This is a genomic window from Mycobacterium sp. SMC-21, assembly GCF_045310825.1.
In the GTDB taxonomy this organism is placed as follows: domain Bacteria; phylum Actinomycetota; class Actinomycetes; order Mycobacteriales; family Mycobacteriaceae; genus Mycobacterium.
Genome location: NZ_JBJIAO010000023.1, coordinates 1 through 84,172 on the forward strand (window position 1 = coordinate 1; position 84,172 = coordinate 84,172).

At 66.8% G+C, this 84,172-nt stretch carries 68 protein-coding genes and 2 pseudogenes; 30 read left to right on the forward strand and 40 right to left on the reverse strand.

Translation table 11 applies throughout. The features are described 5' to 3' along the window. The 7 genes from ACJH6H_RS20070 to ACJH6H_RS20100 all read left to right on the forward strand — a co-directional run. The coding region (locus ACJH6H_RS20070; protein WP_406775654.1) for an MCE family protein at nucleotides 1–804 on the forward strand (804 nt) is incomplete at its 5' end. After that, a complete protein-coding gene (locus tag ACJH6H_RS20075) occupies nucleotides 801–1,997 on the forward strand; it encodes an MCE family protein (RefSeq protein WP_293021487.1) in 1,197 nt (398 codons plus the stop codon). The genes ACJH6H_RS20070 and ACJH6H_RS20075, both read left to right, overlap by 4 nt. Then, nucleotides 1,994–3,109, forward strand: a complete 1,116-nt coding sequence (locus tag ACJH6H_RS20080) for an MlaD family protein (RefSeq protein WP_293021485.1) — start codon at nucleotides 1,994–1,996, stop codon at nucleotides 3,107–3,109. Before ACJH6H_RS20075 ends, ACJH6H_RS20080 begins: the two co-directional genes overlap by 4 nt. After that, a complete protein-coding gene (locus ACJH6H_RS20085; protein WP_406775655.1) occupies nucleotides 3,106–4,368 on the forward strand; it encodes an MlaD family protein in 1,263 nt (420 codons plus the stop codon). Before ACJH6H_RS20080 ends, ACJH6H_RS20085 begins: the two co-directional genes overlap by 4 nt. A gap of 17 nt (nucleotides 4,369–4,385) precedes the next feature. Then, nucleotides 4,386–5,015, forward strand: coding sequence for an Mce protein (locus ACJH6H_RS20090; RefSeq protein WP_293021481.1), 630 nt, complete (start codon nucleotides 4,386–4,388; stop codon nucleotides 5,013–5,015). Then, nucleotides 5,012–5,614: an Mce protein gene (locus tag ACJH6H_RS20095; RefSeq protein ID WP_406775656.1), complete on the forward strand. Its 603-nt coding sequence runs from the start codon at nucleotides 5,012–5,014 to the stop codon at nucleotides 5,612–5,614. Before ACJH6H_RS20090 ends, ACJH6H_RS20095 begins: the two co-directional genes overlap by 4 nt. Before the next feature lie 10 nt (nucleotides 5,615–5,624). Beyond that, nucleotides 5,625–6,398 carry a hypothetical protein gene (locus ACJH6H_RS20100; RefSeq protein ID WP_406775657.1) on the forward strand — a complete coding sequence of 258 codons (774 nt, stop codon included), beginning with the start codon at nucleotides 5,625–5,627 and terminating at the stop codon, nucleotides 6,396–6,398. Nucleotides 6,399–7,011: 613 nt separating this feature from the next. Here the strand turns inward: ACJH6H_RS20100 and ACJH6H_RS20105 are convergent. Further along, nucleotides 7,012–7,281, reverse strand: a complete 270-nt coding sequence (locus tag ACJH6H_RS20105) for an integrase core domain-containing protein (protein WP_293021475.1) — start codon at nucleotides 7,279–7,281, stop codon at nucleotides 7,012–7,014. 94 nt (nucleotides 7,282–7,375) lie between these two features. Beyond that, a complete protein-coding gene (locus ACJH6H_RS20110; RefSeq protein WP_293021473.1) occupies nucleotides 7,376–7,840 on the reverse strand; it encodes an IS3 family transposase in 465 nt (154 codons plus the stop codon). A gap of 4 nt (nucleotides 7,841–7,844) precedes the next feature. Between ACJH6H_RS20110 and ACJH6H_RS20115 the strand changes: the two genes are divergently transcribed. Then, on the forward strand, nucleotides 7,845–8,630 hold the full coding sequence (locus ACJH6H_RS20115) for an IS3 family transposase (RefSeq protein ID WP_346416280.1): 786 nt from the start codon (nucleotides 7,845–7,847) through the stop codon (nucleotides 8,628–8,630). A gap of 228 nt (nucleotides 8,631–8,858) precedes the next feature. Here ACJH6H_RS20115 and ACJH6H_RS20120 read toward each other — a convergent pair whose 3' ends face one another. Then, a complete protein-coding gene (locus ACJH6H_RS20120; RefSeq protein ID WP_293021469.1) occupies nucleotides 8,859–9,449 on the reverse strand; it encodes a TetR/AcrR family transcriptional regulator in 591 nt (196 codons plus the stop codon). Between the two features lie 482 nt (nucleotides 9,450–9,931). Between ACJH6H_RS20120 and ACJH6H_RS20125 the strand changes: the two genes are divergently transcribed. The 5 genes and pseudogenes from ACJH6H_RS20125 to ACJH6H_RS20145 all read left to right on the forward strand — a co-directional run bounded on the left by ACJH6H_RS20125 (nucleotide 9,932) and on the right by ACJH6H_RS20145 (nucleotide 18,032). Then, nucleotides 9,932–11,755, forward strand: coding sequence for a fatty acyl-AMP ligase (locus tag ACJH6H_RS20125; RefSeq protein ID WP_346416281.1), 1,824 nt, complete (start codon nucleotides 9,932–9,934; stop codon nucleotides 11,753–11,755). Between the two features lie 641 nt (nucleotides 11,756–12,396). After that, nucleotides 12,397–13,584, forward strand: a pseudogene (locus ACJH6H_RS20130) (IS3 family transposase). A gap of 606 nt (nucleotides 13,585–14,190) precedes the next feature. Next, nucleotides 14,191–14,760, forward strand: a complete 570-nt coding sequence (locus ACJH6H_RS20135) for a type IV toxin-antitoxin system AbiEi family antitoxin domain-containing protein (protein ID WP_346414636.1) — start codon at nucleotides 14,191–14,193, stop codon at nucleotides 14,758–14,760. Continuing rightward, on the forward strand, nucleotides 14,757–15,608 hold the full coding sequence (locus tag ACJH6H_RS20140) for a nucleotidyl transferase AbiEii/AbiGii toxin family protein (RefSeq protein WP_212812038.1): 852 nt from the start codon (nucleotides 14,757–14,759) through the stop codon (nucleotides 15,606–15,608). Before ACJH6H_RS20135 ends, ACJH6H_RS20140 begins: the two co-directional genes overlap by 4 nt. 54 nt (nucleotides 15,609–15,662) lie before the next feature. After that, nucleotides 15,663–18,032: a DEAD/DEAH box helicase gene (locus ACJH6H_RS20145; RefSeq protein WP_212812039.1), complete on the forward strand. Its 2,370-nt coding sequence runs from the start codon at nucleotides 15,663–15,665 to the stop codon at nucleotides 18,030–18,032. A 546-nt stretch (nucleotides 18,033–18,578) separates the two neighbouring features. On the opposite strand, the gene ACJH6H_RS20150 is transcribed toward ACJH6H_RS20145, so the two are convergent. After that, nucleotides 18,579–19,775 carry a hypothetical protein gene (locus tag ACJH6H_RS20150; protein WP_212812040.1) on the reverse strand — a complete coding sequence of 399 codons (1,197 nt, stop codon included), beginning with the start codon at nucleotides 19,773–19,775 and terminating at the stop codon, nucleotides 18,579–18,581. Nucleotides 19,776–19,882: 107 nt separating this feature from the next. On the opposite strand from ACJH6H_RS20150, the gene ACJH6H_RS20155 reads away from it, so the two are divergent. Next, nucleotides 19,883–23,899: a hypothetical protein gene (locus ACJH6H_RS20155; RefSeq protein ID WP_346414637.1), complete on the forward strand. Its 4,017-nt coding sequence runs from the start codon at nucleotides 19,883–19,885 to the stop codon at nucleotides 23,897–23,899. Between the two features lie 299 nt (nucleotides 23,900–24,198). Here the strand turns inward: ACJH6H_RS20155 and ACJH6H_RS20160 are convergent, their stop codons facing one another. The 3 genes from ACJH6H_RS20160 to ACJH6H_RS20170 form a co-directional block, all read right to left on the reverse strand. After that, on the reverse strand, nucleotides 24,199–25,650 hold the full coding sequence (locus ACJH6H_RS20160; protein WP_212812046.1) for an LLM class flavin-dependent oxidoreductase: 1,452 nt from the start codon (nucleotides 25,648–25,650) through the stop codon (nucleotides 24,199–24,201). 90 nt (nucleotides 25,651–25,740) lie between these two features. Further along, nucleotides 25,741–26,478, reverse strand: a complete 738-nt coding sequence (locus ACJH6H_RS20165) for an SDR family oxidoreductase (protein WP_212812047.1) — start codon at nucleotides 26,476–26,478, stop codon at nucleotides 25,741–25,743. Between the two features lie 110 nt (nucleotides 26,479–26,588). Beyond that, nucleotides 26,589–27,026, reverse strand: coding sequence for a hypothetical protein (locus ACJH6H_RS20170; RefSeq protein WP_213020309.1), 438 nt, complete (start codon nucleotides 27,024–27,026; stop codon nucleotides 26,589–26,591). Nucleotides 27,027–27,274: 248 nt separating this feature from the next. On the opposite strand from ACJH6H_RS20170, the gene ACJH6H_RS20175 reads away from it, so the two are divergent. The 4 genes from ACJH6H_RS20175 (at nucleotide 27,275) to ACJH6H_RS20190 (ending at nucleotide 31,098) form a co-directional block, all read left to right on the forward strand. Then, nucleotides 27,275–28,615, forward strand: a complete 1,341-nt coding sequence (locus ACJH6H_RS20175) for an FAD-dependent oxidoreductase (RefSeq protein ID WP_346414638.1) — start codon at nucleotides 27,275–27,277, stop codon at nucleotides 28,613–28,615. 49 nt (nucleotides 28,616–28,664) lie between these two features. Further along, nucleotides 28,665–29,246, forward strand: coding sequence for a TetR/AcrR family transcriptional regulator (locus ACJH6H_RS20180; RefSeq protein ID WP_212812050.1), 582 nt, complete (start codon nucleotides 28,665–28,667; stop codon nucleotides 29,244–29,246). A gap of 29 nt (nucleotides 29,247–29,275) precedes the next feature. Then, nucleotides 29,276–30,670, forward strand: a complete 1,395-nt coding sequence (locus tag ACJH6H_RS20185; RefSeq protein ID WP_346414639.1) for a family 1 glycosylhydrolase — start codon at nucleotides 29,276–29,278, stop codon at nucleotides 30,668–30,670. A gap of 74 nt (nucleotides 30,671–30,744) precedes the next feature. Then, nucleotides 30,745–31,098 carry a heme-binding protein gene (locus ACJH6H_RS20190; protein ID WP_020103641.1) on the forward strand — a complete coding sequence of 118 codons (354 nt, stop codon included), beginning with the start codon at nucleotides 30,745–30,747 and terminating at the stop codon, nucleotides 31,096–31,098. Nucleotides 31,099–31,117: 19 nt separating this feature from the next. On the opposite strand, the gene ACJH6H_RS20195 is transcribed toward ACJH6H_RS20190, so the two are convergent. From ACJH6H_RS20195 to ACJH6H_RS20330, 28 genes and pseudogenes are all read right to left on the reverse strand, one after another. Continuing rightward, nucleotides 31,118–31,699, reverse strand: a complete 582-nt coding sequence (locus tag ACJH6H_RS20195) for a nucleoside deaminase (protein ID WP_346414640.1) — start codon at nucleotides 31,697–31,699, stop codon at nucleotides 31,118–31,120. 2 nt (nucleotides 31,700–31,701) lie between these two features. Continuing rightward, entirely contained in the window at nucleotides 31,702–32,331 is a 630-nt protein-coding gene (gene upp, locus ACJH6H_RS20200) for a uracil phosphoribosyltransferase (RefSeq protein ID WP_212812053.1), read from the reverse strand. A gap of 9 nt (nucleotides 32,332–32,340) precedes the next feature. Beyond that, complete coding sequence (locus ACJH6H_RS20205) at nucleotides 32,341–33,576, reverse strand: URC4/urg3 family protein (RefSeq protein ID WP_346414641.1); 1,236 nt, start codon at nucleotides 33,574–33,576, stop codon at nucleotides 32,341–32,343. Beyond that, on the reverse strand, nucleotides 33,573–34,865 hold the full coding sequence (locus ACJH6H_RS20210) for a GTP cyclohydrolase II (protein WP_346414642.1): 1,293 nt from the start codon (nucleotides 34,863–34,865) through the stop codon (nucleotides 33,573–33,575). Before ACJH6H_RS20210 ends, ACJH6H_RS20205 begins: the two co-directional genes overlap by 4 nt. Nucleotides 34,866–34,955: 90 nt before the next feature. Continuing rightward, nucleotides 34,956–38,990, reverse strand: coding sequence for a bifunctional nitrate reductase/sulfite reductase flavoprotein subunit alpha (locus tag ACJH6H_RS20215; protein ID WP_346414643.1), 4,035 nt, complete (start codon nucleotides 38,988–38,990; stop codon nucleotides 34,956–34,958). Between the two features lie 149 nt (nucleotides 38,991–39,139). Then, on the reverse strand, nucleotides 39,140–39,970 hold the full coding sequence (locus ACJH6H_RS20220; RefSeq protein WP_212812057.1) for a sterol desaturase family protein: 831 nt from the start codon (nucleotides 39,968–39,970) through the stop codon (nucleotides 39,140–39,142). 12 nt (nucleotides 39,971–39,982) lie between these two features. Next, the gene (locus ACJH6H_RS20225; protein ID WP_212812058.1) at nucleotides 39,983–40,687 is read right to left on the reverse strand and encodes a FadR/GntR family transcriptional regulator; all 705 of its coding nucleotides are present in this window, start codon (nucleotides 40,685–40,687) and stop codon (nucleotides 39,983–39,985) included. 141 nt (nucleotides 40,688–40,828) lie between these two features. Next, nucleotides 40,829–42,322, reverse strand: a complete 1,494-nt coding sequence (locus ACJH6H_RS20230; RefSeq protein WP_212812059.1) for a NarK/NasA family nitrate transporter — start codon at nucleotides 42,320–42,322, stop codon at nucleotides 40,829–40,831. A 608-nt stretch (nucleotides 42,323–42,930) separates the two neighbouring features. Next, nucleotides 42,931–43,320 (reverse strand): annotated as a pseudogene (locus ACJH6H_RS20235) (hypothetical protein); the annotation flags it as partial. A 10-nt stretch (nucleotides 43,321–43,330) separates the two neighbouring features. After that, nucleotides 43,331–44,128, reverse strand: coding sequence for a DivIVA domain-containing protein (locus ACJH6H_RS20240; protein ID WP_212812061.1), 798 nt, complete (start codon nucleotides 44,126–44,128; stop codon nucleotides 43,331–43,333). Nucleotides 44,129–44,396: 268 nt separating this feature from the next. Next, nucleotides 44,397–44,690: a YggT family protein gene (locus ACJH6H_RS20245; RefSeq protein WP_020103629.1), complete on the reverse strand. Its 294-nt coding sequence runs from the start codon at nucleotides 44,688–44,690 to the stop codon at nucleotides 44,397–44,399. A gap of 122 nt (nucleotides 44,691–44,812) precedes the next feature. Then, a complete protein-coding gene (locus tag ACJH6H_RS20250) occupies nucleotides 44,813–45,451 on the reverse strand; it encodes a cell division protein SepF (protein WP_212812062.1) in 639 nt (212 codons plus the stop codon). A gap of 65 nt (nucleotides 45,452–45,516) precedes the next feature. After that, nucleotides 45,517–46,320 (reverse strand): YggS family pyridoxal phosphate enzyme, encoded by an 804-nt coding sequence (locus ACJH6H_RS20255; RefSeq protein WP_212812063.1) that lies wholly within the window; start codon nucleotides 46,318–46,320, stop codon nucleotides 45,517–45,519. Beyond that, nucleotides 46,317–47,027 carry a peptidoglycan editing factor PgeF gene (gene pgeF / locus ACJH6H_RS20260; protein WP_082371024.1) on the reverse strand — a complete coding sequence of 237 codons (711 nt, stop codon included), beginning with the start codon at nucleotides 47,025–47,027 and terminating at the stop codon, nucleotides 46,317–46,319. The genes ACJH6H_RS20255 and pgeF overlap by 4 nt, the downstream gene beginning before the upstream one ends. A gap of 42 nt (nucleotides 47,028–47,069) precedes the next feature. Beyond that, nucleotides 47,070–48,248, reverse strand: coding sequence for a cell division protein FtsZ (gene ftsZ, locus ACJH6H_RS20265; protein ID WP_212812064.1), 1,179 nt, complete (start codon nucleotides 48,246–48,248; stop codon nucleotides 47,070–47,072). Between the two features lie 207 nt (nucleotides 48,249–48,455). Continuing rightward, nucleotides 48,456–49,436 carry a cell division protein FtsQ/DivIB gene (locus ACJH6H_RS20270; RefSeq protein WP_305798713.1) on the reverse strand — a complete coding sequence of 327 codons (981 nt, stop codon included), beginning with the start codon at nucleotides 49,434–49,436 and terminating at the stop codon, nucleotides 48,456–48,458. Continuing rightward, nucleotides 49,433–50,842, reverse strand: coding sequence for a UDP-N-acetylmuramate--L-alanine ligase (gene murC / locus ACJH6H_RS20275; protein WP_371824567.1), 1,410 nt, complete (start codon nucleotides 50,840–50,842; stop codon nucleotides 49,433–49,435). The genes ACJH6H_RS20270 and murC overlap by 4 nt, the downstream gene beginning before the upstream one ends. A gap of 38 nt (nucleotides 50,843–50,880) precedes the next feature. Next, a complete protein-coding gene (murG, locus tag ACJH6H_RS20280; protein ID WP_256445356.1) occupies nucleotides 50,881–52,044 on the reverse strand; it encodes an undecaprenyldiphospho-muramoylpentapeptide beta-N-acetylglucosaminyltransferase in 1,164 nt (387 codons plus the stop codon). Beyond that, a complete protein-coding gene (ftsW, locus tag ACJH6H_RS20285; protein ID WP_212812066.1) occupies nucleotides 52,041–53,777 on the reverse strand; it encodes a putative lipid II flippase FtsW in 1,737 nt (578 codons plus the stop codon). The genes murG and ftsW overlap by 4 nt, the downstream gene beginning before the upstream one ends. Before the next feature lie 295 nt (nucleotides 53,778–54,072). After that, nucleotides 54,073–54,738, reverse strand: a complete 666-nt coding sequence (locus tag ACJH6H_RS20290) for a DUF5642 family protein (protein ID WP_212812067.1) — start codon at nucleotides 54,736–54,738, stop codon at nucleotides 54,073–54,075. Between the two features lie 69 nt (nucleotides 54,739–54,807). Continuing rightward, entirely contained in the window at nucleotides 54,808–55,887 is a 1,080-nt protein-coding gene (mraY, locus tag ACJH6H_RS20295; protein ID WP_212812068.1) for a phospho-N-acetylmuramoyl-pentapeptide-transferase, read from the reverse strand. Further along, nucleotides 55,884–57,383: a UDP-N-acetylmuramoyl-tripeptide--D-alanyl-D-alanine ligase gene (gene murF, locus ACJH6H_RS20300; RefSeq protein ID WP_212812069.1), complete on the reverse strand. Its 1,500-nt coding sequence runs from the start codon at nucleotides 57,381–57,383 to the stop codon at nucleotides 55,884–55,886. The genes mraY and murF overlap by 4 nt, the downstream gene beginning before the upstream one ends. Continuing rightward, nucleotides 57,380–58,915: a UDP-N-acetylmuramoyl-L-alanyl-D-glutamate--2,6-diaminopimelate ligase gene (locus ACJH6H_RS20305; RefSeq protein ID WP_371824535.1), complete on the reverse strand. Its 1,536-nt coding sequence runs from the start codon at nucleotides 58,913–58,915 to the stop codon at nucleotides 57,380–57,382. The genes murF and ACJH6H_RS20305 overlap by 4 nt, the downstream gene beginning before the upstream one ends. Before the next feature lie 42 nt (nucleotides 58,916–58,957). Next, a complete protein-coding gene (locus ACJH6H_RS20310) occupies nucleotides 58,958–60,901 on the reverse strand; it encodes a penicillin-binding protein 2 (protein ID WP_212812071.1) in 1,944 nt (647 codons plus the stop codon). Continuing rightward, nucleotides 60,898–62,112 (reverse strand): hypothetical protein, encoded by a 1,215-nt coding sequence (locus ACJH6H_RS20315; RefSeq protein ID WP_406775658.1) that lies wholly within the window; start codon nucleotides 62,110–62,112, stop codon nucleotides 60,898–60,900. The genes ACJH6H_RS20310 and ACJH6H_RS20315 overlap by 4 nt, the downstream gene beginning before the upstream one ends. After that, a complete protein-coding gene (gene rsmH / locus ACJH6H_RS20320; RefSeq protein ID WP_244872956.1) occupies nucleotides 62,112–63,233 on the reverse strand; it encodes a 16S rRNA (cytosine(1402)-N(4))-methyltransferase RsmH in 1,122 nt (373 codons plus the stop codon). Before rsmH ends, ACJH6H_RS20315 begins: the two co-directional genes overlap by 1 nt. A 1-nt stretch (nucleotide 63,234) precedes the next feature. Beyond that, a complete protein-coding gene (mraZ, locus tag ACJH6H_RS20325; protein WP_020103613.1) occupies nucleotides 63,235–63,669 on the reverse strand; it encodes a division/cell wall cluster transcriptional repressor MraZ in 435 nt (144 codons plus the stop codon). Between the two features lie 407 nt (nucleotides 63,670–64,076). Next, entirely contained in the window at nucleotides 64,077–64,469 is a 393-nt protein-coding gene (locus ACJH6H_RS20330) for a DUF3040 domain-containing protein (RefSeq protein ID WP_406775659.1), read from the reverse strand. Between the two features lie 210 nt (nucleotides 64,470–64,679). On the opposite strand from ACJH6H_RS20330, the gene ACJH6H_RS20335 reads away from it, so the two are divergent. From ACJH6H_RS20335 to ACJH6H_RS20350, 4 genes are all read left to right on the forward strand, one after another. Then, nucleotides 64,680–65,273: an N-acetyltransferase gene (locus ACJH6H_RS20335; protein WP_212812074.1), complete on the forward strand. Its 594-nt coding sequence runs from the start codon at nucleotides 64,680–64,682 to the stop codon at nucleotides 65,271–65,273. A gap of 90 nt (nucleotides 65,274–65,363) precedes the next feature. Further along, complete coding sequence (locus tag ACJH6H_RS20340; protein WP_406775668.1) at nucleotides 65,364–65,990, forward strand: LppM family (lipo)protein; 627 nt, start codon at nucleotides 65,364–65,366, stop codon at nucleotides 65,988–65,990. Between the two features lie 141 nt (nucleotides 65,991–66,131). Next, nucleotides 66,132–67,190 (forward strand): bifunctional (2E,6E)-farnesyl/geranyl diphosphate synthase, encoded by a 1,059-nt coding sequence (idsA2, locus tag ACJH6H_RS20345; RefSeq protein ID WP_064858727.1) that lies wholly within the window; start codon nucleotides 66,132–66,134, stop codon nucleotides 67,188–67,190. Nucleotides 67,191–67,196: 6 nt separating this feature from the next. Further along, nucleotides 67,197–68,705 (forward strand): alpha-(1->6)-mannopyranosyltransferase A, encoded by a 1,509-nt coding sequence (locus tag ACJH6H_RS20350; protein ID WP_406775660.1) that lies wholly within the window; start codon nucleotides 67,197–67,199, stop codon nucleotides 68,703–68,705. Here the strand turns inward: ACJH6H_RS20350 and ACJH6H_RS20355 are convergent. After that, the gene (locus ACJH6H_RS20355; RefSeq protein WP_406775661.1) at nucleotides 68,692–69,096 is read right to left on the reverse strand and encodes an Rv2175c family DNA-binding protein; all 405 of its coding nucleotides are present in this window, start codon (nucleotides 69,094–69,096) and stop codon (nucleotides 68,692–68,694) included. The two genes, ACJH6H_RS20350 and ACJH6H_RS20355, sit on opposite strands and share 14 nt — an antisense overlap. Between ACJH6H_RS20355 and ACJH6H_RS20360 the strand changes: the two genes are divergently transcribed. Then, nucleotides 69,086–70,327 carry a protein kinase domain-containing protein gene (locus ACJH6H_RS20360; protein ID WP_318985157.1) on the forward strand — a complete coding sequence of 414 codons (1,242 nt, stop codon included), beginning with the start codon at nucleotides 69,086–69,088 and terminating at the stop codon, nucleotides 70,325–70,327. The genes ACJH6H_RS20355 and ACJH6H_RS20360 overlap by 11 nt on opposite strands. A gap of 75 nt (nucleotides 70,328–70,402) precedes the next feature. Here the strand turns inward: ACJH6H_RS20360 and ACJH6H_RS20365 are convergent, their stop codons facing one another. Next, nucleotides 70,403–71,788 (reverse strand): class II 3-deoxy-7-phosphoheptulonate synthase, encoded by a 1,386-nt coding sequence (locus tag ACJH6H_RS20365; protein WP_020103604.1) that lies wholly within the window; start codon nucleotides 71,786–71,788, stop codon nucleotides 70,403–70,405. 112 nt (nucleotides 71,789–71,900) lie between these two features. On the opposite strand from ACJH6H_RS20365, the gene ACJH6H_RS20370 reads away from it, so the two are divergent. After that, the gene (locus ACJH6H_RS20370) at nucleotides 71,901–72,614 is read left to right on the forward strand and encodes a zf-HC2 domain-containing protein (protein ID WP_212812078.1); all 714 of its coding nucleotides are present in this window, start codon (nucleotides 71,901–71,903) and stop codon (nucleotides 72,612–72,614) included. Here the strand turns inward: ACJH6H_RS20370 and ACJH6H_RS20375 are convergent. After that, the gene (locus ACJH6H_RS20375; RefSeq protein WP_406775662.1) at nucleotides 72,611–73,267 is read right to left on the reverse strand and encodes a DUF5134 domain-containing protein; all 657 of its coding nucleotides are present in this window, start codon (nucleotides 73,265–73,267) and stop codon (nucleotides 72,611–72,613) included. The two genes, ACJH6H_RS20370 and ACJH6H_RS20375, sit on opposite strands and share 4 nt — an antisense overlap. Further along, a complete protein-coding gene (locus ACJH6H_RS20380; RefSeq protein WP_406775663.1) occupies nucleotides 73,264–74,637 on the reverse strand; it encodes a PepSY-associated TM helix domain-containing protein in 1,374 nt (457 codons plus the stop codon). Before ACJH6H_RS20380 ends, ACJH6H_RS20375 begins: the two co-directional genes overlap by 4 nt. 113 nt (nucleotides 74,638–74,750) lie before the next feature. Between ACJH6H_RS20380 and ACJH6H_RS20385 the strand changes: the two genes are divergently transcribed. Then, nucleotides 74,751–76,685 carry a cytochrome c oxidase assembly protein gene (locus tag ACJH6H_RS20385; RefSeq protein ID WP_406775664.1) on the forward strand — a complete coding sequence of 645 codons (1,935 nt, stop codon included), beginning with the start codon at nucleotides 74,751–74,753 and terminating at the stop codon, nucleotides 76,683–76,685. A gap of 64 nt (nucleotides 76,686–76,749) precedes the next feature. On the opposite strand, the gene ACJH6H_RS20390 is transcribed toward ACJH6H_RS20385, so the two are convergent. Continuing rightward, nucleotides 76,750–78,999 (reverse strand): heavy metal translocating P-type ATPase, encoded by a 2,250-nt coding sequence (locus tag ACJH6H_RS20390; protein ID WP_406775665.1) that lies wholly within the window; start codon nucleotides 78,997–78,999, stop codon nucleotides 76,750–76,752. A gap of 108 nt (nucleotides 79,000–79,107) precedes the next feature. Between ACJH6H_RS20390 and sigC the strand changes: the two genes are divergently transcribed. The 5 genes from sigC (at nucleotide 79,108) to ACJH6H_RS20415 (ending at nucleotide 84,089) form a co-directional block, all read left to right on the forward strand. Beyond that, nucleotides 79,108–79,662, forward strand: a complete 555-nt coding sequence (sigC, locus tag ACJH6H_RS20395; protein ID WP_029105716.1) for an RNA polymerase sigma factor SigC — start codon at nucleotides 79,108–79,110, stop codon at nucleotides 79,660–79,662. 81 nt (nucleotides 79,663–79,743) lie between these two features. Then, on the forward strand, nucleotides 79,744–81,972 hold the full coding sequence (locus tag ACJH6H_RS20400) for an EspA/EspE family type VII secretion system effector (protein ID WP_406775666.1): 2,229 nt from the start codon (nucleotides 79,744–79,746) through the stop codon (nucleotides 81,970–81,972). Nucleotides 81,973–82,039: 67 nt separating this feature from the next. Beyond that, nucleotides 82,040–82,945, forward strand: coding sequence for a hypothetical protein (locus ACJH6H_RS20405; RefSeq protein WP_212812083.1), 906 nt, complete (start codon nucleotides 82,040–82,042; stop codon nucleotides 82,943–82,945). A gap of 99 nt (nucleotides 82,946–83,044) precedes the next feature. Beyond that, nucleotides 83,045–83,503 carry a hypothetical protein gene (locus ACJH6H_RS20410; RefSeq protein WP_064858735.1) on the forward strand — a complete coding sequence of 153 codons (459 nt, stop codon included), beginning with the start codon at nucleotides 83,045–83,047 and terminating at the stop codon, nucleotides 83,501–83,503. Nucleotides 83,504–83,531: 28 nt separating this feature from the next. After that, nucleotides 83,532–84,089 carry a DUF5134 domain-containing protein gene (locus ACJH6H_RS20415; protein ID WP_406775667.1) on the forward strand — a complete coding sequence of 186 codons (558 nt, stop codon included), beginning with the start codon at nucleotides 83,532–83,534 and terminating at the stop codon, nucleotides 84,087–84,089. Nucleotides 84,090–84,172: the final 83 nt, after the last annotated feature.

Genomic DNA, 84,172 nt, shown 5'->3' on the forward strand with positions numbered 1-84,172 from the left:
ATGATCATCCTCGGGAAGGTGCGCCCACTTTCAGGCCGCCTCCTCGGGCCTCATCCACAGGTATTGATCATTGCTCCCATCAAGCTGACCACCATCCTTGGTTCTCGCTATCTGGAGATCACTCCCGCCGGGTCCGGCCAATTATCCGGCAACACAATCAAATTGAGTCATACCGACGTGCCTTACGACCTGCAGAAGACCTTGGCGGGTGCGACCGAGACACTAGGTCCGCTGGACGCCGATCGGATCGCTGAATCGGTACGGGTGATGAGCGGCAGCCTGCAGGGAGTGCCCGACGAGTTGCCGCAGGCCTTGACCAATCTGAATTCCCTTGCCGGGGTTATTCAGTCCCGGCGCGACCAGCTCGGCACGTTGATCACCAACGCCGATACCATCGCGGCGCTGTTGCACCGGCAGAAGGCCGACCTTGGTGCGTTGGTGTTGCAGGGCAACCAGATTCTCGGCGAGATCGCTACGCGGCGGGCGGCGATGCAGCGTTTGTTCGACGGGGTGACGCTGCTCGCCGACCGGGCGCACACGATCTTGGCCGACGAGCCGCAACTCGACGCGCTGATCAACAGCTTGCATGAATTCGCCAAGATGCTCGCCGAGCACGACGCGCTCGTGCGCAGCATCCTGCAGATTGCGCCGGTGGCAGCGCGCAACATCGCCAACGCGACCGGTAGCGGTAATGCTACGGACCTGACTCTGCCGGCGGGTTTGATGGTCGATTCGTGGGTCTGTGCGATCAGTGGTCGGGCCCGGCAGTTCAACATCGTCGAGTACTTCAAGGACTGCAAATGAGTAAGCGCGCCTTGATGATCGGCCTGGTTGCAGTTGCCACCGCGGTCGTCGCAGTGGTTGCCGCGGTAGTTGCGGTGCCGCACTTCTGGCACCGCAACATCACCGTCCGGGCACACTTCCAGGACGCCGTCGGGCTGTACCCCGGTAACGCGGTGTCGGTGCTCGGCATGCCCGTGGGCAAAGTCGATACCGTGGAGAACAAGGGCGGCTACGTCGAGGTCACCATGGACATCGACCGAAAAGTCCCGGTCCCCAGTGACGTCGTCGCGGCCACCGTCTCCGCCTCGATCCTCACCGACCGGCACATCGAACTGACGCCGCCGTACACCAGCGGACCCAAGCTGCGCGACGGTGACCTGATCGCATTGGGGAACACCAAGACCCCGGTTGAATTCGACAAGACACTGACCATGATGGACAAGCTGGGCACCGCGCTGCGCGGTGACGCCAATGGCGGTGGGCCGCTGGGCGATCTGGTCAATCTGGGCTCGCAGATCTCCTCCGGCAACAGTGAGCAGATCAAGTCGACTCTGACCAAGTTGTCCGAGGCGCTCAAGGTCGGCCCCGATGGCGGTGCCAAGACTGAGAAGAACTTGCAGGAGATCGTCCGGAGCGTCTCCGACCTGACCCAGTCCGCCGCCGAAAATGACAGTGCGATCCGCAAATTCGGCGGCGACCTGCACCAGTTGAGCGACATTCTGGCCGACCAGAACCTCGGTTCTGGCCGGACCGGCGCCAAGGCCAACGAAATCCTCCATGAGGTCAGCGGCCTGCTCGATCGGCACCGGGACCAACTGAAGGGTTCGTTCGGCGATCTCAACACTGTGGTCAGGTCGCTGTCGGACAACAAGCGCGAACTCGAAGAGACCATCGATGTCCTTCCGCTGGCGGTGGACAATGTTTACAACGTACTTGATCCGGTCGGAGGCAGCGCACGCGTACACCTTCCCACTGACAAGCTGCTGGCCAACAACTCGTTGAACAAGGAAATCTGCAACCTGATGGGGCTCAAGCAACTGGGTTGTGCAACAGGAACATTGCAGGACTACAACAGCGACTTCGGGCTGTCCACCATGCTGGATCTGATGGCCAATGGCATCGGCCCGTCCGGTCAAGGCGAGCCGCCCAAACCCGGGGCGGTGCCGGCTCAGCCGGCACCCGCAGTACCTGCCCAGGGAGGGCCGACCCGATGAGCCTGACTTTCGTACGGCGCAGCACACGGTGCGCCGGAGTACTCAGCGGTGTGTTGCTGATGACCAGTTGCGCCGCGGGACTGGACAGTGTCCCGTTGCCGTCGCCGGGGTCAGGCGGGCCCGTATACACGCTCAACGCGGTGTTCACCGACGCGCTGAACCTGCCGGCGAAGGCGAAAGTGCGTTTGTACGGCGCGGATATCGGCGAAGTCACCTCGATCGAAGCCGAGGACTTCACCGCAAAGGTGTCCATGCGGATCCGCAAAGACGTGCCGCTCCCGGTTGGCAGCACAGCTGAATTGCGTTCTGCCACACCGCTGGGCGACGTGTTCCTGCAGATTCGTCCGCCGTCGCGCAATGATGACGGTGGCCCATTGCTGCGCAATGGTGACACCATCGGACTGGGCTCCACGTCGGCTGCGCCGACGGTCGAGGAACTGCTCAACTCGTTGGCCATGCTGGTCAACGGTGGCGCCATCCGCGCATTGACCACCGATGTCAACGGGGCCGGCCGGGCAGTAGGTGGGCGTGGCGAGAAGTTGGCCGGGCTGATTTCGGAGACCAACCAATTTCTGTCCAAGATGACCGCGCGTACCGACCAATTGGACGCCACGCTGCGCGCAACGTCGAACATGGCCGCCGAGGTGGCGGGCCACCAGAACAGTATCGACACCGCGTTGACGGCCGGTGCGCCGGCGCTGTCGGTGATCTCCGACAACACCACGCGGATCATGGATGTGGTTGACAACGTCGCCCGGATCACCCGGCAGCTGGCCAAGTTCCCGTCGATGAAGGGCACCGACACCCGCAGCGTGGCCGCTGACGTCAACAACCTATCGCGGGTGTTCAACGAGATCGTGATGGACCCCAACTTGTCGTTGAACTCGTTCAACCGGCTGCAGTCCATTCTCATCAAGGCCACCGATTCCACCGCACTGCACGCAGATATGCTCCTTTCCAAGATCGCCATCGGCGCCCTACCGGACAAGAACTACGCAGGCGACCCCGGTATCCACGGCCCGGACGGCACCGACTGGCATCTGCTGATCGGCAGCCTGCGCTACGAGTGGAACATGCTGCTCGGCCGAGTCAACGGACCGGACCGCCCATGATCACCGCGCTGAATTCCGTACTGGCCGTGGCCATCCGGATCATCAAGGCGGTGGCCAGCCGCAAGGTGGTGCTGGCTCTGTTCGGTCTGCTGCTCACCGCAGTGATCGCCTTCGGCTACATCGCCATCGACGGCCTGCGGTTCAACCCGTTTCACCGGACCATTGCGATGCGGATCATATTGCCCGAATCCGGTGGGCTGCTGGCCAATCAGGACGTGACCCTGCGGGGCATCCCGATCGGCCGGGTCGAGGCGGTCAACCTCACCGATCACGGGGTGGAGGCGGTCGCCACTGTCGACAAGTCAGTCCGCATCCCGGCCGATAGCCCGGTGCGGGTGTCGGGCCTGTCGGCGGCAGGGGAGCAGTATCTGGACTTCCGGCCCGACAACGCCAATGGTCCGTATTTGAAGGTTGGCGCCGTCATTTCGGGCAAGCAGGCGAGCATTCCGTTGACCCTGCCGCACATCATCGATCACAGCCGCGGCGCTCTGGCACAGCTTGACGCCGACAAGCTCGGCAAGATGTTCAACGAATTGCACGTCACCAAGGACGGACCCCGCAAACTGTCGGCCATCCTCGACGGCGCCAGCCTACTGGCCAACACGGTGGATTCGGTGCTGCCGGAGACCACGAGCATGATCCGCACCACGCGGGTGGTGTTCGGCACCATCGCTGACGTGCGTCCGGGTTTGGCGGCCACCACGAACAACCTGACCAAAGTGCTGGGTGGCGTGAACAAGATGGACGGTGGCTTCCGCACCCTGGTGGATCGGGGCGAGCCGCAACTGGCGACGCTGGACAATCTGATCAGCGACAACCGGCAGAACGTCGTGCAGATCCTGGGCAACCTGACCACGGTGTCGCAGATCATCTATCAGCGCATCCCGGCGCTGCAGTATCTGTGGCGCCCGGACCGCGATTCGTTCATCGACCGGTTCGGCACCGTCGTGCATGACGGCGCTATCTGGGCCCTTGGTGACATCTATCCGAAGTACCGGTGCGACTACAACCTGCCCCGGCATTCACCGTCGGACGCCAGCTTCCCTGAGCCGTACAAATACACCTACTGCGAGAACCAGGACCCCTCGCTGCTGGTCCGCGGCGCTCGCAACGCCCCGCGTCCGCCGGGCGACGACACTGCCGGCCCGCCACCGGGATACGACCCGCACGCGGTGACCGACAAGACGCCGCACTATCCGGGCTACACCATCGACACCCCGTACGGTGGACCGTCGTTGCCGATACCGATGCCGAACTGACAAGCCACGAGATACGCATGAGTAAACGAACCAGCAGTACCGATGTCTTCGACCAATTGCGTGATGCAGAGACCGAGGCAGCTGAGTTGACCGAGTCGTCGGTCGATTCAGAGGACGTTGATGCCACCGACGCCGTTGCCACGGATGAACTTGTTGCACCCGCGCCCAAGCGGCGGGTTGGCCTGGCTGCCATGGTCTGCGGGTTGCTCTTCGCGCTGTTGGTGTCAGCGTTGGGTTATCTGGGCTGGCGCCAGTACGAGCAACACCAGGTCTCGATCGCAACCGCTGCCGCGTTGCAGGCGGCCAAGGACTACGCGGTGGTGCTGACCACGTTGGACGCCAAGAACATTGACGACAATTATCGCAAGTCACTCGATGGTGCCACCGGTGAGTTCAAGGATGCCTACAGCCAGGGTGCCACTCAGTTGCGCCAGGTGCTGATCGACAACAAGGTCTCGGGGACGGGCATTGTCGTTGCGGCAGCGGTGAAATCGGCGACGGCGAACCAGGTCGAGGTGCTGATGTTCGTCGACCAGTCGATCACCAACGCGTCCAACCCCAGCCCGCGGATCGACCGCAACCGGATAGACATGACCATGGAGAAGGTCGGCCGCCGGTGGCTGGCCAGCAAGGTCGAAATCCTATGACGGCCAAGCAATCTGACGTCGCCGAAGCTGAGGTCGAGGCCGAAACCGCTGACGTGGTCAGCGCAGAGTCCGTGATCCCCAAGACCACCAAAGTCTATACAGTTCGCCGCACGGTCTGCTGGGCAGTGGGCGTGTTGGTTCTCGCGCTGGGTGTAGCCGCCGGCACGACGGGATGGCTGCTGTTTGCTCAGCACCAGCGCGATGCCGAGGCTGCGCAGGCACTCGATGCGGCGCGTGCTTATGCGGTCACCCTGACCACCACCGACCAGAAGGTCATCGACAAGAACTTTGCCGACATCATCGACGGCGCGACCGGCGAGTTCAAGGACGCCTACAGCAAGGCTGCGGCGTCGATGCGAAAGATGTTGATCGACAGCAAGGTCAACACCACCGGCACTGTCAACGATGCGGCGGTCAAGGCGGTGCACGGCGACGACGTCGACGTGCTGTTGTCGGTGAAGCAGGTGGTCACAAGTTCCGGGGAGCCGGACCCGCGGACCGACTACGTCAGCGTCTCGATGACGATGCGCAAGGTTGGCGATCGATGGCTGGCCACCGAGGTGTTGCTGGCCGGAGCGGACGGTAAGCGTGGCAAATAGAGCCTGGGCGGTGGTCGGCGCAGCGGTCACCGCGATCGCTTTGACCGGTACGCCGACCGCCCACGCATCGATCGACGGATTCTGCAGTCAACTTGGCGCGGTCTGGGACGGTGGCGCGTGCACCGCAGTGGTCAAATCCCAGCGCGAAGCGGAAATGCTGCTGTCGCTGCGGGTTCCGGCAGAGTTCATCGACAACCCGACGGCCGGCCCGGTGCTGCGTGACTACTACACCCGCCTGTTCAACGGGTGGCGGAACACCGGCAACACCACGCCGCGCGACAGCAGCGCCAAGGCCGATTACGAGATCATTCCCGGTCCCGGTGGGGTGCAGTCGGTTGTGGTGCACGAGATGTTCGAGCCGTTCGGCATCCAGCCCAACAATGCCTTCCGATCCTTCGTGTTCGACATGAGCTCGGGGCGGCGGTTGTATCTGCCGGATTTGTTCCGGCCGGGAATCGATGGATACCAAGCAGTTTCGGCCGCCGCCGCACCGGTCCTGCCGCCGATACTCGACGCGGTACCTCCGCCGCACGCACCGGGCACCTACCCGTTCACCGTGCCGGAATTCCAGCCGGACAGCGCCGGCCCCGGGTACTCCGGCAGTTACCGGGCCTTCGCGCTCACCGGTGACTCCCTGCGGATCTACATGCCGGACCAGCCGATGGTGCGCGAAGACCCGACCCCACCGGGGCAACGCGTCTGGTCCATGGACGGCGGCACCGTCGTCGCAAACATCCCACTGGCAGCACTCGCTGGCAAGCTCAAGCCACAGTACGGCGGTTGACGAGTTGGGATCGACGACGACGCTGCTGCTGCTGCTGCTTCGCTCAGAAAGCAACGATCGAACCGCTATACGGCCAATTGGATACCGCTGGGCAACCACGTCCCTGTTACGCACCGGCCCGGCTTTGGTGCGCCCCGCGGTGAGCGCACCACCTGGGGGTGGGCGCGGCCGGCGTTGACTTACGTAGTTGCGACCGGTTCTCGGGGTGCTTGTGCTGCTGCGCTCCCTCTAGCGCCACTTCAACCATTCCACCCAGCTACTTGCGGCGACCTTCGAACGCCTACTACCGCAAGTCATTCCACCCGAACCGACCAGCGGAACACCGCGTGAGCGCCTCATCGAACTGCTCTCCCGGCGAGCTGACCTTCTCGCCGAAGCGCCGGTGCACGTCACCACCCTTGCCTGAGCGGCCCTGGGCCCCACCGAAACTCCCAGGTTCGTAGCAGAGGGCACGCATCCCCCACTGCCCACACCCTGCGCGCCCGCGTCGTCGAGCAATACCGGCAACCCTTCGACAACATCCTGCAAAGCCCCGACGCCCGCCCGTAACTCGGCGACCTCGACGTCGAACTCGCCGTATGCGTGGGCTTGACCCCAGTTGGTGGACACAGGATCAGGCGGCTTGTGCCGTCTGATTGATCCGGTTTTCGCATTCCACCGGGGTGATCATGCCGATCGCGGAATGGCGTCGGCGGCGGTTGTAGACCCGTTCGATCCAGTTACCGACGGCGAGCTTAGCGGCCGCTTTGGTCGGCCACAAGTACCGGTCATAGAACTCGACTTTCAATGTAGCCCAAAAAGATTCAGCCGCGGCGTTGTCCCAACACACCCCGGTCCTCCCTACTGAACGAGCGAGATCGTAGGTTCGGGCCAGGTGGGCCATCTGTGCGCTGGTGTATTGGCAGCCACGGTCAGCGTGAAATACCACCTGCCGGGTAACTGCCCACGGGCCACGGCCATCGCGACCGCGGCCTGCACTAGATCGGTGTGCAGATGGTCCTCGATGGCCCAGCCGATGATCCTCCGCGAATGCCCATCGCGCACAGATACAGCCAGCCCTCGCCGGTTCGCAGGTAAGTGATGTCACTGGTCCACACCCGGTTGATCGCACCGGCATCGAAGCGACGTTTGACCAGGTCCGGGATCGGTGGTGCATCCAGATCCGCGACCGTGGTCGCCGGCGCGAACGACCGTGGGCTGATCACGGCCAGGCCCTGGCGCGCCAGCGAGGCGGCCACGGTCTTGCGGGACACCGTGCGGCCTTTTTCACGTAGGTCAGCCAGGATCCGCGGTGCCCCGTACACCCCGTCAGAGGCTTCGTGAGCGGCCGCTACCGCGGCATCCAGACCGGCACGGCGCACCGCAGCCGCACCAGGTGCGGCGGCCGCGTTGGTGCGCCATTTGTAGAACCCCGAGCGGGACACCTCCAAGAGTCGGCACATCCGATTGGGGTCTGGGCCCAGCACGGCCGCGGTCCGACGTGCCGATCTCGATGCCGCTGTCGCGGCCGCGCACACCGCCTCTGATGGGGTCTACGGGGCACCGCGCATCCTGGCCGATCTGCGTGGGAAGGGCCGCACGGTGTCCCGTAAAACGGTGGCCGCTTCGCTGGCGCGCCAGGGCCTTCACGGGATCAGTCCACGGACGTTCGCTCCGGTGACCACGGTGGTGGATCTGGACGCCCCACCGATCCCTGATCTGGTGAAACGCCGTTTCGATGCCGGGACGCTCAATGCGGTGTGGACCAGCGACATCACCTATCTGCGCACCGGGCAAGGCTGGCTGTATCTGTGCGCGGTCCGTGATGGGCATTCCCGGCGGGTCATCGGCTGGGCCATCGAGGACTACCTGCATACCGATCTGGTCGAGTCGGCGGTCGCGATGGCGGTGGCTCTGCGCGCCGACCTGCCCGAGCAGGTGATCTTCCATGCGGATCGGGGCTGTCAGTACACCAGTGCGCAGATGGCTCGGGTTGCCCGCACCCACAATCTGGCCCGTTCGGTAGGGCGTACAGGTGTGTGCTGGGACAACGCTGCCACTGAATCATTCTGGGCCACACTGAAAGTCGAGTTCTACGACCGGTACTTGTGGCCCACCAAGGCGGCCGCTAAGCTCGCCGTCGGTGACTGGATCGAACGGATCTACAACCGCCGCCGACGACACAGCGCGATCGGCATGATCACACCGGTGGAATACGAAAACCGGATCACTAAGACGGCACAAGCCGCCTGACCCTGTGTCCACCAAACGGGGTCAAGCCCAGTTACAGATAAGCGGATCAGTCCGCGCTAGCGCCGAAGGCGCGGGCTCCACTGCCGCAGCTAGTCTGCCGCAATGCGACTACGGGTTTCGTAAACCCCACACCATCTTCGATACCCGTAGGAGCTCCCGAATCTGCCCGGCGCCGCAAGTGCACCACCGCGTCACGAATTCTCGTTTCGGCACCTCGCTCCTGGGCGGCTACACACTTCCCGACGGCTTCACGGCCGCCGACAGCAACTTGGGGGTATGTAGCAGATGCTGGGCGTAGTCGAGAAGCACACGATGGAGCAGTTCGTCGGGCACGTCGCGCAACCGCGCATCGGTTACAACGCCGGAAACTCCGCCGATGATCATCGATGTCCCGATATGGTGGGCGACGTCCGCGTCGGGGCCATCAAGCAGCGTGATCAGCTTCACGACGGCGTTCTCCAACTCGACATGCGTCTTCGCGAGCGTGCTCATGGCCGGGTCGTTCTGCACAATTGCGCTGAGGCCCCTATGGCGCACCGCCAGTTCGACAAAGCCGCTGGCGGCGACTTCGCGCCGCGAATGGGGGTCGGGAAGCGCGTCGGCGATACGTATTACGCGAGCGATGTCCTCGAGTAACGGCTGTGCGACGGCCCTCACGATCTCGTCTTTGGTGTGAAAGTGGTAGTACACAGCGGCTTTGGTCACCTCAAGCCGGTCGGCAATCATCTGCAAGGTCGTGCCCTTGACACCGTACTCAGCGAATAATTCCAAAGCCGCCTGGACGATACGGTGGCGTACGAAGCCACGTGATGACGTCAAGTTTCCTCTGCCAACCTTTCGGGGAGTTTATGCGGGCTGCGTGCGCACTGGATGAATGATGCCTCAGCGGCGGATGTGATGTCACTCACCTTCGGCTGGGGTTGCCCATCGTTAGCCATGGAAGCTAAATTAACCAGCCAGTTGGCAAGTTAGATTTGTCATCGCGGCTATAGTGCAGCGATCAGTCACGTTGGAGCCGATGTGCGCATCATTCAGACCATTTCGTTACGCCGGCATCGTCTGCTCGACATGTTGGTCGCCCCAAAGCGGCAGATCGCGGCCATCATCGGGGCGTACTTCCGGTGGCCATACATTGTTTGCATACCGCCCAAACGCCAGCAGTCGACCGGACGCGCACCTGCAGCTGATCAGTCTGCATCACGCCACGTCTAGACAGTAGGAGCGCAGAACACTGTGGCACTGTTTGCTTGGGGCCGACGATGAGAAAGTTCATGGGTCAAAGTGACGTCAAAATGACTTCGATGACACGCAAAGCGTTGAGCAACAATACTGCTGGAGATGCAGCGTCAGCCGAAAGTTTCCTTCACTCCGATGGCAGCATTGTCATACCGGACGGCATCACGCTGACGTCGTTCCTGGAGCGCAACCGCGCGGCGATGGGCGAGAGTCCGTCGTACCGGTTCATCGACTACGCGCAGAACCCTGACGGCGAGATCATCGAACTCAGCTGGAACGGCCTGTGGGCTCAGGTCAACGCCGTTGCGGCCCGGCTCCAGCAGGTCACCGCTCCCCGCGACCGGGTGGCGATCCTCGCGCCGCAGGGCGTCGACTATGTCGCGGCGTTCTTCGCGGCCGTGCACGCCGGGAACATCGCCGTGCCGTTGTTCGCGCCGGCCCTCGCCGGGCACACCGAGCGCCTGGCCGCGGTGCTGGCCGACGCCAAGCCGGCCGCGGTGCTCACCACCACCGCGGCCGCCGAAGCGGTCCGCACGTTCATCAAGACGCTGCCCGCCGCCGAGCGCCCGCGGGTGATCGCCGTCGACGCCGTGCCGGACACCCTCGCCGAGATGTACGTGGCCCCAGAGTCCCGCACCGACGACGTCGCCTACCTGCAGTACACCTCGGGCTCGACGCGCACGCCTGCCGGCGTGGAGATCACGCATCGGAACGTGTGCACCAACGTCATTCAGATGATCCTGGCCGGCGGCCTGGACACCGACATCCGCAGCGTGAGCTGGTTGCCGCTGTATCACGACATGGGCTTGATCATGATCATGTTCCCCGCGCTGTGCGGCGGCCAGATCAGTCTGATGGACCCCATGGCGTTCGTCCGCCGGCCCTACCGGTGGATCCGGCGCCTCGCCGACGAGGCCGCCCACGGCCGCACGTTCGCGGCCGCACCCAATTTCGCCTTCGAGTTGTGTGCGCAGCGTGGCCTGCCGCCGGCCGATGAACCGCTCGACCTCAGCAATGTGGTGACGCTGCTCAACGGTTCCGAGCCCGTGACGCTGCCGTCCATCGAGCAGTTCATGGAGGCCTTCAAGCCCTACGGGCTGCCCGAGACCGTGGTGAAGCCGTCGTACGGCATGGCCGAGGCGACGCTGTCGGTCGCCAGCATCGGCGCGGACGAAAAGCCGTGCGCCACATATCTGGACCGCGAGGAGCTCGCGGCGGGCCGGGCCGTCGTCGTGGGCCGGCACGCGGACGGCGCGGTGCCCCACGTGTCGTGCGGGCAGGCCATCCCGGACCAGTGGGTGACGATCGTGACGCCCGACGGCGATGAGGCCGCCGACGGCACCGTCGGCGAAATCTGGTTGCACGGCAACAACATCGGCCGGGGCTACTTCGGCCGGCCCGAGGAGTCCGAGCGGGTCTTCGGCAACAAGCTGCAGACCCGTCAGACCGTCAGCCACGCCGATGGCGCTGAGGACAACGCATTGTGGTTGGCCACAGGCGATCTGGGCGTTTACGTCGGCGGCGAGCTGTTCGTCACCGGCCGCATCAAGGATCTCGTCATCGTCGACGGACGCAACCATTACCCGCAGGACATCGAGGCGACGGTCAGCCGCGCCTCGTCGGCGGTGCGGTCCGGCTACGTGACAGCCTTTGCTGTGCCTGGTGATTCGGGTGAACAACTGGTCGTGGTGGCCGAGCGTGCGGTGGGTGCCGGGCGTGCCGAACTGGGGCCTGTGGCCGAGGCGGTGCGGGCTGCGGTGTCGCGTCATCACCAGGTGCGCGTCGCCGAGGTGCGACTGGTTGCGGCCGGCCGCATCCCCCGTACGACGTCGGGAAAGCTGGCCCGCACCGCCGCGCGGGCAGAGTTTCTGAACGGTCAATTCCACTGACGTCCTGCTGAAGAATGACAGCTCCTAGTCAGAGTTCAGCACCGCCCGAACCGATGAAACAGATAGATGGTGACGGATGACTACGGATGACTTCGCTCAGACCGAAGATTTCCATGGCTGGAATCGCTGTTGCAGAATTCAGCCTCGATCACGGACCGACCGCTACCCCTCCCACCGCAAATATGGTGGTCCGCATCTGAGACACGAAACCCCGCCCCGGGAGTGCCCCCAGCCAGCGACGCACCTAGAGCGCGTAGAACTAGCCCATCAACCCGTGACCTGGCGCTCACCCTGGATGGGCAATCGCACGACGTTCGTCGTGAAGTACCTGAACGATCACTACCGAATACACCTACCTCGAGCGATCGCACGTGGAATCGTCGTCGAGTACCTTTACCTGGTCGCCGACCATTTCAGAATCGACCGCTACCGCGCACAACGATTCTTGACCGACGAAGCCTTGCGCGCGAGCGCTTTGGACATCCTGGGATCACCACCCCTAATGTTCGAGCTTGGACTGATACAAATGAGGACGATGTCGTCGAAACGCACGCTCCCGGTAATTCTAGAGACTGATGGGCCTGGGGTTGACCCCTGATGGTGGACACCTAACTGGTGGGACTGCTGGTCCCGCGCGAAGGATGTCCGGTATGTCGGGCAAGCGCAAGAAGTACACCCCGGAGTTTCGGGAGCAGGCTGCCCGCCTGGTGATCGAGACGGGCAGCCCGATTGCGCACGTGGCCGTGGAGATCGGCGTCGGTGAACAACTGCTGGAGCGCTGGGTGCGCCTGGCCCAGCAACGCGCGAGCGGCACCGATACTGACGCGGTGCTCGATGCTGATGTGCGTGCCGAGTTGGAGCGGCTGCGCAGAGAGAATGCTGAATTGCGTTTGGACCGTGAGTTTTTGAAAAAAGCCGCGGCCTTCTTCGCCTCCGAACAGAACCGGTAGAGGCCTACCAGGGTATTGCCGCCGAGAAGGCCAACTACAGCATCGTACGGATGTGCCGACCCTTGGAGGTGTCCCGCTCGGGGTTCTACAAATGGCGCACCAACGCGGCCGCCGCACCTGGTGCGGCTGCGGTGCGCCGTGCCGGTCTGGATGCCGCGGTAGCGGCCGCTCACGAAGCCTCTGACGGGGTGTACGGGGCACCGCGGATACTGGCTGACCTACGTGAAAAAGGCCGCGCGGTGTCCCGCAAGACCGTGGCCGCCTCGCTGGCGCGCCAGGGCCTGGCCGTGATCAGCCCACGGTCGTTCGCGCCGGCGACCACGGTCGCGGATCTGGATGCACCACCGATCCCGGACCTGGTCAAACGTCGCTTCGATGCCGGTGCGATCAACCGGGTGTGGACCAGTGACATCACTTACCTGCGAACCGGCGAGGGCTGGCTGTATCTGTGCGCGATGGGCATTCGCGGAGGATCATCGGCTGGGCCATCGAGGACCATCTGCACACCGATCTAGTGCAGGCCGCGGTCGCGATGGCCGTGGCCCGTGGGCAGTTACCCGGCAGGTGGTATTTCACGCTGACCGTGGCTGCCAATACACCAGCGCACAGATGGCCCACCTGGCCCGAACCCACGATCTCGCTCGTTCAGTAGGGAGGACCGGGGTGTGTTGGGACAACGCCGCGGCTGAATCTTTTTGGGCCACATTGAAAGTCGAGTTCTATGACCGGTACTTGTGGCCGACCAAAGCGGCCGCTAAGCTCGCCGTCGGTAACTGGATCGAACGGGTCTACAACCGCCGCCGACGCCATTCCGCGATCGGCATGATCACCCCGGTGGAATGCGAAAACCGGATCAATCAGACGGCACAAGCCGCCTGATCCCGTGTCCATCGAAAGGGGTCAAGCCCAGGCCCGGGGGTTCGTGCAGTCAGTTTGCTTGACTTTTGCTGACGACATCCACCGAGGAACCGGCCAGACCATCTGCTGCTACGGCGAATAGGAACCGATCGAGAGCTGCTAGCTAAACATAGGACATCACTGGTGCCGACTGCGCGCCCAAGCCTCCGAGCTACCTGGTAAACGACTCAACTCAAAGACCGCAACTCGTGTCGCAAGTGGCCAAGTCCCCCCTCGGACACAGTTTTCTTAGCTACATACAGCAAATACGCTCTACAGTTCGTTTTATGCATTTGCCGCATGGTTAACGCTGGCGACGAATGTCCTCGAATCCGTGTCGCAGATGGCCGAGTCGCCTTCTGGACACCCCCTCGGACACGTCCGGCGACACGGCTGAATCCAGCGGTCGCTGCGACCCGATTACCCCCGCAAGGTCATCATGGGCGCCTCGTTGACACTCGTGTCGACCTGGCCTTATAGCGAAACGTACCCTCACCGGTGATGACGCCCGCCGCGACGCACGGTCACAAAGCGAAACAATCCGCATACACGTACTATTAACTGTAAACAGTTTGTATGCGATTGGAGGTGTCGCCGGCCATGGAAGCACTAACCCCACGCACCGCACAGAAGGTCGGATTGTCGCGCGGCGCCTTCTACCGGGACGCACGCGAAGGCCGCCTCGACCGCATCGCACGAGGCATATATCTTCCCGCCGAGGCCCCAGCGATGGACTGGGATCTGATCGAAGCCTCAACGCGCCGACCTGACGCGACCATCTGCTTGACCTCCGCGCTGGCCCACTACGACCTCACCGACGAGATACCCGCCACCGTGGACGTCGCGATCCCGCGCGGCTCCCGCACACCGGCTGGCCGCGCTGCCATCACCTGGCATCACTTCGATGCGGCCACATTCGACATCGGACGCGACCAGATGACGATCCCCGGCTCGAATCAAACGATCGGGATCTACTCCCCCGAACGTTGCATCGCCGATGCCTTCCGCCTGCGTGGCTCGGTCGGCTACGAGCTCGCTCGTGATGCGCTGCGGCAGTGGCTGCGCGCAGGCGGCAAACCGGCACTACTCATGGACATCGCCGCGCGCCTGCCGCGCGCGAAAACCCCGGTCCTGCAAGCACTAGAGATGTTGACGTGAGCCGCGGCGACGAGGTGTTCCGCCACATCCAGGGCACCGCACGGTCCGCCGCAGCACAGAGCGGAGCCGGTGCACCGACACAGGAATACCTGATACGGCACGTACTCGAATCGTTTCTGGACCGCCTCACCCGAACACCTCACGCCAAGGACTTTGTACTCAAAGGCGGAATCTTGTTGGCCGCCTATGGAGTTCGGCGTCCCACCAAAGACGCCGACGCCAATGCGATCAGTGCCGATGTCGATGCCGAGCACCTCATACAGGTGGTTCGTGACATCGCCGCAGTCACCATAGATGACGGACTGCAGTTCGATCTCGCCACGATCGCCGTCCAGGAGATCCGTGAACAGTCAGAGTATCCCGGTCTGCGCGTACGAATCGCCGCAACCGTTGGGCCGTGGAAAGGGGTAGCGGCGTGGGACGTGTCCACTGGTGATCCGATCGTCCCGCCACCACGGCACGTGACCATCGATCGGATCCTCGGCGAACCGATCACCCTCCTGGGATATGCACCGGAAACGACGATCGCCGAAAAGGGCGTGACCATCCTCGAACGCGGAATCACCAGTACCCGCTGGCGTGATTACGTCGACATCGTGCAACTCGCTCGCGCCGGCATCGATTCGCACGAACTGCTCCGCTCAGCGCGGGCGGTCGCCGTCCATCGCGGAGTAAATCTGGGACCCGTCGCACCGCGACTAGCCGGTTACGGCGCTGCCGCACAAGCGAAATGGGCGGCATGGCGCCGCAAGGAACACCTCGAATCAGCTTGCGAACAAAACCTCGACGACCAAATCGCTCTCGTTGCCGCCCACCTCGATCCAGTCTTTCGCCACGGACCCGAGTGAACTACCGGCATCTACCGGCGCGGGACCGGGTCCGTACCTAGCGGAGGGATATCAATGACGATCACTGGCGGCCGTGAGCGATTTCCCGGCGAGTTGGATGAACTGCGAGCTGACAACGCGCGCCTACGGCACTTACTTGAATTGACCGAGGAACAGGCCCGCGCCGCACGCAGCGACCAGGCCACCCTAACTGGTGCCCCGACGCCACCTGTCTGCATGGAGTCCAGCCCCGCTGACAAGGTCAGGTTCTATTTCGACCTATTCCGTTGCCGCACCGATGTTTACGCCCAGCGATGGGAAAACCGCAAAGACGGCCGATCAGGCTGGATGCCGGCGATCGAAGGCTATTGGCGCAAAGGCATGAACCGTGCCGATGCCCCGTACCTGACATTGACCCCTGAGGTCGTGAGCTCACATCTCCGCGGTGATGTCCACATCGGTTTATATCCGCTGGGCGATGACGACACATGCTGGTGGGTAGCAGCAGACTTCGACAAAGAAGCGGCGATGCTCGACGCCCTCGCGTACACGAAAGCCGCTCGCTCCCATAATATTCCGGCAGCGCTGGAAGTATCCCAGTCCGGCCGCGGCGCCCACGTGTGGATCTTTTTCGCGCACGCGACATCAGCCTCCGTCGCGCGCGGGATCGCCACCAGCCTGCTCGCCGAAGCCTTCCGGCTGCGCGGCAGCATGCGCCTGAGCAGCTACGACCGCTTGTTTCCTTCCCAGGACGTGCACACCGGCCGCGGAGTCGGCAACCTGATCGCGGCACCACTCAACGGCAAACGCCGCCAGCACGGCACCACCGTCTTCCTTGATCCGGCAACCCTTGAACCGTACGAGGACCAGTGGGCATATCTGTCGAGCATCGCGCGACTGTCCGCCAAAGAGACTGCTTCCCTTGCCCGCCAGCTGCCCAGCCCCCAGATCGGGCACAACGTTCGGCGGCTGCAACTGCCCACCTCATCGAAAATCGTCCCCCGCCCCGCGGCGATCGTGCGAGCCGCGTTCGATTCACGAATCACCCTGACGTCCACCGACCTCGGCCCAGCCATGATTTCGGCTGTCAAACACGCCGCCTCCATCCGCAACCCCGAATTCGACGTACGGCAGCGAGCACGGCGAAGCACGTGGGATACCCCGCGCTATCTATATAGCTACGACGAAACCGCCGACGGCAACCTAACCCTGCCACGCGGCCTGCACCAACTGCTCAGCGACCTCGTCAGCTCAGCCGAGAGCACCCTCAAGATCGAGGACCACCGCGTCATCGGTGAGCACCACGAATTCACCTGCGCCACAACACTGCGCGAGACCCAGTCAGATGCTCTGAAGAAGCTCCTCAACCACGACACAGGCGTACTGATCGCACCCCCAGGAACCGGAAAGACGGTCATCGCCTGCGCGACAATCGAAGCACGTGCCACCTCAACGCTCGTTCTTGTCGACCGCAAAGCACTCGCTGACCAATGGCGAGACCGAATCCACCAACACCTCGACTTCAAATGCGGCCAGATCGGCGGCGGACGATCCAAGACCACCGGAGTTCTCGACATCGCACTACTGCCAACCCTGGCGCGTCGCAACAACATCTCCGAATTAGCGGCCGGATACGGCTTCATCATCGTCGACGAATGCCACCACGTCGCAGCAAGCGCCTTCTTCAAAGTCCTCGGCCAGATTCCCGCCCGATTCTGGCTGGGCCTGACCGCGACTCCGGAACGGCGAGATGGACTCGAAGACCTGATCTACCACCAACTCGGTTCACACCACGTACAGATTGAAAGACCCACCGCAGGCCAACTGCCCACCGACAGCGCCGAACTGTCAACACCGCACCCGGTACTGCACCTCCATCCGACACAATTCCGCTACCTCGGCGACGCTGACCCACGAGAACCAGGCGGGATGGCCGACATCTACCGGACGCTGGTCGCCGATGAGCAACGGCTCGACCAAGTCGTCGGCGACGTCCTGACCGCTGCCGATAAAGGCGCCAACATCCTCGTCCTCACCACATGGGTCGACCACCTCAACGCCATCGCTGAACGGCTCACCGCTGCAGGACGATCAGTCACCGTATTGAGCGGAGGCATGAAAGCCGCCGAACGGCGCGGCATCACCGAAATGCTTGCCACAAGGACACCGAATACGGAACCGCTCCTGATCGTCGGCACCAGTTCGTTCATAGGCGAAGGCTTCGACTGCCCAGCCCTCGACACGCTATTTCTGGCAGCACCGATCACGTTCAAGAATCGTCTCGTCCAGTACGTCGGCCGCGTGACACGGCCGTACCCCGGCAAGACCACCGCGACCGTGCACGATTACCACCACGAGCTCACCCCGGTCATCGCCTCATCACTGAAGAAACGAGCGCCCGGCTATATCACGATGGGATTCCCAAACCCGCGGACCCGCAGCTGACGGACGTTTGCAGAAGGGGAAAAGCGCCGCAGCGTTCCCCGACGGAGCCCGTTCTTCTGCGCTTGCCCGCGCCCGTTGCATCGCGTCGACGATTCTCGCAACTACCCTTAGCCACGTCATGACTACCACCAGGACTGTCTAGCGCGTGCCGTCGCCAACCGCAGGAAAACTGCTGGTCAACAACTCAAATCAAAGACCTCAACCCTTGTCGCAGGTGGCCAAGTCCCCCCTCGGACACAGTTTTTTTACATGTGCGGATGGAGAATCGGCTCCCAACTGCATCGGAGCGGATTTCCGTACTTGCTGATGCCCAGGGGCAGTCGCATTCACCGACACACGACTGCGGATTTTTGGTTATCCCGCCACGAACACCGTCCTCGCCGACATACTGACTGGCTGTTCCTCAATGTGTCTTCGCGGTGATCGCCACCGGTCGTGATACCCATCCCCGGCCTCGGCGCTGGTCGATCGAGTGCACCACACCGCCGATTGTCGAGGACAACTACCTGCCACCACGGCGAGCAGACTCGATGGGCAGTGTGGAGGTCAGTCGCCTTTCGGCCATGCCTCGCCTGGGGGCCAAGAGGCCGGGAGGCCGAAGAACTCTCCAGCAGACGGATCTGGAGGGGTGACTGCAAGCTCGCCGTTACGAAGGGTGATGGTATGGGCGGGGATTCCCAGCTCGTCGGGTAGCGCATGAATGGGACTCGGGTGCCGCCACAGCGTGACCTCGGCGCGCTGAAAGTAATACGGCATGAGTTGGTTAACGACTAGAACCCCCGACACATTGCGGTTCTGCCAATCGGGCGGCGTCCCGAAGTAGCCACCGGCTTGCCGAATCGCGCGGGCGGGCGGCTCCCCATCTGAATTCGGGTCAAATTCGAAAGCAAGCGGCCCGTACATCGCATTACTGGCGTGCCACCGGTCGCCATCCACGATGTACGTACCGATCGCGATAACGAATGGCGCTTCCAGATTGCCGTACTCATGATGTTTCGCAGCGAGGGCGGCTTGGATAGCGGGCGCATCATCGACGAAGCTCGCCTCCGACTGGCCGTAGATCCCGATCGCCCGGCTATCGGGTCTCAGGCCTCGGGCTTCGAGCTTCTTCGGGAATGCCTTGAGCCCAGCCTCCCAGCCATCCTCGCGCCAGACATACTTCGGCGCAGCGTCGGCCGTCCATGGTGCGTCAGGATCGAGCAGGCGCAACCACTGGCTCAGTTTGCCTCGAAGGCGCGCCGCCTTGGGTGGCCGCGGCCCGTCCACAAGATGGTCAAGCCAAAGAATGAAATTCGGGTCTTGGAGCCGATTCACCGTATCGAATAGAACCGCCCGACGACCTGCCGCAGCCTTAGCCGCCGCGGTCGAACCAGGAGCAACCGCCTCAACGTAGAGCCGCTCGTCGCCGCGGACAGCCAAGAAGTCGGGGTGACGGGTCGTACCCGGCACCTCCGGGTGAACCACTATTTCGTAGCCAGCGCGCAAAAGCGACTCGTGAAGATAGAGCTCCAAGTAGGCACTGCGGAACTGCTCGTCGTCTCCTGATCGCAAACGTTGGAGCAAGTCATTGCAGGTGATGTCATCGTTGATGCGGTCCATCCACTGCTGCATCATCAACCGCGGCTGGTCCCAATAGTCGCCCGCGATCCTGTTCATGAACGCAAAGGTGGACTCTTGGAAGCCAGCCACCGACGTGTCGTCGCGGTGAGCATCATCGAACAGCGGCTCGCGACTCTTGACCATGCACGTAGCGTGCCAGCAGCCGCCGACAAGTCTGCGCCCCCGGGGTCCGTCAGTATCAACTCACCAACGGCCTCGACCCACCAAGCGGCGATCTACGAGCTCTGTCGGTGGCGTCAGGCAAACTGATCGCGGACATCAGTGAGGTGAGTTTTCGCATGCCAGTTTCAGAAGACACCGGCGCAAGAGACTTGTCTTTGCCGCCGACCAACGAGCTGACGTGGGAGCAATTCGAGGACTTCACCGAGGCCGTGCTGAGCGCACACCGGTTCGCGAACAAGTCAGGGCGACGCATAGCACGCGTCTCGCGATGGGGGCGCCGCGGCGACAAGCAAGACGGAATCGACTTTGAGGGCGAATGGAGTGACGGGACCACCTCCTCCTGGCAGTGCAAGGCATACGAAAAGCTCCAACCGGCGGACGTTCGAAACGCAGTTCAGACATGTAGCTTTCACGCCGATACCCATCACCTCGTGTACTCCGGATTCGCCTCGCCAGCTGTGAGGCAGGAGATCCAGAAGCACGCCGACTGGACATTGATCGACCGACGCGACCTCAATCAGCTACTTGCAGACGTGCCTCTTCACCGTCGACGCGAGATCCTCGACTCAACATGGGACCGCGCCACACGTAAACGGCTCCTCCGCGTGCCGGGAGCCGATGCCTTTGAATCGGTGGACGCGCTCGGTGACACACGTATCTGTCTTCCTGTACTGAATGACGCCGGCGCCATGGTCAATCGGACGGCCGAATTGCAGGCTCTTCATACAGCGGTACGGGGAGACACACGGATCATCCTGATATCGGCACCCGGCGGGATGGGCAAGACTCGGCTCGCCGTCGAGGTGCTTCGTGACCTGCAGAACGAGAATCCAACCGTTCCCGTCCTGAGCCTCATCCCGGCGCACCCGCTAAGTGCCGATAGTCTCGACGAGCTGCCCCACTCCTCTGTGGTCCTTTTTGTGGATGATGGACATGAGCGACCCGAAGCCGTGCATCGGTTGCTTGAATACATGCTGAGGAATGAGCACACCAAACTCGTTGTCGCAGCGCGAAAGAACGGCGTCACCCCCCTTCTCGATACGTTCATGAAGGCCGGCTTCCCGATCAGCGGTGTCGCCACGATCGAGCTGTCACCACTCAGTCATCGCCACGCGTACGAATTGATCGATTCCCTCGCGGACGGGCTCGACATCCAGCTCGCGTACGGAACGAAAGTAAATATCGCACGTCTGGCAGAAGAAGCGCCCTACCTAGGGGTGCTGGCAATCGACGCAATCCGAAACGGCACTCTAACCGGCAGCCTCACACTTAGTACCGACCTTCGTTCGGCTGTGCGGTCGAGTTATCGCCAGTCCATCACCGCCACGGTCAACGAATTCGACCCGGCGCTTGTCGAACGCTTCCTCGCAACGTGTGCCGCTACCGGTGGCGTGATAGACCTGAATAACGCCGAAGCGCGCGCTGCCGTCAACGGGTTCTGCGGGTTATCTGACGACGAGTCGAATCGACTCTTGAGTGCGCTGATCCGAGCTGACGTCATGACGAAGACCGAATCGATTTTGAGGCTGGTCCCCGACCTACTCGCAGACATGATGCTGGAGACCGAGAGCGTCACTGAATCACTAGGTCAGAGAACCAATTTCGTCCCCGAGGTATGGCGATCCCTATACCCATTCTTCGGCGCACAACTACTCAGACGCCTTACTGATCTGGACTGGCGACTCCGCCGGCAAGACCTTCCAGGGGTTGTCGACGGCATCTGGCAGACACTTCGAGACGAAATTGATTCCACCGACGTGATCGGCCTACACGAAGCAGTGCAACGCCTTGCCGCCCTGAGCTACACCCAGCCACACGGGCTCATGCCCCTACTAGCGGAGGTTCGCAACCGCCTCGCCGACCTCGCCAATTTGGATGAAGTGCCGCCTCCTAAAAGGGGCCCGCTGACCGCGACCCATTTCGAGCGGGAGGAGAGAAGGACATGGCGCTTGCACGAACTGAGCGCCGCGGATGTGAAGATCGAGATGGCACCCCTGCTCGCTCAGTGCGCACGTACAGCACCCGAACTACTCGAGCAGGCGCTCGATGGGCTATGGGCACTTCACCGCGAACTCGCACCTATGCCGGCCATGCACCCCGACGCCGCAACAAAAGCCCTAGAAACCCTAGCCGAACTCGGCAGGCTCCCCGACGAGACTGTGCCACAACGAATCATAGACCGCGTCAGAATTTGGCTCTCGACCTACGCACCGACTCCGAAGGCATATCCACTGTTCGCATTGAAGCCGCTCCTCACCAAACAAGGCGAGATCGCCGGCCAAACGGCGCCACGCGTTGTCAGCTTCAATACCTATCTGATCAATGCCGATTGGGCGCGCCCGACGCGAGACGCAATCCGCGAGGTCCTCCTGGAAAGCGCGACAACTGAACACGTCGGACTAGCCGCTGAGGCCGTGCGGATACTCAAGTCCGCATTGAGACCGCCTCAAGCCCTATACGGTTTCAACCCGACCGCGGAAGACCTCGAAGCATGGGACTCAGATGACCTAGCGACAGTCACCACCTTGGCAACAATTGCGGCCAAAGCCACCTCGCCTGTGATCCGCCGTCTGGTTCGCGAATCCGTATCTTGGCAAGCGCAGCATGCACGTTGCCTTCAAATCCGTTGTTTAGCAATCGAAATAGCAACGATTCTCGACAACCATGGCGACGAACTCGCAGACGCATTGATGGGCTCACATCACTTCGGCCTACCGAATCGGTATGGGTACACTGCACCGAGCATCGCAGATCTTGAAAGCGGTCTCGACGTGGGCACGTCACGGCCTGATGACGAGGACATCGTCGATTACATGGACCGTGAGCGCGATGCTTTGCTGGCTCGCTGCTGGGACAGCCTGTGGCGGGTCGGAGACATCAGCGACGTCCTAGATCGCCTTGAGTGCACGGCATTTGAAGTATTGCTGGCGGACAGCAGTCAGTCTCTGCCGTTCCTCTTTCTGGGAAAGTACCTCGCAAACAACTACACATACCAGTGTTCCGCAGTCGTTAAGGACATCGCCGCGCGGCCTCCCGGGCCTCTCGACGATCTTCTCGTCTACGCTCTAGCTGGCTGGAACGCATTCGACACGAACGAGTTTGGTAGCTGGCTGGACGACAGTCCACACCAACGCAACGCGGTCCGATCAGCAATCGGTGACGCGATCAACACAAACTCCTGGACCGACCTTGGCGGCCCTCATCTCGCCGCGTATTCCAGAGGTGTGCTAGACGCTGTTCCGGCAGTGCGCGCGAAGTTTCACGCCGGCGCGCATCGCTTGCTCGCACGAGACCCGGTAAGCACTGCGGAGTCTCTCATCGCGACAGGTATTGATCAGTCAACGTCAACACGCCTGATCGAGTGCGCCTGCACATTTGGTAGAGCGGACTGGATACAGGAGCTGGACGAATCCGACGTGGCGGCGATCCTCGCTCTCGCAAGGCGTTCAGACATCAGCGCCTACGGCGTGCAGGGTGCCCTCGCACGCATCGCGCGAGGCTTCCCACGTGAAGTACTGACTTTCCTACTGTCCTGTTACCGCGAAGATCGCGCAGCCATAGTGGACCTGTGCGGCGACTATCCACAAGCGTTCAGCGGGCAGGCCGAAGCAGTGGTGAGCTGGGTATTCGATCAAATAGCCTGCGAGACAGATGGGATCGGCGATGTTCTAAAGACTGCGGTGGGCGAAACGCTATACAACGAAGTTGGGGAAGCGCTCGCTGTGGAGATCGAACATTGCGACATCGACGAGATCCGGGGCGTCCTTGAGGTATTCGAACCGCTTGACTACTGGCCTCTTTACGCTCCATTGCTGGCGGACAAGTTGATCACTCGGACAAGGGAAGTCGATTCCTCTCATGTCGCGGACGTTCTGGCGGCGACCCGCACTTCGTGTGAAATGCGGCTGATTAGTTGGGTGAACGGCCGTTCCGAAGAGCTCGAGCTTCTGTTCGACCTCGCGACGAAGCTTTCGAATGCAGAATTCTTGGACACCGAATTACGCGCCATCTACAGGTTCTCCGCTGACGAGTTTCGCCGAGAGATCGCAGAAATCGCGGCCCGCTATAACAACGACTACGACTAACAGGACAGATGCCTGAGACTATCGGGGCGTCGTCGTTGTGCGATACCAGTGCAGCATCCCGAACGCTAGGCGCCACGGCAGTCGGCCGCAGGCCGAGCATCTTTGCCGATCCTCCCCAGCTGCATTCTCAGCGCCAACAACGCCCGATTGAAGCGACGATGACGGGTTATTCCCTGACGACTCTCCAGGAAACGCTCACCTCCTTGTCGGCTCCGGTTGAAAAGTGAGCAGGTCGTTCCGGAGCAGGCTGCTCAGGATTCAACCGGAGCCGGCGCAGCTCCCGCGACGCTGGTGACCACTCAGCGGCCGCGCGCCGGTTGCGCCGCGGTCGATCCCGACGACGACGGCAGCGTGGACGGACGATCGATGATCGTCGACGACGAGCCACCGACCCGGTATCGCGCGCCGCGGTGCTCCTGCGGCAGCCGGTCGCCGTTGCCGAGCAGCTTGTGCCGCAACGACCCCGGCTGATAGTCCGCCTGGTAGGCACCCCGTTCGGTCAGCACCGGAACCACGTGCTCGATCACGTCGGCGAAGGAACCGGGGGTGATGGCGTAGGCGAGGTTGAAACCGTCGACGTCGGTCTCGGCGACCCACTCCTGCAAGGTGTCGGCCACCGTGGCGCCCGAGCCGACGATCCGTGGACCCATGCCGCCGATCTCGCCCCACTCGGCGATGTCGCGGACCGTCCACTCCCGGCCATCGGGGTCGGCCGACTGGAACGCCTTGACGGCGGACAGGATGGCATTCGAGTCGACGTTGCCGATCGGCTCGTCCAACCCGTACCGGGCCAGGTCCACACCCATCCACCCGGACATGAACACCAGCGCGCCTTCCGGGTCGCCGTAGGAGAGCAACTCGCGGTGTTTGGCGTGCGCTTCGTCGTCGGTGGCCGCGGTGATCACCGTCGACAGATTGAAGATCTTGGCCGAGTACGGATCCCGGCCGGCCAGTTCCAGCTCCCGGCGAATCGTCGAAACCGTCTCGGCCAGAATGGCTTTGGTCGGCGCCGCGGTGAAGATGGCCTCGGCGTTCTCGGCGGCGAACCGGACCCCGCGCGGGGATGAGCCGGCCTGGTAGATCACCGGGGTCCGCTGCGGCGACGGCTCGGCGAGGTGCACACCCGGCACGCTGAAATGCGTTCCGGAGTGCCCGATGTGGTGCACCTTGTCCGGGTCGGTGAAGACCCCGCGCTCGCGGTCGCGGACCACCGCGTCGTCCTCCCAGGAGCCCTCCCACAGCTTGTAGAGCACCTCGAGATATTCGTCGGCGTGGTCGTAACGGGCGTCGTGGGCCGGCTGGTCGGTCTGCCCCATGTTGCGTGCCGCCGCGGGCAGATACCCGGTGACCACATTCCAGCCGATGCGGCCCTTGGTCAGGTGATCGAGGGTCGATATCCGGCGAGCGAAGGGATACGGGTGCTCGAACCCGGTGCCGGTGGTGATGCCGAAGCCCAGATGCTCGGTGACCAACGCCATCGCCGATACCAACAGCAGCGGGTCGCCCACCGGGATCTGCGCGGCCTGCCGGATGGCGGCCTCGTCGCTGGCTCCGTAGACGTCGTAGGTACCGAGCACATCGGCGATGAACAGGCCGTCAAACCTGCCGCGCTCCAACAACTTCGCCAGTTCGGTCCAGTACTCCAGGTCCTTGTAGCGCCAGGACTGATCCTCTGGATGCCGCCACAGTCCGGGCGACTGATGAGCGACACAGTTCATGTCGAAAGCGTTGAAGCGAATTTGTCGGGTCACTACTCCACCGTGCCCACATCTCGCGCATCAGACACCGATTGCACTCAGCACGAACATTTTTCGCGGCGCCGGCCGGGGTGGCGAGCTGTGTCAACGCAAGCTGTACCCGCCGTCGGGATAGATCGTGGACCCCGTCGTCGCGCCGTTGAGGAACAGATGAACGACGGCGGCCGCGACCTCGTCCTCCCGCGCCAGTTTCCCGGTGGTCGAGGCCTCGACGAAATGGGCGAACGCCGCGTCCCGGACGGCCTGCGGCCGCTGATTCCACAAGTTGCCGTCCACGGTGCCGGGCGAGATCGCGTTCACCCGTACCGGCGCGAGTTCAACGGCCAGCCCGCGGGCCAGTCCCTCGATGGCGGCGTTGGCCGCGACGTAGGCGGGCGCCGCCCCGGCCGGCCGCACACTGGCCGCCCCGGCCATCAGGACGACGGACGCATCGGCGGTCAGCACCGGCAGCGCGGCCTTGACGACGCGGTACTGACCCCAGAACTTCGAGTCGAACGGCGACGCGGCGTCGGTCAGTGAGAGTTCGCGCATCGATCCGGTGACGTAGGTGGCCGCGGTGGTGAAGAGGGCATCGACGGCGTCGAACCGGGCGAACAGGGCGTCTATGGTGCGCTCGTCGGCGGTGTCGACGACCTGCCATGTCGCCGCCGGGCCCAGATCGGCGGCGGCCTTCTCGAGCACACCGGCACGGCGCCCGCCCAGCACCACCGCACCCCCGCCGGACACCACCAATCTGGCGACCGCGAGACCGATTCCGGTGCCGCCGCCGATGAGGACGACCGTCCGATCCGCGAATGCGTCGGCGGCAAGGAAACTCTTCATGGCTCCGACACAATCGTCCGCGCCCGGCGCCGTCAATCGATTGGATCAGTTTGACTCGCTTGGCATGGTTTCGCGATGTGACGGAACCTGTTGCCGCTCAGGGTTGTACGTCAGATGCCGTCGACGTAATCGCCCGTGCAGATGTTGTAGTGCCCCGCCGGGTTGAACGACTCTCCGTAACCGGGGAAGTACCACTTCGCCGCCTGGTACATCAGCTGGCCGTCGCAGTAGCCGAGGTTGTAGGCCACGATCGTCGCCGATTCCTTGACCGACTGCGAGACACTGACGACGCCCGGCGGCATGCCGTACGACGTGCCCGTCCCTGTAGCGCGTTCGCCGCCCCAGGACGACCACGTGATGCCCCAGATATCGCCCGTCGGGTCGCCGCCGTTGAAGACCCGGGCGGGCTGCACCGTGCCGTAGCCGCGCGCACTCGGGTTCCAGGCACGGCCGAGCGTCGGTTGTGGGTCGGCCCGGACAGCGGGCGTGCCGGCCGTCGAGCAAGCGGCCACGGCCATGGTGGTCGCGATGGCGGTCACAGCGATCACGGCCAGCCTCGTCATCGTCGTGGCCTGCCTCTGCTCAGTTGGGTGGGTCATGGTGGTGCCGTTCGGGATTCGCGGTTGTCGTGGTCACGCCCAAGGCTGCGGCCGATGCCTTGGTGATTTCTTGGTGCGCAAGCGCTACCTCCGATCCGCTGCTGTGTGACGAGAGTCTCCGACGTCGCCGTGACGTAGGCCTTGCGGTACCTGCGTACCAATTTAGGCTTGCCTTACCTAATTTAAGGGAGTGCTGAATGCGTGACGTCCGCGTGGCGGTGATCGGGGCAGGTCCGGCCGGAATCTATGCGTCCGACATCTTGGTCGACGAATACCCGCAGGCCAGGGTCGATCTGTTCGATCGCCTGCCGGCCCCGTACGGGCTGGTCCGGTACGGCGTGGCACCCGATCATCCCCGGATCAAGGAGATCATCAAGGCGCTGCGGCGAGTCCTCTCGCGCGACGAGATCCGCTTCATCGGCAACGTGCACTATGGCACCGATCTGAAACTGTCCGATCTGCGTCGCCACTACGACGCCGTTATCTTCGCCACCGGGGCACGCGCGGACCGCCCGCTGGACATCCCCGGCATCGAACTGCCCGGCAGCTACGGCGCCGCCGACTTCGTGTCCTGGTACGACGGCCACCCCGACGTGCCACGAACCTGGCCGCTGGAGGCCAAGAGCGTTGCGGTGCTCGGCGCGGGCAACGTGGCACTCGACATCGCCCGGATGCTGGCCAAGCCCGCCGATGAGCAGTTGAGCACCGAGATCGCCGGCAATGTGTACCAAGGTCTTTCCCTGAATCAAGCCACCGACGTGCATGTGTTCGCCCGGCGCGGTCCGGCCCAGATCAAGTTCTCGCCGATGGAATTCCGCGAGCTGTCGCACTCCCCCAGCGTCGACGTGATCGTGCACCCGGAGGGCTTCGAGATCGACGAGGCCAGCCAGCAGGCCATCAACACCAGCAAGTCCACCAAGCTCGTCGTCAACACCATGATGCGTTACCTCGACGTCGAGCCCACCGGCGCCCCGCACCGCATCCACATTCACCTGTGCCAATCCCCCGTCGCCGTGCTCGGCACCGACCGCGTCGAAGGACTGCGGACCGAACGCACCGAACTGATCGGCGACGGAACCGCCCGGGGCACCGGCGAATTCACCGATTGGCCGGTGCAGGCGGTCTACCGCGCCGTCGGCTATCTGCCGTCACACCTGGCCGATCTGCCGTTCGACCACCACGCCGGTGTGGTTCCCCACGACGCCGGGCGGGTCCTGGACCTCGACGGCGAACTGATCGAGGGCACCTACGTCACCGGCTGGATCAAGCGCGGGCCGATCGGTCTCATCGGGCACACCAAATCCGATGCGTCCGAGACGATTACCAGCCTGTTGGCCGACCTGCCGGGACTGCGCGCACCGGAGATCGGCGAGCCCGATGCCATCCTGGAACACCTGGCCGGCAGCGGCATCGACTACACCACGTGGGCGGAATGGGAACGCCTCGACGCCCACGAGATGGCCCTCGGCGCGCAGCAGGGCCGCGAGCGGGTCAAGGTCGTGCCCCGCGCCGACATGATCAGCGCCGGCCGGCGGTAGGCGGCCGGCTTCGGGCACTTCCTGCCGCGGGTATCGCTAGCCTCACGACATGCCAACTGTGGGGCGATACGCCAAGGGTGAGGCCAAGCGCGCGGAGATCAAGGCCGTCGCGCTCGCGGTGCTGGAACGCGACGGTGAGGCCGGTGCGTCGATGCGGGTGATCGCCAATGAGGCGAACATCAGCCTGGCGGGCCTGATGCACTACTTCCCCACCCGTGACGTTCTCCTGACCGAGTTGCATCGCGACGCCGATGCGAAATTCGAAGAGCGGTACCGCAATTCGGACGTCGACATCGACCCAGGTGAGGCCATGGCACAGGCGATGGTGGACAAGGCCGCCAAGCCCGGATCGGGAACGGTCTATCTGTCCCTGGCTGCGGCCGCCGCCGTCGACCCGTCCCATCCGGCCGCGGATTACCTGCGCCAACGATACGAGAGCATGCGCGCGACCATCAGCGACTACGTCCGCCGCCGGCAGGCTGCCGGCACGGTCCCCGCGCACGTCGACGCCGAGTTCGCCGCCACCGCGCTGATCGCGGCGGCGGACGGGATTCAGATCCAGTGGATGTCCGATCGATCGATCGACATGGGCGCGCACGTGCGCGCGGTGTGGGGCGCATTACTGTCCTGACCAAAACAGTGCAGTGTATGGTTTTTGGTATGAAGTGGAACCGGGTTGTCGTGGCGTCAGCCGTTGCCCTCTCCCTGGGCCTGTCCGCCTGCGGCGCAAAGCAGGACGCAAAGCAGGAGCGGACGGACACCAGTTCGTCCTGGAATCGCAACTTCTACTGGGGCACCGCGACCGCCGGCTACCAGGTGGAAGGCGACGCTCCCGACAGCAACTGGCGCCGCTACGTCGACCGCACGGCGGGCAAGCCCGTCCCGCCCGGCGCCGACGCCTTGAGCGCAGCTCCGGTGGAGCCCTACAAGCAGGCCGACGACTTCCGGCACCGCTACAAGGAGGACATCGCCAACGCGCATGCCATGGGCGTCAACACTTTTCGCTTCGGCGTCGAATGGGCGCGGGTGATGCCGCAGCCCGGCGTGTGGGACGAGAAGGAACTGGCCTACTACGACGACGTGGTCGCGACGCTGCTCGCCAACGGCATGACGCCGATGATCACGCTGATGCACTGGGTCTACCCCGGCTGGATCGCGGACCGCGGCGGCTTCCTCAACAACGTCGCCGCGTTCGACGACTTCGCCACGGCGATCACCAAACGCTACGCGGGGCAGGGCGTGCTGTGGGTGAGCATCAACGAGCCACTGGCCTTCGGCGCGATGGAACTGCGCACCGGCGCCATCAAACCTGACCAGTTCGGCACGTTCCTCGACCGCGTCGCCGACGCCCACCGCGCCGTCTACCGCGCCGCCCACGACGCCGACCCCAAGGCCAAGGTCACCACCAACGAGGCCTACATTCCGCCGGAAGTGTTGGCACAGTTCACCGGATTCGGCGTCACGGGCATCGAAGGCTCGTTCTTCGACCGCGTGCGGGACAGCCTCGACTACCTCGGCTTCGACTACTACACCGGGACGGCAGCGGACAACCCGGCGTCGGCACAGAGCATGGCGGCGCGGTGGAACATCAAATTGCAGCCCGAGGACATCTACTACGTGGCACGTCACTACGCCCAGCGGTATCCCGGCCTACCCATCTATGTCGTCGAGAACGGCATGGTCACCGACAATGCGAAACCGCGCACCGACGGCGTGACGCGATCGCAGTACCTCAGCGACACCGTGTTCTGGCTGCAGCGCGCCAAGGCCGACGGCATCCCGATCATCGGCTACAACTACTGGTCGCTGGTCGACAACTACGAGTGGGGCAGCTACCGTCCTCGCTTCGGCCTGTATTCGGTTGACGCACTCAATGATCCGACACTGCGGCGGGTACCCACCGACGCCGTCCAGACCTACACGCAGATCACCCGCGACGGCGGCACGCCGCCGGCCTACCGGCCCGTGATACCCGCGGCGAAGTGCTCGACGACCGTCGGCAAGGACAGCTGCGCCCCGCTCGACGTGAACGGCCCGACGGTCGCGCTGCGCTGAGTTCGGTCCCAACACGCGGGCCGAATTCCACGCAATGCACCCGAGATCGCCAGGTTTCCAGCAGGATCAGCAGTATGAAACTGACTGCCATGCTCGCGCTCGCCGGGTTCGCCTCGCTCACGATCGCCATCCCCAACGCGACCGCAGCGCCGTGTACCGCCAGCGGACTGGCCAGCACCGCGGGCTCGGTCCTGGCCCAGGCCGGTGCCTACCTCGACGCCCACCCGGGCGCCAACGAAGCCCTGACCAACGCGAGCTCGTCGGGCGACGCGGAAGGCGCCGTCCGGGCGTACTTCACCGCTCACCCCGGCGAGTTCTTCGACCTGAAGAACATCGCGCGGCCCCTGACGACGCTGCGCGGTCAGTGCGGTGGCATGTCGGTCTCACCGGCGCAGATGTCGGCTCTTTTCGACGCGCTGTCGTCGTGAGCCGCGGCGGCCCGGCACGTCAGCGCCAGTAGCCCTGATGCGCCTGTGCCGCTTCGTCTTCCAATAATGGCCCGATGACGGTGATCGGGCGGTAGCCGTGCAGCAGGATGTCGCGGCACGGTAGTGCGTAGCCCGCGTTCTTCGGGTCGTCGCCGGTGAACTGGAAGAGCCGGGTGTTGGACATGCCGTACACCACCCGCCCGATGCCGCTCCAGTAGGCACCGCCCGCACACATCGTGCACGGCTCGGTGCTGGCGTACAGCGTCGCCGACCGCATGCCGTCGTCGCCGAGGACGCGCCAGGCGCTGCGGACGGTGACCATCTCGGCGTGGTCGGTCGGATCACCGCCGCCGACGGACGACGTGTTGCCGTGCGCGGCCACCACGTTGCCGGCGGCATCGGCCACCAGGGCACCGTAGGGGGCGCCGCCCGCCTCGCGCGCTTGCTCGGCCAGCACGAACGTGCGCCGGAGGTGGGCCAGGTCTTGCTCGCCGGGATCGGGCTCGGCGTGGGCCGGGCCCACCGCGCCGACGCCCGCCACCGACGCGCCGAGGACCAGCCCGGCGCCGCGCAGCACGGTCCGCCTGTTCGGGTTCGGCATGGCTACTTGGTGCCGAAGATGCGGTCGCCGGCGTCGCCGAGGCCCGGCACGATGTAGCCGTGCTCGTCGAGTTCGCGGTCCAGCGCCGCGGCGTAGATCGGGACCTCGGGGTGGGCCGCTTGCATCGCCGCGACGCCTTCCGGACAGGTCAGCAGACAGACGAACTTGATGGAGCGCGGCCGATACTCCTTGAGCCGGTCGATCGCGGCCACGGCCGAGTTTCCGGTGGCGAGCATCGGATCGCACACCACGATGTCGCGCTCGTGCAACTCACTCGGCATCTTGAAGTAATACTCCACGGCGACGTGGGTTTTCGGGTCGCGATACAGACCGATATGGCCGATGCGCGCGCCGGGAACGACGCTGAGCATGCCGTCCAGAATGCCGCTGCCCGCCCGCAGGATGGAGGCGAAGACGAGCTTCTTGCCGTCGATGACCATGCCGGTGGTGGATTCCAGCGGCGTCTCGATCTCGATCTCGTGCATGGGGATGTCGCGCAGCACCTCGTAGGTCATCAGCGCGGAAATCTCGTTCAGCAGCGCGCGAAAGCCTTTGGTGGACACATCTTTCTGCCGCATCAGTGTCAGCTTGTGCTGAACCAGCGGATGGTCGACGAGATGCAGGTTACCCATGGCGCCCTCCTAGAAAACCGTGCCGTCACTGCTGATGGACAGCGGCGGGTTCCCGGCCCGCAACTGCTGCGCGAGGGTGCGCCCGGCTGCCCAGGTGCCGCCTTCGAGGACGCACGCCAGCGGCAGTGTCGCGGAGTCGAGGCCGAGCGCGGTGCGTACCAGCGGCGCAAGCTCGTCCAGCAGTGCGACGGTCAGTGCGCGCCACTCGACGACCAATTCGTCGGCCACCGACCAGGTTCGGTCCGCGGCCGCCGGATCCCGCAGGCGCAGTACCCCGGTATCGAGCAGCAGGCCGCCGTTGCGGTATTCGGGCAGGCCGGTGAGCGCATCCAGCCCGGTGACCGGCACGCCCGCCCACTCGAACGGCTCCAGCAGCGAGTAGGTCAGCCACTGCGACAGCTTGTGGAACGGCATCCACCCACGCGACAAGCCGATTCCCGGCACCGCCGGATGCGGCCAGCAGTCACCGAGCGGGATACCGCCGATGTCGTTGTCGGCCAGCCAGACCCCGGACAGGGTGTCCAGGAGCCGCACCAGGATGTCGTGCGCGTGGACTTCCGGGCCGGCCAGCACGTCGAACAGGCCGCCGGGACGCCCCTGCGGGCCGAAGACCTCGGGACGAACCTCGAGCGCAGCACCGAGCCGCCGCAGCAGCTGCACCCGGCCGCTGAGCCCGACCAGCGGATTGTCCGGCGCGGCCTGAAATGCCCGGCCGAGGGCGGCGTCGTCGATGGCGCGCAGTGCCGCGGCGTCGACCTGCCAGGGCTGAGCCGGGTCACTGGAGAACAGCCCGTCGGCGAAGGCATGCCAACTGGCCACCCCGAGTCCCTCGGACCGCGTGAAGCGTTGCCCGGTAATCGGTTCCGCATAGGCCCAGTTGGGACCGGCGCCGGCGTCGAGCAGCACGCTGACCACGGCCAGGTCGATCATCGCGCGGGCCCGGGCGGTGGGTTCCAACCCGGCCAGCTTGGCGCGCAGGTCGGCCGTGCGGTCGATGCCGCCGGCCTCGAAATGGCGCCAGCGGCTGTGATACGGGATCGCCAGATCGGGATAACGCGTGCGGGTGACGCCGCCGACGAGGTCGGCGGCCGGCGTCAGCGCGACATCGTCGACGACGAACCAGCGCGATTCCCCCGCGCGTGCCTGCTGCAGCAGGAACTCGGCGCGTTCGCGGATGGCCGCGGTACTGCGCAGAATGCCGACCGCGACGGCGCTGTCGGTGCCAGTGCCGGTGCCGATCGTCATGACGTGAGTCCGCGGCCCTTGGCGATCTTGAGCTCGTCGGCGTCGGGCACCGGTCCTGGGGTGAAGTAACCGGCGGCCGTCTTGGCGTCGATCTCGACGCGGGCATCGGCCGGGATCAGGTCGTCGGGGATGTTCACGCGTTCGACGACCTCGATTCCCGAGCCGGTGATGGCGTCGTACTTCATGTTGCTCATCGAGACCAGCCGATGGATCGTGCGGATGCCCAGCCAGTGCAGCACGTCGGGCATGAGTTCCTGGAAACGCATATCCTGCACGCCGGCAACGCATTCCGTGCGGGCGAAGTACTGGTCGGCGGTGTCGCCGCCGACCTGCCGCTTACGCGCGTTGTACACCAGGAACTTGGTGACCTCACCCAGCGCGCGACCTTCTTTGCGGGAGTAGGCCACGAGCCCCACCCCACCGCGCTGCGCACCCTGGATGCACTCTTCGATCGCGTGCGTGAGATAGGGCCGGCAGGTACAGATGTCGGAGCCGAACACATCCGATCCGTTGCACTCGTCGTGGACACGGGCGGTCAACTCCACGCTCGGGTCGGCGAGGTCGCGGGCCTGGCCGAAGATGTAGAGGGTCTGCCCGCCGATGGGCGGCAGGAAGACCTCGAGGTCGCCGCGTGTGACGAGTTCGGGATACATGCCGCCGGTCTCCTCGAACAGCACGCGGCGCAGTTCCGTTTCGCTGCAACCGAATCGGGCCGCGACCCCGGGCAGGAACCAGACCGGCTCGATGGCCGCCTTGGTCACCAGCGCGGCGCCGTTGTCCAGCAGCACCCGGCCGTCGGGGCGGAGCCGGCCCTTGCCGATCGCCTCGGCGACCTCCGGGAGGATCACGTGGGCCTTGGTGATGGCGATGGTCGGCCGGATGTCGTAGCCGCTCGCCAGTTCGGCGGTGAAGGCGTCCGCGACCATGGCACCCCAGGGGTCCAGACTCACGATCGCGCCGGGATCGGACCATTGGGGGTACGGGCCGATCACGTCGGTGGGTGCGGTGTTGGTCAGATCGGCGCGGTGCGCGGGCGACAGCGCCCCCGCCGCGACCGCCAATGCCCGGTAGACGCTGTAAGACCCGCTGTGGGTGCCGATCACGTTGCGGTGTGCGCGCGTGGTCGTGGTCCCGATCACCGGGCCGCGCTCGGCGGCGGTCGCGGCGCCCCAGTGGATCGGCAGGGCGTCGGCGGCGCCGCTGTGGGACGTCAACCTGATGTGACGGGCGGAACCCCGGGGCGGGACCGCAACGGGCGACCCTGACCCTGCGTCTGACTCGATGACCATCGACATCGCTCCTTCCCGGCAAGCTCCAGTCAACCCTGAAACGGCCGGGCGTGCAGCGGTACCGCCGGACCGCCTGGCCCGGCGGGCAGATCAGTAGACGTCGCGGACGTAACGCTTGTCGGCGATCAGCTCACGTTTGTAGTCGTGTGCTGCCGACTCGGACATGCCGCCGTGGGTCTTGATGATGTTGGTGAGCGTCACGTCGACGTCCTTGGCCATGCGCGCGGCGTCGCCGCACACGTAGAAGTGGGCGCCGTCCTCGAGCCAGCGCCACAGAATCTCGCCGTGCTCGCGCATCCGGTGCTGCACGTACACCCGGCGCGCCTGGTCCCGCGAGAACGCGGTGTCCAGCCGGGTCAGCAGACCGTCAGCGGCGAAGGCCTCCAATTCGTCTTGGTAGTAATAGTTTTCGGCCCGATGCTGGTCGCCGAAGAACAGCCAGTTGCGGCCGGTGTGCCCCAGTGCCCGGCGCTCGTGCAGGAAGCCGCGGAACGGCGCGATGCCGGTGCCGGGCCCAACCATGATCATCGGGGTCAGCGCATCCTCGGGAGGCCGGAAATGCGGCGCCGACTGCAGGAACACCGGCACCGTCTCCGCCCGGTCCGCGAGGTAGGTGGACGCGACGCCGTGCCGAATGCCGCCACGGGCACCCTCGTATCGGACCACCGACACCGTCAGTTGCACCTCGTCGGGGCTCACCAACGGGCTGGACGAGATCGAGTACGAGCGTGGCGCCAGGCGCACCAACGCATCTCGCCACTCCTCGGGTTCGGCGCGGACTCTGAACTCTTCGATGAGGTCCAGGCCGGTGCGGCCGTCCAGCCAGCGGTCACGCTCTTCCCGGGGCGCCCGCAGAATCTTGGCGCGGCTGCGTTCGGCCACGAAGTTGATCAGGGTCGGCGACACCTTGCAGATGTCGTACGACGTGGTCAGGGCCTCGCGCAGAGCGGTTTCGCCGCCGTCGATCTCGATGACCTCGTCGCCCGAGAGCCCGGCCGCCGCCAGCCATGCCGAGACGGTCTCCGGGCAGTTGGCCACCACGACGCCCAGCGCGTCGCCGACGCCGTAGCTGACGTCGTGCCCGGACAGGTCGAAGCCGATCTGGCGGACTTCCTTCGCGCCACCCTTGGTCAGCAGGGTGTTGCGGCACAACGGGACCGGCAGCGGGTTGTTGCGGGTGAACGGCTTGGCAGGTGCCGCAGGTTTGGCGGGTGCGGCGGGTTTTGCGGGCGCCGTCGGCGCCAACGGGGCCGCCGCGGCCAGCTCGACGACAGCGTCGGACCAGTGTGCAAGTGGCTCGTCGTCGTACGCCTCACAGTCGGCACGGTCGAGCAGCGCCGTGGCCCCGAGTTCGGCGAAACGGCTGTCCAGGGCTTTGGCGTAGCCACAGAAGTTCTCGTACGCCCGGTCACCGATTCCGAGTACCGAGTACCGCACCCCGGAAAGGTCCGGCGCGTCGGCGGCGCTCAGGCGAGCCCAGAAGTCCGCCCCGTTGTCGGGTGGCCCGCCGTCCCCGAAAGTGCTTGTCACGACCAGGACTTCGCTCGCGGCAGCGACGTCGTCCAGCGCGGTGTCGTCCAGCGCCTGCAGCCGGGACCCGGCGATCTTGGCGGCCAGTCCGGCGGCGAACTCCTCCGCGGTGCCGGTCTGCGACGCCCACAAGACCAACGGCCCCGGGGACTCCGGCTGCACAGCGCCGGCGACAACGGGACCCGAGACGCTGTGCGCACCGGCCAGCGCCCCGTCGACCCACAGTCGCACCACGGAGCTGACGGGCGCCGCTGCCGGCAGGACGGGGACCCCGGTGGTGTGCTCGATGCCACTGAAAAAGCCTGACAGGTAAATCTTTTCGGTGTCGTTGAGTGCGGGCGGACCGGCCAGACCGAGTGCGGCGGCCAGCGGATGGGTGCCGGCACCCGTGTGTGCGCCGAGTGGCGCGACGACAGGCTCGGTCACGACCGGCGCCAATCGCACCGCGCACACCTTGAATTCGGGCTGCAGCGAGTCGGGGTCCACCGCATCGTTGGTGACGGCGTTGATCGTGAGCCGGTCACCCTGCTGGTCGTTCCAGTGGAACGGCGCGAAGCAGTTCCCCGGCCGCACGCGGTCGGTCAGGACGGCCGGCAGGACCGCCGTGCCGCGACGCGACGAAACTTCGACGGATGCGCCGTCGACAATTCCGAGGTCGCTCGCGTCGGCGGGATGAATCTCGATGAACGGTTTCCCGGTGAGCTTGTTGAGCTTCTCGACCCTGCCGGTCTTGGTCATGGTGTGCCACTGGTGTTGCAGCCGACCGGTGTTCAGCACCAACGGGAATTCGTCGTCGGGCAGTTCCCTGGCGTCCAGGTGCGGGCGGGCGTGGAACACCGCCCGGCGCGAGGGCGTCGGAAACGCCAGTCGCGGCCGGTGCCCGTCCGCGCCGACGAACCGGTCCTGGCTCACGCCGTCGTTGAGATAGCGGATCGGGTTCCGGTCGCCGCTGTCCGGCGGGCACGGCCACTGCAGTGGGGTCTCGCGCAGCCGCTCGTAGGTGACGCCACTGAGGTCGTATCCCGTCCGCCGGTTGGTGAACTGGCGGATTTCGGCGAATACGTCCTCGCTGGACTTGTAGCCGAATTCGTCGCCGAAGCCCATGTGCCGGGCGACATTGCAGATCAGCTCCCAGTCGGGCCGCGCGTCACCGGCGGCGGGGATGCTCTGCTGCAGCAGGGTCAGGTTGCGTTCGGAGTTGATCATGACGCCGTCGGCTTCGGCCCACAGCGTCGCGGGCAGCACGATGTCGGCGTAGGCGTTGGTCGCGGTGTCCTGGTAGGTGTCTTGGGTGATGACCAGCTCGGCGGCCTGCAACCCGTCGATGACGGTCTGCCGATTGGCCACGGAGGCAACGGGATTGGTGCAGATGATCCAGACGGCCTTGATGTCACCGGTGCCCAGCTGCCGGAACATCTCGATCGTGCCGGGGCCGACGTCGGTGCGGATGGTGCCGGGCTCCAGCTCCCACTGCTCTTCGACGAAGGCCCGGTCGTCGGCCGACGTCACCGCACGCTGCCCGGGCAGACCCGGTCCCATGTAACCCATTTCGCGGCCGCCCATGGCGTTGGGCTGCCCCGTCAGGGACATCGGGCCGCTGCCGGTGCGGCAGATGGCGCCGGTGGCCAGGTGCAGGTTGCAGATGGCGTTGGTGTTCCAGGTGCCGTGCGTGCTCTGGTTCAGGCCCATGGTCCAGCACGACATCCACTCCCCTGCCTCGGCGATCATCTGGGCGGCGCGCCAGATGTCGGCTTCGGGGATTCCGGTGATCGCGGCGACCTGCGCCGGCGGATAGTCGGCGAGGAACGCGGGCATGGTCTCCCAGCCCTCGGTGTGCTCGGCGATGAATTCGTGGTCTATGGCACCGTTTTCGACCAGCAGGTGCAGCAGGCCGTTGAGCAGCGCCAGGTCGGTACCGGGTTTGATCTGCAGGAACAGATCGGCCTTGTCGGCGGTGGCGTTGCGGCGCGGGTCGACGACGATCAGCTTGGCGCCCTTGGCAATCCGGTCGGCCATGCGCAGGAACAGGATCGGGTGGCAGTCGGCCATGTTGGCGCCGATCACGAAAAACAGGTCGGCCGAATCGAAATCGGCGTACGACCCGGGTGGGCCGTCGGCGCCGAGCGACTGCTTGAAACCGGTACCTGCGCTCGCCATGCACAGCCGGGAGTTGGATTCGATGTGCACGGTGCGGATGAAGCCCTTGGCCAGTTTGTTCGCCAGGTACTGGGCCTCGAGGGTCATCTGGCCCGAAACGTACAGCGCCACAGCGTCGGGGCCGTGTTCGTCGATGATGGCGCGCAGCCGGCGGCCGGCTTCGGCGGTGGCGTCGTCGGTGGTGACGCTGACCATCTCGCCGTTGCGCCGCACCTGCGCGGTGGTGAGCCGGCCCTCGTCGGCATGCATCAGGTCGGCGTGCGTGGCGCCCTTGGTGCACAACCGCCCGAAGTTGGTGGGGTGCAGGCGGTCCCCGGACACGCGTGCGATGACGGGCAGCCCGGTGCCGGCGTCGGCCCGCGTCTCGACCGAAATGCCGCAACCGACACCGCAGTAGGAGCACGCGGTACGCGTGGTGTGTGCTCCCGGGGCGGTCATGACTCAGTTGTACGGGCCGCCGATGCCGCAACCGTTGCGCGACCATGTACTGCACATCAACCCGAGCTCACCTGGCCGTCCGGGCATGGTGCGCAACATGTTTCACGCCGGAATCACGATGGAAACCTGCCGGAAATCTGTGAGCTGCGTTACGCGCTGTCGGGCGACCAGCCCGGGCCACGGAACGTGTGTCCGAAGCGCTGCTTCCACGTCTTGGTCGCGCGCACATCTTGCCAGATCGCGGTGTATTCGTGGGTGGCAACCCGCAGCGGGTTGAACGTCTTGATGTTCTTGGTCAGACCGTAGACCACACGCTCGCCCTCAGGGCGGAAACTGCCGAACAGCCGGTCCCAGATGATCAGGATGCCACCGTAGTTGGTGTCCAGGTACTGGTCATTGGAACCGTGGTGCACGCGGTGATGCGACGGCGTGTTCATCACGAATTCGATGGGCCGCCACAGCTTTCCGACCCGCTCGGTGTGGATGAAGAACTGGTACAGCAGACTGACCGACTGCTGCAGCAGGATCATCCACGGCGCGAAGCCGAGAAATGCCAACGGCAACCAGAACGGCAGCGCCGTGAACGGCGTCCACGTCTGCCGCAGTGCGGTCGACAGGTTGTAGTGCTCGCTGGAGTGGTGCACGACGTGGCTGGCCCAGAACAGCCGGATCGTGTGGTGCGTCCGGTGATACCAGTAGTAGACGAAGTCGTCGGCGACGAACAGCGCGATCCAGGTCAGCGGATTGTCGGCGGGCAGATGTACCGGCGCCACCAGGTACGCCGCGCTCAGCGCCGCCAGGACCACCAGCTTCCAGCCGATGTTGATGATGACGTTGCCGATGCCCATCGTGAGACTCGTTCGGGAATCCCGGAATTCGTATCCGACCTCGTCGTCGTCCGGCAGGAAGCGGAAGGACAGCGCCTCGAGCACCAGACAGAGCACGAACACCGGCACGGCATGCAAGATCAGATCGAACATGGGCAATGACTCCTACTGCTGAGCGGAAAGGATTTCGACGACCCGGCCCAGCAGGTCGTCGGCCACGCGGTGAGCGGCGTCGGCGTCGCGCGCAACGAGGTGCCCGGCCAGCGTGATGTGGGCGTCGCGGTCGGCCAGTTCGGCGGACGTACCGAGGTCGGCGATCGAGCCGAAGCCGATGTCGGCGAACGCCGCGACCAGCGTGTTGAGCGCCAGCCGGTAGGCCAGGTTGCCGCTGCCGTCGACGATCGCGGTCCAGAACGTCAGGTCAGCGGCGATCGATTCGTCGGTGTGCTGCGCCGGGTAGGCCGCAGCGGCATCGGCGATGACCGCCAGCTGCTCGTCGGAGGCGTTCCTCGCGCACAGCCGGGCCGCGTCGGCTCCGACAGAGCGGCGCATCACCATGATGTCGCAGGCGATCTGCAGCGCCGGCACGGCGCCGGTGGCGGCGAGGGTGCTGAGAACGTCCAGGCCGGCCGTCTGCCGCCAGTCCTGGACCCTGGTCTTGCCGCCGTGACTGATCCGCACCAGCCGGGCCTGCTGTAGCCGTTTGAGTGCTTCCCGGATGGCGTGCCGGTTCACCGCGAAGGCCAGGGCCAGCTCGCGCTCGGACGGCAGTGCGTCGTCGACCGCGACGCGACCGGACAGGATCTCGTCGACGAGGTGCGCGAAGACCGAGTCACTGACCGCGGACCGCGTGACGGGTGCGATGTCCATGGGGTCAATGATCAGGGTCGCCGCGACTACTGGTCAACTGGTTGGACCAGTTATCTGGATCACAAACTTCCCTGCCCCGAACAACGAAATGCCCCGCGGGAAACTCCCGCGGGGCATTTCGGCCAACTGGCCAGAAGCCGGCTACGTTGCCGGAACGAAATCCCGGCCGACGTGCTCGCCCGTCGCCGCACGCAGGTGCGGCTGACGCAGGAACACGAACCAGGTGACGACACCACACACCACGTAGAAGGCGAGGAACACCCAGAATGCGGTGGTCGCGGAGTGCGCTGGCCCGGCGTAGGACGCCCGGAGCACGATGTTGACGAGCACGCCACCGAACGCGCCGACCGCACCGGCGAAGCCGATCAGTGCGCCGGACATGCTGCGCGACCACAGGGTCTTCTCCGCAGCACCCAACTCGTCCTTGCTCTGCGCCTTGGCTTCGAAGATCGACGGGATCATCTTGTAGGTCGACCCGTTGCCGAGGCCGGTCAGGATGAACAGCACCATGAAGGCCGTGATGTAGACAGCCATCTGCGCACCCGTCGCCGGACCCTTGGTGGCGTCGTCCCACATGCCGGCGCTGACCAGGACTGCGGTGATGGCCGTCATCGCCGTGAAGACGTACAGCGTGATCTTGCCGCCACCGATCTTGTCGGCGAGCTTGCCGCCGAACGGACGCGAGATCGAGCCCAGCAGCGGGCCCAGGAAGGCGATCCACGCGGTGTGGATGGAGGCGTCGAAGTTGGCCTTGGCCAGCTCCTTGGCGGCTTCCTTGGGCAGCTTGGCCACCGACGCGACGTGGTACTTCTCCAGCAGCGGCGCGACGTCCTGTGCGGTGAAGTTGATGTTCAGAATCTGGGTGAACGCGAAGCTGAACCCGATGAACGAACCGAACGTACCGATGTAGAGGAAGCACATCACCCACGAGTTGCGGAACTTCATGGCCTCGACCATCGCCGAGAGGTTCGACTTCTGGCCCTGGATGTTGTCCATGAACAACGCGGCACCGAGGGCCGCGGCGGCCAGCAAGACCAGATAGATGGCGCAGACCACCTCGGGACGACGGTTGCCGAGCGTGGCGATGGTGACCAGGCCGATGATCTGGATGACCGGCACACCGATGTTGCCGCCGCCGGCGTTCAGGCCCAGCGCCCAGCCCTTCAACCGCTGCGGGTAGAAGGCGTTGATGTTCGTCATCGACGACGCGAAGTTACCGCCACCGAAACCGGCGACCGCCGCGACGATCAGGAACGTCGTGTACGACGTACCCGGATGCATCATGAAGTACATGGTCAGCCCACACGGGATGGCCAGCATCAGGGCGCTGAAGATCGTGAAGTTACGGCCACCGAACCGGGCCGGTCCGATGGTGTAAGGGATGCGCATGAACGACCCGACCGCGATCGGGACGGCGCCGAGGACGAACTTGCCCAGGGCATCGATGCCGTAGACGGCCTGCGGCATGAACAGCACCATCACCGACCAGATGCTCCACACCGAGAAGCCGACATGCTCGGCGAAGATCGACCAGATCAAGTTCCGCTTGGCGATGTTCTTATTGCCCGCGTCCCACGCAGCAACATCCTCAGCATCCCAGTGCTCGATGTCGCGGTTTCGACTCAACAGACTCACAAAGCCTCCCAGGTAGGAAATTGGTTGGCTACATATGTACGGGCGCGCGATGCCGCGGCTGTTGCCCTTCGGTGTCAGCAAAGTCAATAGGCACTCACTTGGAGGGCCCTGTGGTTCGTGACCGCCATGATTCACAGCCGTCGTATCGACGCAACAAGCACGAAATAAGCGGGGCGCGAGAGTTCGGGCGGGCGCATGCGGCCGACGGCGGTGCCGATCAGGTGGTCGATGCCGGATGCGGGGCCGAGGAGTACGTGACTTCAGTCGTGGTGGCGATCCGCGGCGGTTGTTGAAGTCAGGGACGTCTGACGGCCAGAACTGGTACCTGGCTTCGCGCACAACACCTCACGTGCCTGGCGATTGAAGCCATGTACTTCTCCGGCCGGGTGGAGAAAAAGAGCACCGCCGCGACGGGGAGTCCGTCGCGGCGGTGGCATCAGTATGAAATTGAGAGCGCCGGGGGCTCAGGCCTTCTTGGCCTCGTCTTCGTCTGCCTTGGCTTCTTCGTCTGCCTCGGCTTCCTCGGCGCCCGCTTCCTCAGGCTCGTCGGTTTCCTCGGCAGCGTCAGCGGCCTCGGACTCCGCCGATTCCGTGTCGGTCGTGATGACGGTCGCCGCTTCGGTCTCGGGCTCGTCGGAATCAGAGCTTTCGGCCTCGGCCTCTTGGGGCTCGTCAGACGCCTCGTCTTCTGAAACCTTCTCGGCCACAACCGTTTCGGGCTCGTCGGCCGGGTAGTCCTCGACAGGCTCCGCGGCGGCTTCTTCCTCCGCCGCGGCTTCCTCGCCGGCCTCGGTGGCCAGCGCGTCGTCGACGTCGGGGGCGGACTCGGCCGCCGCACCGCCGCGCGAGCGTTCGCGCAGTGCGTCGACGATGAGCAGCAGCACCCCGATGACGCTGGCGCCGATACACACCCAGGCGATCAGCTCATTGCTCGTGACAATCGCGGTCACCAGCGCGGTCAGCCCGATGAGGGCAAGGACCAGGGCAATGATCAGCATTGGTCAGCCGTCAGCTGTTGCCCCGGTTGAACTGGCCGAAGCCAGCACCCTCGCCACCGGCCGCCGAATCCGCCGGAGCGGCAGAGCCGCGCTGGCCGAGCTCCTCGAGCTGGGACTCCAGGTAGGTCTTGAGACGGGTGCGGTACTCGCGCTCGAACGTGCGCAGCTGCTCGAGGCGGCCTTCCAGCACCGTGCGCTGCTGGTTGATGTTGCCCATGATCTCGGTGTGCTTGCGCTCGGCGTCGGCCTGCAGGGCGTCGGCCTTGTCCTGGGCCTGACGCAGCTGGGCCTCCGAACGGGTCTGCGCGTCCGCCAGCATGGCCTCGGCGCGCGCCTTGGCGTCGGCGACCGTGGTCTCGGCAGTGCGCTTGGCGTCGCTGACCAGGGCATCGGCCTGCGCCCGGGCGTCGGCGAGGGTCTTGTCGGCCTCGGCCTTGGCCGAACTGGTGAGACGGTCGGCGGTGTCCTGGGCCAGGCTCAGCACCTTGGCCGCGCGGACGTGGTGGTCCTCGCCGACCGGCGCGGCGACAGGAGCGGCCGCCGGCGCGGGCGCCGCGACGGGCTCGGGCTCCGGCGCAGGCGGGGTGAAGACCGGAGCCGCCACCGGCTGGCCGGTGCGGGCGGACTGGAGCTCGGCGTCGAGCTCGGCGACCCGCTGCCGCAGATCGCTGTTCTCTTCGATCAGCCGAGTCAGCTCGGTCTCGACGAGATCGAGGAATGCATCGACCTCATCCTCGTTATAACCGCGCTTGCCAATCGGCGGCTTGCTGAATGCGACGTTGTGGACGTCAGCCGGAGTTAGCGGCATCTTCTGCCCCCTTGCAGTCTGGACCGTCAATCGGTGTCAAAGTGTAGAGCGATCAAAGTGTAGAGCGATCGTGGAGTAACTGGCGTCCATCCTGTCACAGCAGACCCGTCGGTTGCAGGCGAGGTCCGGAATTAAGAACGAATTTCAATGTTTCATTGGAATTCGGCAACGCGGCCCGACGCGCGGCGCGAATTGACCAAAACGAAAGAAGCGCATTAATTACATAAATGTAATTAATGCGCTTCTGCAGGTCAGGGGAACGTCGCGCTCAGGCCCCCACCTGATCGAACGACAGCCGCATGCCGATGAACACCACCATGAGCAGCACCACGATGGACAGGTCGACCCGGACCGGCCCGATGGTCAGCGGAGGGATCAAGCGCCGCAACAGCTTCACCGGAGGATCGGTCACCGTCATGATCGCCTCGAGGATCACCACGGTCAGTCCCCTCGGCTGCCAGTCCCGGCTGAATCCGCGGATGAACTCCACCACCACGCGGGCGATCAACAGCAGCCAGAAGACGAACAGCGCAAAACCCAGAATGTCGAAGAACAGGGTCAATGCAACAGACCTCACTAGCGCGGGAAAAGCGCCGACTGCTGTCGGCGCTTGGGAGCGAGCCTACCTAACGCAGACCCCTCCGGCCGGGGGCCGAAGGGGTCTTGCGTGAAGCTGCGCAGGTGTTACTGGTAGCTGTAGAAGCCCGCCTCGGCGATGCGGCGACGCTCCTCGGCGCTGACGTCGACGTCGGCCGGCGACAGCAGGAACACCTTGGTGGCGACCTTGTCGAACGAGCCGCGCAGCGCGAAGGCCAGGCCGGCGGCGAAGTCGACGAGGCGCTTGGCGTCGGCGTTGTCCATCGACACCAGGTCCATGATCACCGGGGTGCCGTCACGGAAGCGCTCACCGATGGTGCGGGCCTCGCTGTAATCCTTGGGACGCAGGGTCGTGATCTTGGCGAGGGCGCTGCCGGCCTCGAACAGCTCGGCCATGCGGCGGGGCTCCATGGCGACGGCACCACGGGTGGCACCACGCAGGGTGTTGAAGCGCGGACGCTCGAACTCGCGCGGGCCGCGCGCCGGCATCTCGTCGTAGCCACCGCGGTAACCCATTGGGGCACTTTCGTATTCGCGGCCCATGCGGTCGTCGTAGCCGCGCGGCTCACCACGGCCGTAGTCGTCGTCCTCGAAACGCTCGTCGCGGGGGCGGCGCGGCGCCTGGTAGGCGCGCGATGGACGGTCTTCGTCGTCGTAGTACTCGTCGTCGTAGTCGTCCATCGGCGCCATACCGAAGTAGGCCTTGACCTTGTGCAGTGTGCTCATCGGATGCCCCTAGCTAAGAATGTGGTGTCTGGTGACTGTGATGTAAGTGTGACTGGAGTGACTACTCATGGTGACGTTAGAGGACGCGGTCCCATTAACGCGGTACCGACACGCACACACGTTGACCCGTGTCGCACCGCGATTTCCAGGTCGTTGGACATGCCCGCGGAGAGCCCCAGCCGGTGGGGGTATTGCGTTTGGACCCTGAGCAATTCAGCCTCCAGCCGCGCAAACTCCGCCTCGGCGTCGCTGGTCAGCGGCGGGATCGCCATCAGGCCCGCCAAACCCAGGCCCGGGGCCGCGTGCGCGGCCGCGCACAGATCGTCCACCAGATCGGGCCGGTCCACCGGGACGCCGCCGCGCGCCGGATCGCCGTCCAGACTGACCTGGATGTAGACCTGCAGGGGCTCGGACCTGCGGCCTTGGTCCAGCGCCTCGACCGCGCCGCGGGACAACGCCGCGATCAACGGCCCGGTATCGACCGAATGCGCCACCGCCGCCCAGCGCGCCACGGCCCGCGCCTTGTTGCGTTGAATTCGGCCGATCATGTGCCATCGAATTGCATTGTTCGACTCTATGTTCGATGACGCATCCAACAATTCGCCCGGCGCTGTGATCAATTTCTTGTCCGACAAGACGCCCGACACCTCATCGACTTTGCCTGAGGCTTCCTGCTCCCGGGATTCACCGAATGCCCGGCAGCCCAATCCGAACAGCGCAACAACATCACTCGCCGGAAAGAATTTGGTCACCGGAAGAAATTCGATGTCGGCCCGATCCCGGCCGGCGGCTGCCGCGGCAGCGTCGATCCGCTCCTGAATCCGGGCCAGCGACGCGGCCAGTTCGGCCTCGCGCGGCGTGCTGGTCATTCCATCCACACCACCGACGCCAGCCGCCCGGTCGGGGCGCCACGTCGGTGGCTGAAGAGATTCGGATCGTCGACCGTGCAGCGCGGGTCGATGTCGATGGCCTCGATACCCAAGCCGGCCAACTGCTTGGCGATGCCGGCCCGCAGGTCCAGACCCACCGTGCCGCGGGCGGTCGTGGTGATGCTGCCCGGCAGCACCGCCTCGACGTCGTCGGCCATCTCGTAGGGCACCTCATAATTGCGGCCGCTGACCGCCGGACCGAGCAGCACCGAGATGTCCTGCACCTGCGCACCGAGTTTCTGCATCGCCTCGACCGTGCGCAGCACCACGCCCTTCTGCGCGCCGACCCGTCCGGCATGCACGGCGCCCACCACACCGGCGCGCGCATCACCCAACAGGACCGGCACACAGTCGGCCGTGATCACCGCGAGCGGAAGCCGCGGTGTCGCGGTGACCAGGGCGTCGGTGTTGTCGTAGGCTCCCCCGGCTCCAGTTCCAGGGCCCTCGACAACTTCGACATGGTCACCGTGCACCTGGTTCATCCACACCAGCGGGCCGTGCCCGATGGCCTCGGCCAGCCGAGTCCGGTTGGCCGCCACGGCCTTTGGATCGTCGCCGACGTGGTCACCCAGGTTGAACGTGTCGAACGGGGCCTTCGAGACCCCGCCCGCACGCGTCGTAGTCACTCTGCGGATACGGAACGTCACGATGACAAATTTATCCGGCGTATCCGCGCCACTCGGTCACCGTCAGTGCTTCATGAACGGCGGCACGTCGACGTCGTCATCGTCGTCGCCGCGGCCGCCGACGCTCACCGTCACACCGTTGGTCGCCGCCGGGACGGTACCCGGGTCGGCGTTGAAGGCACCGACCTTGCCGGCGCTCGCCGTGCCGAAGGTCTGCGCCCGGTGCGCGCCACCGGCAGCAGCCGGCGTCGCCGTCGCACCCGGCACCGCCGAGGTGACGGGCTTACGACTCTGACCCGCGGTGTCGAACCCGGCCGCGATGACCGTGACCCGGACCTCGTCGCCCAGCGAATCGTCGATGACGGTTCCGAAGATGATGTTGGCCTCGGGGTGCGCGGCGTCCTGCACCAGCGACGCGGCCTCGTTGATCTCGAACAGACCGAGGTCGCTACCGCCGGCCACCGACATCAGCACGCCCTGGGCGCCGTCCATCGACGCCTCCAGCAGCGGCGAGTTGATGGCGATCTCGGCGGCCTTGAGCGCACGACCGTCACCGCGGGCCGAACCGATACCCATCAACGCCGTGCCGGCACTGCTCATGACGCCCTTGACGTCGGCGAAGTCGACGTTGATCAGGCCGGGCGTGGTGATCAGGTCGGTGATGCCCTGCACACCGTTGAGCAGCACCTCGTCAGCGCTGCGGAACGCGTCCATCAGCGAGACGGCGGCGTCGCCCATCTGCAGCAGGCGGTCGTTGGGGATGACGATCAGGGTGTCGCAGCTCTCGCGCAGTGCCTGGATGCCCAGCTCGGCCTGGTTCGAGCGGCGCTTGCCCTCGAACGAGAACGGGCGGGTCACCACACCGACGGTCAGCGCGCCGAGCTTGCGGGCGATGCCGGCGACGACGGGCGCGCCACCGGTGCCGGTGCCACCACCCTCGCCGGCGGTGACGAACACCATGTCGGCGCCGCGCAGCAGCTCTTCGATCTCGTCCTTGGCGTCCTCGGCGGCCTTGCGTCCCACCTCGGGGTCGGCGCCGGCACCCAGGCCACGGGTCGAGTCGCGACCGACATCGAGCTTGACGTCTGCCTCACTGAGCAGCAGCGCCTGCGCGTCGGTGTTGATCGCGATGAACTCGACGCCGCGAAGGCCCTGTTCGATCATGCGGTTGACGGCGTTGACGCCGCCGCCGCCGACACCGATCACCTTGATGACGGCGAGGTAGTTATGCGGGGGTGTCATCTGACGTCTTCCTCCCTGGCTCGGTTTGTCCTGAGCAAAACTTCTCGAATCAAAACCCTAAACCTCAACCATAGGGTTAGAGTTATGTCAAGTTGTTCCGCGCAAACAGAACGGTAGGGTGCGGCCGCGCCGCAGCCGTGCAGGCGCGCCGAGAGTTCACGCGATTTTTCTCGGCCCGGACGAGCACAGCGACGGGAAGTCGATGAGCTACTTCACAGTGGGCAGGTCGGGACTGGACACGTCATAGGTGTGCCCCGGCTGCGTGAGCAGCGCGCCCAGCTTGAGCGCCTTCTCCTCCGTGCGGTCGGTGGTCCCCCAGATGACCTCACGACCGTCGTTCAGCGTCAGCGTGACGGCGGCAACCGACGGCGCCCCAACCCGCGCGACCTGGCTGAACACCTCAGGACGCAGCGACAACAAAACCTCGAGGGCCGCCAGCGTCGCCGGATCCTTCGGCCCCGGATTGTCGGCATCGAGGTACGGCAGTCCCTGCGGCGGCGGCTCGGTCGCGAAATCCACCCCGTCGCGGTCGAACAGGTGCGGACCGTCCGGATACTCCTTGGCCGCCACCGGGACCCGCTCGGCCACCGTGATCCGCAGCGTGGACGGGTACTCCCGCTGCACCCTGGCGCTGGCCACCCGCCGGATCGTGGCGACCCGTTCGGCCACCGCGTCGGTGTTGACCTGCAGCAGCGGCGTGTCCGGTTTGACCGCGGCGGCCGCCTTCACCTCGTCTTCGGTGAGGCTCGCCAGACCGGTCACCACGGTGTGCCGGACCGCCATGATCGGCGTGAAGTACAGCACCAGACCCAGCGTGACGGCGACGACGGCCGTCACCGCCGACCACAGCAACATCTTCAGTCCACGGATGACACCGCGCGTGGGCGCCTTCGGCTGCTCGGACAGGCCCGCCGCCCGGCGCCGGGCCTCCTGACGCGCCTGCTCCAGGGCCCTGGCCCGCTCCAGCGCGATGCGGCGTTCCTCCCGCTCCCGCCGGGCACGGCGACGGGGCCCCTCGTAGTCGGGTGACGCGGGATCGGCCGACGCGGCGTCCGGCGCCGCCTCGTCCGCGGGCGCTTCTGCCGCCGCGTCCGGCGCCACCTCCGCCGCGACCTCGCCCGGCACCGTGTCGTCCTGCGCCGCAATAGGTTCGGCAGCCGGCTCCCCCGAGCCGTCCTCCACGGTCACGGCGTGGGCCGTCCCGGAGCTGCGCGGTTTGCCTTGATCTCCAGCGCGGTCAGGATCTCGCGGCCCAGCAGCGTGACATCGCCGGCGCCCATGGTGACGATGACGTCACCGGGACCGGCCTTGGCCGCCACCTGCTCGGCGACCGCGGAGAAGTCCGGCACGTAATGCACCGGGGCCGAGACGTGTTCGACGATGCTCGCGCCGCTGACGCCGGCCAGCGGGGCCTCCCGCGCGGCATACACGTCGAGGACGAACACCTCGTCGGCACGATCCAGCGCCTGGCCGAACTCCTTCGCGAAAGTCTGTGTGCGCGAATACAGGTGGGGCTGGAACACCACGATGGAGCGCGACGTGCCGGCCACCGCCCGCAACGCCTCGAGCGTCGCCCGGACCTCGGTGGGATGGTGCGCGTAGTCGTCGAAAACCCGGACGCCGTAAGCGGTTCCGACCGCCTCGAAGCGGCGCCGCACGCCTTCGAACCCGGTGAGACCGTCGAGCACGGCCTCCGGATCCGCGCCGACCTCGCGGGCCGCCAACAGCGCGGCCAGCGCGTTGAGCGCCATGTGCTTGCCCGGCACCGACAGCCGCATGCCCCGGCGGTGCGGCTCGCCCGCCAGTTGGATGGCGGCCACGCCGCCGGTGCCCTGCTGCTGCCAGGTCAGCAGCGTGGCTTCCAGATCCGTGCGCTGCGCACTACCCATGCCGTACCGCAGCACGCGAACGCCGCGCTCCACCGACCGCTGGGCCAGCGCCTCGGCGCCCGGGTCGTCGGCGCACACCACCAGCGCGCCCCCGGGACGCAGCCGGGCCACGAAGTCGTCGAACACCGCGGTGTAGGCCTCGACGCTGCCGAAGTGGTCCAGGTGGTCGGCCTCGATGTTGGTCACCACCGCCACGTCGGGCGTGTATTCGAGCAGCGAGCCGTCGCTCTCGTCGGCCTCGGCGACAAAACAGTCGCCGCTGCCGTGGTGCGCGTTGGTGCCGGCCTCACCCAGGTCGCCACCGACGGCGAACGACGGGTCAAAACCATTGTGCTGCAACGCCACAATGACCATCGACGTCGTCGTGGTCTTGCCATGCGTGCCGGTCACCAGCACCGAGCGGTAGCCGTCCATGAGCTTGGCGAGCACGACCGGGCGCATGATCACCGGGATGCCGCGCCGGTGGGCCTCCACCAGCTCAGGGTTGTCCCTGGGGATGGCGGCGTGCGTGCTGACCACGACGGTCGGACCACCCGGCAGCATGTCCAGCGACGACGCGTCGTGCCCGATCCGGATCTCGGCCCCGCGGGCCCGCAGCGCCGCGACACCACGGGATTCCTTGGCGTCCGAACCGGACACCTGGCCGCCGCGGTCCAGCAGAATCCGGGCGATGCCGGACATCCCGGCACCGCCGATACCGACCATGTGCACCCGGGCCAGCTCGGGTGGCAGCTCCCGCGCCGTCACCGGGCATCCGATCCGGCCGCGACGCCCGCGACTTCCAGGGCGATCTGCGCCACCCGCCGGGCCGCGTCACGGTGGCCGGCCAGCGCGGCCGCCGTCGTCATCTGATCCAGTGCGGCGGTGTCGCGCATCAAGTTTCCGATCCGTTCGGTGACGAAGTCCGGGGTCAGCTCGGCGTCGTCGACCAGCAGGCCGCCGCCGGCGTCGACCACCGGGAGTGCGTTGAGTCGTTGCTCGCCGTTGCCGATCGGCAGCGGCACGTAGACCGCGGGCAGACCGACGGCACTGACCTCGGCGACGGTCATGGCGCCGGACCGGCAGATGGCCAGATCGGCAGCCGCATAAGCCAAATCCATGCGGTCGAGGTACGGCACCCCGACATACGGCGGCGCGCCCGGCGCCGGCTCCGGCAGCTCGAGGGTGTTCTTGCGGCCGTAGGCGTGCAGGACCGAAACACCTTGCGCGGCGAGGCTTTTCGCCGCACCGGAAACGGCGCGGTTGAGCGACTGCGCGCCCTGGGAGCCGCCGAACACCAGCAGCACGCGGGCGTCGTCGGCGAATCCGAAGAACTCGCGGGCCTGCGCGCGCAACGCGGCCCGGTCGAGCGAGGTGATGGACTCGCGCACCGGGATGCCGACGACCTCGCCGCCCTTGAGACCCGAATCCGGTACCGCGGCCAGCACCCGGCGCGCCGAGCGGGCGCCGACCTTGTTGGCCCAGCCCGCGCTGGCGTTGGCCTCGTGCACCACGACCGGGACGGTGCGGCGCCGGCGCAGTCCCCCACCGCGGGCGGCGAGGTAGGCCGGCAGCGAGACGTAGCCGCCGAAGCCCACGACGACGTCGGCCTGGACGGCGTCGAGGACGTCGCGGGTCTCACGCACCGCGGCGCGAACCCGCAGCGGCAGCCGCGCCAGGTCGGCAGAAGGTTTGCGCGGCAACGGAACCGGCGTGATCAACTCGAGGTCGTAGCCACGTTCGGGAACCAGCCGGGTCTCCAGCCCGCGGGCCGTGCCGAGGGCGGTGATCCGGACATCGGGCCGCAGCGCCACCAGTGCGTCGGCGACCGCCATCGCGGGTTCGATGTGACCTGCGGTGCCGCCTCCGGCCAGAACCACCGAGATGCGGGGCCCTCCCCCGTCGCTCCGGCCCGAACTCACACTCACCCGTACCGCTGACCTTCCAATGTGCGGACCCGCGGGTCCGACCGGCGCGGGTCACGTCTTTGTTGACCCTTGAGGTCACCATTTTGCCTTGCACGCCGTCCGGCACCGTCGGCCGGTACGGGGTTTCGGCGGGCGCGGTCCGACCGCCGGTCCGGTTCCTCGGTGCGTCGCGTGCGCCGCGGGGCGTCGGTCCGGCGCTGCCGGCCCGGCGGCTCCTGCCGGGTGGCCTGCCGGGTGGGGCGGGCAGCCTTGGCGGGCTTTGCCGGCTTGGTGGGTTTGGCCTGCCGGGCGGCAGGCTTGCGGACCGGCTTGTCGCCGCGGCCACGCAGCCGGTCCCGGGCCGAGTCCAGCGTGGTCGGCGAATACGGCACGGGCGGCGGCAACCGCAGGATCCGGTTCATCCGGTCGTCGCGGCCGGCGCGCAACGCGGCCACCGCCTCGGGCTCGTGGCGCGCCGCATTGGCGATCAGGCCGATCAGCAGAAGCGTTGTGGCCGTTGCGGTTCCACCGGCGGAGATGAGCGGCAGCTGGATACCCGTGACCGGCAGCAGGCCGAGCACGTAGCCGACGTTGATGAACACCTGGCCGACCACCCACAGCGTGGTGGTGGCGGTCAGCAGCCGCAGGAACGGGTCGACCGACCGGCGGGCGATGCGCATACCGGTGTAGGCGAACAGGCCGAACAGCGCCAGCAGGCCCGCGGCGCCGATGAAGCCGAGTTCCTCACCGATGATGGCGAAGATGAAGTCGTTGTGCGCGTTCGGCAGGTAGTTGAACTTCGCGGTGCCCTGCCCCAGCCCGTCACCGAACATGCCGCCGTTGGCCAGCGCGTACTTGGCCTGCCGCGACTGATAACCGATGCCCTGCAGGTCGGAGTCGGGGTCCAGCCACGCCCGCACGCGGTCGGAGCGGTAGCCGGCCGAGACCGCCATGATCGCGGCCGCACCGATGCACAGGACCAGGGAGCTCAGGAAGATCCGCAGTGACAGACCGGCGTACCAGAGCAGGCCGAGCAGCACGATGCTCACCGACACCGTCTGCCCGAGGTCGGGCTCGGCCACGATCAGGCCCAGCGCCAGCACCGCCGCGGGGACCAGCGGGAACAGCAGTTCTTTCCAGCCGGCGTGCTGCATGCGGCGGGTCGCCAGCAGGTGCGAACCCCAGATCGCGAAGGCGATCTTGGTCAGCTCGGACGGCTGCATCGAGAAACCGGCGACGACGAACCAGCCGCGGGCGCCGTTGGACAGGTGGCCGATGCCCGGGATCAGCACCAGGGCGATCAGCACGAGGCTGACGATGAACGCCGGCAGCGCCATCCGGCGCATGAACGCGATGGGCAACCGCAGCGCGACGTAGAACGCGATGAGGCCGATGACGGTCCAGAGCACCTGCTTGGCGAAGATCGTCCAGGGCGAGCCGTCCTCGTCGTACGAGTGCACGCCCGAGGCCGAGAGCACCATGGTGAGACCCAGGGTGATCAGCAGTGCCGCACAGGCGATGACCAGGTGGAACGACGTCATCGGCCGGCTCAGCCAGGCCCCGAACCGGGCCCGGGGGCCCTGCCGCTTGGGTTGAGCGGCCTTCGCCGTCGACTCCGCGGCCGCGTCTTTGCCCGCGTCTTTGCCCGCGTCTTTGCCGCCGGCGTCGGAGGCGCTCGGGTTCTTCTCGTCCGGGGCCTGCGGCGTTTCCGGGCCGGCTTTGCCCCGGCGCAGCTTTGCAAGGATGTCCGGCATGTGACTACCCGACCTCGTCGTTCACATTGGTCACAGAAACCACAACTGTCCCTTGCATCCCAAAATCCTCCCCTGTCGCACCCGCAGGGCGTGGCACATCCGGCGCGTGTCGCCGGAATGGGGCGATTTGCCAGGAGTCCCTCATCACACGGCCCGCGAGGCCCCCGTGGCTCCTTGACACTGCGCCGCGGGCGCACGGTCAGCGGCGCGCCGTCACGAATGCGACGTCACGGCGAGATTCGGCGCGTTCTGCCGCCGCCTGGTTACATTCGCGGCGGCCGCGGCGTCGGAGAAATCAGCTCTTGATCGCCGCGACCGCCTTGACGAGCAACTCCTTGGCGACCTGCGGATCGACGTCGGCCTGGACGACGGCCACCGTCTTGTCCCCCAGGACGGCGGTGTAGGTGGTCTCCTCGATGGCCTTGCCATTGGCGGCGATGTGCGCCTGTACGCCCATGGTCTTGGCGCCCGCGATGTCGGGGCCGGGAACGCGGTCGACCGTTGCGGTGACGCCGTCGGTCGAGTCGACGGTGAACTGATCGCAGCCCGCGTGGCCGAGTTCGCCGACGGTGCCGGCCGCTTCCGCCGCCATCACGATGACGGTGTGGCCCTCCTGGTTGCTGCCGATGAAGCCCGCGGTCTTGGCGCCGACGCCGGCGGGCGCGAGCGGCTTGAGCAGCGACGCGCACTCGGCGGGAGTGACGATCGACGGCGGAGTTGTGGTGAGCGCGCCGACACCAGGTGCGTCCAGCTTCTCCTGCGTGACGGTGTCGGCCTCCAGATCCATCGGGTCGTAACCCGGCGGCAGGCTGCTCTTGGCACCGCCGACCTTCGAGATGTCGTACTTCGCCGCGGCCTGGCCACCACTCCCGGACTTGCCGTCCGAACCGCCGCAACCGGCGATCAGCGCCGCGCCCGCCAGCACGACAACCGGCCCGACCAGGTATTTCTCGACACTCATGGCGCGAACCCTAACAGCGGCCTCGGGCACCACCGCGCAAATGCTGAATGTCGGCTGGGAGCCGCGTGTCTAGCGGCCACCCGCCGACAGCCATTCGCTGTAGAACAGCGCCACCCCGAGCCCGCAGGCGATGGCAGTGAGCAACCAGAACCTGATGATCACCGTGGTCTCGGCCCAGCCGGCCAGCTCGAAATGATGGTGGAACGGCGCCATGCGGAACACCCGCCGTCCCGTGGTGCGGAAGGCCAGGATCTGGACCACGACCGAGGTCACCTCGGCGACGAACAGGGCGCCGAGCACGATGGCCAGCGTCTCGGTCCGGCTGGTCACCGACAGGCCGGCGATGATGCCGCCCAGTGCCAGCGAGCCGGTGTCACCCATGAAGATCTTCGCCGGTGCGGCGTTCCACCACAGGAAGCCGATGCATGCGCCCGCTGTCGCGGCGGCGACGAGCGCCAGGTCCAGCGGGTCACGAACGTTGTAGCAGCCCGGTCCCGGGCTGGTGGCGCACGCGTTGCGGTACTGCCAGAACGTGATCAGCACATACGCCGCGCTGACCATCGCCATCGCGCCGGCCGCCAGCCCGTCCAGACCGTCGGTGAAGTTGACGGCGTTGGACCACGCGCTGACCAGGATCACGATGAACAGCACGAACAGCAGCGGGCCCAGGGTGACGGTCGCGATCTCGCGCACGTAGGACAGGCCGGCGCTGGCGGGCGTCAGCCCGTAGCCGTTGCGGAACTGCAGCACCAGGACGCCGAACAGCACGGCCGACACCAGCTGGCCGACGGTCTTGGCGGTCTTGTTCAGACCCAGGTTGCGGGCCCGGCGGAGCTTGATCAGATCGTCGATGAAGCCGACGGCACCCAGCGACGTGGCCAGACCGAGCACGAGCAGGCCCGAGGCCGACGGCCCCTCGCCGTCGACCAGCAAGCCGACAAGGTGGGTACCGAGATACCCGCACCAGATGCCGGCGATGATCGCCACGCCACCCATCGACGGTGTCCCGCGCTTCTTCTGGTGGCTGGCCGGACCGTCCTCGCGGATCTCGTGACCGAAGCCGCGGCGGGTGAACAGCCGGATCAGCACGGGCGTCAGCACGATCGACACCGCGAGCGCGATACCGACGGCGAACAGGATCTGGATCATGCCTGCCCCTCCCGTGCCAGCTCCTCGGCCAGCGCGCCGAGCCCCGCGGAGTTCGAGGCCTTGACCAGCACGACGTCGCCGGGCTCCAGCTCGGCGCGCAGCAAATCAAGCGCGGCTTCGGCATCGGGGACGGGCGATACCTCGCTGCCCCACGAACCTTCCATCACCGCGCCGTGTTGCATGGCGCCCATAGTCCTCCCGGTTCCGACGACGACCAGTCGTGACACATCTAAACGCACGGCCAGTCGACCGATGCTGTCATGTTCGGCAATCGCGTCGTCACCCAGTTCGGCCATCTCGCCGAGCACCGCCCAGCTACGCACCGGCGCGCCGGATTCGGCGCGCGCCGACTTGGCCATCCAGGCCAGTGCCTTGAGGCCCGCGCGCATCGAGTCGGGGTTGGCGTTGTAGGCGTCGTTCACCACGACCACGCCGTCGGCCCGGGTGGTGACCTGCATGCGGTGCTTCGAGACGGGGCCGGCGCCGGCGAGCGCGTCGGCCACCTGCGGCAGCGTCGCGCCGCATTCCAGCGCGACGGCGGCGGCGCTGAGCGCGTTGGACACCTGGTGGTCGCCGTGCACGGCCAGAGCGACGTCAACCTGCTGCTCCCCCGCGTGCAGGGTGAAGCGCGGGCGGGCCAACTCGTCGAGGGTGACGTCACCGGCCCACAGGTCGGCGCCCGGCGAGCGGGATACCCGCACGACCCGGGCCCGGGTGACGTCCGCCATGGCGGACACGGCACCATCGTCGGCATTGAGGATGACGACACCGGATGCCGGGACAGCCTGCGGCAGTTCGGATTTCGTCGCGGCGATGACGTCGCGTGAACCGAATTCGCCGAGATGCGCGGTGCCGACGTTGAGCACCACACCGATCGACGGCGGCGCGATCTCGGCGAGCGCGGCGATGTTGCCGGGGTGCCGCGCGGACATCTCCAGCACCAGGAAGTCGGTGTCGCCGGTGGCGCGCAGCACGGTCCACGGATGGCCGAGCTCGTTGTTGAACGATCCGGGCGGCGCGATCACCTCACCCAGCGGCGCCAGTACCGCGGCCAGCAGGTCCTTGGTCGACGTCTTGCCCGACGAGCCGGTGACGCCGATGATCCGCAGACCGCCGGCGGTCAGCCGGTCGGCCACGGCACGGGCCAGCTTGCCCAGGGCCGCCAGCACCGCGGCACCCGAGCCGTCGGTGTCGTGCTCCAGCGCGCCCGAGGCCGAATCGACCTGTCCGGCAACCGGTTTCACGACGATGGCCGGCACGCCGACCGGCCGGGCCGCCAGCACCGCGACGGCACCTGCCGCCACCGCACCCGCGGCGAAGTCGTGTCCGTCGGTCCGGGCGCCCGGCAACGCCAGGAACAGCCCGCCTGCGGTGACAGCCCGCGAGTCGAATTCGACGGTGCCCGTCACACGCGTGGCGGCGGCAGCCTCCGGCGTGATGTCGGACAGTTCGCCGCCGACGATGTCGGCGATCTCTGCCAGGGTCAGGTCGATCATGCGGGTGACTCCCCAGCTTTCCCGGCCGCCGCATCGAGCGAGGCGGCCAACTCATCACGATCATCGAAGGGCCGGGTCTGGCCGGCGCGGGTCTGGCCCGACTCGTGGCCCTTGCCCGCCACCAGGACGGTGTCGCCCGCGCGCGCCCAGGCGACGGCGTGGTCGATGGCGGCCCGGCGGTCACCGATCACCACCACCTCGGCCGAACCGTCGGCGGCGCCCGCGGCGATGGTGGCCCGGATGAGGTCGGGATCCTCGTCACGCGGGTTGTCGTCGGTGATCACGACCAGGTCGGCGAGTTCCGCGGCGATGCGTCCCATCGGTTCGCGCTTTCCGGCATCCCGGTTGCCGCCGGCGCCGAACACCACCGCCAGGCGGCCCTGGGTCTGCGGGCGCAGCGTCTGCAGCACCGCCTCCAGGGCGCCGGGCTTGTGCGCGTAGTCGACGAGGGCCAGGAAGTCCTGGCCGCGGTCGATGGGCTGCAGGCGGCCGGGCACGGTGGCGGTCGCCAGTCCGGGTGCCGCCTGCTCAGGCGTGACACCGACGGCGTCGAGCAGTGCCACCGCGAGCAGCGCGTTGGCGACGTTGTAGCCGCCGGGCAGGCCGATCCGCAGCGCGTGCCGGGCGCCGTCGGGCCCGACGGCGGTGAACTGCTGGCCGCCGCGGTCCGCCTCGATGTCGGTGACGGTCCAGTCGGCGTCGCCGGTGGTGCTGACGGTCACCGGATCGGCGGCCCGCGCCGCCATCTTGCGGCCCCAGTCGTCGTCCACGCAGACGACCGACACTTCGGCATGGTTGGGCGAATCAGGTTGGAACAGCCGGGCTTTGGCGTCCAGGTAGGCGTCCATGGTGGGGTGGAAATCGAGGTGGTCGCGCGACAGGTTTGTGAAACCGCCGGCGGCGAAGCGCAGCGCGTCCACCCGGCCCAGCGACAGCGCGTGGCTCGACACCTCCATCACGACGGTGTCGACACCGCGTTCGACCATGGTGGCCAGCAGCGCCTGCAGCGCCGGCGCTTCGGGGGTGGTCAGGGAGCTCGGCAGGTCGCGCCCGTCGATCCGGATGCCGACGGTGCCGATGAGCCCGGCCACCCGTCCCGCGGCGCGCAGCCCCGCCTCCACCAGATAGGTGGTCGTGGTCTTGCCGGACGTTCCGGTGATGCCGATGACGCGCAGCCGCTCCGAGGGCCGGCCGTAAATTTCGGCGGCAACTTCCCCTAGGACCGCCCGCGGGTCGGGGTGCACGAGGACGGGCACATCCACGTCCAGGAGCTCCCGCCCCTCCGGGTCGGTCAGCACCGCGGCGGCGCCGGCCGCGACGGCGTCGGCGGCGAACCGCGCGCCGTGGGCGGCCGATCCCGGCAGCGCCGCGAACAGGTCACCGGCGACGACGTCGCGACTGCTCAGCGTGACACCGGTGACGCGCAGCTCACCGGCCTGGGCCTCGGACGGCAGCGCGGCGCCGACGTGGTCGGCCAACGAGCCCAGCGCGGCCCCGACAGGGTCAGCGGGGCGCAAGGTAGGCGAAGACATGGCCATGACACAGTACCGGGCCGGAGACGGGCGCCCCGCCCGTCAGGTCGCCTGCAGGACCAGCGGCGGACCGGGGTCCGGCGACAGCGGCACGTTCTCGCGCTGCATCAGCCAGGCCGCGATGTTGTGGAACAGCTGCGCCATCGAGTGGCCCGGCGTGCCGTCGGCATTGCGCTGCGGGTTGTTGGCCATGATCCCGACGACGTAACGCGGGTCGTCCGACGGCGCCATGCCGGCGAAGGTGATCCAGTAGTGGTCGTCGTCGTAGTAGCAGCCGCACGCCGGGTTGATCTGCTGGGCGGTACCGGTCTTGCCGGCCATCTGGTAACCCTCGACAGCGCCCGGCCAGCCGGTGCCCTGCTGGGTGCCGCGCGGGTCACGCTGGAGGGTCGCGCGGAACATGTTGCGCAGTGTCGCCGCGGTCTGCGGCGACACGACCTGCACGCCCTCGGGAGCCGCCTGGTCCTGGTGCGTGCCGTCGGCCGAGACGATCGACTTGACGATGCGCGGCGGGATGCGCAGGCCGTCGTTGGCGATGGCCTGGTACATGCCGGTCATCTGCAGCAGGGTCATCGAAAGGCCCTGTCCGATGGGCAGGTTCGCGAACGAGCTGCCCGACCACTGGTCGATCGGCGGGACCAGACCCGCGCTCTCCCCGGGCAGGCCCGAACCCGTGCGCTGGCCGAGGCCGAACTTCGTCAGCATGTCGGCGAAGCGCTCCGGGCCGACCCGCTGGGCCAGCATCAGGGTGCCGATGTTCGAGGACTTCCCGAAGATGCCGGTGGTGGTGTACGGGTCGGTGCCGTGGCCCCAGGCGTCGCGGATGGTGACACCACCCATGTTGTAGCTGCCCGGAACCTGAAGCACCTCATCGGGATTCGACAGCCCGAACTCGATGACCGACGCCGCGGTGACGATCTTGTTCACCGAGCCCGGCTCGAACGGCGACGTCGCAGGCAGGTTTCCCATCTGCTTGTCGTCCTGCCGGCTCAGCTCCTGGGCCGGATCGAAGGTGTTGTCGTTGGTCATGGCGAGGATCTCGCCGGTCTTCGAATCCAAAACCACCGCGGACACGTCGTGCGCGCCGGACATGTCCTTGGCCTGCTGCACCTGCTGCTGGACGTAGTACTGGATGTCGTTGTCGAGCGTGAGCTGGATGGTGGCGCCGTTGATCGCGTCGTGCCGGTCCCGGTAGCTGCCGGGGATCACCACGCCGTCCGAGCCGCGGTCGTAGGTGACCGAGCCGTCGGTGCCGGAAAGCTTTGCGTCGAAGGAATCTTCGAGGCCGAGCAGGCCGTGGCCGTCCCAGCCGATGTCGCCGACGACGTTCGCGGCCAGCGAGCCACCGGGGTACTGCCGGATGTCCTGCCGCTCCGCGCCGACCTCTGGGTACTTCTTGGTGATGGCGTCGGAGATCGCCGGGTCGACGGCCCGCGCCAGGTAGACGAACGAGTCGCGGCCGGTGATCTTCTTGGCCAGGGTCGCGGCATCGGGCTTGTTGTTCAGCAGGCCGGCCACGCCGACGGCGATCTCGTTGAGCCGCTTGTCGGGGTCCGGCGCCGCCGGGGTCTTGGCCTTGGCCTCGGTCAGCTGCTGACGGATCCGGTTCGGCTGGAAGGTCAGCGCGCGGGCCTCGATGGTGAACGCCAGCTTGGCGTTGTTGCGGTCGATGATGCTGCCGCGCACCGCCTTCTGCACGTCGGTGACCTTGAGCTGGCTGGCGGCCTCGGCGCGCAGACCGGCCGCCCGCGGGCCCTGCAGGAAGAACAACTGGACGGCCGCGGCCAGCAGCACCACCGCGATAACGATGTTGCCGGCCTTGTGCCGGAACCCGAACGAGCCGGTCCGCCCCTCGGGCACGACGGCCTCACGGGTCCGCCGGTCGTGCGCCGAATGCGGTTGCGCGGGACGCGGTTTGGCGGCCGGCCGCTTGCGGGGCGCGCCCGTCCGCGCGGCAGCGGTCTTGCGCGGTCGCGTGCCGCTCATGCGGGCAGACCGGGGGCGGGCTGCGCCGGCGCCGGGGCCGGGACCGGAGCGGGAGCCGGGGCCTGTGCCGGGGCTTGTGCGACCGGGGCTTGTGCGACCGGGGCTTGTGCGACGGGCGCCGGCAGCGCGGCCTCAGGCTGCAACGCCGGGCCGGGCAGCGTGCCCTGCCCAGGCACCGGGAGCGCCGGAGCCGCGGGCACGGGCGCCGCGAGGGCGGGCGCCGCGAGTACCGGAGCCGCGGGCGCCGGTGCGTGCACGACCTGCTCGCGCGGGTCGACCACGACGGGCGCCGGAGCGGCGGCCGGGGCCGGAACGCCGGCGGGGGCCGGAGCGGCACCCGGGACCGGAACAGCTGCGGGAGCCGGAACAGCTGGGACACCCGCCGGAGCGGGGGCGGGCGCGGCAGCAGGCGCCGGCTGCGGGGCGGGCGCGGCAGCCGGGGCCGGGCGCGGGGCCGCAGCCGGGGCGGGCGGGGCCGCTTCGGGCAGTGGCGTGTTCAGCGGAGGTGGCGGCACTCCCTGCGCCGGCTTCGGGCTGCCGACCAGCAGCCAGTTGCCGGTGGGGTCCTGCACCAGGTGCGCGGTGTCGCGCGACGGGATCATGCCGAGGTTGCGCGCCGCATCGGCCAGGGCCGGCGCCGCCTGCGCGACCAGCACATCCCGCTCGAGCGCCTCTTTCTGTTGCTGCAGAGCCTGATTGATCTCCTTGGCGCGGCCCAGCTCGTACGACCGTTCGGCCGCGGACGTCGACAGCCACAGCGTGACGCCCAGGCCCATGCCCAGTGCCCCGATGATCAGCACGACGAACGGCACCCGCGCGATCAGATGCCGCGGGTTGAGGTCCATCTCGGCGATGCGGATGAGCAGCCGCTCCCGCAGCGGGGTGCGAACAACCTTGGGCGCCTTGGCTTTCCGTGCCTTGGCGCGGGCCTTGGCCTGTGAGGCGCTCTTGGGTCGCGACGGCGCCGCCGTCGGCCGGGCGAACGGTGTGGTCTGCGGGCCGGCGCCGGTGGGCTTGGACCGCTGCGGCCGGACGTCGCGCTTGCCGCGCTTGACGCGCGCGTCAGTCTTGTTGTCGCGCTTGACTTCCCCCTTGCCACCCTCGCGACGCGATGCCGGGTCGCCGCCGCGGCGCGTCGTGCGGCGGCGCGGATCGGGGTCGGAGTCCCGTCGAGCATTGCCGCCGCGTACCGGTGCTGGCCGCTTTGCCATCACAGACCTCCCCTTGTGACAACTTTTTCCAGTGCGCGCAGGCGGACGGACGCGCTGCGCGGGTTCAATTCGAGTTCGTGTTCGTCGGCCCGCTCGGCGCCCCGGGTCAACGCGGTGAAGAGCGGCTCGTAGCCGGGCAGCTCCATGGGCAGGCCCTCCGGGGTACGCGATGCGATGGCATCGGTGAAGTACCCCTTGACGATTCGGTCTTCCAGCGACTGATACGCCTCGACCGCGATCCGGCCGCCGGGACGCAGCGCGTCCAGCGCGGCGGGAATCGCCGCCCGCAGGCAGTCCAGCTCACCGTTGACCTCGGTGCGCAGCGCCTGGAACGTCCGCTTGGCCGGATGCCCGCCCGTGCGACGGGCCGGGGCCGGGATCACCGCGTAGAGCAGCTCGACCAGCTCGGTCGTCGTGGTGAACGGGCGGCGGGCGCGCTCCCGGACGATCGCGCCGGCGATGCGCGAGGCGAACTTCTCCTCGCCGTACTCGCGCAGCACGCGGGTCAGTGCCTTGGCGTCGTAGGTGTTCAGGATGTCGGCCGCCGTCAGGCCCGAGGTCTGGTCCATGCGCATGTCCAGCGGCGCGTCCTGCGCGTACGCGAAACCACGCTCGGCCTGGTCGAGCTGCATCGAGGACACCCCGAGGTCGAACAGGATGGCGTCCAATTCGCCTGGCCGGTAACCGGATTGGGTCAGCGCCTCGTCGATGCCGTCGTACGGAGTGTGGACCAGGTGCACGCGGTCACCGAACGGCGCCAGGCGCTCCCCCGCGAGCCGCAGCGCGGTCTGGTCGCGGTCCAGGCCGATGAGCGTCACAGCGGGGAACCGCGTGAGGAAGGCTTCGGAGTGGCCACCGGCGCCGAGCGTCGCGTCGATCATGACGGCGCCGGCACCATCGGCGCTGACCCGGGTGAGGGCCGGGGCCAGCAGCTCGACGCAGCGGTCCAGCAGCACCGGAATGTGCGGCCGACGATCGGTCAACGCAACACCCCCAAAAGGCTTCAGCTGGTGGATTTGTGCGGCCCCTGCAGCGAGGTCTCTGTCCGAGTTCGCGAACCTGACGTTGGGGAAGTACGCCAGGGCCGGTTCGGGCAGAGGCCACGCTGCACGGGCCTGCAGGTCAAAGGGTGCTGCCGAGCGCTTCATCGCTTGCCGCGGAGAAGTTCTCTTCGTGAGTTTCTTGGTAGGTCTGCCAGGCCGCGGCGTCCCAGATTTCCAGGTAGTCGACCGCACCGATCACGACGCATTCCTTGGTCAGGCTCGCGTAGCGACGGTGGTCGGCCGACAGGGTGATGCGGCCCTGAGCGTCGGGGTGCTGCTCGTCGGCGCCTGCGGCGAAAACGCGCAGGTCGGCACGAGCGGCGGGGTCGTTCCGGGGAGTGCTCGCCACGCGGCGGGCGATCTCGGCTTCGAACTCGGCCCTGGGGTACACGGCGAGGCTGTGATCTGGACTTTTGGCGACCATCAACCCTCCTGCCAGTGCATCGCGGAACTTGGCGGGCAACGTCAGTCGCCCCTTGTCGTCGAGCTTCGGCGTGTAGGTACCCAGGAACATCAGGCACCTCCCACCACTCCGGAGTCCGGTTTCTCCGATGTCCGCCACATTACCCCACAATCCCCCACTTCTCTCCATCTCAAGTCTAAAAATCGCCTTATCTGCCCCACCTGACGCAGCAATCACGAGAGAACGGGAGCGGAGAACGGCCTCAAACGGCCAGGCTGACCGCCAAAATCCCAGTTGGCAGCCCATGTGGGAGATTGGTGGGGCATTGTGGGGAGCCGCGGAGCACAGCCCCTGAAAAATCGCGGCGCACATCGCCGCCGGCAAATTTCGCTACGGATCCGGCGTGTCGGGTGTCACACCACCCGGAACAGGCAAGAGCGCGCCGAAAACAAACCAGGCCGAGCGAAAAACAAAACAGGGGCAGCCGAATCGGCTACCCCTGCGTCACGCGTCCGCGTCTAGTCGTCGAACCTGCGACGGAACCGGTCTTCCATACGGTTGGTGAACGAGTTGCCCGCACGGGCCCGCTTGGACTTGCCACCCGCCGGGGACGACTTCTCCTTGGACAACACCCGGGGCCCGGTCACCGCGAACACGGCACCGGCAAACATCACCACGAAACCGATGACGCTCAGGATCGGCAGCTGGTTGATCCACAGAATCCGAAAGGCCACACCCAGCACCAGCAACGCCAGACCCAGGACGAACAGCCCTGCGCCCTGCACTCGCCGCCGCGCCGACGGCGCGTGCAGCGTGCCGCCCCGGACGCTCGAAGCGAACTTCGGGTCCTCGGCGTACAGCGCACTCTCGATCTGGTCGAGCATGCGCTGCTCATGATCGGAGAGTGGCATCCGCGCCTCCCAACTCACACCGCTGCCGGCAGCGGCTCCTGACGTCTGCACCCGTGGTCACGGATACCTAACAGTCATGATACGAGGTCACACAGACACGTACCACATACTTCAGACTCCCGAATTGTAAGACTGGGACGTCGGCCGGGCGACAGCGCCTGTTCAGCAACCCGACACCCGACTTCCCTGCCGCACCGAAAGGCTCACACCGTGGCGACGCTCCTGACCGATCTGTCGCCGGCTGACATGCAGTACCGCCTCGACGACGCACTGTCCGTCTACGTCGACGCGATGCGCTACCCACGGGGCACCGAACGCCAGCGGGCCGCCATGTGGCTGGAGCACACCCGCCGCGAAGGCTGGACGGGCGTCGCGGCGTTCGACGTCCCCACAGCCGACGAGGCGCCGGAGGCGGCACTGCGATCCGCCCCCATGCTCGGGGTCGCCTACGGGTACCGCGGCGCGCCCGATCAGTGGTGGTACCAACAGGTCGCGACAGGCCTGCGCCACGTCGGCACCCCCAGCGAACGCATCGACCAATTGATGAACGGGTATTTCGAGCTCACCGAACTGCACATCCACCCGCGGGCCCAGGGGCAGGGACTCGGCGAGGCGCTCACCCGCCGGCTGCTCGCCGGCGCCACGGAATCCCACGTCCTGCTGTCCACCCCGGAGATCCACGGCGAGGACAACCGGGCCTGGAAGCTGTACCGCCGGCTCGATTTCCACGACGTCATGCGCAGCTACTTCTTCCCGGGCGATCCCCGGCCGTTCGCCATTCTCGGCCGCGCCCTGCCACTGTGATCCATCCGGTGTGCCGCTGTCCCTGACGCGATCTGGCACGATAACGGCGTGAACCGCCGCCGCCACCTGCGTGCCTTGCTGCTGTTTCTGATGCTGCTCCCCCTGGCGGTCGGCTGCGTGCGCGTCCACACCTCGCTCACCATCTCGCCCGACGACCGGGTCTCCGGTCAGATCGTGGCCGCCGCGAAGGCCAAGAACGCGGACGACAAGGGTCCGCAGCTGACCAACAACCTGCCGTTCGCCCAGAAGGTCGTGGTCTCGGACTACCGCAAGGACGACTACGTCGGCTCCGAGGCGGTGTTCTCGGACCTGAACTTCTCCGAGGTGCCGCAGCTGGCCAACCTGAGCCGCGACTCGGCGGGTGCCGACATCTCCCTGCGCCGCGCCGGTGACCTGGTGATCCTCGAAGGCCGCGTCGACCTGACGACGCTGAGCGACCCGGAGTCCGACGTCACGCTGTCGGTGGCGTTTCCGGGCGATGTCACCTCGACCAACGGCGAGCGGGTGGCCAGCGACATCGTGCAGTGGAAGCTCAAGCCCGGCGTCGTGACCACCATGAAGGCCCAGGCCCGCTACACCGACCCGAGCGCGCGCTCGTTCACCACGGCCGCCATCTGGATGGCCATCCTGGCCTTCGCGGTCGCCGGCGTCATCGGCGGTCTCGCCTACTGGAGCCGCGACCGCTCACCCAAGTTCGCCGCCGTGTCCGATGAGTGACTTCGCCGCAGTGTCAGATGAGCGACTTCGCCGCAGTGTCCGACCGCCGGCCCGGCACCCTCTAATCTGAATGCACGATTTCGGGGTCAGGAGAGGGGACGCGCGCTGAGCGTCGATGCCGCAGGTCCGTCGGCTGGCGAGCTGGCGAATGCCATCACAGATCAACTGCGCGACTATCTCGCCGAGCGCCGGCGGGACAGCGCCTACATCGGCGACGCCTACGCCGATGTGACGGGGGCACTCGAAGAGTTCGTCCTACGTGGCGGCAAGCGCGTCCGTCCGGCCTTCGCGTACTGGGGCTGGCGCGCCGTCGCCCCCGATCCCGGCCACCCGGCCGACCCGGCGGTGCTGCGCCTGTTCTCCGCGCTGGAACTGCTGCAGGCGTGTGCCCTGGTCCACGACGACGTCATCGACTGTTCGGCCACGCGGCGCGGCCTGCCGACAGTGCACCGGCTGTTCGCCGACCGGCACCGCCAGCAGGGCTGGCGCGGGTCGTCCGAGCAGTTCGGGCTGTCCGCGGCGATCCTGCTCGGCGACCTGGCCCTGTCCTGGGCCGACGACATCATCGCGAACGCCGACCTGTCGGCCGACGCACGCCGCCGCGTCAACGAGGTGTGGGCGCACATCCGCACCGAGGTCCTCGGCGGGCAGTACCTCGACATCGTCGCCGAATCCAGTGGCGCCGACACCGTGGCCTCGGCCATGAACGTGAACCTCTACAAGACCGCGTCCTACACCGTCACCCGGCCGTTGCAGCTGGGCGCCGCGGCCGCCGCCGACCGGCCCGACGTGCAGAAAATCTTCCACGCGGTCGGCACCGACCTGGGCATCGCGTTCCAGCTGCGTGACGACGTGCTCGGGGTGTTCGGCGACCCGGCCGTCACGGGCAAGCCGTCGGGTGACGACCTGCGCTCGGGCAAGCGCACCGTGCTGCTGGCCGAGGCCGTGGAACTGGCCGAGACCTCCGACCCGGCCGCGGCGGCCCTGCTGCGGGACTTGATCGGCACCGATCTGACGGACGGCCAGGTCGGCGAACTCTGCGGCGTGATCGAGGCCGTGGGTGCACTGAGCGCCGTCGAGCAGCGCATCACGCTGCTCACCCAACGTGGACTGGACGCCCTCGCCGCCGCCCCCATCGACGAGGGCGCCAAGGCCGGCCTCACCGAGCTCGCCCGGCGGGCGTCCAACCGGTCCGCGTAGGCCACGATGTCGACCTCGACCACTGCTCCAGGGGCGCTGGCCCGGCTCACCGTGTTCGGGCGATCCGACGAGGGCCGCCCCGCGCTGCTCGGCTTCGCCGGCGCCATCCTGATCGCCCTGGGCGGCCTGGGCGCCGGCAGCACCCGGCAGCACGATCCCCTGCTGGAATCGATGCACCTGTCGTGGTTCCGGTTCGGCCACGGGCTGGTGCTGTCGTCGATCCTGCTGTGGACCGGCGTGGCCCTGATGCTGATCGCCTGGCTGGCGCTGGGCCGGCGCGTCGTGGACCGCACCGCCACCGACTACACCATGATCGCGACGACCGGCTTCTGGCTGGCGCCGCTGCTGCTGAGCGTGCCGGTGTTCAGCCGTGACACCTACTCCTACCTGGCGCAGGGCGCGCTGCTGCGCGACGGCCTCGATCCCTACCTCGTCGGCCCGGTCGACAACCCGAACTCGTTGCTGGACAACGTGAGTCCCATCTGGACCACCACCACCGCGCCCTATGGACCGGCCTTCATCCTGGTGGCCAAGTTCGTCACCATGATCGTCGGCGACCACGTCGTCGAGGGCACCATGCTGCTGCGGCTGTGCATGCTGCCCGGCCTGGTCATGCTGATCTGGGCGGCGCCCCGAGTGGCCCGCCACGTCGGCGCCAACAGCGCTGCCGCCCTGTGGATTTGCGTCCTCAACCCGCTGGTGATCATCCATCTCATGGGTGGCGTCCACAACGAGATGCTGATGGTCGGCCTGATGATGGCCGCCATCGCGCTGACCTTCGAACGGCATCCGATCGCCGGCGTCAGCGTGATCGCCCTCGCGGTGGCGGTGAAAGCGACCGCGGGACTGGCACTTCCGTTCATGGTGTGGGTCTGGATGCGCCAGTTGCGCGAACGGCACCCGTGGGGCCAGGTCCGCGCGTGGCTGGCGGCCACCGCGGCGTCGGGCGCGATCTTCACCGTCGTGTTCGCCGTGGTGACGGTGGCGGCCGGCGTCGGGCTCGGCTGGCTTACGGCACTGGCCGGTTCGGTCAAGATCGTCAACTGGCTGACCATCCCGACGGCCGTGGCCAACCTGATCCACGCCATCGGCGGACTGTTCACCACCGTCAGCTTCTACGCGGTGCTGGACGTCACCCGCATCATCGGTATCGCGATCATCGCGATCTCACTGCCCTTGCTGTGGTGGCGATTCCGGCACACCGACCGGGAAGCGCTGATCGGCATCGCGCTGGTGATGGCCGTCGTGGTGCTGTTCGTGCCCGCCGCGCTGCCCTGGTACTACACCTGGCCGCTGGCGATCGTCTCGGCGCTGGCGCAGAGCCGCTCGGCCGTCGCCGCGATCGCCGGGTTCTCGACCTGGATCATGGTGATCTTCAAACCCGACGGATCGCACGGCATGTACTCGTGGCTGCACGTCATCCTGGCGACGGGATGCGCTGTGGCCGCGTGGTACTCACTGGCCCACGCGCCGGAGCCGAAGACGACGGCTGCCGAGCCGGCTAGTACGCCATAGCCTGGGCGCGCCGCAGCACTTCCCTGGCCTGGTGCGAATGCAGCGCGTCGACCGGACGCGCGTTGACGACGCGCTCGGTGGTGCCGTCGCGCGTCAGCGTCAGCGACTCGTCGGCGGTGAACAGCCACCGCACGATGTCGGTTTCGTGGTAGCCACCGTCGCGCAGCACGACGAGCAGGCCCGGCAGCTGCTTGACCACGTGCCCTTTGGCGTCGAAGAAGATCTTGGGCACCACGATGGCACCGTTCCGGCGCACTCCGAGGAGGTGTCCGTCCCGCAGCTGCTGGTGCACCTTGGTCACCGGGATACCCAGCATCGATGCCACTGTGGGAAGGTCGTAGACCGCTTCATCGGGATCGATAACGTCCTCGGCGGCCGGAATGCTGCTCACCCAGGAGATTCTAGAGCCGTACGATTGCCAGGTGCAGCCATCCCGACAACCGGACCCACTTATCGGTGCGGTGCTGGACGGGCGATACCGCGTGGATGCACCGATCGCCAGTGGCGGCATGTCCACGGTGTACCGCGGCCTGGACACCCGGCTCGACCGCCTGGTGGCACTCAAGGTCATGGATTCGCGGTACTCCGGCGATCAGCAGTTCCTGACGCGCTTCCAGCGCGAGGCCCGCGCCGCCGCCGGCCTGAAAAGCCCTGGGCTGGTGGCGGTTTACGACCAGGGATTCGACGGCCGGCACCCGTTCCTGGTCATGGAACTCGTCGAGGGCGGAACGCTGCGCGAGTTGCTGCGCGAGCGTGGCCCGATGCCGCCGCACGCCGTGGCGGCCGTGCTGGCTCCGATGCTCGACGGCCTGGCAGTGGCTCACGAGGCCGGCCTGGTGCACCGCGACATCAAGCCAGAGAACGTCCTGATCTCCGACAGCGGTGAGGTCAAGATCGCCGACTTCGGGCTCGTGCGTGCCGTCGCTGAGGCCAAGATCACGTCGACGAGCGTCATCCTCGGCACCGCGGCGTACCTCTCCCCCGAACAGGTCAGCACCGGCGACGCCGATCCGCGCAGCGACGTCTACTCCGTCGGCATCCTGGCCTACGAGCTGCTGACCGGCACCACGCCGTTCACCGGCGACAATCCGCTCAGCGTCGCCTATCAGCGGCTGGACCAGGACGTGCCGCCGCCGAGTTCGGCAATCGCCGGTGTGCCAAAGCAATTCGACGACCTGGTGGCCTGCGCGACGGCCCGCCTGGCCGACGACCGCTACCTGGATGCCGGCGACATGGCGGCCGAACTCGCCGCGATCGTCACCGACCTCGGTCTGCCCGAATTCCGGGTGCCGGCACCGACGAACTCGGCGCAACACACCGCGGCGGCCGCACAGCGCGGCCGGGCCGAGCGCACCACGGTCGCGACGGGCCGGGCGGCAGCCCCGAAGCCGGCACCGCAGCACACCCTGCAGTTCACGATGGACCCCGCGATGGACCCCGCACTGCTCGAATCACCGGTGGTGACAAAACAATTCGCCGGGATCGACCTCGACGACTTCGCCTGGGCGCGGCAGCGGTCGCGGCGCGCCGTGCTGTTCTGGCTCATCGCGGTGCTGACGCTGACCGCGTTGGTCGCCGCCGGCGCGTGGACCCTCGGCACCAACATCGACGGGCTGTTCTAGAAACGCCGAATGGCCACCTGCCGCACGGGTTTCGGGTGAAAACCATGCGCCGGGTGGCCATTCGGCGGGGTGCAGCTAGTCGCGCAGCATCTCCGCGACGAGGAACGCCAACTCCAGGCTCTGCTGGGTGTTCAGGCGCGGGTCGCAGGCCGTCTCGTAGCGGCCGGCCAGGTCGTCGTCGGAGATATCCTGCGCGCCACCAAGGCATTCGGTGACGTTCTCGCCGGTGATCTCGACGTGGATGCCGCCCGGGTGGGTGCCCAGCGCGCGGTGCACCTCGAAGAAGCCCTGCACCTCGTCGACGATGCGGTCGAAGTGGCGGGTCTTGTAGCCCGTCGAGCTCTCGTGGGTGTTGCCGTGCATGGGGTCGCACTGCCAGATGACCTGGTGGCCGGAGGCCTCCACCTTCTGGATGATGCCCGGCAGCACGTCGCGCACCTTGCCGTTGCCCATTCGACTGACCAGCGTGAGCCGGCCCGGAATGTTGTGCGGGTCAAGGCGTTCCACGTACTCGACCGCCATCTCGGGCGTCGTCGTCGGGCCGATCTTGATGCCAATCGGGTTGGCGATGGTCTCGACGAACGCGATGTGCGCGTGGTCGAGCTGACGGGTGCGCTCGCCGATCCAGACGTAGTGCGCCGACAGGTCGTACAGGCGCGGCTCGTCGAACTCGGTGGACAGCCGCAGCATCGCGCGCTCGTAGTCGAGCACCAGGGCCTCGTGGCTGGCGTAGATCTCGGCGGTCTGCAGGTTGCGGTCGTTGACGCCGCAGGCCGTCATGAAGTTCAGGCCGCGGTCGATCTCGGCCGCCAGCGCCTCGTACCGGGCACCCGCCGGCGAGGTCCGCACGAACTCACGGTTCCACTCGTGCACCTGCTGCAGCGACGCCAGGCCCGACGAGGTCAGCGCCCGCACCAGGTTCATCGCGGCGCTCGCGTTGGCGTAGGCCCGCACCAGGCGCGACGCGTCGTGCACGCGCACCGCGGGATCCGGGTCGAAACCGTTGACCATGTCGCCGCGGTAGGACGTCAGGCCCAGCGAGTCGGTGTCCGACGAACGCGGCTTGGCGTACTGCCCCGCGATGCGGGCCACCTTGACCACCGGCATGCTGGCGCCGTACGTCAGCACGACGGCCATCTGCAGCAGGGTCCGGATGTTGGCCCGGATGTGCGGCTCGGTGTTGTCGACGAACGTCTCGGCGCAGTCACCGCCCTGCAGCAGGAACGCCTTGCCCTGCGCCACGTCGGCCAGCTGCAGCTTGAGCTTCTCGATCTCGGACGGCACGGTGATGGGCGGCACGCTCTCGAGCACCTTGCGCATCGCAGCAGCCTGGTCCGCAGGCCAGCTGGGCTGCTGCGCGGCCGGACGGGACAGCGCGTCGGCAAGGCGCGTGCGCAGGTCCTCGGGCAGCGGGGGCAGCTCGGGCAGCTGGTCGATGGGTACGTCGACGGTCCAGTTCACGTGTCTATGGTACCGGCGCCGACCAGCGACTATTTACCCACCAAAACGGCACCGATCTACGGATTCGGGACTGCCGGGAGAAAACCGGGCCCGGTGCGCGACTATTGACGATGTGGAGTGCGAGATTGCCCGGGAGGCGCTGTCCGCGCGGATGGACGGCGAGCACGAACCCGTCCCCGCGCGCCGCGTCGACGAGCACCTGGCGTCCTGCCCCGAGTGCCGGCAGTGGCAGGACGAGCTGGACAGCCAGATGCAGCTGCTGCGCGGGCTGATCGCCGCCGACCGCACCCGGATCACCGCCGTGGCCGACACGGTCTCGCAGACCGCGCTCCCCGAAACCCGCCCCGGCCTCGACTGGCTGCGCATCGGCCTCGCGGTGGTGGGCGCCATCCAGATCGTCCTGGCCGTGCTGCAGGCGGCGGGCGTCAGCATCGGCGTGCACGTCGGGCATGCCGCGGGCGGACATGTGGTCAACGAGTCGACGGCGTGGTCCGTCGCACTCGGCGTCGGCATGTTGGTCGCCGCCGCCCGCCCGACCGCGGCGATGGGCCTGGCGATCGTCGGCGGCGTGTTCACCCTCGTGCTCACCGGCTACGTCGTCGTCGACGGACTGACCGGAGCAGTCGGTGCGGTCCGCATGCTGAGCCATCTGCCGGCGCTGGCCGGGGTGGTGCTGACGGTGCTGGTGTGGCGCCGCCATGCCGGCGAGCCGCCGCGGCCGGACCGCGACGCGGCACCCACGCTCGACGACATCACGCTGCCGGACAACGCCTCCCGCGGCCGCCGCCGGGGCCACCTGTGGCCCACCGACGGCAATGCGGCCTAGATCATCACGGCGAACATGATCGCCATGCCGGCCGCCGCCATGACCTGGCACGCCACGGCGAACCACAGGCGGGCCGGGGCGTCGGGGGGCTCCTGCCGCACCGTGAAGTAGCGGATGGCCCACCACAACGCAGCGGCCCCGAACAACGCGGTGACCACCCAGTTCACGGCGTCGACCCACGCCGACGGGTGCCCGCAGCCGCCCATCGGGCCCGCATGCGCCGGCGTCCCGGACATGTCCATGCCCGGCATGGACGGCATCGACGACGCCGACTGCGACGCCTCGGCCGCGGTCCCGGCGCACTGACCGGGCAGCACCCGCCCGTCCATCACGGCGTACATCCACGCCATCGCCAGCATCATCACCGCGTGATAGCCGTCGGCCACCCGATGGCCGGAGCGCACCACCAAGAGGACCGCGAACCAGCCGGCCGCCAGCAGGAAGAACACCAGCGGCGGCCGGTTGGGCACGCCCATCCCGGCCGGCCACGCCATGACGAGCATCGCCACGGCCATCACCAGGTGCAGCGCGCGGCTGGTCTGGTCGGCCCACGTCCGGTTCTCGCGGGCTGTGACGAGGGCGTAGACACACTGGGCCGCGCTGAACAGGAAGAGTCCGGTGACGAGCAACCGGAGCCAGATGTCCGCGATCACCGCGTCGCCTGCCGCCGCCGGCGCCAGCCCAGTGCCACGTCGACCGCGACGAACAGAGCCAGCGTGAGGCCGAACAACGGGGCGAAGCACCCGACGCCGCCGAGAACCAGCACCAGCAGCGCCGCCTCGTAGGGCCGCAGCGCCGACAGCGCACCGCGCCGCTGCCCGGTCGGCAGGGTGAACCCGGCGCCGCGGGTCGGCCGCCGGCGCCACCACATCCGGTACCCCAGCACGATCCCGACGATCATGGCGAGGGCGACCGCGATCAGCGCCAGCTGATTGACCAGGCCGAACAGCACGCCCATGTGCAGGTCGATGACCCAGTCGGTCATCTTGGCCATCAGCGGCCACTCGGCGAAGTCGAGGCGCGCCGTCACTGCGTTCGTGGTGGGGTCGACGACGATCGCGTCGTACTGCGTCGGCCAGTCACGCTTGCGTTCAGCGACCTGCCAGCCTTGGCCGGCCGTCGTGGGCGGATACATCCACATCGGTGTCCGCAGGTGGGCATCGTGGGCGACCTGCAGCGCCGCGTCGGCGCCGCGCAGCGCGGTGGTCTCGTCGAGCGTCGCCCCGGCGGCCTGTCCCGGCAGTGCGGTGTCGACGGACGGGCTGGTCCAGCTCAGCTGCGTCCGCAACTGGGCCACGTTCTCCCCCGCGAACCGCGACCACGTCATGCCCGACACCGCCAGCAGCGCGACCGCCGCCAGGACCCAGACCCCGAGGGTGCCGTGCCACGACAGCAGCCGGCGCCGCCCGGTCGCCCGCACATCCGGGACGACGAGCCGCCGCGGCTGTCCCCGGTTGTGCCCGATCCACAGCAGCAGACCCACGCCGGCGATCACCCACGACCAGCTGGCCGCCAGCTCGCTGTAGTTCCGGCCGAAGGCCCCGAGGTGCAGGTTGCGGTGCAGTTCGTCGAACCACGCCCGCACCGGCAGCCACTGGCCGTAGGTGGTCAGGGCGCCGCGGACCGCGCCCGTGTAGGGGTCGACGAACACCGTGCGCGCATAGTCGGCGGGGACGTCGTCGACCGCGAGCGTCACCTGCGTCGTCTCGTCCGGCGCGGCCGGCGGCCGGATGCTGGTGACGGTGCCCTCCGGGTGCGCGGCACGGACGGCCGACAGCTGGGCGGCCAGCGGCAGCTGCCGGTCGCCGACGTGGTCGACGGTGAGCTCGTGCCGGTACACCGCGCTGTCGATCTGCGGGATCACCGCGTACAGCAGCCCGGTGACGGCTGCGATCAGGATGAACGGCGCGACGAACAGGCCGGCGTAGAAGTGCAGCCGCAGCAATGCCGGGCGGAAGCGCTTCCACGCCGACGGATCGGACGCGACGGCAACGTCCGATTCGGGCAGTTGGGTGTGACTCACAACTTGTATTGGTCGGCCCGCGGCGCCAGGAGTTCCTGCGCCCGGAAAATTTCTACGACACCTGGTCGTAGACTGGGCGTGATCAGTTCTTCAGGTGGAAGGCCGGTATTTCGATGGGCTCGGACCGGGCGGGCGGGATCACGCTGCCGCTGTTGGGTTATCTGGCCGCGGTCGCCGCCTTGGTCACCTACGCACTCATCTCGGGCGACCAGCGCTTCGTCGCCACGGGCGACAGCTACCCCGGCACGTTCACCGCTGTGGCCGAACCGGTCGGCTACTTCACGGCCGTCCTCGCCGCCGCGATCTGCCTCGGCGGCCTGCTGTACATCGTGACCACCGCCAGGCCCGACTCCAAGGGCGTCATCGACCCGCCCACTTACCGCATCCACCTTGTGCTGGAACGGGTTTCGCTGGTCTGGCTGGTCGCCGCGGCGTTCATGGTGGTGGTGCAGGCAGCGACCGACGCCGGCGCGCCGGCCCTGCGGCTGGTCGAGAGCGGCCGGCTGGGTGAGGCCATCGGTGCATCCGAGATGGCCCGTGGCTGGATCGCCGCCACGCTGTGCGCCGCCGTCGTGGCGCTGACGCTGCGGTTCAGCGTGCGGTGGATCGCCATGGTCGTGCTGTTGCTCCCGAGCGTGATCGGGGTCCTGGCGCTGCCGGTGACCGGCAATGCCAGCGAAGGGCCGGACCACGACTACACGACCAGCGCGGTCATCGTGTTCGCGGTGGCGCTGGCCGTGCTGGCCGGTACGAAGATCGCGGCCGTCATCAGCCCGCCGGCCGCCGACCTCTACCGGCGCGTGCTGGTCATCCAGGTGGCCTGCGGCACCGCGGCCCTGATCTACGGCGTGCTGCTGCTGGCCGAACAACTCGGCCCGCCCGGGCTGACGGGCAGCGATTACGGACGGTGGGCCATCGTCGCGGCGATCGCGCTGGCGGCGTCGTGGATCACCGATGCCGCGGCGCTGCGCCGCGCCAAGCCGTCCCGGCTGGCGACCTGCCTGCCCGCGCTCACGGCGCTCGCCGCGGTGTCCGCGATGGCGGTGCAAACCGCGCCGCGCCTGCTGCACCACAAGTACACGACCTGGGACGTCTTCCTCGGCTACGAGCTGCCCGACCCGCCGAATGTGGTTCGGCTGCTGACGGTCTGGCGGTTCGACACGTTCATCGGCATCGGTGCGCTGGTGCTTGCCGGCGCCTATCTCTACGCCTACCTGAAGCTGCGGCGCCGCGGCGACGAGTGGCCGGTGGGCCGGTTGCTCGCGTGGCTGATCGGCTGCGCGGCACTGCTTTTCACCAGTAGCTCGGGTGTGCGGGCCTACGGCTCGGCGATGTTCAGCGTCCACATGGGCGAGCACATGACGCTCAACATGTTCGTGCCGGTGCTCCTGGTGCTGGGCGGCCCGGTGACCCTGGCGCTGCGCGCCCTGCCCGCGGCCGGCGAGGGCGCCCCGCCCGGACCCCGCGAATGGATCCTGTGGCTCGTGCACTCGAAAGTCACCGCCGCCCTGTCGAATCCGATCGTGGCGTTCGTGCTGTTCGTCGCGTCGCTGTACGCCGTGTACTTCACCCCGATCTTCAACACGCTCGTCCGCTACCACTGGGGCCACGAGTTGATGAGCGTGCACTTCCTGTTGGTCGGCTACCTCTTCTACTGGGGCATCATCGGCATCGACCCGGGCCCCAAGCGCCTGCCGTTCCTCGGCCGGCTCGGATTGTTGTTCGCGGTCATGCCTTTTCACGCGTTCTTCGGCATCGCGACCATGACCATGACCGACACCATCGGCGGACCGTTCTACAAGTTCGTCGGCCTGCCGTGGCTCTCGAGCATCGGCGCCGACCAGCACCTCGGCGGCGCCATCGCGTGGGGTTCGAGCGAACTGCCGGTGATCCTGGTCGTCATCGCCCTGGTGGCACAGTGGGCGCGGCAGGATCGCCGCGCCGCCTCCCGCGCCGACCGGCACGCCGACGCGGACTATGCCGACGACGACCTGGATGCCTACAACGCGATGCTGCGCGAGCTGGCGCGCCAGCGCGGCCAGCAGTAACCCCGACGTCAACCAGTGATTTGTGCACGATTTTCCGCGTCACGCGCGGAAAATCGTGCACAAATCACTTGAAGTTGCGCAGGCGCAGGCTGTTCGACACCACGAAGAACGACGAGAAGGCCATCGCCGCGCCGGCGATCAGCGGGTTCAGCAGCCCGGCGGCGGCCACCGGGATGGCGGCGATGTTGTAACCGAAGGCCCACACCAGGTTCAACTGGATGGTGCGCATGGTCGCCTTGGCCAGGTCCAGGGCCTGCGGCACCGAATCCAGGCTGTCGCGGACCAGGATGATGTCGGCAGCGCCGATCGCGACGTCCGTGCCGCGGCCGATGGCCAGGCCCAGATCCGAGCAGGCGAGCGCCGGGCCGTCGTTGATGCCGTCACCGACCATCGCGACCATGCGGCCGCGGTCGCGCAGCTGCTGGATGACGTCGACCTTGCCGTCCGGCAGCACATCGGCGATGACGTCGTCGATCCCCACCGCGGCACCCACCGCGGCGGCGGCCGCCGGGTTGTCGCCGGTCAGCAGGATGGTCTTCAGCCCACGCTCGTGCAGCGCCGCGATGGCACCCGCCGCCGATTCGCGCACCGCGTCAGCGACCGCGATGGCACCGCACAGCTCGTCGTCGACGGCCACGAAAACCACTGTCTCGCCGCGGGATTCCGCGCCGCGCCGCGCTTCCGCGAGGGCCGCGGGCACCACGGCCCGGCCGGCCGCCCAGGCCGGCTTGCCGATGCGCACCTCGCGGTCCCCCACCGTGCCGACGACGCCGCGACCGGGAACAGCCTGGAAATCAACGACTTCCGCATGCTCGGGCGCCGACGTGGTGATGGCCACCGCGACCGCGTGTTCGGACGCCGACTCCACCGCGGCGGCGAGGGCCAGCACGTCGTCGGACTCCCACCCGTCCGCGGCCGTGACCGCGGTGACGGCCAGGTGCCCGGTGGTCAGGGTGCCCGTCTTGTCGAAGACGACGGTGTCGACGGCCCGGATCGCCTCCAGCGAACGGTGCCCCTTGAGGAAGATGCCGAGCTGGGCGCCGCGTCCGGACGCCACCATCATCGCCGTCGGCGTGGCCAGACCCAGCGCACACGGGCACGCGATCACCAGGACCGCCAACGCGGAGGCGAAAACCTTGTCGGGACCGGCGCCGGCCAGGGCCCAGCCCAGCGCGGTCAGCGCGGCGATGGCGAAGACGCACGGTACGAACACCGAGGCGATACGGTCGGCGAGGCGCTGCGACTCGGCCTTCTGCGCCTGCGCTTCCTCGACCAGTCGCACCATGCCGGCGAATTGGGTGTCGGCGCCGACCGCGGCGGCCTCCACGATCAGGCGTCCGTCGAGCACGATCGTGCCGCCGATGACGCTGCTGCCGGGCGTCGCGCGCACCGGCTTGGCCTCGCCCGTCATCACGCTGGTGTCGACGGCGGCCGAGCCCTCGACCACGAGTCCGTCGGCCGCGATGGTCTGACCGGGGCGCACCACGAACTTCTGCTGTTCGGCGAGTTCCTCGGCCGGGATGACCATTTCGGTCCCGTCGGCGAGGAGGACCGTGACGTTCTTCGCGCTGAGGGCCGCGAGCGCCCGCAGCGCGCTGCCCGCCTTGGACTTGGCGCGGGCCTCGAAGTAGCGGCCCGCCAGGACGAACACCGTGACGCCGGCGGCGACCTCGAAGTAGATCGCGTCGCTGCCGACCAGCGCCTGCCAGATGCCGGTGGCCTCGGTGGCGTGGTGTCCGAAGAAGACCGTGTAGAGCGACCAGACCGTGGCCGCGGACACACCGACCGAGATCAGGGTCTCCATGGAGACCGCGCGATTGCGGGCATTGCGCAACGCGACGCGGTGGAACGGCCAGGCGGCCCATGTCACGACCGGCAGCGCCAGCGCCGTGAGCACCCACTGCCAACCGGTGAAACGGGTGCTGGGGACGACGGCGAACATCACCGATAGATCGGCGAGCGGGACGAACAGCACCGCGGCCACCAGCAGGCGGCGCAGCAGGTAGTGGGCGTGCGACAGATCCTCGTCGTCGCGGTCGCCGGCGATCACGCCGGAGCGGGGCTCGGCGTCGTAACCGGCCTTGCGGATCGCGTCGCACAGCTCGGAATCGGCGATCTCGGGAAGGGCGTCGACCGTGGCCACGCGGGTGCCGAAGTTCACCGAGGCGCGGACACCCGGCATCTTGTTGAGCGTCCGCTCGACTCGCGCGGAGCAGGCGCCGCACGTCATGCCGGTCACGTCGAGCTGCACCCGGCGCGCGGCCGCACTGTCGTCGGCAGCTGCGGCAGCGTCGACCGCTGTGCTGGCCGTCATCATCCTCCTATTGTCCCCCGGTCGTGTCCTGCGCTGTGCGGGCTACCAAATCAATGGTCGGACGTGCCCGGCTGTGAGTTCCCGGCAACCGTCGCATATGGTCGGCCTGTGAACAGCCGCGGCGACGACGACGAGGTGACCCGCCTCGCATTGGCGGCCGGCCGGGGCGATCGCGCCGCATTGGAGCAGTTCATCAAGGCTACCCAGCGCGATGTCTGGCGCACTGTCGCCTACCTCGACGAGCCCGGCAGCGCCGACGATCTGACGCAGGAGACCTACCTGCGCGCCCTCGGCTCGCTGCCCCGGTTCCGCGGCCGGTCGACGGCCCGCACCTGGCTGTTGTCGATCGCGCGCCGCGTCGTCGTCGACCACATCCGGCGCAAGCAGTGCCGGCCGCGCAGCAGCGCCGCCATCGAGCCCGAGACCGTCATCGACATGCACCAGCCGACCGCCCGGTTCGAGGACATCGTCGAAATCCGCATGCTGCTCGACGGCGTCGACGCCGACCGCCGGGAAGCGCTGCTGCTGACCCAGGTGCTGGGCCTGTCCTACGCCGAGGCCGCCGAAATCTGTGGCTGCCCCGTCGGCACCATCCGCTCCCGGGTCGCCCGGGCCCGCGACGATCTGCTGCGGGCGGGGAATCAGGACCAGAGCGCGGGCTGAGTCGCTGCGAAATTGGCGGGCCTGACCTGACGTAGGGCGCCATAGACTGAACCCCACAACAGTGCGGGGAGGTCAACTGCTGTGGGTGCATTGGATGCCTTCAATGCGATTTGGGGCCAAACGCGGGCTACGTTCGGTGAGGGCGTCCCGGTGGACGGCAGCGGATACGACAAGAGCTCCCAATTCCGCGACCTCCAATCTCAAACTCAGTCGGCTGCGCCGGGTTCTCACTGGACCGGCTCAGCGTCCGATGCGTACGCCGACGCCAACGACGCCCGCGCCCGTAAGTTCGGCCGCATGGCCGAACTCGATCAGAAAATGGGTGTGGAGATCACCCGCTCGGCCGATGCCGTGTTAGCAGGTCGGCGACAATTAGACGCAGTACGCCAATGGGTGAACGATGCGGCCGCCGGTTTGCCAAAAACCGCCGCTGGAGACGCACAGCTGTTCTCGGTGGTTTCTAAAGGCAGCAGCGAGATCTCCGAGATTATTCGACGCACGCACAATGAAATGGCGTCTATCGCGGGGCGAGTAGATATCCTCAAAGCCGGTTGGGACGAGCTAGGCGGCGATCCGAAGGATAAAGGCCCCGGCGACAAAGATGGCGTCGACAAACTCACGGGCGAGAAGGATGACGACGCTCGCCGGAGAGCGGAAAAAGATGTGCATGACGCGCTGGCCGGCGACCAGAAAGCTGCGAAGCGGGTCGGTGATGTACTCGACACGATCAAGCCAGGACAGCCGCTGAGTCCCGAACAAGGCTCGTATCTCAGTCAGATGCAGGCTCAGCAGAACGGCATGAGCATCAAAGATCTCAAGGCCGCAGAACAACGCCTCGGCGACCAAAAGGGCATCATCGCCAATTCCTGGCAATTGATGAGCAACGACAAGGTGCAGTTCCCGAAGACTCCACTACACCCGGGCGACCTCGACAACCCGAACGATATGACGAAGGGTGGATTTAACAATCTTCCACAAAGCGTACAGACAGCGATAAAATCGCCTGGCGCAGAATATATAGACCAAATGCACGATATTTCGGGAATTGTCAAGGATGGCAATTCCTCGCTACAAGCGGGAACCAGTTTGGATCGGGAAATGCTCAACAAAGCCGATCGAATAATGGATACCCCCATTTGGGAGCACGACCCGGCGAGCGTCAAGGGCGAGGGTGAACGTGACCCATGGATCGATCCCGCGGTTTCCAGCATTTTCGAGTCGGCGGGCCGCGACCATACTGCGGTATCCGACCTCGTCACCAGCAACAAAGGCAACGATTTCATCCACGACATCACCACTCATGCCTGGAAGGACAACGGTGCTGCGGCGGGATCGTTGTTCAGTTGGACAAACGAGGAGGCGAATGGTCCGAATGCCGATATTGCCGCCAAAACTGCCCACGCCTACGCCAACTACGTCGGCGTGCATGGTGGAGAGTTACTCAATCTTCCCGGTCACCACAGCCTCGGCGAGATGGATCCAAAGTTGGTACAGAGCATGGCTCATGGACTCCTGCCCTACCAGTCCGACATGGTAGGCGAGAATAAGCATGGCTTCGAACCACTGGACCAACTCGGCAGCAATCTACATAACACCCGATCACTGTTCGCGGTAATGGACTCGAATCCCGACGCAGCCAAAGAATTCAATGCCCATGCGTACAAAACTGCCATGGACTACGAAAAATCATTCGCCGAAGCCGCAAAAACGGATCCGAATATTACCGGTACAAGCCCCCATCGAGCCGACCTCGACAGAGCGGGTCGACTAATCGGCCTCGTTGATGCCGGAGTTTTCATGGAAGTACAGCAGCACGGCAACAATACCCAGGCAAGTGCATTTGACCGCGCACATGACGCGTGGGAGATGAAGAAGTTGGCTTGGGACGTGGTTGGCGAGAACCTTCCGGGGTTCGACCGCGCGCATTCGGCTTTCCAAGACGCGATGATCGGTAAAGAGCCGAAAATCGACAGTTTCCCCGGGGACTACTCCACCCCTGACATTGACACCCCAAGCGGCAGCCAGGGATTGGGGAACGCGTCCACCCAAGTCGCATACACAGTCGCAGCTCAGCTGGTACACACACCGAATGCTGACATCGGGCCCGAGTACTTCACCAACAACGGTTCCGGAGTGTTGATGACGCCTGCCGAAGTTCGAGCGAAATACGGAGAAGCCGGATGGTCCGATTATTCTGCCGCGCTAGAACGCTACTTCGCGAATCAACAACGTTCTCTCGATTCGTCGATTATAAATTTCGGCAAGAATTACCACGCACCGTTGGATCAAATCCCTCCCGCCAGGAAGTAGCAATCACTTGCTAAATGTTCGCTACGGTCATCGGTGGTTTGCGGCAGTATTCGCAACCCTCGTATTCGTGCCTGGGTGTTCTCATCCGCCGTCCGCACCGGACCTGCCCGGGGATTCCGACCCGAAATCCATACACCAGATCGCCCCCGGCCCGGCCGGGCAAAAGTTCCTGAAATCAGTCTCCACATACAAATGGGGCGATCAATCCAATCGCGTCACCGCTTGGTTCCAATGGATACCCGCGGCCGCAACCGGACCCAACCCTGATGACCGGGCACTCGCGGCCGAGACGGCTCACACCATTGCGACCTACCTCGCCGCCAATTCGGATTCTCTCGAGCAGCTGGGCAACGAAAACCCAGGCCTCACTCAGAGCTACACGCTGGCTATCGTCCCGTACCTCGGAAGCCTGGTCACCGAGGATCAACTGACACCCCAGTTTCCACCGCTGGATGCACTCGACAGCGCAATGCCCAAAACTCGCAGTTTGCTTGCGGTCCTCGCCAGCGACCCGACAAGCTCATTGATACTCGGGCAGGCGATCGACCGGCAGGTAGCCAGGTATCAGGACAGCTTGTCTGAAGTCATCCGGCGTCAGCCGGGCGCATCGAAAGCGCTGAGCGAGCCTGTGGCGGCCGTCGCGCGCCTGACCGCACTTGCCGCGACAGCCGGTGTGCGCTCCGTTGACCCGAACTCCGGCTGGTCCCAGGGAATCGAAGAAACCGAACTGAACTACCTCTTCGCCCGCGCGACGGCGACCGGACCGAATGCCGACATCTCGCCCAAGTACTTCACGAACAACAGCGAATTGATGTCACCATCACAGGTCCGGCTGCAGTTCGGTGAAGCGGCTTGGGCGGAGTACTCCGCCATGATCTCCGCATTCACCAGTCGTATTCCGGATCAGCGCGCAGCGATCGATGATTTCGGCCGCGTGAGCCGCACGATCCGAGCAGGAGCTCCTCCGCGGTAGGCCCCGGGCGAGAGCGTCGGCCGACCCACCGCGGAACCCACACTGCCGCGCGTCCGACCAACTCTGCGAAACTGGTCTACAGACTGAACGGAGTTCGGCTTGTCCACCCGCCACGCGATCGATCTCGAGCACACCCTGAGCGCCATCGGGCGCCGGGTGTTCGACGAGGTCTGGATCGGTCCCGCCCGCCGCTACCCCACCGCCGTCGCGATCGTCGTGCTGGTGCTGTCTGCCGGGGTCAGCTGGTCGGAATCGCATCGGTGGGTGCTGAAGGTCGTCGCCATCCTGTTCACCCTGGCCGCGATTGCATCGGCAACGGCGCTGTGGCGCAAGCGGTTTCGTGTGTGCTGCGCGGCGCTGTACCTGTCGGGCGTGGCCACGGCCGCCGGGTTCGGCGCGGTCTGGTGGTGCCAGACGTCACCGGCGCGAGTCTCGGTGTGGTGGCCGCTGGCCGGTTTCGTCGCTGCCGCGGTGCTGGCGGTCTGCTGGCTGGGTGTGGTGCTGACGCCGCTGGAGCGGTCCCAGCCCGACATGCGGTTCAAGCCCGCCGGGAACTGAAGCCCCCTTTCGTACGACCAATGACAGCGTGATCGCCGACTCTGCCCTGCGCTGGGCGCTGACTGCCGTGTTCGCGGTGGCCGCGCTGCTGTTCGTGGGTGCCGGACGGCGGGTGCCCGGACAGCGTGGCGTCGGGGTGCTGCATGCGCTGGCCTCGGTGGGCATGATCGCGATGCTCTGGCCCGCCGGCATGCAGGTGTCGCCGCTGCTGTACGTGCTGGTGTTCACCGCCGGCGCGCTGTACTTCGCCTACCTGGCCCTGTTCGGCTTCGAGCTACCGCACCCCGTCTACCACTGCACGATGATGGCTGCGATGGCACTGATGGGCCTGCTGATGGCGCCCAATGCGGGCGTTCCCGTGGCGACAGCTCAAGCCTCCGGTCACCACAGCGCCCACCTCGGCCACGGCGCCGTGGCCGTGACTCCCCCCGGATGGTTCACCGTGGTGTGCATCGTGCTCGCGATCGGATTCTGCGCCGCCGCGCTGTGGTGGTTCTACCTGCTGGTGCGCGGGCCGAAGCGCCCGTACGCCGACCTGCTCATGGCGCTCGGCATGAGCGCCGCCTTCGCCGTCATGGCCGTCTGACCCTCTCGAAAGGACTCTCAATGACCGTGTCAAGCCGCCGCAGTGGCGATTTGGGGCGTGTCGGGGTGCCAGGTCCGGTTGTC

Excerpts from the sequence above, each read along its gene's own strand:
- ACJH6H_RS20075 (WP_293021487.1), top strand. The coding sequence starts at position 801 with ATGAGTAAGCGCGCCTTGATGATCGGCCTGGTTGCAGTTGCCACCGCG.
- ACJH6H_RS20080 (WP_293021485.1), top strand. The coding sequence starts at position 1,994 with ATGAGCCTGACTTTCGTACGGCGCAGCACACGGTGCGCCGGAGTACTC.
- ACJH6H_RS20085 (WP_406775655.1), top strand. The coding sequence starts at position 3,106 with ATGATCACCGCGCTGAATTCCGTACTGGCCGTGGCCATCCGGATCATC.
- ACJH6H_RS20090 (WP_293021481.1), top strand. The coding sequence starts at position 4,386 with ATGAGTAAACGAACCAGCAGTACCGATGTCTTCGACCAATTGCGTGAT.
- ACJH6H_RS20095 (WP_406775656.1), top strand. The coding sequence starts at position 5,012 with ATGACGGCCAAGCAATCTGACGTCGCCGAAGCTGAGGTCGAGGCCGAA.
- ACJH6H_RS20105 (WP_293021475.1), bottom strand. The coding sequence starts at position 7,281 with ATGGCCCACCTGGCCCGAACCTACGATCTCGCTCGTTCAGTAGGGAGG.
- ACJH6H_RS20110 (WP_293021473.1), bottom strand. The coding sequence starts at position 7,840 with ATGTGCCGACTCTTGGAGGTGTCCCGCTCGGGGTTCTACAAATGGCGC.
- ACJH6H_RS20125 (WP_346416281.1), top strand. The coding sequence starts at position 9,932 with ATGACACGCAAAGCGTTGAGCAACAATACTGCTGGAGATGCAGCGTCA.
- ACJH6H_RS20145 (WP_212812039.1), top strand. The coding sequence starts at position 15,663 with ATGACGATCACTGGCGGCCGTGAGCGATTTCCCGGCGAGTTGGATGAA.
- ACJH6H_RS20150 (WP_212812040.1), bottom strand. The coding sequence starts at position 19,775 with ATGGTCAAGAGTCGCGAGCCGCTGTTCGATGATGCTCACCGCGACGAC.
- ACJH6H_RS20165 (WP_212812047.1), bottom strand. The coding sequence starts at position 26,478 with ATGAAGAGTTTCCTTGCCGCCGACGCATTCGCGGATCGGACGGTCGTC.
- ACJH6H_RS20175 (WP_346414638.1), top strand. The coding sequence starts at position 27,275 with ATGCGTGACGTCCGCGTGGCGGTGATCGGGGCAGGTCCGGCCGGAATC.
- ACJH6H_RS20180 (WP_212812050.1), top strand. The coding sequence starts at position 28,665 with ATGCCAACTGTGGGGCGATACGCCAAGGGTGAGGCCAAGCGCGCGGAG.
- ACJH6H_RS20185 (WP_346414639.1), top strand. The coding sequence starts at position 29,276 with ATGAAGTGGAACCGGGTTGTCGTGGCGTCAGCCGTTGCCCTCTCCCTG.
- ACJH6H_RS20190 (WP_020103641.1), top strand. The coding sequence starts at position 30,745 with ATGAAACTGACTGCCATGCTCGCGCTCGCCGGGTTCGCCTCGCTCACG.
- ACJH6H_RS20195 (WP_346414640.1), bottom strand. The coding sequence starts at position 31,699 with ATGCCGAACCCGAACAGGCGGACCGTGCTGCGCGGCGCCGGGCTGGTC.
- upp (WP_212812053.1), bottom strand. The coding sequence starts at position 32,331 with ATGGGTAACCTGCATCTCGTCGACCATCCGCTGGTTCAGCACAAGCTG.
- ACJH6H_RS20205 (WP_346414641.1), bottom strand. The coding sequence starts at position 33,576 with ATGACGATCGGCACCGGCACTGGCACCGACAGCGCCGTCGCGGTCGGC.
- ACJH6H_RS20210 (WP_346414642.1), bottom strand. The coding sequence starts at position 34,865 with ATGGTCATCGAGTCAGACGCAGGGTCAGGGTCGCCCGTTGCGGTCCCG.
- ACJH6H_RS20215 (WP_346414643.1), bottom strand. The coding sequence starts at position 38,990 with ATGACCGCCCCGGGAGCACACACCACGCGTACCGCGTGCTCCTACTGC.
- ACJH6H_RS20220 (WP_212812057.1), bottom strand. The coding sequence starts at position 39,970 with ATGTTCGATCTGATCTTGCATGCCGTGCCGGTGTTCGTGCTCTGTCTG.
- ACJH6H_RS20225 (WP_212812058.1), bottom strand. The coding sequence starts at position 40,687 with ATGGACATCGCACCCGTCACGCGGTCCGCGGTCAGTGACTCGGTCTTC.
- ACJH6H_RS20240 (WP_212812061.1), bottom strand. The coding sequence starts at position 44,128 with ATGCCGCTAACTCCGGCTGACGTCCACAACGTCGCATTCAGCAAGCCG.
- ACJH6H_RS20250 (WP_212812062.1), bottom strand. The coding sequence starts at position 45,451 with ATGAGCACACTGCACAAGGTCAAGGCCTACTTCGGTATGGCGCCGATG.
- ACJH6H_RS20255 (WP_212812063.1), bottom strand. The coding sequence starts at position 46,320 with ATGACCAGCACGCCGCGCGAGGCCGAACTGGCCGCGTCGCTGGCCCGG.
- ftsZ (WP_212812064.1), bottom strand. The coding sequence starts at position 48,248 with ATGACACCCCCGCATAACTACCTCGCCGTCATCAAGGTGATCGGTGTC.
- murC (WP_371824567.1), bottom strand. The coding sequence starts at position 50,842 with ATGGTCGGTATCGGCGGTGCCGGGATGTCCGGCATCGCCCGGATTCTG.
- ftsW (WP_212812066.1), bottom strand. The coding sequence starts at position 53,777 with ATGCCGGACATCCTTGCAAAGCTGCGCCGGGGCAAAGCCGGCCCGGAA.
- ACJH6H_RS20290 (WP_212812067.1), bottom strand. The coding sequence starts at position 54,738 with ATGAGTGTCGAGAAATACCTGGTCGGGCCGGTTGTCGTGCTGGCGGGC.
- mraY (WP_212812068.1), bottom strand. The coding sequence starts at position 55,887 with ATGATCCAGATCCTGTTCGCCGTCGGTATCGCGCTCGCGGTGTCGATC.
- murF (WP_212812069.1), bottom strand. The coding sequence starts at position 57,383 with ATGATCGACCTGACCCTGGCAGAGATCGCCGACATCGTCGGCGGCGAA.
- ACJH6H_RS20305 (WP_371824535.1), bottom strand. The coding sequence starts at position 58,915 with ATGTCTTCGCCTACCTTGCGCCCCGCTGACCCTGTCGGGGCCGCGCTG.
- ACJH6H_RS20310 (WP_212812071.1), bottom strand. The coding sequence starts at position 60,901 with ATGAGCGGCACGCGACCGCGCAAGACCGCTGCCGCGCGGACGGGCGCG.
- ACJH6H_RS20315 (WP_406775658.1), bottom strand. The coding sequence starts at position 62,112 with ATGGCAAAGCGGCCAGCACCGGTACGCGGCGGCAATGCTCGACGGGAC.
- mraZ (WP_020103613.1), bottom strand. The coding sequence starts at position 63,669 with ATGTTCCTGGGTACCTACACGCCGAAGCTCGACGACAAGGGGCGACTG.
- ACJH6H_RS20330 (WP_406775659.1), bottom strand. The coding sequence starts at position 64,469 with ATGCCACTCTCCGATCATGAGCAGCGCATGCTCGACCAGATCGAGAGT.
- ACJH6H_RS20340 (WP_406775668.1), top strand. The coding sequence starts at position 65,364 with ATGCTGCTCCCCCTGGCGGTCGGCTGCGTGCGCGTCCACACCTCGCTC.
- ACJH6H_RS20350 (WP_406775660.1), top strand. The coding sequence starts at position 67,197 with ATGTCGACCTCGACCACTGCTCCAGGGGCGCTGGCCCGGCTCACCGTG.
- ACJH6H_RS20360 (WP_318985157.1), top strand. The coding sequence starts at position 69,086 with ATGCTGCTCACCCAGGAGATTCTAGAGCCGTACGATTGCCAGGTGCAG.
- ACJH6H_RS20385 (WP_406775664.1), top strand. The coding sequence starts at position 74,751 with ATGGGCTCGGACCGGGCGGGCGGGATCACGCTGCCGCTGTTGGGTTAT.
- ACJH6H_RS20390 (WP_406775665.1), bottom strand. The coding sequence starts at position 78,999 with ATGACGGCCAGCACAGCGGTCGACGCTGCCGCAGCTGCCGACGACAGT.